Source organism: Streptomyces sp. NPDC001970 (assembly GCF_053594115.1).
This window is the reverse complement of the sequence record NZ_JBSFDW010000012.1, coordinates 1-114,780: the sequence shown is the minus strand read 5'-3', so window position 1 is coordinate 114,780 and position 114,780 is coordinate 1. Positions and strand designations below refer to the sequence as shown.

At 70.2% G+C, this 114,780-nt stretch carries 97 protein-coding genes and 3 pseudogenes (1 of these 100 only partly in view); 35 read left to right on the top strand and 65 right to left on the bottom strand.

From position 1 onward, the window contains the following. On the top strand, positions 1-369 hold the 3' portion of the coding sequence (locus ACWCP0_RS17265; RefSeq protein WP_451079636.1) for an alpha/beta fold hydrolase. Its footprint begins 1,818 nt before the window's first position; 369 of the gene's 2,187 nt are visible here — the last part of the coding sequence; the start codon falls outside the window, past its left edge; its stop codon occupies positions 367-369. 349 nt (positions 370-718) lie between these two features. Here ACWCP0_RS17265 and ACWCP0_RS17260 read toward each other — a convergent pair whose 3' ends face one another. Continuing rightward, complete coding sequence (locus ACWCP0_RS17260; protein ID WP_451079635.1) at positions 719-1,447, bottom strand: siderophore-interacting protein; 729 nt, start codon at positions 1,445-1,447, stop codon at positions 719-721. Between the two features lie 66 nt (positions 1,448-1,513). On the opposite strand from ACWCP0_RS17260, the gene ACWCP0_RS17255 reads away from it, so the two are divergent. From ACWCP0_RS17255 to ACWCP0_RS17245, 3 genes are all read left to right on the top strand, one after another. Then, complete coding sequence (locus ACWCP0_RS17255) at positions 1,514-3,589, top strand: penicillin acylase family protein (protein ID WP_451079634.1); 2,076 nt, start codon at positions 1,514-1,516, stop codon at positions 3,587-3,589. Next, entirely contained in the window at positions 3,579-4,178 is a 600-nt protein-coding gene (locus ACWCP0_RS17250; RefSeq protein ID WP_451079633.1) for a GNAT family N-acetyltransferase, read from the top strand. The genes ACWCP0_RS17255 and ACWCP0_RS17250 overlap by 11 nt, the downstream gene beginning before the upstream one ends. Positions 4,179-4,451: 273 nt before the next feature. Then, positions 4,452-4,742 (top strand): hypothetical protein, encoded by a 291-nt coding sequence (locus tag ACWCP0_RS17245; RefSeq protein WP_451079632.1) that lies wholly within the window; start codon positions 4,452-4,454, stop codon positions 4,740-4,742. 4 nt (positions 4,743-4,746) lie between these two features. Here the strand turns inward: ACWCP0_RS17245 and ACWCP0_RS17240 are convergent, their stop codons facing one another. The 13 genes from ACWCP0_RS17240 to ACWCP0_RS17180 all read right to left on the bottom strand — a co-directional run bounded on the left by ACWCP0_RS17240 (position 4,747) and on the right by ACWCP0_RS17180 (position 23,012). Further along, positions 4,747-5,862 (bottom strand): ABC transporter ATP-binding protein, encoded by a 1,116-nt coding sequence (locus ACWCP0_RS17240; protein ID WP_451079631.1) that lies wholly within the window; start codon positions 5,860-5,862, stop codon positions 4,747-4,749. Next, positions 5,855-6,829: an ABC transporter ATP-binding protein gene (locus tag ACWCP0_RS17235; RefSeq protein ID WP_451079708.1), complete on the bottom strand. Its 975-nt coding sequence runs from the start codon at positions 6,827-6,829 to the stop codon at positions 5,855-5,857. The genes ACWCP0_RS17240 and ACWCP0_RS17235 overlap by 8 nt, the downstream gene beginning before the upstream one ends. Before the next feature lie 16 nt (positions 6,830-6,845). Further along, the gene (locus ACWCP0_RS17230) at positions 6,846-7,853 is read right to left on the bottom strand and encodes an ABC transporter permease (RefSeq protein ID WP_451079630.1); all 1,008 of its coding nucleotides are present in this window, start codon (positions 7,851-7,853) and stop codon (positions 6,846-6,848) included. After that, a complete protein-coding gene (locus ACWCP0_RS17225; protein ID WP_351226248.1) occupies positions 7,846-8,769 on the bottom strand; it encodes an ABC transporter permease in 924 nt (307 codons plus the stop codon). Before ACWCP0_RS17225 ends, ACWCP0_RS17230 begins: the two co-directional genes overlap by 8 nt. Positions 8,770-8,817: 48 nt before the next feature. Then, positions 8,818-10,446, bottom strand: coding sequence for a peptide ABC transporter substrate-binding protein (locus ACWCP0_RS17220; RefSeq protein WP_451079629.1), 1,629 nt, complete (start codon positions 10,444-10,446; stop codon positions 8,818-8,820). Between the two features lie 321 nt (positions 10,447-10,767). Then, positions 10,768-11,718, bottom strand: coding sequence for a GNAT family N-acetyltransferase (locus tag ACWCP0_RS17215; RefSeq protein ID WP_451079628.1), 951 nt, complete (start codon positions 11,716-11,718; stop codon positions 10,768-10,770). A gap of 148 nt (positions 11,719-11,866) precedes the next feature. After that, entirely contained in the window at positions 11,867-13,015 is a 1,149-nt protein-coding gene (locus tag ACWCP0_RS17210) for an ABC transporter ATP-binding protein (RefSeq protein ID WP_451079627.1), read from the bottom strand. Then, the gene (locus tag ACWCP0_RS17205) at positions 13,008-14,066 is read right to left on the bottom strand and encodes an ABC transporter ATP-binding protein (protein ID WP_451079626.1); all 1,059 of its coding nucleotides are present in this window, start codon (positions 14,064-14,066) and stop codon (positions 13,008-13,010) included. Before ACWCP0_RS17205 ends, ACWCP0_RS17210 begins: the two co-directional genes overlap by 8 nt. 11 nt (positions 14,067-14,077) lie before the next feature. Further along, positions 14,078-15,040: an ABC transporter permease gene (locus ACWCP0_RS17200; protein ID WP_451079625.1), complete on the bottom strand. Its 963-nt coding sequence runs from the start codon at positions 15,038-15,040 to the stop codon at positions 14,078-14,080. Further along, positions 15,033-15,962, bottom strand: coding sequence for an ABC transporter permease (locus tag ACWCP0_RS17195; RefSeq protein WP_451079624.1), 930 nt, complete (start codon positions 15,960-15,962; stop codon positions 15,033-15,035). Before ACWCP0_RS17195 ends, ACWCP0_RS17200 begins: the two co-directional genes overlap by 8 nt. Positions 15,963-16,094: 132 nt before the next feature. Continuing rightward, positions 16,095-17,711, bottom strand: coding sequence for a peptide ABC transporter substrate-binding protein (locus ACWCP0_RS17190; protein WP_451079623.1), 1,617 nt, complete (start codon positions 17,709-17,711; stop codon positions 16,095-16,097). 486 nt (positions 17,712-18,197) lie between these two features. Next, positions 18,198-20,105 (bottom strand): translational GTPase TypA, encoded by a 1,908-nt coding sequence (typA, locus tag ACWCP0_RS17185; protein WP_451079622.1) that lies wholly within the window; start codon positions 20,103-20,105, stop codon positions 18,198-18,200. Positions 20,106-20,447: 342 nt separating this feature from the next. Further along, positions 20,448-23,012 (bottom strand): ABC transporter substrate-binding protein, encoded by a 2,565-nt coding sequence (locus ACWCP0_RS17180; protein WP_451079707.1) that lies wholly within the window; start codon positions 23,010-23,012, stop codon positions 20,448-20,450. Between the two features lie 294 nt (positions 23,013-23,306). On the opposite strand from ACWCP0_RS17180, the gene ACWCP0_RS17175 reads away from it, so the two are divergent. Genes ACWCP0_RS17175 through ACWCP0_RS17160 form a run of 4 tightly spaced genes read left to right on the top strand, consistent with a single transcriptional unit; the run spans position 23,307 to position 27,112 of the window. Continuing rightward, the gene (locus ACWCP0_RS17175; RefSeq protein ID WP_451079621.1) at positions 23,307-23,537 is read left to right on the top strand and encodes a hypothetical protein; all 231 of its coding nucleotides are present in this window, start codon (positions 23,307-23,309) and stop codon (positions 23,535-23,537) included. Between the two features lie 9 nt (positions 23,538-23,546). After that, positions 23,547-24,365: a hypothetical protein gene (locus ACWCP0_RS17170; protein ID WP_451079620.1), complete on the top strand. Its 819-nt coding sequence runs from the start codon at positions 23,547-23,549 to the stop codon at positions 24,363-24,365. A 15-nt stretch (positions 24,366-24,380) separates the two neighbouring features. Further along, positions 24,381-26,339 carry a fumarate reductase/succinate dehydrogenase flavoprotein subunit gene (locus ACWCP0_RS17165; protein WP_451079619.1) on the top strand — a complete coding sequence of 653 codons (1,959 nt, stop codon included), beginning with the start codon at positions 24,381-24,383 and terminating at the stop codon, positions 26,337-26,339. Beyond that, positions 26,336-27,112 (top strand): succinate dehydrogenase/fumarate reductase iron-sulfur subunit, encoded by a 777-nt coding sequence (locus ACWCP0_RS17160; RefSeq protein ID WP_451079618.1) that lies wholly within the window; start codon positions 26,336-26,338, stop codon positions 27,110-27,112. The genes ACWCP0_RS17165 and ACWCP0_RS17160 overlap by 4 nt, the downstream gene beginning before the upstream one ends. 355 nt (positions 27,113-27,467) lie before the next feature. On the opposite strand, the gene ACWCP0_RS17155 is transcribed toward ACWCP0_RS17160, so the two are convergent. Further along, entirely contained in the window at positions 27,468-28,139 is a 672-nt protein-coding gene (locus ACWCP0_RS17155; RefSeq protein ID WP_451079617.1) for an SMI1/KNR4 family protein, read from the bottom strand. 102 nt (positions 28,140-28,241) lie between these two features. On the opposite strand from ACWCP0_RS17155, the gene ACWCP0_RS17150 reads away from it, so the two are divergent. Together ACWCP0_RS17150 and ACWCP0_RS17145 are read left to right on the top strand one after the other, a co-directional pair. Continuing rightward, a complete protein-coding gene (locus tag ACWCP0_RS17150) occupies positions 28,242-30,335 on the top strand; it encodes a TPM domain-containing protein (protein WP_451079616.1) in 2,094 nt (697 codons plus the stop codon). Positions 30,336-30,436: 101 nt separating this feature from the next. After that, on the top strand, positions 30,437-31,147 hold the full coding sequence (locus ACWCP0_RS17145) for a PspA/IM30 family protein (protein ID WP_451079615.1): 711 nt from the start codon (positions 30,437-30,439) through the stop codon (positions 31,145-31,147). A 230-nt stretch (positions 31,148-31,377) separates the two neighbouring features. Here ACWCP0_RS17145 and ACWCP0_RS17140 read toward each other — a convergent pair whose 3' ends face one another. The 6 genes and pseudogenes from ACWCP0_RS17140 to ACWCP0_RS17115 form a co-directional block, all read right to left on the bottom strand. Beyond that, positions 31,378-33,993, bottom strand: coding sequence for a SpoIIE family protein phosphatase (locus tag ACWCP0_RS17140; RefSeq protein ID WP_451079614.1), 2,616 nt, complete (start codon positions 33,991-33,993; stop codon positions 31,378-31,380). A gap of 144 nt (positions 33,994-34,137) precedes the next feature. After that, positions 34,138-34,566 carry an ATP-binding protein gene (locus tag ACWCP0_RS17135; RefSeq protein ID WP_451079613.1) on the bottom strand — a complete coding sequence of 143 codons (429 nt, stop codon included), beginning with the start codon at positions 34,564-34,566 and terminating at the stop codon, positions 34,138-34,140. A gap of 268 nt (positions 34,567-34,834) precedes the next feature. Continuing rightward, positions 34,835-35,231: pseudogene (locus ACWCP0_RS17130) on the bottom strand ((deoxy)nucleoside triphosphate pyrophosphohydrolase); the annotation flags it as partial. Between the two features lie 65 nt (positions 35,232-35,296). Next, complete coding sequence (locus tag ACWCP0_RS17125; protein WP_351226213.1) at positions 35,297-35,476, bottom strand: SPOR domain-containing protein; 180 nt, start codon at positions 35,474-35,476, stop codon at positions 35,297-35,299. Between the two features lie 211 nt (positions 35,477-35,687). Continuing rightward, a pseudogene (locus ACWCP0_RS17120) lies at positions 35,688-36,973 on the bottom strand (purine-cytosine permease family protein); the annotation flags it as partial. A 353-nt stretch (positions 36,974-37,326) separates the two neighbouring features. Then, positions 37,327-38,079: a GntR family transcriptional regulator gene (locus ACWCP0_RS17115; RefSeq protein ID WP_351226211.1), complete on the bottom strand. Its 753-nt coding sequence runs from the start codon at positions 38,077-38,079 to the stop codon at positions 37,327-37,329. A gap of 283 nt (positions 38,080-38,362) precedes the next feature. Here ACWCP0_RS17115 and ACWCP0_RS17110 point away from each other — a divergent pair, with 283 nt between their 5' ends. Beyond that, positions 38,363-39,742 (top strand): glycoside hydrolase family 18 protein, encoded by a 1,380-nt coding sequence (locus ACWCP0_RS17110; RefSeq protein WP_451079612.1) that lies wholly within the window; start codon positions 38,363-38,365, stop codon positions 39,740-39,742. Positions 39,743-40,016: 274 nt separating this feature from the next. Here ACWCP0_RS17110 and ACWCP0_RS17105 read toward each other — a convergent pair whose 3' ends face one another. Then, on the bottom strand, positions 40,017-41,201 hold the full coding sequence (locus ACWCP0_RS17105) for a DUF4190 domain-containing protein (protein ID WP_451079611.1): 1,185 nt from the start codon (positions 41,199-41,201) through the stop codon (positions 40,017-40,019). Positions 41,202-41,292: 91 nt separating this feature from the next. Here ACWCP0_RS17105 and ACWCP0_RS17100 point away from each other — a divergent pair, with 91 nt between their 5' ends. After that, positions 41,293-42,474, top strand: a complete 1,182-nt coding sequence (locus ACWCP0_RS17100; protein WP_451079610.1) for a serpin family protein — start codon at positions 41,293-41,295, stop codon at positions 42,472-42,474. A gap of 432 nt (positions 42,475-42,906) precedes the next feature. On the opposite strand, the gene ACWCP0_RS17095 is transcribed toward ACWCP0_RS17100, so the two are convergent. After that, positions 42,907-44,481, bottom strand: a complete 1,575-nt coding sequence (locus ACWCP0_RS17095; protein ID WP_451079609.1) for a S8 family peptidase — start codon at positions 44,479-44,481, stop codon at positions 42,907-42,909. A 203-nt stretch (positions 44,482-44,684) separates the two neighbouring features. Between ACWCP0_RS17095 and ACWCP0_RS17090 the strand changes: the two genes are divergently transcribed. After that, positions 44,685-45,794 (top strand): pyridoxal-phosphate dependent enzyme, encoded by a 1,110-nt coding sequence (locus tag ACWCP0_RS17090; RefSeq protein WP_451079608.1) that lies wholly within the window; start codon positions 44,685-44,687, stop codon positions 45,792-45,794. A gap of 160 nt (positions 45,795-45,954) precedes the next feature. On the opposite strand, the gene ACWCP0_RS17085 is transcribed toward ACWCP0_RS17090, so the two are convergent. Then, a complete protein-coding gene (locus ACWCP0_RS17085; RefSeq protein ID WP_451079607.1) occupies positions 45,955-46,464 on the bottom strand; it encodes a MerR family transcriptional regulator in 510 nt (169 codons plus the stop codon). Between the two features lie 45 nt (positions 46,465-46,509). On the opposite strand from ACWCP0_RS17085, the gene ACWCP0_RS17080 reads away from it, so the two are divergent. After that, positions 46,510-47,127 carry a class I SAM-dependent methyltransferase gene (locus ACWCP0_RS17080; RefSeq protein WP_451079606.1) on the top strand — a complete coding sequence of 206 codons (618 nt, stop codon included), beginning with the start codon at positions 46,510-46,512 and terminating at the stop codon, positions 47,125-47,127. A gap of 64 nt (positions 47,128-47,191) precedes the next feature. Here the strand turns inward: ACWCP0_RS17080 and ACWCP0_RS17075 are convergent, their stop codons facing one another. The 4 genes from ACWCP0_RS17075 to ychF form a co-directional block, all read right to left on the bottom strand. After that, positions 47,192-48,439 (bottom strand): sialidase family protein, encoded by a 1,248-nt coding sequence (locus tag ACWCP0_RS17075; protein WP_451079605.1) that lies wholly within the window; start codon positions 48,437-48,439, stop codon positions 47,192-47,194. Between the two features lie 97 nt (positions 48,440-48,536). Next, the gene (locus tag ACWCP0_RS17070) at positions 48,537-49,004 is read right to left on the bottom strand and encodes a hypothetical protein (protein ID WP_451079604.1); all 468 of its coding nucleotides are present in this window, start codon (positions 49,002-49,004) and stop codon (positions 48,537-48,539) included. Then, the gene (locus ACWCP0_RS17065; protein ID WP_451079603.1) at positions 49,004-49,591 is read right to left on the bottom strand and encodes an ArsR family transcriptional regulator; all 588 of its coding nucleotides are present in this window, start codon (positions 49,589-49,591) and stop codon (positions 49,004-49,006) included. Before ACWCP0_RS17065 ends, ACWCP0_RS17070 begins: the two co-directional genes overlap by 1 nt. 201 nt (positions 49,592-49,792) lie before the next feature. Further along, complete coding sequence (gene ychF / locus ACWCP0_RS17060) at positions 49,793-50,881, bottom strand: redox-regulated ATPase YchF (protein WP_451079602.1); 1,089 nt, start codon at positions 50,879-50,881, stop codon at positions 49,793-49,795. Between the two features lie 212 nt (positions 50,882-51,093). On the opposite strand from ychF, the gene ACWCP0_RS17055 reads away from it, so the two are divergent. Beyond that, a complete protein-coding gene (locus tag ACWCP0_RS17055) occupies positions 51,094-51,753 on the top strand; it encodes a DUF6542 domain-containing protein (RefSeq protein ID WP_451079601.1) in 660 nt (219 codons plus the stop codon). 57 nt (positions 51,754-51,810) lie between these two features. Here ACWCP0_RS17055 and ppgK read toward each other — a convergent pair whose 3' ends face one another. Beyond that, a complete protein-coding gene (gene ppgK / locus ACWCP0_RS17050) occupies positions 51,811-52,548 on the bottom strand; it encodes a polyphosphate--glucose phosphotransferase (protein ID WP_451079600.1) in 738 nt (245 codons plus the stop codon). Positions 52,549-52,614: 66 nt separating this feature from the next. Continuing rightward, positions 52,615-53,604 (bottom strand): 4-hydroxy-3-methylbut-2-enyl diphosphate reductase, encoded by a 990-nt coding sequence (locus tag ACWCP0_RS17045; protein WP_451079599.1) that lies wholly within the window; start codon positions 53,602-53,604, stop codon positions 52,615-52,617. A 95-nt stretch (positions 53,605-53,699) separates the two neighbouring features. On the opposite strand from ACWCP0_RS17045, the pseudogene ACWCP0_RS17040 reads away from it, so the two are divergent. From ACWCP0_RS17040 to ACWCP0_RS17025, 4 genes and pseudogenes are all read left to right on the top strand, one after another. Further along, positions 53,700-55,072 (top strand): annotated as a pseudogene (locus tag ACWCP0_RS17040) (APC family permease). 151 nt (positions 55,073-55,223) lie between these two features. Further along, entirely contained in the window at positions 55,224-56,438 is a 1,215-nt protein-coding gene (gene xseA / locus ACWCP0_RS17035; RefSeq protein ID WP_451079598.1) for an exodeoxyribonuclease VII large subunit, read from the top strand. Positions 56,439-56,448: 10 nt separating this feature from the next. Beyond that, entirely contained in the window at positions 56,449-56,748 is a 300-nt protein-coding gene (locus ACWCP0_RS17030; protein WP_451079597.1) for an exodeoxyribonuclease VII small subunit, read from the top strand. 157 nt (positions 56,749-56,905) lie between these two features. Further along, a complete protein-coding gene (locus ACWCP0_RS17025) occupies positions 56,906-57,496 on the top strand; it encodes a malonic semialdehyde reductase (RefSeq protein ID WP_451079596.1) in 591 nt (196 codons plus the stop codon). A gap of 201 nt (positions 57,497-57,697) precedes the next feature. Here the strand turns inward: ACWCP0_RS17025 and ACWCP0_RS17020 are convergent, their stop codons facing one another. Beyond that, a complete protein-coding gene (locus ACWCP0_RS17020) occupies positions 57,698-58,228 on the bottom strand; it encodes a DUF4245 domain-containing protein (protein WP_451079595.1) in 531 nt (176 codons plus the stop codon). Positions 58,229-58,353: 125 nt separating this feature from the next. On the opposite strand from ACWCP0_RS17020, the gene glpX reads away from it, so the two are divergent. Next, entirely contained in the window at positions 58,354-59,385 is a 1,032-nt protein-coding gene (gene glpX / locus ACWCP0_RS17015; RefSeq protein WP_451079594.1) for a class II fructose-bisphosphatase, read from the top strand. A gap of 92 nt (positions 59,386-59,477) precedes the next feature. Here glpX and ACWCP0_RS17010 read toward each other — a convergent pair whose 3' ends face one another. Then, positions 59,478-59,831 (bottom strand): WhiB family transcriptional regulator, encoded by a 354-nt coding sequence (locus ACWCP0_RS17010; RefSeq protein WP_451079593.1) that lies wholly within the window; start codon positions 59,829-59,831, stop codon positions 59,478-59,480. Positions 59,832-59,979: 148 nt separating this feature from the next. Beyond that, complete coding sequence (locus ACWCP0_RS17005) at positions 59,980-60,696, bottom strand: DUF1707 SHOCT-like domain-containing protein (RefSeq protein ID WP_451079592.1); 717 nt, start codon at positions 60,694-60,696, stop codon at positions 59,980-59,982. A gap of 206 nt (positions 60,697-60,902) precedes the next feature. On the opposite strand from ACWCP0_RS17005, the gene ACWCP0_RS17000 reads away from it, so the two are divergent. Beyond that, complete coding sequence (locus tag ACWCP0_RS17000) at positions 60,903-62,570, top strand: fumarate hydratase (RefSeq protein WP_451079591.1); 1,668 nt, start codon at positions 60,903-60,905, stop codon at positions 62,568-62,570. Positions 62,571-62,618: 48 nt separating this feature from the next. On the opposite strand, the gene ACWCP0_RS16995 is transcribed toward ACWCP0_RS17000, so the two are convergent. Further along, positions 62,619-64,196, bottom strand: coding sequence for a ricin-type beta-trefoil lectin domain protein (locus ACWCP0_RS16995; RefSeq protein WP_451079590.1), 1,578 nt, complete (start codon positions 64,194-64,196; stop codon positions 62,619-62,621). 103 nt (positions 64,197-64,299) lie between these two features. Here ACWCP0_RS16995 and ACWCP0_RS16990 point away from each other — a divergent pair, with 103 nt between their 5' ends. The 4 genes from ACWCP0_RS16990 to ACWCP0_RS16975 all read left to right on the top strand — a co-directional run bounded on the left by ACWCP0_RS16990 (position 64,300) and on the right by ACWCP0_RS16975 (position 70,451). After that, on the top strand, positions 64,300-65,742 hold the full coding sequence (locus tag ACWCP0_RS16990; RefSeq protein WP_451079589.1) for a class II fumarate hydratase: 1,443 nt from the start codon (positions 64,300-64,302) through the stop codon (positions 65,740-65,742). An 85-nt stretch (positions 65,743-65,827) separates the two neighbouring features. Next, entirely contained in the window at positions 65,828-66,505 is a 678-nt protein-coding gene (gene fomD, locus ACWCP0_RS16985) for a cytidylyl-2-hydroxypropylphosphonate hydrolase (protein ID WP_451079588.1), read from the top strand. 387 nt (positions 66,506-66,892) lie between these two features. Beyond that, entirely contained in the window at positions 66,893-68,890 is a 1,998-nt protein-coding gene (locus ACWCP0_RS16980; protein ID WP_451079587.1) for a SpoIIE family protein phosphatase, read from the top strand. A 118-nt stretch (positions 68,891-69,008) separates the two neighbouring features. After that, positions 69,009-70,451, top strand: coding sequence for a catalase (locus ACWCP0_RS16975; RefSeq protein WP_451079586.1), 1,443 nt, complete (start codon positions 69,009-69,011; stop codon positions 70,449-70,451). A gap of 63 nt (positions 70,452-70,514) precedes the next feature. On the opposite strand, the gene ACWCP0_RS16970 is transcribed toward ACWCP0_RS16975, so the two are convergent. Next, positions 70,515-72,806 carry a transglycosylase domain-containing protein gene (locus tag ACWCP0_RS16970; RefSeq protein ID WP_451079585.1) on the bottom strand — a complete coding sequence of 764 codons (2,292 nt, stop codon included), beginning with the start codon at positions 72,804-72,806 and terminating at the stop codon, positions 70,515-70,517. 408 nt (positions 72,807-73,214) lie between these two features. Here ACWCP0_RS16970 and ACWCP0_RS16965 point away from each other — a divergent pair, with 408 nt between their 5' ends. From ACWCP0_RS16965 to ACWCP0_RS16955, 3 genes are read left to right on the top strand one after another with little or no spacing between them, the layout of a single operon-like run. Continuing rightward, positions 73,215-73,739 carry a PadR family transcriptional regulator gene (locus tag ACWCP0_RS16965; protein WP_451079584.1) on the top strand — a complete coding sequence of 175 codons (525 nt, stop codon included), beginning with the start codon at positions 73,215-73,217 and terminating at the stop codon, positions 73,737-73,739. Between the two features lie 5 nt (positions 73,740-73,744). After that, a complete protein-coding gene (locus ACWCP0_RS16960; RefSeq protein WP_451079706.1) occupies positions 73,745-74,431 on the top strand; it encodes an ABC transporter ATP-binding protein in 687 nt (228 codons plus the stop codon). Continuing rightward, complete coding sequence (locus ACWCP0_RS16955; protein ID WP_451079583.1) at positions 74,428-76,749, top strand: ABC transporter permease; 2,322 nt, start codon at positions 74,428-74,430, stop codon at positions 76,747-76,749. The genes ACWCP0_RS16960 and ACWCP0_RS16955 overlap by 4 nt, the downstream gene beginning before the upstream one ends. A gap of 100 nt (positions 76,750-76,849) precedes the next feature. On the opposite strand, the gene ACWCP0_RS16950 is transcribed toward ACWCP0_RS16955, so the two are convergent. After that, the gene (locus ACWCP0_RS16950) at positions 76,850-77,830 is read right to left on the bottom strand and encodes a hydrogen peroxide-inducible genes activator (protein ID WP_451079582.1); all 981 of its coding nucleotides are present in this window, start codon (positions 77,828-77,830) and stop codon (positions 76,850-76,852) included. 139 nt (positions 77,831-77,969) lie between these two features. On the opposite strand from ACWCP0_RS16950, the gene ACWCP0_RS16945 reads away from it, so the two are divergent. Beyond that, on the top strand, positions 77,970-78,524 hold the full coding sequence (locus ACWCP0_RS16945) for a peroxiredoxin (RefSeq protein ID WP_451079581.1): 555 nt from the start codon (positions 77,970-77,972) through the stop codon (positions 78,522-78,524). 2 nt (positions 78,525-78,526) lie between these two features. Further along, a complete protein-coding gene (locus ACWCP0_RS16940; protein WP_451079580.1) occupies positions 78,527-79,060 on the top strand; it encodes an alkyl hydroperoxide reductase in 534 nt (177 codons plus the stop codon). A 99-nt stretch (positions 79,061-79,159) separates the two neighbouring features. Here the strand turns inward: ACWCP0_RS16940 and ACWCP0_RS16935 are convergent, their stop codons facing one another. From ACWCP0_RS16935 to ACWCP0_RS16910, 6 genes are all read right to left on the bottom strand, one after another. Next, complete coding sequence (locus ACWCP0_RS16935) at positions 79,160-79,432, bottom strand: hypothetical protein (protein ID WP_451079579.1); 273 nt, start codon at positions 79,430-79,432, stop codon at positions 79,160-79,162. Beyond that, positions 79,429-80,127, bottom strand: coding sequence for a hypothetical protein (locus tag ACWCP0_RS16930; protein WP_451079578.1), 699 nt, complete (start codon positions 80,125-80,127; stop codon positions 79,429-79,431). Before ACWCP0_RS16930 ends, ACWCP0_RS16935 begins: the two co-directional genes overlap by 4 nt. Further along, positions 80,124-81,506 carry an AI-2E family transporter gene (locus ACWCP0_RS16925; protein WP_451079577.1) on the bottom strand — a complete coding sequence of 461 codons (1,383 nt, stop codon included), beginning with the start codon at positions 81,504-81,506 and terminating at the stop codon, positions 80,124-80,126. The genes ACWCP0_RS16930 and ACWCP0_RS16925 overlap by 4 nt, the downstream gene beginning before the upstream one ends. A gap of 128 nt (positions 81,507-81,634) precedes the next feature. Next, entirely contained in the window at positions 81,635-82,324 is a 690-nt protein-coding gene (locus ACWCP0_RS16920) for an aggregation-promoting factor C-terminal-like domain-containing protein (protein ID WP_451079576.1), read from the bottom strand. 413 nt (positions 82,325-82,737) lie between these two features. Beyond that, positions 82,738-84,060, bottom strand: a complete 1,323-nt coding sequence (locus ACWCP0_RS16915) for a PhoH family protein (RefSeq protein WP_451079575.1) — start codon at positions 84,058-84,060, stop codon at positions 82,738-82,740. 1,036 nt (positions 84,061-85,096) lie between these two features. Beyond that, positions 85,097-85,858 carry an isoprenyl transferase gene (locus ACWCP0_RS16910; RefSeq protein ID WP_351226417.1) on the bottom strand — a complete coding sequence of 254 codons (762 nt, stop codon included), beginning with the start codon at positions 85,856-85,858 and terminating at the stop codon, positions 85,097-85,099. 169 nt (positions 85,859-86,027) lie between these two features. On the opposite strand from ACWCP0_RS16910, the gene mgrA reads away from it, so the two are divergent. Continuing rightward, positions 86,028-87,065 (top strand): L-glyceraldehyde 3-phosphate reductase, encoded by a 1,038-nt coding sequence (gene mgrA / locus ACWCP0_RS16905; RefSeq protein WP_451079574.1) that lies wholly within the window; start codon positions 86,028-86,030, stop codon positions 87,063-87,065. Positions 87,066-87,382: 317 nt separating this feature from the next. On the opposite strand, the gene ACWCP0_RS16900 is transcribed toward mgrA, so the two are convergent. The 4 genes from ACWCP0_RS16900 to ACWCP0_RS16885 form a co-directional block, all read right to left on the bottom strand. Further along, a complete protein-coding gene (locus tag ACWCP0_RS16900; RefSeq protein ID WP_451079573.1) occupies positions 87,383-87,742 on the bottom strand; it encodes a winged helix-turn-helix transcriptional regulator in 360 nt (119 codons plus the stop codon). A 383-nt stretch (positions 87,743-88,125) separates the two neighbouring features. Continuing rightward, positions 88,126-89,709, bottom strand: a complete 1,584-nt coding sequence (locus tag ACWCP0_RS16895; RefSeq protein WP_451079572.1) for a DUF2079 domain-containing protein — start codon at positions 89,707-89,709, stop codon at positions 88,126-88,128. 11 nt (positions 89,710-89,720) lie between these two features. Continuing rightward, entirely contained in the window at positions 89,721-90,116 is a 396-nt protein-coding gene (locus ACWCP0_RS16890) for a cupin domain-containing protein (protein ID WP_451079705.1), read from the bottom strand. A 75-nt stretch (positions 90,117-90,191) separates the two neighbouring features. Then, entirely contained in the window at positions 90,192-91,085 is an 894-nt protein-coding gene (locus ACWCP0_RS16885; RefSeq protein WP_451079571.1) for a prepilin peptidase, read from the bottom strand. 105 nt (positions 91,086-91,190) lie between these two features. Between ACWCP0_RS16885 and ACWCP0_RS16880 the strand changes: the two genes are divergently transcribed. Then, positions 91,191-91,547 carry a DUF192 domain-containing protein gene (locus tag ACWCP0_RS16880; protein WP_451079570.1) on the top strand — a complete coding sequence of 119 codons (357 nt, stop codon included), beginning with the start codon at positions 91,191-91,193 and terminating at the stop codon, positions 91,545-91,547. Positions 91,548-91,758: 211 nt separating this feature from the next. Here the strand turns inward: ACWCP0_RS16880 and ACWCP0_RS16875 are convergent, their stop codons facing one another. The 10 genes from ACWCP0_RS16875 to ACWCP0_RS16830 all read right to left on the bottom strand — a co-directional run bounded on the left by ACWCP0_RS16875 (position 91,759) and on the right by ACWCP0_RS16830 (position 100,523). After that, on the bottom strand, positions 91,759-92,577 hold the full coding sequence (locus ACWCP0_RS16875; protein WP_451079569.1) for a hypothetical protein: 819 nt from the start codon (positions 92,575-92,577) through the stop codon (positions 91,759-91,761). A 286-nt stretch (positions 92,578-92,863) separates the two neighbouring features. After that, the gene (locus tag ACWCP0_RS16870) at positions 92,864-94,141 is read right to left on the bottom strand and encodes an MFS transporter (protein WP_451079568.1); all 1,278 of its coding nucleotides are present in this window, start codon (positions 94,139-94,141) and stop codon (positions 92,864-92,866) included. 22 nt (positions 94,142-94,163) lie between these two features. Then, entirely contained in the window at positions 94,164-95,135 is a 972-nt protein-coding gene (locus ACWCP0_RS16865; protein WP_451079567.1) for an NADP-dependent oxidoreductase, read from the bottom strand. Positions 95,136-95,172: 37 nt separating this feature from the next. Further along, the gene (locus ACWCP0_RS16860; protein WP_451079566.1) at positions 95,173-95,928 is read right to left on the bottom strand and encodes an HAD family hydrolase; all 756 of its coding nucleotides are present in this window, start codon (positions 95,926-95,928) and stop codon (positions 95,173-95,175) included. A gap of 108 nt (positions 95,929-96,036) precedes the next feature. Continuing rightward, the gene (locus ACWCP0_RS16855) at positions 96,037-96,285 is read right to left on the bottom strand and encodes an acyl carrier protein (protein ID WP_451079565.1); all 249 of its coding nucleotides are present in this window, start codon (positions 96,283-96,285) and stop codon (positions 96,037-96,039) included. Between the two features lie 211 nt (positions 96,286-96,496). Further along, complete coding sequence (locus ACWCP0_RS16850) at positions 96,497-97,513, bottom strand: beta-ketoacyl-ACP synthase III (RefSeq protein ID WP_451079564.1); 1,017 nt, start codon at positions 97,511-97,513, stop codon at positions 96,497-96,499. A gap of 41 nt (positions 97,514-97,554) precedes the next feature. Beyond that, entirely contained in the window at positions 97,555-98,532 is a 978-nt protein-coding gene (locus ACWCP0_RS16845; protein ID WP_451079563.1) for an AvrD family protein, read from the bottom strand. 145 nt (positions 98,533-98,677) lie between these two features. Continuing rightward, the gene (locus tag ACWCP0_RS16840) at positions 98,678-99,085 is read right to left on the bottom strand and encodes a nuclear transport factor 2 family protein (RefSeq protein ID WP_451079562.1); all 408 of its coding nucleotides are present in this window, start codon (positions 99,083-99,085) and stop codon (positions 98,678-98,680) included. A gap of 79 nt (positions 99,086-99,164) precedes the next feature. After that, a complete protein-coding gene (locus tag ACWCP0_RS16835; protein WP_451079561.1) occupies positions 99,165-99,758 on the bottom strand; it encodes a flavodoxin family protein in 594 nt (197 codons plus the stop codon). A 54-nt stretch (positions 99,759-99,812) separates the two neighbouring features. Continuing rightward, on the bottom strand, positions 99,813-100,523 hold the full coding sequence (locus tag ACWCP0_RS16830) for an ATP/GTP-binding protein (RefSeq protein ID WP_451079560.1): 711 nt from the start codon (positions 100,521-100,523) through the stop codon (positions 99,813-99,815). A gap of 236 nt (positions 100,524-100,759) precedes the next feature. Between ACWCP0_RS16830 and ACWCP0_RS16825 the strand changes: the two genes are divergently transcribed. Beyond that, positions 100,760-101,332 carry a TetR/AcrR family transcriptional regulator gene (locus ACWCP0_RS16825; protein ID WP_451079559.1) on the top strand — a complete coding sequence of 191 codons (573 nt, stop codon included), beginning with the start codon at positions 100,760-100,762 and terminating at the stop codon, positions 101,330-101,332. Positions 101,333-101,683: 351 nt separating this feature from the next. Here the strand turns inward: ACWCP0_RS16825 and ACWCP0_RS16820 are convergent, their stop codons facing one another. From ACWCP0_RS16820 to ACWCP0_RS16780, 9 genes are all read right to left on the bottom strand, one after another. Further along, on the bottom strand, positions 101,684-102,853 hold the full coding sequence (locus ACWCP0_RS16820; protein WP_451079558.1) for a hypothetical protein: 1,170 nt from the start codon (positions 102,851-102,853) through the stop codon (positions 101,684-101,686). Positions 102,854-102,892: 39 nt separating this feature from the next. After that, entirely contained in the window at positions 102,893-103,201 is a 309-nt protein-coding gene (locus ACWCP0_RS16815; RefSeq protein ID WP_451079557.1) for a hypothetical protein, read from the bottom strand. 221 nt (positions 103,202-103,422) lie between these two features. Next, positions 103,423-104,274, bottom strand: a complete 852-nt coding sequence (locus tag ACWCP0_RS16810) for a hypothetical protein (RefSeq protein WP_451079556.1) — start codon at positions 104,272-104,274, stop codon at positions 103,423-103,425. A 70-nt stretch (positions 104,275-104,344) separates the two neighbouring features. Continuing rightward, positions 104,345-104,575, bottom strand: a complete 231-nt coding sequence (locus ACWCP0_RS16805) for a hypothetical protein (RefSeq protein WP_451079555.1) — start codon at positions 104,573-104,575, stop codon at positions 104,345-104,347. A gap of 173 nt (positions 104,576-104,748) precedes the next feature. After that, positions 104,749-105,120, bottom strand: coding sequence for a hypothetical protein (locus ACWCP0_RS16800; protein WP_451079554.1), 372 nt, complete (start codon positions 105,118-105,120; stop codon positions 104,749-104,751). After that, positions 105,120-106,667, bottom strand: coding sequence for a polymorphic toxin-type HINT domain-containing protein (locus ACWCP0_RS16795; protein ID WP_451079553.1), 1,548 nt, complete (start codon positions 106,665-106,667; stop codon positions 105,120-105,122). Before ACWCP0_RS16795 ends, ACWCP0_RS16800 begins: the two co-directional genes overlap by 1 nt. 183 nt (positions 106,668-106,850) lie before the next feature. Continuing rightward, positions 106,851-107,354 carry a hypothetical protein gene (locus tag ACWCP0_RS16790; RefSeq protein ID WP_451079552.1) on the bottom strand — a complete coding sequence of 168 codons (504 nt, stop codon included), beginning with the start codon at positions 107,352-107,354 and terminating at the stop codon, positions 106,851-106,853. Positions 107,355-107,365: 11 nt separating this feature from the next. Beyond that, complete coding sequence (locus ACWCP0_RS16785) at positions 107,366-108,097, bottom strand: Imm52 family immunity protein (RefSeq protein WP_451079551.1); 732 nt, start codon at positions 108,095-108,097, stop codon at positions 107,366-107,368. 16 nt (positions 108,098-108,113) lie between these two features. Next, positions 108,114-110,342 (bottom strand): Tox-REase-5 domain-containing protein, encoded by a 2,229-nt coding sequence (locus tag ACWCP0_RS16780; protein ID WP_451079550.1) that lies wholly within the window; start codon positions 110,340-110,342, stop codon positions 108,114-108,116. Between the two features lie 385 nt (positions 110,343-110,727). Between ACWCP0_RS16780 and ACWCP0_RS16775 the strand changes: the two genes are divergently transcribed. Both ACWCP0_RS16775 and ACWCP0_RS16770 read left to right on the top strand, forming a co-directional pair. Next, positions 110,728-113,337 (top strand): hypothetical protein, encoded by a 2,610-nt coding sequence (locus ACWCP0_RS16775; RefSeq protein ID WP_451079549.1) that lies wholly within the window; start codon positions 110,728-110,730, stop codon positions 113,335-113,337. Between the two features lie 2 nt (positions 113,338-113,339). Further along, positions 113,340-114,683 carry a hypothetical protein gene (locus ACWCP0_RS16770; RefSeq protein ID WP_451079548.1) on the top strand — a complete coding sequence of 448 codons (1,344 nt, stop codon included), beginning with the start codon at positions 113,340-113,342 and terminating at the stop codon, positions 114,681-114,683. Positions 114,684-114,780 lie beyond the last annotated feature (97 nt).

Here is a 114,780-nt window from a genome sequence, read left to right as displayed (position 1 = left end):
CCGGTCACGGACTGGCGGCTGTACGACACCCACTACACCGAGCGCTATCTGGGGATGCCCGACGAGCGGCCCGAGGTGTACGCCGCGAACTCACTCGTCACGGACGACGGGCTGAGCGGGGCGGCGGAGACGGCGAGGCCGCTGATGATCATCCACGGCCTGGCGGACGACAATGTGGTGATGGCCCACAGCCTCCGCCTCTCGTCGGCCCTGCTGGCGGCGGGGCGCCCCCATGAACTGCTTCCGCTAAGTGGGGTCACCCACATGACCCCTCAGGAGCAGGTCGCGGAGAACCTGCTGCTGCTCCAGGTGGAATTTCTCAGGCGGTCGTTGGGCCTGGGCCAGGACCAGGCCCAGAGACAGGGCTAGCGCCAGGGTGGGGTCGGGGGCGTCTGCGGCGGGCCCGCGAGGCGGAGCCGCCCATCGACACAGCGCATGCCGCGCCCCTTCCCGCATCGGGGCTTCGCCCCGAACCCGCGCCCCGTACCCCCGATCGCCGGCGAGGCTTCGCGTGAGCCGGTTCCGCGCGTAGGGCGGGGCGGGGCCGTGGGGCCGCGGGCCGGACGGGCGACCGGCCGGGGCGATTGGCGCGTCCCGGCCGGTCTACGGCACCCGCACGGCCGTACGGAGTTCAGCGTGACGCGTTCGTATATCGGTGCTGCGTCGGTGGAGTTGCCTGGGCGTTAACGAATTTGACGGACAATTACCGCTTATCGGACTACGCCGCGCGCCAGTAGCCCAGGGAGTGCACCCGCTCCTTGGGCACGGCGAGCTCCTTGCGCACGTAGGACGTGAGGGTACGCGTGCTCGTCGTGTCGCAGGCGATCCACACATACGCCTTCGCCGGGTCGTCCCCGAGCAGGTCCGGCAGCGCGGCCCGCACCTCCTCGACCAGATGCGCCCCGGCGTCGCGACGCGGGACCGTGCGCAGATCGTGGAGGGCGGGGTCGGTCCGTATCGGAAGTTCGGCGTCGGATTCGTGCGGCGTCTCGAACCAGATGGTGGCTGCGGTCTCCGGCATGGCGCCGAGCAGCGAATTGATCGCGGGCAGCGAGGCCGGGTCGCCGATGACGAGCAGCCGGGACGGCAGCGGATCGGGCACGCTGAAGCGGGTGCCCTGGACGGTCGCCTCGATGGTGTCGCCCGGCTGGGCCTTGCGGGCCCAGTCGCTCGCGCACCCGTCGTGCAGGGCGAACTCCAGGCCGAAGGTGCCGGCCTCCGGGTCGGGGTCGACCAGGGTGTAGGCACGCTGGTGCGGCTTGCCCCCGTTGTCGAACCAGAGCCGCACCCACATCGTCGGATGCACTCCGGTCGCGCCGAGCATGCCGCCGTCGGTGAGACGGACCCGACGGTACCGCTCGGTGACCTGCTCCGACCCGGTCACCGTGAATGCGAAGTCCTTGCCCCGCATCAGCTTGAGGACCACGCCCTCCCAGCCATGCCCCACCCTGTGCTCCTCACGTAAGGTCGACCCCGCTAAGGTTAGGAAAGCCTAACCTAAAGGAGGAGCGGCGTGACGACGCGGACCGAGGTCCACCGGGATGCATGGGGCATCCCGCACCTGCGCGCGGGCAGCGCAAGCGAACTCGCTTACGCCCAAGGGCACAACGCGGCTGTGGACCGGGCCTGGCAGCTGGAGGTCGAGCGGCACCGGGCGCAGGGCACCACGGCCGCGTTCCTGGGCCCGGAGGCCGTCGCCTGGGACCGCTTCGCCCGTCAGGTGCGGCTCGACGACACGGCCCGGCGTTGCTACGAGGCGCTCGACACGGAGACCCGCGACTGGGTCGGGGCGTACGTCGACGGGGTCCGCGCCGGCCTCGCGGAAGGCGCGGCGGCCGCACCCGAGTTCGCGAAGGCCGGGCAGGCCCCGGGGGTGTGGAACCCTTGGACCCCGCTGGCGGTCTGGCTCTCCACGCACATCCTCTTCGCAGGCTTCCCGACCAAGCTGTGGCGCGAGGAGGTCGCGCGACGGCTCGGCGACGAGGCGATCGACCTCTTCGCCATGGACGGCCCCGGCACCGCGGGCTCCAACGGCTGGCTCGTCCCGGGCACCCGCACCCGCACCGGCGCCCCGATCATCGCGGGCGACCCGCACCGCTTCATCGAGGACCCCGGCGTCTACCAGCAGGTCCATCTGGTCTGCCCCGAGTACGACGTCGTCGGCCTGGCCTTCCCCGGCGTCCCGGGCGTCGCCCACTTCGCCCACACCGGCACCGTCGCCTGGGCGATCACCAACGCGATGGCGGACTACCAGGATCTGTACCGGGAGCGGCTGCGGCGCACGGACGACGACGGGATCGAGGCGCTCGGCCCGGACGGCTGGCGCCCGGCCACGCACCACACCGAGACCGTCGAGGTGGCGGGCGGCGATCCGGTCGCCGTCGAGGTGATCGAGACGGACCGCGGCCCTGTGATCACCGGCGCAGCGCCGGACGGCGACGAGACCGTGGAGGCCATCAGCCTGCGCTACGTCCCGCGCGTCACCGCCGACCTCGGCTTCGCGGCGATCCCCGCGCTGCTCAGGGCGCGCAGCGTCGCGGACGTGGACCGGGCGTTCGGGCAGTGGGTCGAGCCCGTGAACGTCGTACAGGCCGCCGACACCTCCGGCGGGCTGCTGCACCGCACCGCCGGGCGGGTGCCGCTGCGCCACCGGGACAACCGGCTGCGGGTCGTGCCCGCATGGGAGCAGGGGCACGAGTGGCAGGGCTGGTACGAGCCGATGCCGCGCGCCGAGGTCGAGGACTTCGCCGTCATGGCGAACGAGCGCAGGCTCGCGGGGCCCCTCGGCGTCGAGTTCGCGCCCCCGCACCGCGCGGACCGCATCGCCGAGCTGCTGCGGGAGTCGAAGGGCTGGACCGCCCCGGAGATGGCGGCCGTGCACATGGACACCCATCTCGCCTCCGCCGGCCCGCTCCTGGAGCTGATCGCCGGTCTCGAGGGGCTCGCTCCCGACGCCGCCGGGCTGCGGGAGGGGCTGCTGCGCTGGGACCGCCGGATGGACGCCGACAGCACCGTCGCCGCCGCCTATGCCGCGGTGCGGCACGCTGTCGTACGGCGGCTCGTCGCGCACCCGGAACTGGCGGCCCTCGCCGGACCGCTGCCGTACCCCGCGGTGTTCCAGCCCTGGCTCGCCCTCGTCGCGAAGGTCGGCTACGCGCTGGAGGGGCTGCTCACGACCGAGCTGCTGCCGGGCGTCGACCGCGCCGAGGTCGTCCGCCAGGCCCTCGACGAGGTCGCCGCGGACCCGCGGGAGGTCCCGTGGGGCGAACTGCACCGGCTCGCACCCTGGCAGGCGCTGCCGCCGGCGGACGAGGAGTGGCCCGGGATGGCCGGCGACCACGACTGCGTCCTCGCCACGTCCAGCGTCCCCGGCGTCACGGACCGCGGTGCCCGCGGTCCCGCCGCCCGCTATGTGTGGGACCTCGCCCGGCGCGACGACAGCCTCTGGGTGGTCCCGCTGGGCGCCCGCGGCATCCCGGGCGACGCCCACCACCGCGACCAGCTGCCGCTGTGGCTGCGCGGCGAACTCGTCCCCGTCGTCACCGACTTCGCGCAGCTCACCGAGGAGATCCACCACCATGACCACTGAGGCCGTGTACGAGAAGGCCGTCGACGGCTTCGGGACGGTGAGCGTCCGCCCCCTGGACCCGGAGCGCGACGTCGACACCGTCCACTCCTGGGTCTCCGAGGAGCGCGCCCGCTTCTGGGGCATGGGTGAGGCGAGCCGCGAGCAGGTGCTGGAGATCTACCGGCACATGGACTCCCTCACCACGCACCACGCGTGGCTGGTCGAGTGCGAAGGCCGGCCCGCGATGCTCTTCCAGACCTACGAGCCGGAGGCCGACCGCGTCAGCGAGTGCTACGACGCCGAGCCCGGCGACATCGGCGTACACCTGATGATCAGCCCCGCACAGGGCACGCCGCGGCCCGGATTCACCGCGGCCATGCTGACGGTCCTCACCGCATTCGTCCTGTCCGATCCGAAGGTCCGGCGGATCGTCGCCGAGCCGGACATCCGCAACGCCAAGGCGGTCGAACGGCTGGCCCGTACCGGCTTCGAGGTCGGGCCGGAGATCGTCCTGCCCGAGATCGACCTCCCGGAGGTCTTCCTTCCGGAGAAGAAGGCACGGCTGGCGATCCTGCACCGTGCGACGGCCGAGGCACGGAGGCTGGTCTGACGGCGTGGCGCCATGAGGCCCTGACAGAGCGTTGGACGTGACGGTAGACGATCAGGCAGGCGGCGAGGCCGAGCCCGAGCCTGCGCTTGCGCCTTGGCGCCTGGACCGGCTGAGCGGACGTCGGCGGCCCGGCGGTTGCCGTGGCGAGGCGCTGAAGAAGCTGGGCCTGCCCAGCGGCGAGGGGTCGAATGCCGCCGGGCGGCACAGCAAGGCCGGCAGCTCACCGAGACGGACCGCCGCGCCAAGGCGGCGGACGCCGAGTGGAGTGCCCGCATGAAGAAGGCGGGCTGCGCCTACCCGGATCCGCGCGCCGCCGCGGGCGATCCGGCCTGGTGGTCGAAGGGCGGGGCGGACTCCGCCGTCCGAAAGAGGACCAGGGCGCGTGAGGTCGCCACCGCGGCGGCGGATGTGACGTGCAGGCAGCAGGTGGACCATGTGGCTGTCTGGCAGTCCGTCGAGACCACCTACCAGAACAAGATCATCGACGCGAACCGGCAGGAGCTCGACGCTTTCCGGCAGAGGTGGCAGGACGCCCTGCGGAAGGCCGCCCAGGTCCGCCACTGAGCTGTCACTGAGAGGGACCTCGCGATGTCGTGCGGGGCGGGCAGTCCTCATCAGATGCTCTCTCGGAGGGTCCGGGCCCGCCCGGCTGCTCCCCCTCCCCGGGCACCACATGCTTCTCCTCCGCGAAGTGGCACGCCGAGTCGTGCTTCGCCGGTCCTTCGGTGAGCCGGAAGACCGCCGGGACCGCCAGCTCCGGCACCTCGAGGGCGCACCGCTCCTGCGCCTTCCAGCAGCGGGTACGGAAGCGGCAGCCGGACGGGATCTTCGTCGGTGAGGGCACGTCGCCGGTGAGGATGACGCGCTCCCGGTGCTCGCGCGCCTCCGGGTCGGGCACCGGCACCGCCGAAAGCAGGGCTTGTGTGTACGGATGCGTCGGATGCTCGTAGATCTCCGCGTCCTTGCCGATCTCCACGATCCGGCCCAGGTACATCACGCCCACCCGGTCGGAGATATGACGGACGATCGACAGGTCGTGCGCGATGAAGACGTACGACAGGCTGAACTCGTCCTGCAGCTTCTCCATCAGATTGATGACCTGCGCCTGCACGGACACGTCGAGCGCCGAGACCGGCTCGTCGCAGACGATGATCTCCGGGTTGAGCGCAAGACCGCGGGCAATGCCGATGCGCTGGCGCTGACCTCCGGAGAACTGGTGCGGGTACCGGTTGATGTACTCCGGGTTCAGGCCGACGACGTCCAGCAGCTCCTGCACCCTGCGGCGCCGGTCGCCCTTCGGAGCCACCTCGGGGTGGATCTCGTACGGCTCGCCGATGATGTCGCCGACCGTCATACGCGGATTGAGCGAGGTGTACGGGTCCTGGAACACCATCTGGATGTTCCGGCGGACCGCCTTCAGCGCCCGCCCGGACAGCCGGGTGATGTCCTCGCCCTTGTAGCGGATCGTCCCGCTCGTCGGCCGCTCCAGACTGACCAGCAGCCTGGCGAGCGTGGACTTGCCACAGCCCGACTCGCCCACGATGCCGAGAGTCTCGCCGGGGAAGAGGTCGAGGTCGACACCGTCGACCGCCTTGACCGCGCCCACCTGCTTCCTGAAGACGATCCCGCGCGTGAGCGGATAGTGCTTGTACAGGTCGCGCGCCTCGATGAGCGGCTCAGCCACGGAGACACTCCCTCCAGAAGAAGCAGGCGCTCGCCCGGTCCCGGTTCACGAGGAAGAGTTCCGGCTCGTCCGTCGAGCACACCTCCTGCGCCATCGGGCAGCGCGGGTTGAAGGCGCAGCCGGACGGGATGTTCATGAGGTTGGGCGGCAGGCCCTTGATCGCGTAGAGCTCCTGGCCCTTCTGGTCCAGGCGCGGGATGGAATCGAGGAGTCCGCGTGTGTACGGATGGGCCGGCGCCCGGTAGATGTCGTGGACGGGCGCGGTCTCGACGATCCGGCCCGCGTACATCACCGCGATCCGGTCGGCGACGTCCGCGACGACGCCGAGGTCGTGCGTGATGAGGATGAGCCCCATGTTGAGCTCGCGCTGCAGCTCGGCGAGCAGTTCCATGACCTGCGCCTGGACGGTCACGTCGAGCGCGGTGGTCGGCTCGTCCGCGATGATCAGGTCCGGCTCCAGCGCCAGCGCCATGGCGATCATGATGCGCTGGCGCATACCACCGCTGAACTGGTGCGGATACTGGCCGATCCGCTCCCTGGCCGCGGGGATCCGCACCCGGTCCATCAGCTCGACCGCCCGGGCCCTGGCGTCCTTCCGCGACATCCCGCGGTGCACGGTGAACATCTCGCCGAGCTGGTCGCCGACGGTCAGCACCGGGTTCAGGGACGACAGCGCGTCCTGGAAGATCATCGCCATTCCGGCGCCGCGGATCTTCCGCCGCTCCTCCTCCTTGAGCCGCAGCACGTCCTGGCCCCGGAAGAGGACCTCGCCGCCGGTGATGCGGCCCGGCGGGATGTCGAGGATGCCCATGACGGCCTGCGCCGTGACGGACTTGCCCGAGCCGGACTCGCCGAGCACGGCGAGCGTCTCACCCGCGTCGACCGCGTAGGTGACACCGTTGACGGCCTTGGCGACCCCGTCCCTGGTCCGGAACTCCACGTGCAGGTCGCGCACTTCGAGCAGCATCGCGGCCATCGCCTCCTCAGCGCAGCTTGGGGTCGAGGGCGTCGCGCACCGCGTCGCCGAGCATGATGAACGCGAGCACGGTGACGGCGAGCGCGCCGGCCGGCCAGAGCAGCATGTGCGGGGCGTTGCGGATGTACGGGGACGCGGCGGAGATCTCGATGCCCCACGACACGGTGGGCGGCCGCAGCCCGACACCGAGGTACGACAGGGTCGCCTCCAGCGCGATGTACGTGCCGAGCGCGATGGTCGCCACGACGATGACCGGTGCCACCGCGTTCGGCGCGATGTGCCGCAGCAGCAGCCGGGAGTGGGACGCACCGAGGGCCCGCGCGGCCTGGACGTAGTCGTTCTGCTTGGCCGTGATGACCGCGCCGCGCGCGATGCGGGAGATCTGCGGCCAGCCGAGCAGCACCATGAAGCCGATCACCGGCCAGACGGTGTTGCTGGTGACGACGGACAGCAGCACCAGGCCGCCGAGGACGACCGGGATGGCGAAGAAGACATCGGTGAGGCGGGACAGCAGCGAGTCCGGGACTCCTCCGAAGTACCCCGCGATCCCGCCGAGTACGGCCCCGAGGAGCGCCACCCCGACGGTCGCGCAGACGCCCACGGTCACCGAGGTACGGGCGCCGTAGACGACCCGGGTGTACACGTCGCAGCCCTGGCCGTCGAAGCCGAAGGGGTGGCCCGGCTGCGAGCCCTCCTGGGCCTTGGCGAGGTCGCAGCTGAGCGGATTGCCTGAGGCGATCAGCGACGGCCAGATCGAGATGATCACCAGGAAGACGATGACCAGCCCCGAGACGAGGAAGACGGGGTTGCGGCACAGATCGCGCCAGGCGTCGGACCAGAGGCTGCGGGCCCGTCCGCCAGGGGCGGCTGACGGAGGCAGCGCGGACGGCCCTGTGCCCGGCGGACCGCCGGGGGTCCGCTCCAGCGTCCTGCCTTCGCTCGTGGCGAGGTCCATCGCGCCGCCGGCGCCGGTCGGGGCGATGGCTCCCCCGTCCTCGTACTGCGGCTCAGGCATAGCGGATCCTCGGGTCGAGTACGGCGTACAGGAGGTCGACGAGCAGGTTCACCGCCAGGAACACCAGCACCAGCACGGTCACGAAGCCGACGACGGTCTGGGTGTTCTGACGGAGGATGCCCTGGTAGAGCTGGTAGCCGACGCCATGGATGTTGAAGATCCGTTCGGTGACGATGGCACCGCCCATCAGGGCGCCGATGTCGGCGCCGATGAAGGTGACCACGGGGATCAGCGAGTTGCGCAGCAGATGGCGGCCGATGACGCGGTGGCGCGGCAGTCCCTTGGCGATCGCCGTGCGGACGTAGTCGGCGCGTTTGTTCTCGGCGATGGACGTCCTCGTCAGCCGGGTCACATAGGCGAGGGACACGGAGGCGAGGACCAGTCCCGGCACGATGAGTTCGCCGAGCGGCGCCTCGGAGGAGACGGAGGGCCTGATCCAGCCCCACTGCACCCCGAGGAGCAGCTGGAGCAGCAGGCCGGTGACGAAGGTGGGGACGGAGATGACCACCAGTGTGAGCAGCAGGACCGAGGTGTCGACGGGGCGGCCGCGGCGCAGTCCGGTGAGCACGCCCAGGCCGATGCCGATGACGATCTCGAAGAAGATCGCGACGAGGGTGAGCCGGATGGTGACCGGGAAGGCCGTGGCCATCAGCTCGGTGACGGGCTGTCCGTTGAACGCGGTGCCGAAGTCCCCGGTGAAGACGTTGCCCATGTAGGTCAGGTATTGCTGCCACACGGGCTTGTCGAGGCCGAACTCCTTGCGCAGCTGGGCGGCTGTCGCCGGGTCGCACTCGCGGTCGCCGCACAGCCCTGCGATGGGGTCGCCCATCACGTTCACCATCAGGAAGATCAGCAGCGTCGCGCCGATGAAGACGGGGATCATCTGGAGCAGACGCCGGATCACATAACGTCCCATGGGGGCTCCTGGGGGTGCGGGTCCGGGCGAACAGCGGCCGGGCGGCCGTCAGCTGACCTTGATCTCGTTGTAGACGGGGACGCTGAACTGGTTCAGCGCGACGTTGCCGATCCGGTCCGAGTAGCCGGCGCTGCCGTTCTGGTACCAGAGCGGAATCGCCGCCATCTGATCCCGTACGACCCCTTCGGCCTGCTTGAACGTGTCGATCGCCTTCGCCGTGTCGGACTCGGCGTTGGCCTCGTCGACGAGCCGGTCGAACTCCTCGTTGCTCCACTTGCCGTCGTTGGAGGAGGCGTTGGTGTAGTAGAGCGGCTGGAGGAAGTTCTGGATGAGCGGGTAGTCCATCTGCCAGCCGGCCCGGAAGGGGCCGGTCAGCTTGGACTGGGTGATCTGGTTGCGGAAGTCGGCGAAGGTGCCGACGGGGTTGCCCACGCAGGCCTTGTCGTTGCCCAGCGCGTTGTTGATGGAGTTGCAGACGGCGTCCACCCACTCCTTGTGCGAGCCGGAGTCCGCGTTGTACGTGATCTTCACCTGGCCACCGGGGAGTCCGCCGCCCTGCGCGATCAGCTTCTTGGCCTCGGCGGGGTTGTACGTGCAGGCGTCGCCGCAGAGCGACTCGTCGAAGCCGCCGTCCGCCCCGAGAACGGGCGACGTCCAGTCCTTGGCGGGGGTGCGGGTCCTCTGGAAGATCGTGTCGGTGATCTGGTCGCGGTTGATCGCCATGGACAGGCCCTTGCGGACCTTCTCCTGGCCGGGCTTGTTCCAGGCCGGGTCGTAGTAGGGGAAGGCGAGGGTCTGGATGATGCCGGCGGGGGTGTTGATGTACCGGTCGCCGAGGTCGGTCTTGACGTTCTTGAGCTGGGACGCGGGGACGTCGTCGACGAGGTCGAGGTTTCCGGCCGTCAGGTCGGTGTAGGCGGTGTTGTTGTCCGTGTAGACCTTGAGGTCGATGCCGCCGTTCTGCGCCTTGTCGTCGCCGGGGTACTGGTCCCAGCGGCGCAGGGACATCTGGGAGCCCCTCGCGTACGAGTCGACGGCGTACGGACCGTTGCCGACGGGCTTCGCGAGCCACCCGCTGTGATCGGTGAAGAAGGCCTTCGGGAGCGGGGCGAAGGCGGCGTACCCGAGGGTCTCGGGCCAGGTGGAGAACTTCTGGGTGAGCTTGACCGTGAAGGTCCGAGGACCGGTGACCTCGAGGCCCGACATCGTCGCGGCGGTGGGTTCACCGGACTCGGGGTGGACCTGGTCGTAGCCCTCGATGTAGCCGAAGAAGTAGGCGTTGCGCTGGTTGTTCTCGAGGTGGGCGCCGTAGTTCCAGGCGTCGACGAAGGACTGGGCGGTGACGGGCTCGCCGTTGGAGAAGGTCCAGCCGTCCTTGACGGTGACGGTGAAGCTGGTGGAGTCGCTGGTCTCGATCTTCTCGGCGAGCATGTCCTGCGCCTCGCCGGTCTTCGGGTCGTAGCGCTTGAGGCCCCGGAAGATCATGTCGAGGACCTTGCCGCCCTGGACCTCGTTCGTGTTCGCCGGCTCCAGCGGGTTCTGCGGGTCCCCCCAGGAGGAGCTCACGATCCCGTCGGCACCGCCACCGCCCCCGGCGCCCCCGCCGCCGCAGGCCGTCGCGGCGAGCACGGTGGCGACGGCGCATGCGGTCCACTTGGCGTGCGTGGCTCGGCGCATGGGGTACCTCCTCGGGGCGAGGGTGATACGTAGATCCCCATATCACCCCATACGGGAACAGACTGCACGTCAGCAACGCCGGTACGTGCCCCTGCGGCGAGCCTTCTCCCCACCCGCCCCTTACCGGACCGGGGGCAGGCCCTCAGCCCCGTACCGAGGGCCGCGCCCCCGCACCCCCGCGCCTCGAACTCCCCTTACGCCCTGCCCGGGCCCGGGACCGCGGGGCACGGGTGGCTTCTCCCAGGCCCGTCCGGCGGTCGAGCACGGACACCGGACCCACCCACCGGTACCGGTGACCGGCTACCGCTCACCGTTCACCGTTCACCGCTTCAGAGGCAGCGTCAGCTCCCAGGTGTCCGCCGCGTAGTGGAGCGACATCCCGCTCCGCTCGTACAACCGAAGCGCACCCGTCGCGTTTCCGGTGTCGACCGCGAGCCCCACGGTCGTCCGGCCCCGGCGGGCGAATTCGGCGAACGCCTGCCGCAGCAGCAGTGCGCCGAGGCCGCGCCCGCGGGCTGCGGGGAGCACCCCGAGGGAGCGCACCCAGCCCATGGTGGCGCGGTCGTCGCGGGCCAGCAGCACCGCCACGTCGCCCGCGCCCTCCTCGCGGGCGATCCAGCAGAGGGACCAGTCGATCGGCGTGCTCTCCTCCATCCGCGCCAGCCACGCCTCGTACGCACGTGCGCGATGGTCGTAGTGCTCGGCGAACGCTTCCTCCAGCACGGCATGGGCGATGCGCCGGTCGTCCTCCGTACGGCACTCACGCAGCGCCGGCCCGGCGGGCGGCTCCTGCGCGACGTCGGCCCCGTCGACCTCGCGCGTCAGCACGTTGTACCGGCGTACGGGCCGCCAGCCGCGGGACCGCACCTGCCCGGTGTCCACGCTGGTGGCCGTGGAGAGGCCCAGGTGAACGACCGCATGGGTCGCCCCGGCCGCCGCCGCGAGCTCGGCGGCCCTGCCCTCCATCGTCGCGAGGAGCGCCGCGGTCGCCGCGGCCCTTCCCGGCAACGCGTACAGATCGGCCTCGATCCGCTCCCTCCCGGGGGCGTCGGGATCCACGGGCTCCCCGGTCTCCTGCCAGACCATGCCGAAGGCAACGGGCTCGTCGCCCTCCTCGACGAGCCAGGCCTCGGTCCCCGCGAGGTCCGCCTCGACGGTGTGGAGGTCGGTCTCCGGGTGCCCGATCTCGATCGTGTCGATGGCGTTCAGGAGCCGGTGGACGGCGGGGGCGTCGGCGGGGGTGGCGCGACGCAGCGCGGGTGTCGAGTTCATGAGTGCACCCTGGCGCGGCCTCCGGGCGCCGGGCAACGACTTATCGACACGGGCGCCCGAGACGCGTCCGAGACTCCCGGGAACGGCGAAGGCGCCCGGAACCCCAGGGGTTCCGGGCGCCTTCACGACGTACGGGCGCGAGCGCGGATCACACCGCGTGGACGACGTCCTTCTCCTCGGCGAAGTGGCACGCCGACTCGTGCGCGGCCGGGGTGTCCTGACCGACGAAGTACTCCGGGACCGCCAGCAGCGGAACCTCGGTGGCGCACTTCTCCTCGGCCTTCCAGCAGCGGGTGCGGAAGCGGCAGCCGGACGGCGGGTTCGCCGGCGACGGGACGTCACCGGTGAGGATGATCCGCTCGCGACCCTCGCGGGCCGACGGGTCGGGCACGGGGACCGCCGACAGCAGCGCCTGGGTGTAGGGGTGCGTCGGGTGGTCGTAGATCTGCGTGTCCGTACCGATCTCGGCCATCTTGCCGAGGTACATCACGCCGACCCGGTCGGAGATGTGCCGGACGATCGACAGGTCGTGCGCGATGAAGATGTAGGACAGGTTGAACTCGTCCTGCAGCTTCTCCATCAGGTTGATGACCTGTGCCTGCACGGAGACGTCGAGCGCCGAGACCGGCTCGTCGCAGATGATGATCTCCGGGTTGAGCGCAAGACCGCGGGCGATGCCGATGCGCTGGCGCTGACCGCCGGAGAACTGGTGCGGGTACCGGTTGATGTACTCCGGGTTCAGGCCGACGACGTCCAGCAGCTCCTGCACCTTGCGGCGCCGGTCGCCCTTCGGAGCCACCTCGGGGTGGATGTCGAAGGGCTCGCCGATGATGTCGCCGACCGTCATACGCGGATTGAGCGAGGTGTACGGGTCCTGGAACACCATCTGGATGTTCCGGCGGACCGCCTTCAGCGCCCGCCCGGACAGCCGGGTGATGTCCTGGCCCTTGTAGAAGACCTCGCCGGCCGTCGCCGTCTCCAGCGACATCAGCAGCTTGGCGACCGTGGACTTGCCACAGCCGGACTCGCCCACGATGCCGAGGGTCTCGCCCTGGTAGAGGTCGAAGGAGATCCCGTCCACGGCCTTGACCGCGCCGACCTTCTTCTTGAAGAGGATGCCCTGGGTCAGCGGGAAGTGCTTGACCAGATTGCGCACCTGGAGGATCGGCTCACCGCGGTCCACCGGCGCATCGAGGGCGGCCACGGCCTCCGCCTCGGTGGCCGCGTCGACCGTCTCGACCTCGGTGACGTTCGGGGTCGCGTCCACGGCCTCATCGTTCTTGCTGAGCTCAGCCATGGATCGTCTCCTTCCAGTAGTGGCACGCGCTTCCGCGGCCGGGCAGCTCGGTGCCGTCCTGCTCGGTCACCGGGTGCAGAGCCGGGATCTCCGTACGGCAGATGTCGTCGGCCTTCGGGCAGCGCGGGTTGAACGCACAACCGGTCGGGATACGCGTCAGGTTGGGCGGCAGACCCTTGATCGCGTACAGCTCCTGGCCCTTCTGGTCCAGGCGCGGGATCGAGTCGAGCAGACCCCGGGTGTACGGGTGGGCCGGGCGCTTGTAGAGCTCGTGCACGGGCGCGGTCTCGACGATCCGTCCCGCGTACATCACGGCGATCTTGTCCGCGACGTCGGCGACGACGCCGAGGTCGTGGGTGATCAGGATCAGACCCATGTTGTACTCGCGCTGCAGCTCCGCGAGCAGATCCATGACCTGCGCCTGGACGGTCACGTCGAGCGCGGTGGTCGGCTCGTCCGCGATGATCAGGTCCGGCTCCAGCGCCAGCGCCATGGCGATCATGATGCGCTGACGCATACCGCCGGAGAACTGGTGCGGGTAGTCGTTGACCCGGGCCGCGGCGGCCGGGATCTTGACCCGGTCCATCAGCTCGATGGACTTGGCCTTGGCTTCCTTCTTGGACAGGCCGTGGTGCACCCGGAACATCTCGCCGAGCTGATAGCCCACGGAGAGCACCGGGTTCAGCGACGACAGCGCGTCCTGGAAGATCATCGCCATCTTGCGGCCGCGGAGCATACGGCGCTCCTCGGCGGACATCTTGAGCATGTCCGCGCCGCGGAAGAGGATCTCGCCCTTGGGGATGCGCCCCGGAGGCATGTCCAGGATGCCCATGATCGCCTGGGCGGTCACGGACTTGCCGGAGCCGGACTCACCGAGCACGGCGAGGGTCTCGCCGGCGCTCACCGAGTAGTTCACGCCGTTGACGGCCTTGGCGACGCCGTCACGGGTGTGGAACTCCACGTGCAGGTCGCGGACCTCGAGCAACGGGCCTTCGTTCTCGTCGCTCCCGCGCGGAGCGGGTACATCCGCTGTTTTGTCGATGATGGTCATGTACGCCTCCCTCAGCGCAGCTTGGGGTCGAGGGCGTTGCGTACCGCATCGCCGAACATCAGGAACGAGAGCACCGTGATCGACACCATCACCGACGGAACGATCAGCACATGGGGCGCGTTGCGGAGCTGCTCACGTCCACTGGACACGTCGACGCCCCAGGAGACCGTCGGCTCGGCGAGGCCGACACCCAGGAAGGACAGCGTCGCCTCGGCCGCGATGTAGCCGCCGAGGGCGATCGTCGCGACGACGATGATCGGGGCGACCGCGTTGGGCAGGATGTGCCGCATCATGATGCGCCAGGTCGAGGAGCCGAGCGCCTTGGCCGCGACGACGTAGTCGGCGTGCTTGATGGTGATCACCGAGCCGCGGGCGACACGGGCGATCTGCGTCCAGCCGAGGAACGCCAGGGCCAGGATGACGACCCAGACCTCGCGCTTCTCGAAGCTGGTGAGGATCACCAGGGTGCCGAGCAGGAACGGGATACCGAAGAAGATGTCGGTGACCCGCGACAGCATGGTGTCGATCCAGCCACCGAAGTAGCCGGCCATCATGCCGATCAGCGTGCCGAGAACGGTCACCAGGGCGGTGACGCCGACACCGACGAGGATCGAGGCGCGGGCGCCGTAGATCACTCGCGCGTAGATCGAACGGCCCTGGCCGTCGTAGCCGAACCAGTCGGGCGAGAAGAAGTGGCCCCAGTTCGGCGGCGACAGGTAGTGGTTGACCAGGTCCGCGTCGCGCGGCGATGCGCTGGTGAACAGGCTCGGCCAGGCGGAGATGGTCAGCAGCAGCAGGATGAGCACCGCCGACACGAGGAACAGCGGGTTGGTGCGCAGGTCGTGCCACGCGTCGGACCAGAGGCTGCGCGGCTTGCCCGGAGCGGGACCCGTCTCGGTGGCGGGCGCGCCAGTGGCGGCCGCGACGGTGATCGTGTCCGTGGTCGCCGGGGTCTCGGCGGTCTTCTCAGGCATACCGGATCCTCGGGTCCAGGACCGCGTAGAGCAGGTCGACAAGCAGGCTGGTGAGCAGGTAGACGAGGACGATCAGCGAGGCGATGCCCACGACCGTCGCACCCTCGCGGCGCGTGAGCGCGTCGAAGATGGTCTTTCCGACTCCCTGCACGTTGAAGATGCCCTCGGTGACGATGGCGCCGGTCATCAGGTTGCCGATGTCGGTACCGAGGAAGGTGACCACCGGGACGAGGGAGTTGCGCATCAGGTGGACGCCGACGATCCGGCGGCGCGGCAGGCCCTTGGCCACCGCCGTGCGCATGTAGTCCGCGCGCAGGTTCTCGGCCATGGACGTACGGGTCAGTCGGGCCACATAGGCGAGCGAGAGCGAGCCGAGGACGATGGCCGGCAGGAACAGGTCCCCGATGTTCTCGGAATCCTGCACCGTCGCCGTGGTGACGCCGAGCTGGAACGCGAAGATGTACTGCATCAGGTAGCCCAGCACGAAGGAGGGCATCGAGATCAGTACCAGGGTGAGGGCGAGAAGCCCCCGGTCCCGCACGGAGTCGGGGCGCAGGCCCGCGATCACGCCGAGGCCGATGCCCACGAGCACCGTGAAGGTGAACGCGAAGAGCGTCAGCCGAAGAGTGATCGGGAACGCCTGGGCGATGATGTCGGCAATTTCGCGCTTGCTGGCGATCTCGGTACCGAAGTCACCCTGCACCAGGTTGCCCAGATAGGTGAAGTACTGCTGCCAGAGTGGCTGGTCGAGACCGAGATCAGCGCGGATGGACGCCACGACCGCTGGGTCGTAGGCCTGGTCTCCCATGAGCGCTCTGACGGGGTCACCGGGCAGCGCGTACATCATGGCGAAGATCAAAAAGGTTGACCCGATGAACACCGGGATCATCTGGAGCAGTCGTCGTGCGACGTAGCGCCCCATGGGTGCCTCCGTGAGGGGTTAACTGCGGTCCGGGGGCCGCCCGTGACAGGGAACCCCCGGGACCTCCGCCGCCGCCGGATCTCCGGCGGCGGCGGGTGACGGCCGAGTGGGGATGGGGCCCGCAGGCTGGTGTTACTTGACGGTGACGCCGGTCAGCTCGAGGTCGCCGTGGAAGTCGACCGCGACGTTGTCGACGCTCTTACCGTGGCCACCGTTGATGCGGTAGTACCAGAGCGGGATCGCCGGCATCTTGTCGAGGAGCTTCTTCTCGACCTCCTGGTAGGCCTTGACGGTCTCGTCCAGGGAGTTCGCCTTGTCAGCGGCAGCCATCAGCCCGTCGATCTCCTTGTCGGAGAAGCGACCGTTGTTGGACTCGGCGCTGGTGTGGTACAGCTCCTTGAGGAAGTTGACGTTGACCGGGTAGTCGGCGACCCAGCCGCCGCGGTACATCCCCTTCACCTGGTTGTTGTCGCGGGCCTCGAGGTCGGTCGCGAAGTCCGGCTTCGGGTCGCCGACGCAGTCGACACCGGTGGCCTTGCGGATGGACTCGCAGACCGCGGTGATCCACTCCTTGTGGCCGCCGTCGCTGTTGTACTGGATGGACAGCTTGTTCTCGGGGACGCCGCCGCCCTCGGTGATGAGCTGCTTCGCCTTCGTCGGGTTGTACGTGAAGACGTCCGTGCCCAGGTCCTGGTTGCCCTTGACCTGCGGCGGCGTGAAGCTCGTCGCGGGGGTACGGGTGTTGTTCAGGACGGTCTTGGTGATCGTGTCACGGTCGATCGCCATGGACAGACCCTGGAGAACCTTGGGGTCGATGTCCTTGAACGTCTTGGTGTAGAAGGCCGGGACCAGCGTCTGGATGGCCGCGTACGGCTGCTCGATGGCGCCGTCGCCCAGGTCCTGCTTGTACTTCGGCAGGTCCGTCGGGCCGACCTGGCGGATGATGTCCAGGTTGCCGGAGACGACGTCCTGGTACGCGGCCTCGAGGGTCGTGTAGCTCTTGAACTGGATGCCCTTGTTCGCCGCCTTGTTCGGGCCCTGGTAGTCAGGGTTGGCCGCGACCTGGATCAGCTTCTTGTGGGTCCACTTCTCGAACTTGTACGGACCGTTGCCGACCGGCTTCTGGCCGAACGCCTTCGGGTCGTCGTAGAAGACCTTCGGGAGCGGGGCGAAGGTGGCGTAGCCCAGCTTGTAGTTGAAGTACGGGACCTTGTCGGTCAGCGTGATCGTGAAGGTGGTGTCGTCCACGACCTTCAGACCGGACATCTTGTCGGCCTTCGGCTCACCCTTCTCGGGGTGGACGTCGGCGTAGCCGGCGATGTCGCCGAACCAGAAGCTGTTCTGCTGGTTGTTCTTGATGTTGGCGTACCAGTTCCACGCGTCGACGTACGACTGCGCGGTGACGGCCTCACCGTTGTGGAACTTCCAGCCCGACTTGAGCTTGACGGTCCAGGTCTTCGAGTCCGTGGTGGAGACCGACTCGGCGTTCGTGTAGACGATCTCGCCCTTGGCGTCGAAGTCCAGCAGCTGGGTGAAGAGCGACTGGATGACGTAGGAGCCGTTGGTCTCGTTGGTGTCGGCCGGGATGAGCGGCTTCTGCGGCTCGCCGACGTCGATGGAGACATAGCCCTCGGGCTTGCCCGACGGGTTCTTCTTGCCCTCGTCACCACCACCACTGCCACAGGCAGCGGCCGCCAGGGCGACGACGATCGCACCGGCGACCCACTTGGCGCTCTTGGCACCGCGCATGGGTTTCCTCCTCATGAGTCCACTTGTCACTACAAGAAGGGCACTGTTCTACGCGCGCTGACACCCCTGACAGCGTGCTCGTCAAGTACCACGAGTGTGCTCGTGAGTCGGCGCTCCCCACAGCGCGTGACCCATTGACCCGAGCTCAATGGAGCCAACTATTAAGGAGAGGAGGGCTGTAAACCACACTTAAAGGGTCTCGTTTTGACAACATCGGCCGGGCCCCCCGGCCCGAAATCCGGACAAAGCGAGCACAGACAGACACCCGCGAAACGGACCCTTAACACAAGTTCCGGAGAGCGGACTCCGATATACGGACGTATGAATCAGGCCAAGGGCCGAAATGAAGTTGACGAAAGGCCCGGCTCCCCACAGTGTCTGCGAGGAGCCGGGCCTCTGTCGAAGAGTTAACCCGGAATTGACGCGGATCAGCCGATCCTACGGCGTCGGTCGCCCGTGCGGGCCGCCTCGGCCGTGACGGGCGCCTCAGCCGTGCTTGGCGCGCGAGGCGGCGCGGGCGCGCTCGCGGGCGTCCAGGTTGACCTTGCGGATGCGGACGGCCTCCGGGGTCACCTCGACGCACTCGTCGTCGCGGCAGAACTCCAGGGACTGCTCCAGGGAGAGCTTGCGCGGCGGAACGATGGACTCCGCGACATCGGCCGTGGAGGAGCGCATGTTGGTGAGCTTCTTCTCCTTGGTGATGTTCACGTCCATGTCGTCGGAGCGGGAGTTCTCGCCGACGATCATGCCCTCGTAGACCTCGGTGCCCGGCTCGACGAAGAGGACGCCGCGCTCCTGGAGGTTCGTCATCGCGAAGGCGGTGACGGCGCCGGACCGGTCGGCGACGAGCGAGCCGTTGTTACGGGTCGTCAGGGTGCCGAACCACGGCTCGTGGCCCTCGTGGATGGAGTGGCCGATACCGGTACCGCGGGTCTGGGTCAGGAACTCCGTACGGAAGCCGATCAGACCGCGGGACGGCACGACGAACTCCATGCGGACCCAGCCGGAGCCGTGGTTGGACATGTTGTCCATGCGGCCCTTGCGGACGCCCATGAGCTGCGTGACCGCGCCCATGTGCTCCTCGGGCACGTCGACGGTCATGCGCTCGACGGGCTCGTGCAGCTTCCCCTCGATCTCCTTGGTGACGACCTGCGGCTTGCCGATGGTCAGCTCGAAGCCCTCCCGGCGCATGGTCTCGACGAGGATCGCGAGCGCCAGCTCACCGCGGCCCTGGACCTCCCAGGCGTCCGGGCGGTCGGTCTCCAGGACGCGAAGCGAGACGTTACCGATCAGCTCGCGGTCGAGGCGGTCCTTCACCTGGCGGGCGGTGACCTTGCGGTCCTTGACGGCGGCCTTGTTGTCGGCGCCCTTGCCGGTGCCGCCGCGGCCGACCAGCGGCGAGGTGTTCGTACCGATGGTCATGGAGATCGCGGGCTCGTCGACCGTGATCAGCGGCAGCGCGACCGGGTTCTCCGGGTCGGCCAGCGTCTCGCCGATCATGATGTCCGGGATACCGGCCACGGCGCAGATGTCACCCGGGCCCGCGACCTCGGCGGGCTTGCGGGTGAGCGCCTCGGTCATCATCAGCTCGGTGATGCGGACGTTGGCGATCGAGCCGTCGCGCTTGATCCAGGCGACGGTCTGGCCCTTGCGCAGCTCGCCCTGCTCGACGCGGAGCAGCGCGATACGGCCGAGGAAGTTGTCGGCGTCGAGGTTGGTGACGTGGGCCTGGAGCGGGGCCTCCTCCTCGTACGTCGGGGCCGGGATGTGCTCCAGGATGGTGGAGAAGAACGGCTCCAGGCTGTCGCTGTCGGCCGGGACGGTGCCGTCCTCCGGCTTGGTCAGCGAGGCGATGCCGTCACGGCCGCAGGCGTAGACGATCGGGAACTCGATCTGGTCCTCGTCGGCGTCCAGGTCGAGGAAGAGGTCGTAGGTCTCGTTGACGACCTCGTCGATCCGGGAGTCCGGACGGTCCGTCTTGTTGATGCAGAGGATGACGGGCATCCGCCGCTGGAGCGCCTTGCGGAGCACGAAGCGGGTCTGCGGCAGCGGGCCCTCAGAGGCGTCCACCAGCAGCACGACACCGTCGACCATCGACAGACCGCGCTCGACCTCACCGCCGAAGTCGGCGTGGCCGGGGGTGTCGATGATGTTGATGGTGATCGGGGCCTCGCCGTTCTTGGGGTGGTACTTCACCGCCGTGTTCTTGGCGAGGATCGTGATGCCCTTCTCACGCTCCAGGTCGTTCGAGTCCATCATCCTGTCGTCGACGGAGTCGAGCTGGTGTGCGGCGAAGGCACCGGCCTGCTTCAGCATGGCGTCGACGATGGTCGTCTTGCCGTGGTCGACGTGGGCGACAATGGCGACGTTACGGATGTCGTGGCGCGTGGGCATGGGTGGCTTGCGCTTCTCTCGGATCGTGGGATGCGGCGTCTGTTTGCTCGTACGCCCGCCGGGCGGACGCGCCACGGCTGTGTCCATGGTACGGGGCTGCCGCGAAAGGGGCTTCCCGGCCCGATCCGAGAGCGGGCTGAGGTCGATCGTGGGGGTTGCGTGGGGGCAAGCGGTGGGGGCAGGAAGGTGCGGACAGGGGCCCGGGTCATGGGCTGATACGCAAGAACGACCTTGCCCGCCGGGGGCTCCGGCGGGCAAGGGACTTGAGCTGGTTCTGAGGTTCTCGGGCGTCCGGGCACCGGCGGCCGGGCTCCTCCGGCCCGTGACCCAGGTGCTGACCAGCTATTTCTTGTCGTTCGTCGTGGTTTTCGACTTCGTGAAGCCGATGTCCTGATAGCGCGGTGAGGCGAAGCCGAAGGCGCCCGCGTTCACCAGATCCCGCTTCACGGCCACCAGCTGCGGGCGCTGGTAGAGGGGGATGGACCCGGCCGCGGCCCAGATCCGGGCGTCGGCCTGCTTCACCAGCTCCAGGGCCTGCTTCTCGTCCAGCTCGGCGACGGCCTGGTCGAAGAGCTGGTCGATGTGGTCCGTGCCGACCCGTGTGTAGTTCTGCTCCACCAGCAGCGAGCCGTCGGTCGCGGGCTCCGGCTTGGCGAAGATCGGGCGGGCGTCGGTCGCGGGGTAGGCGGAGGCCGGCCAGGAGTAGAGGGCGAGGTCGTAGTTGCCGGAGGCGATGTGGTCCTTGAAGAAGTTCTCGTCGGCGACCTTGGTGATCTCCGTACGGATGCCGACCCGGTCCAGCATGCGGGCGATCTTGTTGCCGACCGTGCGCAGGGGCTCGGAGCCGGGCCCCGAGGGAAGGACGAAGCGCAGGGTGAGCGCCTTGCCGTCCTTGCCGAGCGGGCCGCGGGCCGCGCTCCTCGACTCGTCGGCGGGGGCGGGCGCGGGGGCACGGGTGCCGACCGGGGCGTAGGCGCCGGCGACGCCGCCCTGCTTCCCGTCCCCGTCGGCGGAGTCGTCGCGGGAGCCCACGGAGCGGTTGCCGCCGTGCCGTGCGGGGGCGTCGCGGTTCTCGGAGTCGTCGCGGTCACGGTGGAGGGAATCGGCCTGCCGGCGCAGGGCGGCCCTCTGGAGGGCGGCGGTCCTGGCGGGGGCCAGGACGTTCCAGCCGGCCTCGCGGCCGGGGACGGCGTCGCCCGGCTTGCCGTCGCCGACGATGTAGAGACCCTCGTCGGACGAGGTGTCCGCGGCGCGGTTCCCGGCGCCTCCGGCGGCCGGGGGCTTGGGCACGGGGCTGGTCGCGGGAGTCCCGGCGGCGGGGCCGCTCGCGGGTGGCTTGGCGGCCGGGCTGCTCGCCGGGGGGTTGACGGCCGGGCTGCTCGCGGGGCTCTGGGCCGCCGGGGGCTTGACGGCAGGGCCGCCGGCAGGGCTCTCGACCGCCGGGGGCTTGACGGCAGGGCCGCCGGCAGGGCTCTCGACCGCCGGGCTCGCGCCCGTGCTCGAGTCGGCGCTCGCCTCGGCGCCCGCCTTGGTCCCGTCCTCCGACGTCTGCTTGCGCGCCCCCTCCGGCGTCCAGCCCGCATCGGAGAGCAGCGCCTGCGCCTCCTGGGTGTCCTGATCGCCGAGCGCCCCGCTGTTGTCGGCGTATGCCGGCTGCCCGGCGAGCGCGAGATGACTGCCGACCGGATGCGCGGGCAGCCCCAGCGGCTTCAGTACGGCCTCGACGAGCTCCTTGCGGTCGAGCGCGCGGGCCACGGCACGGCGTACCCGGTCGTCCGCGAGCGGCCCGGCCTCGCCGTTGAGCGCGAGCTGGGTGTACGCGGGCTCGAGCGTCTTGCGGACGACGAAGGCCCGCAGCGCGATCTGCTGCGTCGCGTTCTCGGCGAGCGTGGCCCTGTTCTGCTTCCGGGCCGGCAGGACGGCCTCCGCCTGGTCCTCGTCGGAGCCGAACGCGTGCGCCCTCGGCTTGTACGCCGCGGGCCGGGCGCCGTCGGCGCCGGAACCATGCCGCGCGGCCTGCTTCTCCCGCGAGGCCACGGCGATACGATCCGCGACGCTCCGATCGATTTCGGCCAGGTCGACGGTGCCCGTGGCGAGCGCGGCGGCGCGCTGGTCGCGGGGCACGGCGCGCAGGACGAGCGAGTCGAGCTTGGCGGGCTCGCCCCACCAGCGCGGGTTGCGGACGAGGGTCGCGGTGCCGGCCTTGCGGTCGAGATCCTCGAATTTGAACGGCCCGGCGGTGGAGACGAGCCGGGTCCGGGCGCCCTCGTTGAAGGCGGACGGGGTGCCCATCACCTCCTTCGGGTAGAGCGGGGTGAAAAGCGACCGCCAGTCGGTGTACGGCTTGGCGAAGGTGACCCGCACCTCCAGGTCGCTCGCGCCGCGCTCGATCTTCTCGATGCGCTCGTAGCCCGCGTTGCGCGCGGTCCAGTAGGCCGTGTCCTTGCCGCTGAGCGCCCGCCACTGGGCGAGGAAGTCGGGTGCCCCGATCTCGCGGCCGTCGCTCCAGACCGCCTCCTGGTTGAGCTTGTAGAGGACGACCTGCTTGGGCTCGCGCTCGACGATCTCGGCCGATTCCAGATAGTCGGGGTTGCGCTGCGGGCGGCCGCGCTCGTCGAAGGTGAAGAGGGAGGGGAGCGCGGCGCCGGCGATCCGCGACGTGGCGCCATCGGCGTCGGCCTGGAAGGCGTTGAGCGTCACGGGCACGGCGTCGACGGCCCAGCGCAGGGTGCCGCCGTCCGCGACCAGGTTGCGGGCGGCGGGGCCGATGTCCGCGGGGACCGGCTTGGCCTCGGTCCCGGGCTTCGCCGTGCTGCAGCCGGCCAGCACGGGGAGCGCAAGCACACCGCTGGTGAGGAGGGATACGGAACGCAGGGTCCTCCGGCGTGAGGCGACGACGTAGGGCATGGCCTGTACCTCTTCGTCCTGGTTCGGGAATTTGGAGATGATCACACCTATTGCGCCTCCACTGAAGGCCACGGCGGGCAGGGCGCGACGCCGACACGGCGGAGCGGCCCGTGAACCCCACCCATGCGGCGCAACGGCGATGCCCCCTTACGGGTGGCGCGCGCGGGAATCGGTGCACACGCCTTCACAACAAGGGATGTGACGCGCAACACTCGCAGGCGCACACAAGAGCCCTCTGGGGAGCACCCCCAGACACCCGCATGCCACCCGCGACCGCGGAAGTGAGGGCAACACATGTCCATGCAGGACGAGTTGACGGACGTCAAGCGACGCCTGGACGACCTGGCCCGTACGGTCGAGCGGCTGGAGCGGAACCTCGCGCAAACGCGGGAGGACGCCACCCGTGCCCGGCCGGTCGGCCGCCCCGAAGACCTGGTCACCATTCCCGACACTCCGTACGACAGCTCGCTGTGGACGGATGCGGACGACGAGGGCCTGGGTGCGCGCGACCGGCACGCGCCCTAGGAGACCTCGTTGGCCACAGGCACCGAACCCCACACCGACACAGGCGTGCACGGCGCCTCGCGCGCCGCCATCGCCCCCCGCCACCTCAGGACGGACCGCTGGTGGCTGGCGCCCGCCGCGACCGCCGCCGGGCTGCTCGCCTTCATCGTCTACTCGACCTGGCGGGCCTTCGCGAACAGCGACTACTACGCCGCACCGTACGTCTCGCCCTTCTACTCGCCCTGTCTCGCGGAGAACTGCACGCCGATGAAGGGCGGCCCCAACTGGGAGATCTTCGGAAGCTGGTGGGGGCTCTCCCCCGCCCTGCTGATCCTGATCTTCCCGCTCGGCTTCCGGCTGACCTGCTACTACTACCGCAAGGCCTACTACCGGGGGTTCTGGGCGTCGCCCCCGGCCTGCGCGGTCGCCGAGCCCCACAGCGCCTACACGGGCGAGACCCGCTTCCCGCTGATCCTGCAGAACATCCACCGCTACTTCTTCTACGCGGCACTGCCGGTCGCGGGCATCCTCACCTACGACACCGTGCTCGCCTTCCGCGACGAGCACTACGCGTGGGGGCACATGGGGCTCGGCACCCTGGTCTTCCTCGTCAACATCGTGCTGATCTGGGCGTACACCCTGTCGTGCCACTCCTGCCGGCACATCATGGGCGGCCGGCTGAAGCACTTCTCCAAGCACCCGGTGCGCTACCGGCTGTGGGGCTGGGTCAGCAGACTCAACGAGCGTCACATGCTGCTCGCCTGGGCGTCGCTGATCAGCGTCGCGCTCGCCGACTTCTACGTGTACCTGCTGGCCACCGGTGCCTTCGCCGATCCGCGCTTCTTCTGAGGAAGGTGCCATCTGATGACCGAACTGGAACGGCAGGAGTGGGACGTCGTCGTGGTGGGCGCGGGCGGCGCGGGGCTGCGGGCCGCCATCGAGGCGCGCGAGCGGGGCGCCCGTACCGCCGTGATCTGCAAGTCCCTCTTCGGCAAGGCGCACACGGTCATGGCGGAGGGCGGGATCGCCGCCTCCATGGCCAATGTGAACGCCCACGACAACTGGCAGGTCCACTTCCGCGACACCATGCGCGGCGGGAAGTTCCTCAACCAGTGGCGGATGGCCGAGCTGCACGCGCAGGAGGCCCCGGAGCGGGTGTGGGAGCTGGAGACCTGGGGAGCGCTCTTCGACCGTACGAAGGACGGGAAGATCTCCCAGCGCAACTTCGGCGGCCATGAATACCCGCGGCTCGCGCACGTCGGCGACCGGACGGGCCTGGAGCTGATCCGGACGCTCCAGCAGAAGATCGTCTCGCTGCAGCAGGAGGACAAGGCCGAGTTCGGGGACTACGAGGCGCGGCTGAAGGTCTTCCAGGAGTGCACGGTGACGCGCGTGCTCAAGGAGACTGCATCCGACAGCGGCTCCGCCGCGGGCCGGGTCTCCGGTGCGTTCTGCTACGAGCGCGAGTCCGGCCGCTTCTTCGTCCTGGAGGCCCCGGCGGTCGTCCTGGCCACCGGCGGCATCGGCAAGTCCTTCAAGGTGACGTCGAACTCCTGGGAGTACACGGGCGACGGGCACGCGCTGGCGCTGCTCGCCGGGGCCCCGCTGCTGAACATGGAGTTCGTGCAGTTCCATCCGACCGGGATGGTCTGGCCTCCGTCGGTGAAGGGGATCCTGGTCACCGAGTCGGTGCGTGGCGACGGAGGGGTGCTGCGCAACAGCGACGGCAAGCGGTTCATGTTCGACTACGTCCCGGACGTCTTCAAGGAGAAGTACGCGGAGTCGGAAGAGGAGGGCGACCGCTGGTACGAAGACCCGGACAACAACCGGCGCCCGCCCGAGCTGCTCCCCCGTGACGAGGTCGCCCGCGCGATCAACGCCGAGGTGAAGGCGGGCCGAGGGTCCCCGCACGGCGGCGTGTTCCTCGATGTGTCGACCCGGATGCCGGCGGAGGTCATCCGGCGCCGGCTGCCGTCCATGTACCACCAGTTCAAGGAGCTGGCGGACGTGGACATCACCGCCGAGGCCATGGAGGTCGGGCCGACCTGCCATTACGTGATGGGCGGCATCGCGGTCGACTCGGACTCCGCCGCCACGGTCGGCGTCCCCGGGCTCTACGCGGCGGGCGAGGTCGCGGGCGGTATGCACGGCTCCAACCGGCTCGGCGGCAACTCCCTCTCCGACCTGCTCGTCTTCGGACGGCGGGCGGGGTGGCACGCGGCGGAGTACGCGGCCGGGGCCGCCGGGGCGGCGCGGCCGCTCGTGGACGACGCCCAGATCGACGCGGCCGCGGCGGAGGCGCTGCGTCCGTTCAGCGCGGAGGGTCCGGAGCCGGGCACGGCCCCGGAGAATCCGTACACCCTGCACCAGGAACTCCAGCAGACCATGAACGACCTGGTCGGCATCATCCGGCGCGAGACCGAGATGATGCAGGCCCTGAAGAAACTGTCCGAGCTCCGGGTGCGCGCACGGCGCGCCGGAGTCGAGGGCCACCGGCAGTTCAACCCGGGCTGGCATCTCTCCCTGGACCTGCGGAACATGCTGCTGGTCAGCGAGTGCATCGCCCGCTCCGCCGTGGAGCGCACCGAGAGCCGCGGCGGCCACACGCGCGAGGACTGCCCCGGGATGGACCGCGAGTGGCGCCGGATCAATCTGCTGTGCCGGCTCTCGGACCCGACGGGCGGCCTGGCCGCCACCGACCCGGCGCGCGGCCAGATCGAACTCGTACGCAGGACCACCGAGCCCATCCGCCCCGACCTGCTCGCTCTCTTCGAGAAGGAGGAGCTGGTCAAGTACCTCGCCGAAGAGGAGCTGTACGAATGAGCACGTACGACGCTCGGTTCAGGGTCTGGCGGGGCGACCAGGAGGGCGGCGGCCTCAGGGACTTCACGGTCGAGGTCCACGACGGCGAGGTCGTCCTCGACATCATCCACCGGCTGCAGGCCACCCAGGCCCCGGATCTGGCGGTGCGCTGGAACTGCAAGGCGGGCAAGTGCGGCTCGTGCAGCGCGGAGATCAACGGCCGGCCGCGGCTGCTGTGCATGACCCGGATGTCGGTCTTCGACCGGGCCGAGACCATCACGGTGACCCCGCTGCGGGCCTTCCCGGTGGTGCGCGATCTGGTCACGGACGTCGCCTTCAACTACGAGAAGGCACGTGAGGTGCCGTCGTTCGTCCCGCCTCCCGGGCTCGCCGCCGGCGAGTACCGGATGCAGCAGGTCGATGTGGACCGCTCCCAGGAGTTCCGCAAGTGCATCGAGTGCTTCCTGTGCCAGGACACCTGTCATGTGGTGCGCGACCACGAGGAGAACAAGGCGGCCTTCGCCGGCCCTCGCTTCCTGATGCGCGTCGCCGAACTGGACATGCACCCCCTGGACGCGGCCGCCGAGACCGGACTGGACCGCAAGCGCACGGCCCAGGACGAGCACGGCCTGGGCTACTGCAACATCACCAAGTGCTGCACCGAGGTGTGCCCGGAACAGATCAAGATCACGGACAACGCGCTGATCCCGCTGAAGGAGCGGGCGGTGGACCGTAAGTACGACCCGCTGGTGTGGCTGGGGAGCAAGATCCGGCGGCGGGACTCCGGCGCGTAGACGGCCGCCGGCCCGGGGCCGGTCCGGGTCCGGTAACAGGACTCCCGGACCGGGCCCGGGCGGCGCCGACGCCGGACCTTGGCATGAACCCGGGGCGGCGTCCGGATGTGAACCCGGGCCAGGGCCTGGGCATGAACGCCGGCCAGGGCCCTGGCGCAGGTTGCTGTCCGTGACGCGGTGCGTCTGGTGGCGCGGTCGTACGTTCACAGGATCCCCCTGTCAGCAGTGCCGTATGGTCTCCCACCGTAGGCACCGTCACCGACAGTGACGACCGCATTCCGTGATGATGGCGATCACACGCCACGCACGGACGGGATCGGCCCGCCGCCTGCCGGGTCCGGGGCGGAGCCGGCGGTCACGCCCCGTACGCGGCGGCCTCGGCGCGGGCCAGCCAGGCCAGGTACCAGGCGGCGAAGCTCCAGCCCTTCGGCACGATTCCGGCGTCGCAGGCCCGCAGGTCGTCCCAGATCGTGCCGCGGTGCTCCCCGGTGACGACCAGCAGCGAGTTGTAGCCGCACCCCTGCTCGGTGATGAAGACCGCGCCTGCGGTCTGGGCGTCGTACAGCTCGTCCCCGCGGTCGTCCCAAGCCCGGCAGGCCCGCTGGAACTCCTCCTCGTCCGGACAGTCGTCCGGCTCCGGCTCCTCGCCCTCGTGGGCGTCCAGCAGTCGTTGCACCTCGTCCGGGGCGAAGGGCAGGCCCGCGTCGGAGACGGCCGTGGTGATCCCCTCGTACGCGAGTCCGACGCCCCGCCAGGCCCAACCACCCTCCCCGCGCAGGGGTGTGGCCAGTCCGTAGTCGGGCCCGGCACCGCCCGCGCCCACCGTGAGCAGGAAGCTGCGGTACTCGGCCGGGAGCTCTGTGCCCAGCGCGGCCTCGAGCGCGCGTACGTCCCGCTCGCTCATCGGCGGCTGGAGTTCGAAGCCGTGGCCCCGGGCGCCGAAGACCCCGCTCGCTCCTCCGTGCTCTCGCAGCGCGGCCACCCGCTCGCGCACTCCGGTCCATGTGTGCTGCATCCCCTCACCCATGCCCACCAGGCTAGGGACGAGGCGCCGGGCGGGCCCTCGATTTTCTGCTGGTCCGGGGCCGTCCGGTCGCGGGGAGCAAACGGCGGACATAATCTCCCAAACGTGACACGAATAGCCGCCCGGGTCCTGCTCGCCGTGCTGGTGGCGGCGTGGTGGCTCCTCGTGCCCGCCGGTCAGGGCGCCCACGCCGAGGATCCGGTGCAGCTCTCCCGCGAGGGCCAGATCACCGACCCCGTCGACGCGCTCGGCGACCGGGAGGGCCAGGTGGCGCAGGCGCTCGACCGCCTCTACGACGACCAGCGGATCCAGCTGTTCGTCGTGTACGTGCAGGACTTCTCCGGGCGCTCGGCGCAGAGCTGGGCCGACGCGACCGCCACGAAGAACGGGCTCGGCCAGAACGACGTCCTGCTCACCGTCGCCACGCGCGACCGGCAGTACGCGTACTCCGCCGATCCGGACTCGCGCATCACCCGGACGCAGTTCAGCGAGGTCGCGCAGACCGCGATCGAGCCGCCGCTCCGGCAGAACGACTGGGCCGGGGCCGCGATCGGGGCCGCCGACGGCTACGACGCGGTGCTCTCGGGCCGGCCCGTGCCCACGCCGGCGATCACGCCCGGGGCGCCCGATCCGGGCGGCGGGGACGGCGCCTCCGCCACGGATCTGATCGTGCCGGTGGCCGTGCTCGGCGGTGCGGGTGCCCTCGCCGTGTACGCGTACAGCAGGCGCAAGCGCCAGGCCGCGGACCGCACCACCCCGCGGGGCGGGCAGGGGTGGGGACGGCCGGAGGAACCGTCGACGCCGCATCCGCCGACACCTCTGCACGAGCTGGACGCGCAGGCCGAGCGGGCCCTTGTGGACACGGATGACGCGCTCCGTACGAGCCAGGAGGAACTCGGCTTCGCCACGGCGCAGTTCGGCGAGGGGGCCGCGAAGCCCTTCACCGAGGCGGTGGCGTACGCCCACGACGAGCTGACCGCGGCGTTCCGGTTGCGGCAGGCGCTCGACGACGCCTATCCGGAGAACGACGCGACCCGGCGGCAGATGCTGGACGAGATCATCACCCGCTGCGCGGAGGCCAATCGGCGGCTGGACGCGGAGTCGGAGGACTTCGACCGGCTGCGCGCCCTCGAGCAGAACGCGCCGCAGGCCCTGGCCACGGCCGAGTCCGCGTACCGGGAGCTGAGCGGACGGGTCGCCACGGCCGAGGCCACGCTGACCGTCATGCGCGCGCGGTACGCCGAGTCGGCCGCCGCGCCCGTCGTGAGTGACGTCGAGCAGGCGGAGGACCGGCTGCTGTTCGCCTCGACCACGCTCGGCCAGGCACGGCAGTCCGCCGACGGCGGCGACAACGCCACGGCCGCCGTCCACATCCGCGCCGCGGAAGGCGCGGTCCACCAGGCCGAGCGGCTCATCGACGCCGTCGACCGGCGCGCCCAGGAGCTGGCGGAAGCGGCCGGAAAGCTTCCGGGGGCGCTCACCGAGACGGAGGCGGACCTGGCCGACGCCCGCGGGCTGCTGAAGGGCACGCCGCCGGGGGTGTCCACGGCCGATCTGCAGGGCCGGATCGCCCGGGCGGAGACGGTGGTCGCCGAGGTGCGGCGGGAGACCGACGCCGGACCGTACGACCCGATCGACGCGCTGCGCCGGGTCGAGGAGGCGGACGCCGCGCTGGACGAGGCCCTGGCGGGGGCGCGGGAGCGCGAGTCGGGCGCGCGGCGGGCCCGCGCGCTGCTGGACCAGGCGACGCTGACCGCCCGTTCGACGATCGGGGCGGCCGCGGACTTCATCACGACACACCGCGGGGCGGTCGGGGCCCACGCCCGCACCCGGCTCGCGGAGGCGCAGCGGCGGCTGGAGCGGTCGCGGGAACTCGCGGGGGTGGAGGAAGCATCGGGCGCGCTGGTCGAGGCGCAGCAGGCGGACGCCCTCGCCCGGCAGGCGCAGAGCTTCGCCGAACAGGACGTCCGGTCGTACGGGAACCCGTTCGGGTCGGGCGGTGTACAAGGAGGTGGAGGCGGGCTCGGCGGTGCCGTGCTCGGCGGAATCATCCTGGGCGGCCTGTTCGGCGGCGGGGGCGGACACAGAGGGGGCGGCGGCTTTGGCGGAGGTCCGGGGGGTGGAGGTTTCGGCGGCGGTCCGGGCAGTTTCGGCGGCGGCGGCACACGCGGCCGGCTGGGCGGCGGCGGCCGGTTCTGACGCGGTCCTGTTCCTCCTTCTCATCCAGCTCCGGCTCCGGCTCCGGCTCCGATTCCGGCTCCGGCTCCCACCGACTCGTGTTCCGTACAAGGAGAAGCGCCATGACGAAGCAGACCATCATCGGCCGTGTCGCCCAGCTGGCGAAGGCCAACATCAACGCGCTCCTGGACCAGGCCGAGGACCCGCAGAAGATGCTCGACCAGCTGATCCGGGACTACACGAACAACATCGCGGAGGCCGAGCAGGCCGTCGCCGGCACCATCGGCAATCTGCGCCTGCTGGAGCAGGACCACCGGGAGGACGTGGAGGCGGCCAAGGAGTGGGGCGGCAAGGCGCTGGCGGCGAGCAGGAAGGCCGACGAGCTGAGGGCGTCGGGGCGGAGCGCGGACGCCGACACGTTCGACAACCTCGCGAAGGTGGCGCTGCAGCGGCAGCTGCAGTCCGAACGGGAGGCGAAGACGGCCGAGCCGACGATCGCGGCCCAGACCCAGGTCGTGGACAAGCTCAGGTCCGGCCTCGACCAGATGAAGACCAAGCTCGGCGAGCTCCAGGCGAAGCGGGACGAGCTGGTGGCCCGGGCCAGGACCGCCCAGGCGCAGAACCAGATGATGGACGCCGTCAAGAGCATCGACGTGCTGGACCCGACGAGCGAGCTGAATCGCTTCGAGGACAAGGTCCGCCGCGAGGAGGCGAGGGCCATGGGCAAGGAGGAGCTCGCCTCCTCCTCGCTGGACGCCCAGTTCGAGCAGTTGGACGCCCTCGGCGACAGCGCGGAGATCGAGGCCCGGCTGGCGGCCCTCAAGGCCGCGTAGCGGCGGGCCGCCCCGGCGACGGTCCACGGCCGGCCCGGCCGCGGGCCACCGGCCCGCAAGGCCGCCCGACGGCGGTCCGCTGCGGCGGCCCGGCACCCGGCGCGACCCCCCGGCACGGTGCAGTGCTCCGGGGCGGCCGCGCCCCGCGGAGGGTGGCGGCCACGCACGGGACTCGTCCTTGCTCCCCGCCGCCGGCCAGGCCACGCTCGCGATCCGGGACGGGACCCGGGTCAGAACATGCTGAGCAGTTGCTCCACGCTCGGCTCGGACGTCGAGTCGCCGTCCGGCAGGGCGAGTTCGAACCACACGGTCTTGCCCCGCGGGGTGCGGCGCGAGCCCCAGGCGGCGCTGAGCAGTCCGACGAGCTGCAGTCCGCGGCCGCCCTCGTCGGTGTCCCGGGCGCGCCGTCGCCGTGGCTGCACGAGGCCGGCGTCCCAGACCTCGCAGACGAGGGTGCGGTCGCGCAGCAGCCGCAGGCGGATCTCGCCCTCGCCGTAACGCAGGGCGTTGGTGACGAGTTCGCTGACGAGCAACTCGACCGTGTCCACGAGCGGTTCGAGCTCCCAGGCGACCAGCTGGGCCCTGGCAAGCTCCCGGGCGCGGCCCACCGAGCGGGGTTCGCGGGGCAGCCGCCAGTCGCCCACGGACTCGGTCGGCATTCCCTGGATCCGGGCCATCAGCAGGGCGATGTCGTCCTCGCCGTGCCGGGTGTCGAGGGTGCCGAGCACGTGGTCGCAGACGTCCTCGAGCGGGAGGTCCGACTCGGTGAGCGCACGGCGGAAGGCGGTGAGGCCCTCGTCGAGGGGATGGTCCCGGGACTCGACGAGCCCGTCCGTGTAGAGCGCGAGCAGAGCGCCCTCCGGGAGTTCGACCTGGACCTCCTCGAAGGGCTCGCCGCCGACGCCGAGCGGCATCCCCGGCGGCACGTCGAGCAGCAGCGCCTCTTCTCCGGGTTCCACCAGGACGGGCGGCAGATGGCCGGCGTTGGCGAAGGTGCAGCGTCTGGTCACCGGGTCGTAGACGGCGTAGACGCAGGTCGCCAGATAGACCTCGGCGAGCTCGGGGCCGCGGGACTTGTGGGCGACGCGGGACGCCTGCTGGGCGCCGCTGGGGCTGCCGAGTCCTCGGGCGATCTCGTCGAGTGCGGAGAGCACTTCGGCGGGCTCCAGGTCGAGCAGCGCCAAGGTCCGTACGGCGGTGCGCAGTTCGCCCATGGCGACGGCGGCGCGCAGTCCGCGGCCCATGACGTCGCCGACGACGAGTGCGGTGCGGTGGCCGGGGAGTTCGATGACGTCGAACCAGTCGCCGCCGACCTCGGTGGCCGTGTTGCCCGGGAGATAGCGGCAGGCGATGTCGAGGCCGGCGGCCTCGGGGTCGCCGGGCGGCAGGAGGCTGCGCTGGAGGATCAGGGCCCGCTCGTGCTCGCGGCGGTAGAGGCGGGCGTTGTCGATACAGACCGCGGCGCGGGCGGCCAGCTCGACCGCGAGGGCCCGGTCCCGTTCCCCGAAGGGCTCGCTGCCCTTCGCCCGGGAGAACTGTACGAGCCCGACGACCGCGTCGTGCGCGACCATCGGCACGGCGAGGGTGGACTGGACGAGGCTGCCTTCCTCGCCCGGGATGGTCTGGACACGGGCGGTGCGGAGGGCGAGGGCGCAGGCCGAGTTGAACGCGTAGCGGTGGACTGCGCCGACCCGGGGCGAGGCGGGCGATCCCGCGCCGGAGCCGCCGGACCCACCCGCCTCACGGGACCCGGACTGGCGTGGCACGCCGGAGCCGCCGGAGCCGTCGGCAAGGAGGGCGTCGGAGACGGCACTGGCGTAGGCGACCCGGCGCAGCTCGGCGCTGCTGCCGCCGAAGCCCTCCGGGTGGGCGGAGCCCCAGTGGCCGGGCGGGGCCTCGTCCCCGGTGAGGAGCCCCTGGTAGAGGTCGACGGATGCGAGGTCGCAGAAGCCGGGTACGGCGACGTCGAGAAGCTCGCGGGCGGTGGTCTCCAGGTCGAGGGAGTTGCCGATCCTGGCGCTGGCCTCGTTGAGGATGGCCAGGTTGCGGCGGGCACTGGCGGCCTCGCGGGCGGCGATCTGGCGGCGGGTGACGTCGGTGCCGAGCCCGGCGACGCCGGTGGGGCGGCCCGTCCCGCTGTGCACGCGGTAGAGGTTGATGGACCAGTGGCGGCGTTCGGTGCTGCCCGGGGTGGTGCCGACGATCTGCAGATCGGTCACGGCCTCACCGGTCTCCAGGACCCGACGGAGCGCCGCGGTCATCCGCTCGGCCTCGGGCCGGGAGAGGTAGTCGAAGACGGTGCGGCCGCGATGGTCCGCAGCCGCACCGCCGAAGACGGTCGCGAAGCGTTGATTGGCACGTACGACGGTGAGGTCGGGGCCGAACAGAAGGAACCCAAAAGGAGATTGGCCGAAAATGGCCTGCGAAGAAGCAAGATCGGTCTCTATGCCGCGGAGGGCGCGGACGTCGACGACGATGCAGATCGCGGCCCGCTCGCCGTGCGCCGTCTCGCTCGGCATGACATAGACCTCGGCGAGCCCGTGCGCCCCGCCCTCACCGGGCATACGGAAGGGGACGAGGCCGGTCCACTCCTTGCCGTCGAGTATCTCGGCGATCTTGCGGTGCCCCCGGTCGCGGAGCTCGGCGGGCATGAAGACCTCGACCGGGTCCTTCCCCCTGACCTCGGCGGACTCGATGCCGAACTGCTCGGCGGCGCGCCGGCTCCACTGGTCGACCAGCCCGTTGGGCCCGATCGAGAAGGACGCGACTTTGATGTAGTCGTATATCGAGCCGGGCGGACTGCTCTGCCACACCACGCCGCTCGCCGTCTCAGGTATCTCGCTCACGCGACCGTCCCCTCCAGCTCACCGCACCGGACCGGCCATGCCCGCAGTATTCAGCACTACGGCCTCTGGCGACACGGCGTTCACGATCACAGAGCGGTCTCGTTCATTTTGAGCCGAGACGGTGATCGTCGTCCCTTCACACTTCTAACCCGGGAACGGCAGCTCGAACCACACGGTCTTGCCCGCTCTGCCACGCCGTGTACCCCACCGCCTGGCCGCGCAGGCCACGAGCTGGAGCCCGCGTCCACCCTCGTCATCGGGGCCGGCGGGGCGTTCCAGGGGTGGATCCGGAAGCGGATCGGAGACTTCCACAAGAAGGGCGCGGAGGGCCGGCGGGGTCATGCCGTCGGGGTTCAGCCGGACGAGACGGACGCCGATCGGGCCGGAGGTGTACCGAAGAGAATTGGTCACGAGCTCACTGACCAGGAGCACGGCCACATCGCCGATCACGGCATCCAGATCCCAGGCGCGCAGAGCCTCGCGGACAGCGTGACGTGCGGTGCGTGCGACATCGGGCTCGGCAGGGAAGGTCCACTCGGCGACATCGCCTTCGGTGTCGATCACGCCGACCACTTCCCAAGATCAGCCACGACCGCTGACCACGTCCATTTTCAGAGGGTTAATCAGCACATACCCGATATTCGGGGCGGCCTATCTCCGATAGTGGCGCGCGGTGGCACGAACGGCGTACGGGCTCAGTCGCGCGCGCCGCCCGCGGTGCCCGACGCATCCGCGGAGCCGCCCGACGGGTCTGCGGAGTCCGACGCATCAGTGGAGTCCGACGGGTCCGCGGAGTCCGACGGGTCCGCGGAGTCCGACGACCGCGACGGCGGGCCCGAGGGAAGCCGGCGTACCGCTGCCACGACCGCGGGGCGGTCCTGGGGCAGCCAGTCCACGGCGTCGAGGTCGTCGGGGGCCAGCCAGCGCAGCTCGTCGTGGTCCTCCAGTGGGTGCGGTTCGCCCGAGAGCAGCCGGGCCGTCCAGACCTGGAGCACATAGCCCGGACCCAGCGGCCACTCGCCGGGCACCCGCTCGACCGGCTCCGCCTCGACGCCCAGCTCCTCCCGCAGCTCGCGCACGAGGGCCTGCTCAGGGGTCTCGCCGGGCTCCAGCTTGCCACCGGGCAGCTCCCAGCGGCCGGCCAGTGCGGGCGGGGCGCTCCGGCGGGCGGCGAGCAGGCGTCCCCGGTCGTACAGGGCTCCGGCCACCACGACCCGGGCGGCCACACGATCTGTCATGCGCCGGAGCGTAACCCGCATCGCGGCGACCCTGCGGCGGGAGCCTCGCGCGTGCCGCTGCGCCCCTAGGAAGCCGCCTGCCCGACGCGCTCCACCCAGTAGAGCTGCTTGTGGCCGCGGGCGTCGAGACGGTCGGCGATCTTCTGCGCCTCGTCCTCCGTGGCGTACCGGCCGACGCGATAGCGGTTGCCGTTGTCGTCCTGACGTATGACCAGCCAGGGAAGCACCGCGCCGCTGTCGTTCATCGCACCCCTTCCGCCGCCGGCCTGCATAACTCCGACCGTCCCCAGGAAACCGCACTACGCATATGCCTGAGCTTACGCCTGACCTTTACTCAGCGGATACGTGTTTTCACGAAGAGAGACGGATCCGGCCAACGGCCGGACGCCGCAGGGGGCGCACGCGGCCGCGTGCGCCCCCTGATGGGCAACCGACGGGTGCCGTCGGTGCCTTGCCTCAGCCCGTACGCACGATCGGCAGCGGCATCAGCACCGGCCCCGTGGCCGCGGGCTCCTTGCAGCAGACGTCGCCGCACCCGGCGTCCAGCGAGCAGCACAGCGAGCAGATCGGTCCCGACCGGACGGGGCAGTCGGCGATGTCGGGGAGCTCGTAGGCCGTCTCGCAGACCGCGCAGGTGTGCGCGGCGGTGATGTCCTCGATCTCGACGTCCGGCCCTCCCCCAGGGCCTTCGGCCTGGGGGTACGCCCATACCGGATTCGGGCGGGCCAGGTAGTACCTGCCGTTCGTCGCCCAGGCGATCAACGGGCAGAGGACCAGCGCGAGTCCGGCGGCGATGAAGGTGGAGAACGCCTCGGCGTACCGCCCGAAGACCCCGAAGAAGGCGACGACGGAGACGGTCGAGGCGATGACCATCGCGCCGAAGCCTGCCGGATTGACGGCGTGGAGATGGGCCCGCTTGAAGTCGATGTACGGCGGGCTGAGCCCGATCCGCTTGTTGATGACGAGGTCGGCGGCCACGGCGGCGATCCAGGCGATGCCGACGTTCGAGCAGAAGCCCAGCAGCTTCCCGAGCGCCGCGAACATGTTCATCTCCATCAGCGTCAGCGCGATGGCGAGGTTGAGGAAGATGTATCAGACGCGGCCGGGGTGCTTGTGGGTGATGCGGGAGAAGAAGTTGGACCAGGAGAGCGAGCCGCTGTAGGCGTTGGTCACATTGATCTTGATCTGGGAGACGATCACGAAGAGCGCGGCCGCGGGCAGGGCCACCGAGCCGAGCCAGGGCTTGAGCGCCTCGATCTGAGGTGCGATCGGCTCCAGGGCGTGCGTCGTGCCCACCGCCTCCAGCGCGACGAAGGCGAGGAAGGCGCCGCCGAGCTGCTTGGCCGCGCCGATGACGACCCAGCCGGGCCCGGCGGCGAGCACCGCGAGATTCCAACGGCGCCTGTTCTGGTCCGTCTTGGCCGGCATGAAGCGGAGGTAGTCGCGGCCTGTTCACCGATCTGGGCGACCAGCGACAGGGCGACGCCCGTGCCGAGCCCGAAGCCGATCCACGAGAAGCCCGAGCCGGCGCCCTCCGTACCACCGAAGGACGCGAACGCGCCCCATGTGTCCGGGGCTTCCAAGGCGAGCACCACGAACGGCAGGATCATCCCGACGATCCAGATCGGCTGGGTCCACGCCTGGACCTTGGCCAGCGGGCCCACTCCCTTGAAGACGATCGGGATGACGATCAGCGTCGTGACCGGATAGCCGATCTCCAGGGGCAGCCCGACGGCCTGGTGTCGTCCGACCGGATTGCGGGTACGGACGAGCAAAGTAGGAGCTGGGCATGACAACACGGCGCTGCGGGCAATTGCCCGTTCGTTGCGGGAGCGGGGGCCGCGTCAACGCGTGATCACGCCCCACGAACAGCGTGTTCGCCCAGCGGTCACCGCGCCCGGTGGCGCACCGGAAGCCCCGGCGGCCACGGCAGTCGCCGTCGTGACCATCGCCACCGAGGGCACCTCGGTCACGCTGCCGTGGTCGCGGCGCCGTGGTCGCGGCGCCCACACCACCCTGCCGCCGCGGTCACAGGCCACCATCGCACCGGCAGGCGGTCACCGCACCGACAGGCGGCCGCCTCGCCGGCAGGCGGTCAGCGCACCGGCAGGTGGTAGGCGATCCGGTAGCGATCGGCCGGGACGACGACGTCGGCCGTCTCGACCGCCCGCCCCGACGCGTAGTACGTCCGCTGGATGACCATGACCACATGGCCCGGGACACCGCCGAGCGTCAGGAGCTCCTCCGCCAGCCCCGGCCGCGCGCCGACCTCCTCCGCCACGTTGTCCACGACGACGTCGATCGCACCCATCCGCTCGACGACCCCGCAACCGCCCAGCGGGCCCTCCTCGGGCAGCATCACGGGCGTGCGCCCCGTGATCGAGAGCGGCTCCCACGAGGTCGACAGCATCATCGCCTCGCCCGCGTCCCTGAAGACGTACCGCGTGCGCATCACCCGCTCGCCTGCGCCGATGCCCAGCCGTGCGGCGATCGCGGCGCTCGCCTCCACCTGCTCGCTGCCGGACTCCCATGTGCCCCGGGCGCCCTCCGCCGCCTGCTCCTGCCGGAAGGGATTGGCGCCGGACGCCGACTGGTACCCGGAGCGCGCGATCCGGCGGGGCACGGGCCGCTCGCGGACATACGTACCGGACCCGGAGCGGCCCTCGACCAGGCCCTCGGCCATCAGCACCTTGCGTGCCTCCAGGGCGACGGTGTCCGACACCCCGTACTCCTCGCGGATACGGGCCTGCGAGGGGAGTCGGGTGTGCGGCGGCAGCGAGCCGCTGACGATCTTCCGGCGGAGATCGCTCGCAACACGCAGATAGGCGGGCTGCTCACCGAATGTCACTGGCCACTCCCAACAGGTTGACAGACAGCTACAGCGTGGCAACCGTCGGTTGCCTCCGCAAGCATGGGCCAGAGTTTCACTCGAAGTGATTACCGCTCTTTACGCGGGGACTTACCGCAGGTATGGCGCCCCTCTCGGGCGAATGTCCGCCGAATTCCTGATCGCTTGTCCCGAATCCTTGACCGCAAATGGTCCAGACCAATACCTTCCTGTCCGTACCGCGCACGGCAGCAGCAAGCACCGCTCATGGAAACGCTCCGGCACACGCACAGGAATGAGCCTCATGCGCCGAAGAACCCTTGCCCGGCTGACCATCGCCGCCGCATCGCTCTCCCTCCTCGCCGCGCTCGCGCCGTCCGCATCGGCGGACGGCGGCCGCGGGGGCGGCAACCACGCGGACGGGAACAGCCACTCCACGCACCACCCCACGCCCAAGCCCGCGTACAAGCGCGTCGGCTACTTCACCCAATGGGGCGTCTACGGGCGGAACTTCCAGGTCAAGGACCTGGACACCACTGGCACCGCGGCCAAGCTCACCCACATCAACTACGCCTTCGGAAACGTCGGTCCGGACGGCAAGTGCTTCACGGGCAACGTCCCCGGCGAGGCCGACGCCTGGGCGGACTACGTCCGTCCGCTGGACGCCGCCGGCTCGGTCGACGGCGTCGCCGACACCGCCGAGCAGCCGCTCGCGGGCAACTTCAACCAGCTGCGCGAGCTCAAGGCCAAGCACCCCGGACTCAAGGTGCTCATCTCCCTCGGCGGCTGGAGCTGGTCGACGCACTTCTCGGACGCGGCCCGAACTCCCGCTTCCCGCAAGGCGTTCGTCGCCTCCTGCCTCGACCTCCACATCAAGGGCAACCTCCCCGTCGACGGCGCCCGCGGCGGAGCCGGAGCGGCGGCCGGCCTCTTCGACGGCATCGACCTCGACTGGGAGTGGCCGGGCTCGGCGGGCGACACGGACACGGTCTTCCGCCCCGAGGACAAGCAGAACTTCACGGCGCTCGTACGGGAGTTCCGCACCCAGCTCGACGCGTACGGCCGGTCGCTGAAGAAGCCCAGGCAGTACGAACTGACGGCGTTCGTCCCGACCGCCCCTGCGAAGATCGACGCCGGTTTCGAGGTCCGCAAGATCATGCGGGACCTGGACTTCGTGAACCTCCAGGGCTACGACTTCCATGTCTCCGGCGAGAAGACGACGGCCCAGCAGTCCGCACTGTTCGCGGCGCGCGACGACTTCAGCGTCGACCAGACCGTACGCGACTGGCTGCGCCGCGGCGCGCCCGCCCGCAAACTGGTGATGGGCATGCCGTTCTACGGCCAGGGCTGGACGGGTGTCACCGGCGGCGGGGACGGTCTCGGGCAGCCGGCGAGCGGCCCGGCGCCCGCCACCTGGGCGGCGGGCTACGAGGACTACAAGGCCCTCAAGAAGCTGGCCGAATCGGGCACGTACACGGTCCACCGCGACCGCCGGGGAGGCCACGCGTGGCTCTTCGACGGGACGACGCTGTGGACGTACGACGACCCGCAGGTGCTGCGTACGAAGACGGCGTACATCCGTGACCGCGGGCTCGGCGGCGCGATGGTCTGGTCGCTGGACGGGGACACTCCGGACGGCGAGCTGATCACGGCGATCGACACGGGCCTGAGGCGGCGGGGCTGAAGCCGCGGGACCGAAGCTGCGGGACCGAAGACGCAGGTCTGAAGCCGCAGGTCTGAAGCCGCGGGACCGAAGCCGCAGGTCTGAAGCCGCAGGTCTGAAGCCGCGGGACCGAAGCCGCGGGACCGAAGACGCAGGTCTGAAGCCGCAGGTCTGAAGCCGCGGGACCGAAGCCGCGGGACTGAAGCCGCGGGACCGAAGCCGCGGGACCGAAGCCGCGGTTCTGAGGCCATCGGATCGGCGGGGCCCCGGCCACCCGGCACGGGGCCCCGTCACCTCACAGCTCCTCCGACTCCGGGTCGTCCGGGTCGCCCGCTGCCTCCTCGCTCAGCCAGACCGGAGGCACGATGGTGAGACCGAGGGCGTCCCGAACGGCCATCTCGGTCGTCAGCCGGAGTGATTCCTCGGCCCGGAAACGGTGCTCCCAGAAGGCGTTCTCGTCCTCGGCCTCGGCGGCACGCGCCCAGTGCCCACTCGCCGCTTCGAACTCCTTCGCACGGGATTCGGCGGCCTTGCGTGCCGTGCCCGGCCAGGTCACGCCGCGCAGCACGTGCGCCTGCGCGGCCAGCCGCCTCGAAACCTGCCGGGCCCACTGGCGGTTGGCCGCCGGACGGTCGCCGAAGGCTTCCTCCGGCTCGTGGAACATCTCCTCCCCCGCCGCCTCCTCGCTCTCCAGATAGGCAAGCTGCGCCGGGCCGAGCGTGGTGCTGTCGTTGCGGACGGACGCGTGAAGCTTGCCGTCCATGGCCCCGAACGTACAGGTGATGGTCCGGTCCCCCAGCCACCAACTGCCCCTGCTCGGAATGTAGTAGTACGTCTCTGCGTTCTCCGGAACGGCCCACCAGTCCAACGCGTAGGCGTTGTCGATGTCCTCGCACGTGGTGGCCGCGAGGTCGTCGATGCTCGACTCGCCCGGCCAGTCGTCCATGTCGAGCGTGTGCGTGCCGGACACCTCGGCATCGTGCGGCACCGTGCAGGGGACGATCTCGACGGACGCGACCTCGTCTTCCTCGAGGGTCCCGCCGGGGATGTCGAAGCACTGTCCGGTCCGCAGGTCGAGGGTGGAGCGCGACCTCGCGCTCTCGTTCGCGGCCCCGCGGAAGCCGTCCCAGGCGGCGCCGACCCCGCCCGTGGCGAACGCGACGGTCATGAGCATCGTGCTGATGGCCGAGAGCACCATGCCCGCGATCGCCAGGCCCCGCCCGTCCTGGCCCTTCTTCCTGATCTGCACGAGTGCGATCACACCGAGGACGAGACCCAGCGGCGGCAGGCAGCACACGATGCCGGTGACGAGGGAGCCGATCGCGAACCCGTTGGTGGAAGGCCGGGGAGGCATCCCGTACGGCGCGTACGCCATGGGCATCCGGGTGGGCATCTGCATGGGGTACGGCGGCGCCGGGGGCTGCGGCTGCGCAGGGCCGGAGGCGTCCGGTGGTGCCCAGCCCTGCGACGACGGTTCCACGGTACGGTGCTCCTCGGGGCGATCATGCGAACAAGTGCGCGGATCATAGCGGGGGGGTGCCATGCCACCGGCAGCCAATTCCATACGCGCGGTGAACCGGCTCACCGCGCAGTGGGCGGCGACCGCAGGACCGGACCGCGACACGGTGTTCTCGGCCACCGGCGTCTGGCCGCTGCTCGCCTTCCTCGCGGACGCCGCGGACGGTCCGGCCCGCGGTGAGCTGGAGGACGCCGTCGGCATGCGCGCCGAGGAAGCCGCAGCGGCCGCCAGGCAGTTGATGTCCGCGCTCATGAACGTACGGGGTTCGCGAACGGCCGTCCGGCTCTGGGCGAGACGGACGCTGCCGCTGCACGAGAGCTGGGTGGCAGGTCTGCCCGCAGACACCGTGGGCGTGTTGAGCGGGGACGCGGAGGCCGACCGCAGGACGCTGGACGCGTGGGCGTCGGCGCGTACGGACGGGCTGATCAAGTCGATGCCTCTCACCCTCGACGACAGCGTCCCCCTCGTGCTCGCAGCCGCCCAGGCACTGAAGCTCACGTGGCTGCGGCCCTTCGACGAGGGCGAGATGCTTCCCGAGACGGGTCCCTGGGAGGGGCGCTACCTGCTCGCGCTCCGGCGTAAGACCTCGCTGCTCGACCGGGTCGGCGTGGCGGAGACGGCGGCCGGTCCGCTGACGGTGCTCAAGGTGCTCGGCGACACGGGCGTGGACGTCCATCTTCTGCTGGGCGACCACGACATGGCACCGGGCGATGTGCTCCGGTCCGGGATCGGCGTCCTCGACGGCACGTACCGGACCGTCCCCGGCGATCTGCTGCCGCCGGGCGAGGCCGGTCCCGGCCTGGAGGTACGGACGGTACGGAGCGCATCACCCGGGCCGACGCTGTCCGTCCGCACGAGCCCGTTCCGCCTCGCCGCGAGCCACGATCTGCTGCAGCAGGCCGCGCTCTTCGGCCTGTCGACGGCCAGGGACGACCGGTACGGCCACTTCCCCGGGATCAGCGCCGAGCCGCTCGCGATCGGCTCGGCCCGGCAGTCGGCCATGGCGAGGTTCGACGCGGAGGGTTTCGATGCGGCCTCCGTGACCACCTTCGCCGTCGCGGCCGCCGGGATGCCACCGCCACCGCGATACGTGACCAGGCGCATCTACGCCGAGTTCGACCGCCCCTTCGGCTTCCTGGCCGTCCACCGCACCTCGCGCCTCGTCCTCACGGCGGGCTGGGTCGCCGAGCCGGTGCCCCACCCGGAGCACGTGCTGTACGAGGAGGACGAATGACCACGGCCCTGTAGGGTCTCGCGGTCGGTCCGGCCGCGTCGGTCGACGTGCTCCCGCGCCTGTCGGAGCCGTAGTACGCGGAGGCATGGAGTCCGGTGTGCCGAGAGCGACGGCAGGTGCCCGACGCGGTGGTCGATGCCGTCGTGGCGCATCCCTAACCAAGGGCCCGGGTGAGAACGGTCGTCCGTGGGCGCTCTCCGCCTCCCGTCAGGTGCCGCACCGCGTGCCGGTCGGGCACTCGGCACAGCCCGCTGGAGGACGCGGAACCGGCCGGGGACCCCGCGGCGAATCCCGCCCTCCCGCTTCCCGCGACGGACGAACCGCTCGGCGCATGAGGAAGGGGCGGCCGCTCGGCGCGGCCGCCCCTCACTGCTCGTCAAGCGCCGGACTCATGCCGGGCTCATGCCGGACTCATGCCGGACTCATGGGGTGTCAGAACTGCAGCGCCCAGGAGTCGATCTTCCCGGTGTCCACGCTCGCGTTGTCGCTGACCCGCAGCTTCCACGTGCCGTTCGCGACCTCCGAGGAGGCGTTGACCGTGTACGTGGTGTTGATGTTGTCCGCGCTGCCGCCGGTGCCGTAGCCCTTCAGCGTGTACGCGGTGCCGTCCGGAGCGATGAGCTGGACCTGGAGGTCACCGATGTACGTGTGCACGATGTTGACCGGCACCTGGAGGGCGGACGGGGCGTTGCCCGGGACGCCGCTGACGGTGACGGGCGACTCCACGGTGGCGTGGTCGTTGATCGCGAAGTCCGCGGTGTTCTCGAACTTCGGTCCGGGCGGCGGGGTCGTGCCGCCGCCGACGTACAGCAGGCGGTTCGGCGATCCGGTGCCGGGGCTGCCGACCACGTTCGGGGTCGCCGCCGTGGTCAGGGCGGAGGAGACCTGCGCCGGGGTGGCGGTGCGGTTGTTCGCGAGGTAGAGCGCGGCCGCGCCCGCGACGTGCGGGGTCGCCATCGACGTACCGGAGATGGTGTTCGTGGCGCTGTCGCTGGTGTTCCAGGCCGAGGTGATGGAGGAGCCCGGCGCGAAGATGTCCAGGACACTGCCGTAGTTGGAGAAACTGGAGCGCGCGTCGCTGCTCGTGGTCGAGCCGACGGTGATGGCCTCGGTGACGCGGGCGGGCGAGGTGTTCGCCGCGTTGGCACCGTCGTTGCCGGCCGCGATGGCGTAGGTGACGCCGGAGGCGATGGAGTTGCGCACGGCGGTGTCGAGGGCGGAGTCGACCCCGCCGCCGAGGCTCATGTTGGCGACGGCCGGCTTGACGGCGTTCTGCGTCACCCAGTCGATGCCCGCGACGACCTGCGCCGTGGTGCCCGAACCGGCGTTGTTGAGCACGCGGACGCCGACGACCCTGGCCTTCTTCGCGACACCGTAGGCATTTCCGGCGACGGTGGCGGCGACGTGGGTGCCGTGGCCGTTGCCGTCCTGCGCCGTGTTGTCGTTGTCGATGGCGTCGTAGCCGTACGAGGCCCGGCCACCGAAGTCGCTGTGGGTGATCCGCACACCGGTGTCGATGATGTACGCGGTGACGCCCTCACCCGCGGGCTCGGGGTAGGTGTAGCTCTGGTTCAGCGGGAGCGCCCGCTGGTCGATGCGGTCCAGGCCCCAGGACGGCGGGTTGGGCTGGGTCCCGGAGATCGTGAAGACGCGGTTCTGCACGACGGACTCGACGGCCGGGTCCGCGGCGAACTTCTTGGCCTGGGCCTCGGAGAGCTCGACGGCGTACCCGTTGAGGGCGGCGTTGTACGTCTTCTTGATCGTCGCTCCGTACTCCGCGGCGAGGGCCTTGCCCTCCCTGGAGCTCGCGTCGGCTGCCGACTCGTCGAGGGTGACGATGTAGCTGCCGGCGATGGCGCCGGGCGCGTCCTCGTTCTGGATGACGCCTTCCGGGGCGGCTTCGGCCGCGGTGGCGGGAAGGGCGGATGCGGTACCGAGCGCGAGTGCGGCGACTGCTATGGCGCCTATGGCGGACAGTCTTCGCCGCGAATTACGCATCACGGACATGTGAGGGATCCTCCTCATTGGTGGTGCGCTGCTGTGGGGGTTATCGACAGGAGCATGACAATCCGCTTTCCCGGGGGTACGCCGGGATGTCTGCGAGGTTGCCGTGCCGCTGCCGTCCGAAAGATTGACGGATCCATAGGAATCCCACAAGAGCCTTGAAGGCCGCGTAACACGTGTGCCACACAACTGCCATCCTGGATCACATGACGGAATACCTGTGTCCGATGTGCGACGTACGTTCCCCCGTCGAGGAGCTCACCTGGCACTGTCCGCAGTGCCAGGGGCCCTGGGATCTCGACTTCACCGCCTCCGCGGTGGAGCGCAACTCCCTTTCCGGACGCATCAATTCGCTCTGGCGTTACGAGGAGGCCCTCCCGCTGCCCGCATCGGACGCCCGTGCGGCGGTGTCACTCGGCGAGGGCCGCACCCCGCTCGTACAGCTGACGGACACCGTCACCGCCAAGCTCGACTTCCTGATGCCGACTCTGTCGTTCAAGGACCGCGGCGCGGTGATGCTCGCCGAACTCGCACGGCAGCTGAAGCCGCGGCGCGTGATCGCCGACAGCAGTGGAAACGCGGGCACGGCGCTCGCGGCGTACTGCGCCCGCGCCGGACTGGACTGCACCGTATACGTTCCCGCTGCCACCTCCCCGAAGAAGGTGGAGCAGATCGTGGCGCACGGCGCCCACCTCGAGCTCGTGCCCGGCGACCGGGAGGCCACGGCGCGGGCGGCCCGCGCGGCGGCCGGCGAGGACGGGGTCTTCTACGCCTCGCACGTCTTCAACCCGTACTTCCTGCACGGCACGAAGACGTACGTGTACGAGATCTGGGAGGACCTCGGCGGACGGCTGCCCGGCACGCTCGTCCTCCCCGTCGGCAACGGGACGCTGCTGCTCGGCGCCGCGCTCGCGATCGACGAGCTGTACGGGCACGGGCTCATCGACGAACGTCCGGCCCTGATCGCGGTACAGGCGGCCGCCGTCGCACCGCTCGCCTTCGCCTTCCGGGCGGGCGCCGACGACGTACTGGCGCAGGCGTTCCCGGCCCCCACCCTCGCGGAGGGCATCGCCATCGCCCATCCGCCGCGTGCCCGCCAGATCCTCACCGCGGTCCGCGCCACCGGCGGCACCTTCCTGACGGTGACGGAGGACCAGATCCGCGCCGCACAGCTCGACCTCGCGGGGCGCGGGCTGTACGTCGAGTCCACGGCGGCGGCGTGCTGGGCGGCGGTCGGGGCACACGGGCCGGCCGACCGCGGCACGGTGCTGCCGCTGTGCGGGGCGGGACTCAAGTCGGGGCCGGCGACGGCCTGAACTGCGCCTCCGGGACGGCGTCGACCGAGCCCGTCCCGGCCGGGACGGGACGGGACGGGACGGGCCGGGACGGGACGGGACGGGCCGGGACGGGACGGGCCGGGCCGGGACGGGACGGGACGGGACGGGACCCTACGGGCCGGGCCGGGACGAGACGGTGTTACGCCGTGGCCGGGGCCTGGCGTGCTGCGGACCCGCCGTCCTCTCGGTGCCCACCGGTGAACCCCTGGCTCGCGGCGGTCACCTGATGGCCGTGCTCCGCAGCGAGCTCCTCGAAGGAGACTCCGGCGAGCCTCCGCTCCAAGGTTTCGATCACGATGGGGCATTCCTGGGCGGGGTGGTCGGCAGGACAGTGCAGGGCGTGCTCGAGGAACCGCCGTGCCCCCTGGGCCCGCGCGATCAGTTCGTCGAGCGCGCCGATCTGGTCGCGCGCGCCTGCCCGCCACTCCTCACCGTCCGCGTCGAACATGGTGCACGCCGCGTCCAGGCTCATCCCGAGCTGCTGCATGATCTGCAGGAACGCCAGACGGCGCAGCTCCTGCGGCCCGTACATGCGCCTGCCACCCCGACGTTCCGCCGGCCGTACGAGCCCACGCTCCTCGTAGTAGCGCAGTGCCGACGTGTTGGCTCCGATCTTGCGGGCGGCTTCGCCGATTCCCACGAGTTCCATGGGGCCATTTGACTTCAAGCCGGGTTGAAGTACCAGCCTGGCGGCATGGACACCAACCCTCGTTCGTGGGCCGTGGACCGGCCGGTCACCTCACCGTTCGCGCACCCGAGCGGAGTGCTCGGGCGGCTCGCCGGGCGGTTCATGCTGCGGACCAACAAGCAGGACGACGTGCTCGACGTCCTGGACGTCCGGCCGGGCGACCATGTGCTGGAGGTGGGATACGGCCCGGGTGGGCTGGTACGGCTGCTCGCCGCCCGGACCGGTGCCGCCCTCGTCCGGGGCGTGGACCCGTCGCCCGCGATGCGTGACGTCGCCACCAAGGTGAACCGGCGCGTCGTCCGGGACGGCCGGGTCGCTCTGGGCCTCGGCACGGCGGAGCGCACCGGCCTCACCGATCTCAGCGTGGACCGGGTCGTCTCGGTCAACAATGTGGCGATCTGGCCCGACCTGGAGGCCGGTCTGCGGGAACTGCACCGCGTCGTACGGCCCGGGGGCACCGTGGTGATCGCCTGGCACGGTGGTGTGTCCCCTGGACGCATCGCCCGGGACCTGCGGCTCCCCGACGACAAGCTCGCCCGTATCGACGCCGCCCTGAAGAAGATCTTCGCCGAAGTGACCCGCAGCGAGCTGGCGAGCCTGGACGTCTTCAAGGCGGTGCGATGAGCGAGGCGGCGATACGGCCGATGCGCCGCCGCCGGAAGGCGCCACCCGCCCGCCGCCGGGGACGCTACCCGCCGTTGGGCGGCAGCACCTTCAACGGGATGCGGCGGAACACGATCGTCTCGTACGGCTCCTCGACCCCGGTCTCGTACAAGATCCCCACCGTCTCGGCATCGGGCTGCACCAGATCCGAGTACGCGGCCTTCCGCGACGACAGCGTCAGCGCCCTGCCGAAGGAACGCCCCCCGTCCGCACTGCTCCAGATCGCCATCGACTCCCGAGCGGTCGGCACCGAGGGCGCCGAGAACAACAGCGGCCCGCCCCGCCCGGCCACCTGCAGCACACTGCCCTGAACCACCGGCACGTCGCGCAGCGAGGGCTGCTGCTCATAGCCACGGTCCAGCGTCGCACCGCCATCGGCGGAGTAGGCGTCCAGGCGGTTCCCCGCGCTCGTCCCGTGCTGGTCCCGTGCGCTGAAGTACAGGCGTCCATCCGGCAGTTGCGCCGCACTCGACTCGTTCGCGTTGTTCACGCCCTCGTATGCGTCCTCCACGAAGCCGAACCGCCAGGACCGGCCACCGTCATCGCTGTAGATCGCATGCGCCCCGTAGTACTTCGGCTCCCGCCCCGTGTCCGCAGAACCGGCAGGCGGCGTAACCGAGTGATTGGCGGGAACCACCAGACGTCCCGTGTGCTCGCCCCGCGTCAGGGCGACGGCGTGGCCCGGCGCCGTCGCGTACCAGCGCCAGTCGGCCTTCTTCACCGACGGCGTGATCTCCCGCGGCGCGGAGAACGACCGCCCGTCGTCCCGGCTCCTCTGCACGAACACGCGACGGCTCTGCTCCCGCGTGACCTCGCCGCGCAGGATCTGCGCCTCGGTGACCTCACCGCTGTTGTAGGAGGTGACCAGCACGACATCTCCGGTACGAGGGTCGACGACCGGCGCCGGATTGCCCCGGGTGTCACCCCTGCCCGCCGCGACCACCTGCAACGGGCCCCACGTACAGCCGCCGTCGCGCGACCGCTTGAGAACGACATCGATGCTGCCGCTGTCCCCCGCGCCGCCGACCCGGCCCTCGGCAAAGGCGAGCAAGGTCCCGGCTCGCGTCCGGACGACCGCGGGTATGCGGTAGGTGTCGTAGCCGCCGGTGCCGGAGGTGTACGGAACCGACGAGACGCACCTCCGCTCCGGATCTGCGGCCGCTTCGCCGGACTCGTCCGCCCCCGGTTGGATCACGACCACCAATGCGGCAACGGCAACAACGGCGCCACCCAGAAGGGACGCCCGGCGGTTCACCACCGTACGACGACGCATCGCTTCCCCCTGCGCACAGACAACACAGAAGCCTATCCAGAGGAGTCCCGACGTCGGCGCTCATGCCCGGCGAACGGGCAGCCGATCAGGGCTCGCCTCAATAGCGCGGCATGTTCGGAATCGCCTTCTCCGCGAGCTCGATGAGCGCCTCAACCTTCGCCAAGTCGGCCTCGACCTCCTCCGACGTCACGGCCGGAGCCTCCGAAGACCGGTACTCGACTTCGTTGCGCCGGGCTCGCATGCGATTGAAGGGACGCAGCATGGACCCGAGCGGCGGGTCGAGCTGCGCTCGCACGGTCTCGTAGATGACGGTATGGCCACCACGGCTGGTGGCGCGCAGCCCCTGGTTCTGCAGTACCGCGGCCAACGCTCTGCGCGCGGCGTCATAGGCGAGTGTGTACGCGCCCTCTGGGTCCGTGGCCAACAGCTGCCGCGCCGAGCCGACATGCGTACGGGCCCGGACCAGTTCCGCTTCGGCGGCCTGCCGGGAAGCGGGTACGCGCTCAAGCTCACCCCTGCCGATGAGCGAGTCGACTGTCGACCGGCCTTGATTCCAGCGCGTCACTACGCCTCCAGGTCAAGGTTCAACTGGACCAGCGGACGTTCGCGAACGCTGGTAAGAAACGGATCATCCGTGCGAGCCTCCCAGGCCTCGACGGAAACCCGATGGACGTTGACCTCACGACGGAGCCGGCGCGACGCCTCCTCGGCAAGGTCAAAGAGCGCGTCGGCATCGGGATCACCCACAACGAGGACATCGACATCAGCGGGCGGTGGCCCCGGCTCGCCGTTGTACCGGGCGGCCCAAGAGCCGTAGATATAGGCCCGCTGTACACCTTCGAGTTTCGCCAACGCCTCAGTGAGCAAGGGCATGGGGCCGAAAGAGACGGACATGAGATCGCTCAACGGACGGTACAGCGGGGTATCCGTACGAGCCTTGACGAGGCGGCTGCGCCCCACTTTCCGGTCGGTAAGGATGCCACCGCCGGCCAACCGGTCAACCTCGCGCAGGATGGCCGTGGGCGTCACTCCGACGTCAGCGGCCAGCTCGGTGATGCTGTACTCGCGCTCCGGGTGCAGGAGCACGAGCGCGAGGAGCTCGCCTTGCATACGGGATCGGAGGATGGGGAGCAGGCTCGGCGATACTTTCATTGGGCGCAGGATATCAAGCGCCCAATGAAAGTAACAGTCAGCAGTGGATTGCTCACCGGAGCACCACGGGCGTTTCCCGCGAGGCACATCCGAGGCCGGCACCAAGCCGGAACGGGAACGACGAAGGGGCCGGGCTCACGACGGAGCCCGGCCCCGGACCTGCGCCTTGACGAATCGCACTGACGTGCAGTACCGAACCGCTCACACGTTGAAGCGGAACTCCACCACGTCGCCGTCCTGCATCACGTAGTCCTTGCCCTCCATGCGCGCCTTGCCCGCCGAGCGGGCATCAGCGACCGAGCCCGTGGCGACCAGGTCGGCGAAGGAGATGACCTCGGCCTTGATGAAGCCCTTCTGGAAGTCGGTGTGGATCACACCGGCCGCCTCGGGGGCCGTCGCGCCCTTCTTGATCGTCCAGGCGCGGGACTCCTTGGGGCCTGCCGTGAGGTAGGTCTGGAGGCCGAGGGTGACGAAGCCGACGCGGGCGAGGGTCGCCAGGCCCGGCTCCTCCGCGCCGACGGACTGGAGCAGCTCCATGGCGTCCTCCTCGTCGAGCTCGGCGAGGTCGGCCTCGAGCTTGGCGTTGAGGAAGATCGCCTCGGCGGGGGCGACGAGCGCGCGCTGCTCGTTCTTGAAGTCCTCGTCGACCAGTTCCTCCTCGTCGACGTTGAAGACGTAGAGGAAGGGCTTCATGGTGAGCAGGTGGAGGTCGTGCAGGAGCGCGGCCTTCTCGGAACCCTGGACGATGCCCTGCGAGAAGAGCGTGTTGCCCTCCTCCAGAATGGCCTGGGCGGCCTCGACCGCGGCGGCCTTCGGGGCCACGTCCTTCTTGATGCGGGCTTCCTTGGCCAGGCGCGGCAGGACCTTCTCGATGGTCTGGAGGTCCGCGAGGATCAGCTCGGTGTTGATCGTCTCGATGTCGTCCTTGGGCGAGACCTTGCCGTCGACGTGGACGACGTTCTCGTCCTTGAACGCCCGGATGACCTGGCAGATCGCGTCGGACTCACGGATGTTCGCCAGGAACTTGTTGCCGAGGCCCTCGCCCTCGCTCGCGCCGCGGACGATGCCGGCGATGTCGACGAAGTCGACCGTCGCGGGCAGGATCCGCTGGGAGCCGAAGATCTCCGCCAGCTTGCCCAGCCGGGCGTCGGGGACGCCGACCACGCCGACGTTGGGCTCGATGGTGGCGAACGGGTAGTTGGCCGCCAGCACGTCGTTCTTGGTCAGGGCGTTGAACAGGGTCGACTTGCCGACATTCGGCAGACCGACGATTCCGATCGTGAGCGACACGTTGGCGACTTCCTGGAGTAGGACTGGCTGAGGGCCGGGGGGCCCGGCCCCGGGTGGGCCGATCCCCCAGTTTACGGGCGTGTCGCCGGGGCCGACGACGGGAACACCGGAGGCCGCCACTGGGGCGGATTTGCGTCGAACTCACGGCCAAGGTCACCCAAAAGGTGTGTCCTGTATCGGAACACTCACTCATGGCGACCTACGTTGGTCACGTGGAGCAAAGGACAGGTCCCTCGCAGCGGCCACGGCCGCAGGCCCCTCTTTCCGGGAAGGGCGCGCTCATCGAGGGCGCCGCGGTGTACCGGGTCGCGGCCCGGCCCGGTCGCCCCGACCAGTCCGGACAGCCGGGCCGGCCCGGTCAGGCCGGTCCCCCCGGCTCACGGCCGGGCCGTCCGGTGCCGCCCGTCATCCTCGCGCTGCGCAGGCTGCCGAACCCCCGGCTGACCGGTCTCGGCGCCGGGCTCTTCGCCTCGGCAACGATGCTGCTGATCGGCGCGCTCGACTGGCTGCTGTTCGACGGCTCGGCGGTCGTGTACGGCGTGCTCTTCCTGCCGCTCAGTGCCCTGACCGCGCTGTGGGTGCGCAGCGCCGACCTGGTCACCGCGCCGATCAGCGTGCCGATCGCCTTCACCGTGGGGGTCGTCCCCATCTCGGGCGGGATCGGTGGCATCGGCGGTCAGATCATGGCGGTCGTGACGGCCCTGGCCGTGAACGCGGGCTGGCTGTACGGCGGCACGCTCATCGCCGGGCTCATCACGATCGCGCGGAAGGTGGGTCTCATGATCCGCCGCCGGTCGGCCCGGAGTGCGGCCGAACGGGCGGGCGCCGGCCGGACGGGGCAGGCCCAGCGCCGCCCCGGCGTCCGCCGGTAGCCCGGCGCCGCAGGCAGGGCAGCGCCGCAGGCAGCACGGCGCCCGCCCCGGCAGGACCTACCGCGCCGCCGCCGTCATCGCCGCCCCCACGATCCCCGCGTTGTTCTGCAGCTGCGCCGGGACCATCTCCGCGCGCACGTGCTTGATCAGCGGCAGGAACCTGTCCGCCTTGCGGCTCACCCCGCCGCCGATGATGAAGAGCTCGGGCGAGAAGAGCATCTCCAGATACTGCAGATACTTCTGGACGCGGTGCGCCCACTGCTCCCAGCTCAGCTCCTCGTCGTCCTTGACCTTGGTCGACGCGTGCTTCTCCGCCTCGTGGCCGTGCAGCTCCATGTGGCCGAACTCCGTGTTCGGCACAAGCCTGCCGTCGACGAAGAGGGCGCTGCCGATGCCCGTACCGAAGGTCAGCAGCATCACCGTGCCCTTGCGGCCGCGGCCGGCGCCGAAGGTCATCTCGGCGACCCCGGCCGCGTCCGCGTCGTTCAGCAAAGTCACCGGCAGGCCGAGCCGCTCGCCCAGCATCTTGCCGCCGTCCATGTCGATCCAGCCCTTGTCGACATTCGCGGCCGTGCGGATCACGGAACCGGTGACGACGCCGGGAAAGGTGATCCCGACGGGGCCCGACCAGCCGAAGTGCTCCACCACCTCGGCAACCCCGTCGGCCACGGCGTCGGGCATGGCCGGGTGCGGTGTGAGTACTTTGTGGCGGGGCTCTGCCAGGTCGCCGCGCTCCAGGTCCACGGGTGCGCCCTTGATCCCCGACCCGCCGATGTCCACTCCGAAGACGTTCATGGACACAACGTTACGAGGAACCGCTGGCAGCCACTCCCCGACCAGCCCCGGACGACTGCCCGACGCCTACTCCTCGACGAGCGCCGACGCCTCGCCGCGCAGATCGCGACGGAGCTCCTTCGGCAGCGAGAAGGTGATCGACTCCTCGGCCGCCTTGACGATCTCGACGTCCTCGAAACCGCGCTGCGCCAGCCATTCCAGGACCTCCTCGACCAGCACCTCGGGCACCGAGGCGCCCGACGTGACACCGACGGTCGAGACACCCTCCAGCCAGGCCTCGTCGATCTCCTTCGCGTAGTCCACGAGGTGTGCGTCGCGGGCGCCGGCGCCCAGTGCGACCTCGACGAGCCGCTTGGAGTTCGAGGAGTTCTGCGAGCCGACGACGATGACCAGGTCGGCATCGGCGCCCATCTGCTTGACCGCGATCTGGCGGTTCTGCGTGGCGTAGCAGATGTCGTCGCTCGGCGGGGAGACCAGCAGCGGGAACTTGGTCTTCAGCTTGTCGACGGTCTCCATCGTCTCGTCGACCGACAGCGTGGTCTGGGAGAGCCAGACGACCTTCGAGGGGTCGCGGACCTCGACCTTGTCGACATCGCCGGGGCCGTCGACCAGCGTGATGTGGTCGGGAGCCTCGCCGGTGGTGCCGATGACCTCCTCGTGGCCCTCGTGGCCGATGAGAAGGATGTCGAAGTCCTCGTTCGCGTACCGGATGGCCTCCTTGTGAACCTTGGTCACCAGCGGGCAGGTGGCGTCGATGGTCGCGAGCTTCCGCTCTGCGGCCTCGTCGTGCACGATCGGCGCGACGCCGTGCGCCGAGAACATCACGATGGATCCCTCGGGGACCTCCTCGGTGGCCTCGACGAAGATCGCGCCCTTCTTCTCCAGGGTCTGTACGACGTACTTGTTGTGGACGATCTCATGGCGCACATAGATCGGGGCGCCGTACTGCTCGAGGGCCTTCTCCACGGCGATCACGGCACGGTCCACGCCCGCGCAGTAGCCACGGGGAGCGGCGAGCAGGACGCGGCGGGCGTTCGTTGCAGTCATGCCTCCCATCGTAAGGGCGTGCCGAACGGCCCAACGATCGCCCGGAGGGCTGAGACTCGTGCCCGTACGTGATCAAGACCGTACGTACGAGGACGGAGGCGCCCATGGCGGGCACCGGCGCCGGGACCGGGACCGACACGGACACGGACACCCGGTTGCGCCGGAGTCTCGGCTTCCGGGACCTCGTCGTCCACGGGCTGCTCTTCATCGCCCCCATGGCACCCGTCGGCGTCTTCGGCACCCTCGACGCGAAGTCGCACGGCGCGGTCGCCCTCGTGTACGTCGTCGCGACGGTCGCGATGGCGTTCACCGCCTACAGCTACGCGCAGATGGTGCGGGTCGCCCCGCAGGCCGGATCGGTCTTCACCTACGCGCGCAAAGGGCTGGGCGAGGGCCCGGGGTTCGTCGCCGGGTGGATGGCGATGCTCGACTATCTGCTGATCCCGGCCGTCGCATACCTCTTCTCGGGCATCGCGATGGAGGCACTGGTCCCCACGGTGCACCGGTGGATCTGGACCGGGTTCGCGGTCGTCGTGACCACGCTGCTGAACCTCTGGGGCGTACGGCCGGCGGCCCGGGTCGGCTTCGCTGTGCTCGTGATGGAGATCGTGGTCCTCGGGGTCTTCCTGGTGTCGGCGATCGTGGTCCTGGTGCAGGACGGGCCGCGGCGCGACTGGGCGTCGCCGCTCACGGGGGACGGGGGGGCTTCGTGCCGGCCGCGGTGATCGGGGCGGTGTCGGTGGCGGTGCTCTCGTTTCTGGGCTTCGACGCGATCGCGTCCTTCGCGGAGGAGGCGACGGGAGGGTCGCGGCAGGTGGCGCGGGCCCTGCTGTTCTGCCTGGGGCTCGCGGGCGAGCTCTTCGCGGCGCAGACGTATCTGGTGGCGCTGCTGGAGCCGGTCTCGTCGGCGGAGCTCGCGGCGGACCCGGAGCGACAGGGGCCGGCCTTCTACGACGCCGTGGACGCGTCGGTCGGGACGTGGTTGCGCGACCTGGTGGCGATCAGCAAGGCGATCGGCGCCGCGTTCGCGGCTCTGGCGGGGCAGGCGGCCGCGGCCCGGCTCCTCTTCGCGATGGCCCGCGAGCGGCGGCTGCCGCGCTCTCTCTCCCGTACGGACTCGGGCGTGCCGCGGGTGGCGCTGATCGTCGCCGCGGTCGTGACGATGATCGCGGCGGTCCGGGCCGCGCGACGGGACGACGGCCTGGAGCAACTGGTCTCGGTCGTCGACGTGGGGGCGCTGACGGCTTTCACGCTGCTGCACGCCAGCGTGGTGGGGTGGTACGCGGTGCGCCGTATGGAGGGGGCGCCGAGCTGGTGGCGGCATGTGCTGATCCCGGTGCTCGGCGCGGTGGTGACGATCGCCGTGATCTCGGAGGCGTCGCCCACGGCGCAGGTGGTCGGCGCGATCTGGCTGACGGCGGGGCTGCTGGTGCTGGTCGTCCAGAGAGGGCGGCAGGGTGCGGGGGACGTCGTGTAGGCGGGGCGGCGTTGTCCGCTCGGCGGATCCGGCCCGATGCCGCCGACGCGTCGTCGAGAGCCTGACGTCGAGGACCCGTGGCCGAGAGCCCGATGTCGAGCCCGGCGTCGGGGGGCCGGACGTGTCGGAGGGTGCCGATACGCTCGCGTGCATGGGTCTCACTACGTCTGCCGAAGCTCCCCTGCCCGTCGGCGAGGTGTCTCGGCTCATCGGGGGATGGATCGACCGCCTCGGTGCGGTGTGGGTGGAGGGCCAGATCACCCAGCTGTCGCGCAGGCCCGGCGCCGGCGTGGTGTTCCTGACGCTGCGCGATCCGTCGTACGACATCTCGGTGAGCGTCACCTGCTACCGCCAGGTGTTCGACGCCGTCGCCGATGTCGTCTCCGAGGGCGCCCGGGTCGTCGTGCACGCCAAGCCGGAGTGGTACGCGCCGCGCGGGCAGCTCTCGCTCCGGGCCGTGGAGATGAGGCCGGTCGGCATCGGCGAGCTGCTGGCGCGGCTGGAGCAGCTGAAGCGGACCCTGGCCGCGGAGGGGCTGTTCGCCCTCGACCGCAAGAAGCCGCTGCCGTTCCTGCCGCAGCTGATCGGCCTGGTCTGCGGCCGGGCGTCGGCGGCCGAGCGGGACGTGCTGGAGAACGCGCGGCGGCGCTGGCCCGCCGTCCGGTTCGAGGTGCGCAATGTCGCGGTGCAGGGCGTGCGTGCCGTGTCCCAGGTCGTCCAGGCCGTGAAGGAGCTGGACGAGCTGCCGGACGTCGACGTGATCATCGTCGCGCGTGGCGGCGGCAGCGTGGAGGACCTGCTGCCGTTCTCGGACGAGCAGCTGGTGCGCGCGGTCGCCGACTGCGGTACGCCCGTGGTGTCCGCGATCGGGCACGAACCGGACTCGCCGCTGCTCGACCTGGTCGCGGATCTGCGCGCCTCGACCCCGACCGACGCGGCGAAGAAGGTCGTCCCGGACGTCGGCGAGGAGCTGGACCGGGTGCAGGCCCTGCAGGACCGGGCACTGCGGACCGTACGAGGGCTGCTCGACCGCGAGGAGCGCGGGCTCGCGCACGCCCTGGGCCGGCGCTCGATGGAGCATCCGCACCGGATGGTCGAGGAGCGCGAGCGCGAGACGGACGCGCTCGTCGCGCGGAGCCGGCGGGTGCTCGGCCATCTGCTGGACCGCGCGGACTCGGAGCTGGCCCACACCCGCGCGCGGGTCGTCGCCCTGTCGCCCGCCGCGACGCTGGAGCGGGGGTACGCGGTGCTGCAGCGCGCGGACGGCTCGGTGGTGCGGGCTCCTGGCGAGGTCGAGGCGGACGAGGAGCTGCGGGCCAGGGTCGCGGAAGGTGAGTTCACGGTCACTGTCGGACCTCGCACATAGGGTGGATCGCATGACGGCGAAGACGGACGAGAGCGCGGCCCATTCGATCGGTCCGATCGGGTACGAGCAGGCGCGCGACGAGCTGATCGAGGTCGTGCGCCGGCTGGAGGCGGGCGGCACGACGCTGGAGGAGTCCCTCGCGCTGTGGGAGCGCGGCGAGGAGCTGGCGAAGGTGTGCCGCCGCTGGCTGGACGGCGCCCGGGCGCGGCTGGACGCGGCGCTGGCGGAGCGGGACGGGGCCGCGGGCGGCGCGGCGGCGGGCGCGAGCGGCTCGGTCCAGGGCGAGGACGAGGACGACCCGGCTTCGTGAGACGCACCGCCTCGGGCGGTCCGGACGGGGATCCCATTTAGTTGAAAGTTAAGTGACCTGCCTCACCAGGGCCCGGATTTAGTTGAAGATTCATTCAACTTGGTCGTACGGTGAGGCATCGGCTTGATCCCCTTTGCACATCCGGAAGGCACACAGCATGTCCCTCGTTCTTGACCCCGCAGCCCAGGACCTCCTCTTCCGTGAGGCCCGTACTGCCAACACCTTCACCGACGAGCCGGTGACCGATGAGCAGGTGCAGGCGATATACGACCTGGTGAAGTACGGCCCGACCGCCTTCAACCAGTCGCCGCTGCGTGTCGTCCTCGTCCGCTCCGCCGAGGCCCGCGAGCGCCTGGTGAACTGCATGGCCGAGGGAAACCAGGCGAAGACCGCGTCCGCCCCGCTGGTCGCGATCCTCGCCGCCGACAACGAGTTCCACGAGGAGCTCCCGGTCCTCTTCCCGCACTTCCCGCAGGCCAAGGACATGTTCTTCTCCGAGCGTCCGGTCCGTGAGGGCTCCGCCACGCTGAACGCCGCCATGCAGGCCGCCTACTTCATCGTGGGCGTTCGCGCCGCCGGCCTCGCCGCCGGCCCGATGAACGGCATGGACTTCGCGGCCGTCCAGAAGGAGTTCCTGGACGACGACCACACCCCGCTGATGGTCATCAACATCGGCAAGCCGGGCGAGGACGCCTGGTTCCCGCGTTCGCCGCGTCTCGCGTTCGAGGACGTCTTCCAGACCGTCTGACGTACGGCCTGCGCCGCGTACGGAACAGAACGAGGCCGCCGCACCACGCATAGGTGCGGCGGCCTCGCCGTTTCGTCCCGGGTTTTCGGTCCCCTGGCCGACGTGTCAGGCCGAGGCACCGGAACGAAGGTGCCAGGACCGGGTCGGGACCGGGTCAGGACCGGGTCAGGACCGGGTCAGGACCGGGTCAGGACCGGGCCATCAGGACGACCGCTTCGACTCCAGCGCCGCCGCCATCTCCGCGAGCCGCTCGAAGGACGCCGTGCCCGTGACGACCGTCGTCGCGCCCTTCCCGTCCGTGCGCACGAGCGCGTCGTACTTCGGCCCCTCCCAGCGCTCCCAGGTCGCGCCGGCCACCTGCTGGGTCCCGTCCGTCTTCGCGGCCCGCTGGGTGACCTTCGCGATGTACTTCCCGGCCGGGGCCGTGGACTGCTCGACCGCCACGTACTGTCCGTCCGGGTCGAGGAAGCCGAGGTGCCACGCGTTGTGGTCCTCACGGCTGTACCGGGCCGACGTGGGCTTCCAGTCCGCCGGCAGGCCGGTGGGCGCGGCCACCGCATAGGGTGCCGCCCGCCGTGCCGTCACCAGCTCGATGCCGTAGTCCTTCTTCTCGACCGGGTCGCCCGTGTCGTCGTGGGGCACGAAGAGATAGATCACGAAAGCGGCGGCCAGGACCACCGCCAACGACTGGACCATCCCGCGTACCGTCTGGTTGCCTCTCATACCTGCCACCGCACTATGGTCGCATCAAGGTTGTTTGCTCAAACGTGGGCCCCTCTGCTCATTTTGTCGACGTACCGATAGAGTCACAGCACCCTCTTTTTTCCGGCCGTCGTCGTACAGAAAGGTGCGCTCCGATGACCGAGCACAACATGCCGTCCCAGCTCGAAGTCTCGCCCGAAGCCCCTGACCGCAACCTCGCCCTGGAGCTCGTCCGGGTCACCGAGGCCGCCGCCATGGCAGCCGGGCGGTGGGTGGGACGCGGCGACAAGAACGGCGCGGACGGCGCCGCCGTCAAGGCCATGCGGACCCTCGTGCACACCGTGTCGATGAACGGTGTCGTCGTGATCGGCGAGGGCGAGAAGGACGAGGCCCCGATGCTCTACAACGGGGAGCGCATCGGCGACGGGACCGGCGCGGAGTGCGACATCGCCGTGGACCCGATCGACGGTACGACGCTCACCGCCAAGGGCATGCCCAACGCGATCGCGGTCCTCGCGGCCGCGGACCGCGGCACCATGTTCGACCCGTCCGCGGTCTTCTACATGGACAAGCTGGTCACCGGCCCCGAGGCGGCCGACTTCGTCGACATCAACGCCCCGGTCTCGGTGAACATCCGCCGGGTCGCCAAGGCGAAGAACTCCTCGCCCGAGGACGTCACCGTCGTCATCCTGGACCGCCCCCGCCACGAAGGCATCGTCAAGGAGATCCGCGAGACCGGCGCGCGCATCACGTTCATCTCGGACGGCGACGTCGCGGGCGCGATCATGGCCGTGCGCGAGGGCACCGGCGTCGACATGCTGATGGGCATCGGCGGCACGCCGGAGGGCATCATCACCGCGTGCGCGATCAAGTGCCTGGGCGGCACGATCCAGGGCAAGCTCTGGCCGAAGGACGCCGAGGAGCGGCAGCGCGCGCTCGACGCGGGCCACGACCTGGACCGGGTGCTGTCCACCCATGACCTGGTCAGCGGCGACAACGTGTTCTTCGTCGCGACCGGCATCACGGACGGCGAGCTGCTGCGCGGCGTGCGCTACCGCGCCGAGACCGCGACGACGCAGTCCCTGGTGATGCGCTCCAAGTCGGGCACGATCCGCCAGATCGACTCCACCCACCGCCTGTCGAAGCTGCGCGCGTACAGCGCCATCGACTTCGACCGAGCGAAGTAACCGCGACGAGCTCACACGGAAAGGGGCGCCCCCATGTGCGGTGGGAGCGCCCCTTCCCGTACGTAGGCCCAGGTGCGGGCGACGTCAGGAGGTCAGGCCGCCGACGCCGACTTCTTCAGTTCCGACTCGCGCCGCCTGCGGCGGGCCAGGACGACGCGCCGCTCGGCCGCGGTGAGCCCGCCCCACACTCCGTACGGCTCGGGCTGGAGCAGCGCGTGCTCGCGGCACTCGACCATGACCGGGCAGCGGGCACAGACGCGCTTGGCGGCCTCCTCGCGGGAGAGCCGCGCCGCCGTCGGTTCCTTCGACGGCGCGAAGAACAGTCCGGCTTCGTCGCGGCGGCACACCGCCTCCGTGTGCCAGGGCCCGTCCTGATCTTCCCGAGCAGACGTGCGCTGGGTCGGAACGGCGGCTACCTGCAGGGGCTGATGCGGCAGTTGCAGCACGGTCTACTCCTGACGACGGCTTCGCGAGCGAGAGACGATGTTGCAAGGCCTACCCGCTGTGCGCGCGCCTATGCACTGAGTGGCGCGGAGTTCCGATGAGCGGAACCCTGCCCGCCGCCGGCGGACACCGCGCCCGCGGGGGCCGCCGTCACAGATGTTTGCGCAGGTGCTTCCGCATGAGGTCATGGAGATCGGTGATGAGCTTGCCCCGCTTCGGCTTGGCCTCCACATTGCCGAAAACGGAGTAGCCGTTGACCACGACGACGGGGGCCTCCGGGTCGGCGGCCTCCAGCGTGACCACCTCGAAGTTACCGAAGACCCCGCTGCCGCTCCCGCGCAGCGAGATGTTCTCCGGCACGCGCACCTCGACATTGCCGAAGATCGATGTCGCGTTGATGACGGTGAGCCGCTGGCCGAACATCGCCTCGGTCAGGTCGATCTCGACGTTCCCGAAGAGAGCGAAGGCATTCGTCCTCGCGCCCACGCGCCAGCGGCCCTTGCGGGTGGAGCTGGAGAAGATCGCGACCAGGCTCTCCGTCGGCCCGTCAGGCACCTCGGGGCCGTACGCGTACGACGCCGGCTCCGGACGCGGCGGCCTGGTGGCGGAGGGCAAGTCCCGGACGATCGGCTCCAGTTCGCCGACCGTCTTCGCGCGGTAGACCGCATCGATCCGGTCGGAGTGCTCCTCGGCGTCGAGCCGGCCCTCGGCCAGGGCCTCACGGAGGATGTCGGCGATCCGGTCGCGGTCGGCGTCGGAGGCGCGGATGGCGCCCGCGGGGTCCGCGATGTCCGCGGGCTCGGCGGGAGCGACCGGCTTCTGAGGTCCACGGCCGGAGGCCGCTGCGTCATGCTTCTCGAGGTCCACCACCCCAGCGTAGCGAAACGCGATAGATCGCGACTAGTGGTGGTGACCCGGGCGTGCCGGGTGGCACCGGCGGCGCCGGTCCGGACAACGACGGCCCGGCAACTGAGCCTTACCTCACAAGCCCGGACGACGCAGGGCGTCTTACGCTGGTGGACGCGCGGCCAATGGAGGCCGCGCCGCAGTCTGCCGAGTGAGGAATGGCCGTAATGCCAGATTTTGCGTACACCGATCTGCTCCCGCTGGGAGAGGACACCACGCCCTACCGCCTGGTGACCGCCGAGGGGGTCTCCACCTTCGAGGCCGACGGCCGTACGTTCCTCAAGGTCGAGCCGGAGGCGCTGCGCAAGCTCGCCGAAGAGGCGATCCACGACATCCAGCACTACCTCCGCCCGGCGCACCTCGCACAGCTGCGCAAGATCATCGACGACCCCGAGGCGTCGTCCAACGACAAGTTCGTCGCCCTCGACCTGCTCAAGAACGCGAACATCGCGGCGGCCGGCGTGCTCCCCATGTGCCAGGACACCGGCACGGCGATCGTCATGGGCAAGCGCGGGCAGAACGTGCTGACGGAGGGCGGCGACGAGGAAGCCCTCTCGCACGGCATCTACGACGCCTACACCAAGCTGAACCTGCGCTACTCGCAGATGGCCCCGCTGACGATGTGGGACGAGAAGAACACCGGCTCCAACCTGCCCGCGCAGATCGAGCTGTACGCGACCGACGGCGGCGCCTACAAGTTCCTCTTCATGGCGAAGGGCGGCGGCTCCGCCAACAAGTCGTTCCTCTACCAGGAGACCAAGGCCGTCCTGAACGAGCCCTCCATGATGAAGTTCCTGGAGGAGAAGATCCGCTCACTGGGTACGGCCGCCTGCCCGCCGTACCACCTGGCCATCGTCGTCGGCGGCACGTCGGCCGAGTACGCCCTGAAGACCGCGAAGTACGCCTCCGCGCACTACCTGGACGAACTGCCGGAGGAGGGCTCGGTCCTCGGCCACGGCTTCCGCGACAAGGAGCTCGAGGAGAAGGTCTTCGAGCTGACCCAGAAGATCGGCATCGGCGCGCAGTTCGGCGGCAAGTACTTCTGCCACGACGTGCGCGTGGTGCGTCTCCCGCGGCACGGCGCGTCCTGCCCGGTCGCGATCGCCGTCTCCTGCTCCGCCGACCGCCAGGCCGTCGCGAAGATCACGGCCGAGGGTGTCTTCCTCGAGCAGCTGGAGACGGACCCGGCGCGCTTCCTCCCCGAGACCACGGACGAGCACCTCGACGAGGCGGGCGACGTCGTCAAGATCGACCTCAACCAGCCGATGGACGACATCCTCGCCGAGCTGACCAAGTACCCGGTCAAGACCCGGCTCTCGCTCACCGGCCCGCTGGTCGTGGCGCGCGACATCGCCCACGCCAAGATCAAGGAGCGCCTCGACGCGGGCGAGGAGATGCCGCAGTACCTGAAGGACCACCCGGTCTACTACGCCGGGCCGGCCAAGACCCCCGAGGGCTACGCGTCCGGCTCCTTCGGCCCGACCACGGCAGGCCGCATGGACAGCTACGTCGAGCAGTTCCAGGCGGCGGGCGGCTCCAAGGTCATGCTGGCCAAGGGCAACCGCAGCAAGCAGGTCACGGAGGCGTGCGGCACACACGGCGGCTTCTATCTCGGCTCGATCGGCGGCCCGGCGGCGCGGCTCGCGCAGGACTGCATCAAGAAGGTCGAGGTCGTCGAGTACGAGGAGCTCGGCATGGAGGCGGTCTGGCGGATCGAGGTCGAGGACTTCCCGGCGTTCATCGTCGTGGACGACAAGGGCAACGACTTCTTCCAGGACCCGGCGCCCGCCCCGACGTTCACGACCATCCCGGTGCGCGGCCCCGGCCTCGCGTAACCGCCGTTGTGGGAGGTCCCGCCGCTCCCCAGCGGCGGGACCCCCGGCTCATGTGCGCGCGGCGTCCGATCGCGGCGCCTCCTGCGCGAAGCGCTGCTTCGCCGAGCCGTCGCACGGTTGCAGCCGCACCGCGTCCTTCGCCGCGGCCAGCGTCAGGCACAGCCCTGTCGCGGCGGCCGGGCGCACGGTCCCGGCCTCCCGGACGAACTGCTGGTTCGCCGCGCCCGAGCAGTTCCAGACGATGAGCGCCGCGCCCGCCCGGTAGTCGGCGCGGGGGACGTCCAGGCAGCGGTCCTGGGTGAGCTCGGTGTGTACGGACCTGCGGGACGCGTCGTACCACCAGCCCTGGTTCCGCCCGCCGTGGCAGTCCCAGCCGAGCACTCCGGTCCCGTTCCGTGTCACGGCCGCGTCGACGTCGAGGCAGGTGCCGGTCGACTCGTTCTTCAGCGGCCCGTACGCGTCGTCCCAGGCGAGCGGGTACAGCACCGGCTTGCCGGTGGACGCCGGGTCCGCGCAACTCGCCTCTTTCAGGCCGGAGTCGTAGAGCTGGGTGAGGCAGGACGCGAAGGCGGCGTGCCCGCTCCGGTTCGGGTGGAACGACTGGCGGACGGAGTTGGAGTCCGGCGGGAACGGGTTGGACAGCTCGATCCGGAGCCCGCGCGCCCAGGCGTCCTCCATGCACACCTCGTGGCCGTGGAAGAGGCGCGAGTTGTCCAGGTAGACGGCGCCCGTCGCCCTGGCCACCCGTCGCATACCCCGTTCGAAGGCGGGCACGGCGGTGTTGCGGCCCCACACGGTGTCGGAGTCGTATCCCGTACCGCCGCAGATCAGCTTGCCCGGAAAGTGCGGGTTGTCCCTGAAGTCGGGGCCGATCGGGCTCGGGTACCCCATCACCACGAGCCTGTAGTCACCGTCCGCATACCCGGCCTCGCGCATGACGGTGCGCAGGTCGCGCACGGTCTGCTCGACCTTGGGGACGAGCCCGTCGACGCGGGCCTGCCAGCCGGCCGCGTACTTCGGCTCGCAGGGGCCCTGGATCAGGAACCAGCGGGTGACGCAGTCGGTCATCACGGGGCCGAACTGCAGATCGTCGTTGGCGCCCGCCACCAGGAGCACCATCTTGATCCGGGTGTTGCGGGCCTTGATGGCCAGGCTGTCGCTCTGGACCAGCTCGTCGGCGTGCTGTTTCGAACCGCCGATACGGATGTTGCCGGTTCCCGCCCCGGAGCAGGAGACGTTGTACGTCACGTCGGCCGCGATGCCCGTGCGGTGGATGGCGGCGTCGGGAGAGCGGTGGCACCAGTTGTCGGGGCCGTCGGTGCCGGGTTCGTAGGTGCCGACACCCTCGCCGGAGATCTCGCTGTCGCCGAGCGCGATCAGTCCGGTCCTGCGCCGGTCGAGCGGCCGCTCGGCGGGGTCGCCGTAGAGGGCGGTCGCCTCGGCGGCCCGGATCCTCTCCAGTTCGGGCGGAAGGGGTACCGACGCCGCACGTGCGGCCGAGCGCGCCGTGTCCTGCGCGCGCTCGGGGGCCGTGGCTGCCATGGTGCCGAGAGCCGCCGCCAGGGCCGCGGTGGCCGCGACCGTACAGCGGAGTCTTCGGCGAAGTCTTCGTCCAGTGCGCCTCATTGCGCCTCCCCGGTTGGGTGTTACCGACGGTTTTTACTGGCCGGTAGCGCACTTGGGAATACGCAGAACAAGACAAGTGCTCACCTTTTCAGGAGGTTTGGAGATGTCCGAGACAAGCGACACCACAGCCGGTCACCGGGGCTCCGGGGACGACCGGGATTCCCGGGAGCACCGGATCGAACACGACTCCATGGGTGAGGTGAGGGTGCCGAAGCACGCCAAATGGCGCGCTCAGACCCAGCGGGCCGTGGAGAACTTCCCCATCTCGGGCGCACGGCTGGAACGCGCCCATATCGAGGCCCTCGCCCGGATCAAATCGGCCGCCGCCAAGGTCAACGCGGAGCTGGGAGCGCTGGACAAGGACATCGCCGCCGCGATCCAGGACGCGGCGGCCGAGGTCGCCGACGGCCGCTGGGACGAGCACTTCCCGGTCGACGTCTTCCAGACCGGCTCCGGCACGTCGTCCAACATGAACACGAACGAGGTCCTGGCGACCCTGGCCACCGAGCGCCTCGGCCGGCCCGTCCACCCCAACGACCACGTCAACGCCTCGCAGTCGTCCAACGACGTCTTCCCCTCGTCCATCCACATCGCCGCGACCGCGGCCGTGACCAGGGACCTGATCCCCGCTCTGGAGCATCTCGCCGCCTCGCTGGAGCGCAAGTCCGCCGAGTTCGCGGACGTCGTCAAGTCCGGGCGTACACATCTGATGGACGCGACGCCCGTCACCCTCGGCCAGGAGCTCGGCGGCTATGCCGCGCAGATGCGCTACGGGGTCGAGCGCCTCCAGGCCTCCCTCCCCCGCCTCGCCGAACTCCCCCTCGGCGGCACCGCCGTGGGCACGGGCATCAACACCCCGCCCGGCTTCTCCGCCGCCGTCATCGCCGAGGTCGCCCGCGCGACCGGACTGCCGCTCACCGAGGCGCGCGACCACTTCGAGGCGCAGGGGGCGCGGGACGGGCTGGTGGAGACGTCGGGCCAGCTCCGTACGATCGCGGTCTCGCTCACCAAGATCGCCAACGATCTGCGCTGGATGGCGAGCGGCCCGCGCACAGGACTCGCCGAGATCGGTCTTCCCGATCTGCAACCCGGCTCGTCGATCATGCCCGGCAAGGTCAATCCGGTGATCCCGGAGGCCGTCCTGATGGTGGCCGCGCAGGTGACCGGCAACGACACGACGGTCGCCGTCGCGGGCGCCGCCGGGAACTTCGAACTCAACGTCATGCTGCCGGTCATGGCCAGGAATCTGCTGGAGTCCGTCCGGCTGCTGGCCAATGCGGTCCGGCTGCTGGCGGACCGCACGGTGGACGGCGTGACCGCCAACGTCGAACGGGCGCGTGAGTACGCCGAGTCCTCTCCCTCCGTCGTGACCCCGCTGAACAAGTACATCGGCTACGAGGAGGCGGCCAAGGTGGCCAAGAAGTCGCTCGCCGAGCGGAAGACGATCCGCGAGGTGGTCCTGGAGTCCGGGTACGTGGAGCGGGGCGATCTGACGCTGGAGCAGCTCGACGAGGCGCTGGACGTGCTGCGGATGACCCACCCCTGAGCGGTTCCCGCCGGAGGCGGTGCCCCGGCGCCCCGCCGTGACCTGCACCGCAGCGGAGGGGCACCACCGCCCCTAAGATCTGCGCATGACAGGATCGGCGGGGTTTCGGCACTGGGCGCCAGGGGAGCACATCCTCTGGCGCTATCGCGGCAACGCCTCCGGTGATGTCCACATCTGCCGGCCCGTGACCGTCGTCGAGGACACGGACGAGCTGCTGGCCGTGTGGATGGCGCCGGGGACCGAGTGCGTGAAACCGGTGCTGGCCGACGGCACGCCCGTGCAGCAGGAGCCGCTCGCCACGCGCTACACCGCGCCGCGGACGACGGTCCGGTCGCGGTGGTTCGGCACGGGCGTGCTGAAGCTGGCCCGGCCCGGTGAGCCGTGGTCGGTGTGGCTGTTCTGGGACCGCGGCTGGCGGTTCAAGAACTGGTACGTGAACCTCGAGGAGCCCCGTGCCCGCTGGTCCGGCGGGGTGGACTCGGAGGACCACTTCCTCGACATCGCGGTGCGCCCCGACCGCAGCTGGCGCTGGCTGGACGAGGACGAGTTCGCGCAGGCTCAGCAGGCCGGGCTGATGGGCGCCCGGCAGGCCGGGCGGGTGCGGGCGGCAGGGCAGTCGGCGATCGAGGTGATCCGGGCCTGGGGCCGGCCGTTCTCGGACGGCTGGGAGGACTGGCGGCCCGATCCGCGGTGGCCGGTCCCCGCGCTGCCGGAGGACTGGAACCGGCCCCGGCCGGGCACCCCGGCACGCACCTCCGCATGACGACGTCGTGAGACCCTTGATGCGCCCCCGGGGTTCAAACGTAGGATCGTCCTCCGCAAGGCTGCGTCGCTTCAACGAATCGGCACCGCACCGGAACTGACCGCAAGTCATCACGAGGGGGACGAAAACCGTGCTTGATGTGCGCCCCGATCTCCCTCAACTTGTCGACGCCACGCCCGGATTGGGTATGGGATATATCGACCGTCCAGGGGCGCTGCCGTCCCGGACCACGGGCGGATCCTCCGCCCGCAGGTCCGGGAACCCGCGGCGCAGCCGCGATCGTCACCGCTCCCGGACGCGCACAGCGGCACCCGAGGCGAGCCTGGCACGATCCGGAAGACAGGACCTGGCCTCGCATTACCGGCCCGGACGGACGGAACCCCACGCGTGACGGAGCATCCCACCTCCCACGAAGGCCGGCAGCCCTTTGCTGCCCGGCCGCAGGAACGCACCCGGCCCCGGCAGGAGGCGGCTCATGCCCCCAGGCCGGCCGCCGGCGGCGTGCCCGCCCAGCCGCCCGCGCCTGTCGCGCAGCCCGCCGCTCCCCAGGCGTCGTCCGTTCCGCCCGTACCTCCTGTCCCGGCGTCGCCGGCGGGAGCCGGGTCGACGACGGCGGCAGCGGCAGCGGCAGCCCCGGCGGCCCCGGCGGGTGCGCCGCAGGACCCCGCGGGGGTCGCGCGGCGCGAGGGCGACCGGCTGCGGTTCGTGGGGGCCGCGACCAGACGAATCGCGCGCGGCATAGACCTCGACGAGATCGTGCTCGGGCTGTGCCGGGCCACGGTGCCGACGTTCTCGGACGCGATCCTCGTCTATCTGCGTGATCCGCTGCCGGTCGGCGACGAGCGGCCGGTCGCGCCGTTCGTGTTGCGGCTGCGCCGTACCGACCGGTTGCGTCTGACCGACGAGGACACCGACGGCGGGCTCCTCACCGCCACCCAGATGCCGGTGCTCAGCCCGCAGACCGACCTGCCCGCGGCGGAGCTGTGCGAGGTGCAGGCCGGCGGCGCGCTCGCCGAGGTGCTCCGCGGTGTGCGGCCGGTCTTCGGCGACTCGGCCGCGGCCCGGGCGGCCCTGCCGGAGCTGCTCGGCGACGGCAAGAGCGTACCGACCGGGCACCGGGCGATCCTCGCCCCGCTGCGCGGCCGGCGACGCGTCATCGGCGCCGCGATCTTCCTGCGCCGTCCCGACCGTCCGGCGTTCGAGCCGAACGATCTGCTGGTGGCGGCCCAGCTCGCGACCCACACCGCGCTGGGCATCGACAAGGCCGTGCTGTACGGCCGCGAGGCGTACATCGCGGACGAGCTGCAGCGCACGATGCTCCCCGACAGCCTGCCGCAGCCGACCGGTGTGCGGCTCGCGTCCCGCTATCTCCCGGCGGCCGAGACCGCCCGGGTCGGCGGCGACTGGTACGACGCGATCCCGCTGCCCGGCAGCCGGGTGGCGCTGGTCGTCGGCGATGTCATGGGCCACTCGATGACCTCGGCCGCGATCATGGGCCAGCTGCGGACGACGGCCCAGACCCTGGCCGGTCTGGACCTGCCGCCGCAGGAGGTGCTGCACCACCTCGACGAGCAGGCCCAGCGCCTCGGCACCGACCGCATGGCGACCTGCATGTACGCCGTGTACGACCCGGTCTCGCACCGCATCACCATCGCGAACGCGGGCCATCCGCCGCCGATACTCCTCCACCTCGGCGGCCGCGCCGAGGTGCTGCGCGTGCCGCCGGGCGCGCCCATCGGAGTCGGCGGGGTGGACTTCGAGGCCGTGGAGCTGGACGCGCCCGCCGGGGCGACGCTGCTCCTCTACACCGACGGCCTGGTCGAGTCGCGGCTGCGGGACGTGTGGACCGGGATCGAGCAGCTGAGGGAGCGGCTCGCCGCGACCGCGCAGCTCACCGGTCCCGACCACTCGCCGCCGCTGGAGGCGCTCTGCGACGACGTGCTCGACATGCTCGGCCCGGGCGACCGGGACGACGACATCGCCCTGCTCGCCGCCCGTTTCCACGGGATCGCGCCGAGTGATGTCGCGTACTGGTTCCTGGAGCCGGAGGAGCAGGCTCCCGGCCGGGCCCGGCGCCTGGCCCGCAGGGCACTGGCCCGATGGGATCTGGAGGAGTTCTCCGACTCGATGGAACTGCTGGTCAGCGAGGTGGTCACCAATGCCGTGCGGTACGCGGAGCGGCCGGTGACGCTGCGGCTGCTGCGCACGGACGTGTTGCGCTGCGAGGTCGGCGACGACTCTCCGCAGCTGCCCAGGCAGCGGCGGGCGCGGGACACCGACGAGGGCGGGCGCGGGCTGTTCCTGGTGAACCGGCTGGCCAGACGGTGGGGGGCGACCCGGCTGTCGACCGGCAAGGTGGTGTGGTTCGAGCTGCCCACGCGCTGAGCCGTACCGGACCCAGGATTGGACCACGTCCAAATGTTGCCGACCTCTCATCGGCGGAGTTGACTGCTGTGGTGGACGAAGCGACCTCGTGACCCCCCATCTCGACGGGAGGACGCTCGTGACTTACACGACGAACAACTCCGGAATCCCGGTGGAGAGCGACGAGCATTCGCTCACCATCGGGTCCAACGGTCCGATCCTGCTCCAGGACCACTACCTGATCGAAAAGATGGCCCAGTTCAACCGTGAACGGGTTCCCGAGCGGGTGGTCCACGCGAAGGGCGCAGGCGCGTACGGCTTCTTCGAGGTCACGAATGACGTCAGTCAGTTCACCAAGGCCGACCTCTTCCAGCCGGGCAGGCGCACCGAGATGCTGGCCCGCTTCTCGACGGTCGCGGGTGAGCAGGGTTCGCCGGACACCTGGCGGGACCCACGTGGCTTCGCGCTCAAGTTCTACACCGAGCACGGCAATTACGACCTGGTCGGCAACAACACGCCGATCTTCTTCGTACGCGACCCGCAGAAGTTCCAGGACTTCATCCGCTCGCAGAAGCGCCGGCCCGACAACGGGATGCGCGACAACGACATGCAGTGGGACTTCTGGACCCTCTCGCCCGAGTCGGCACACATGGTGACCTGGCTGATGGGCGACCGCGGCATCCCCAAGAACTACCGCCACATGAACGGCTACAGCTCGCACACCTATATGTGGGTGAACGGCGGCGGTGAGCGGTTCTGGGTGAAGTACCACATCAAGACCGACCAGGGCATCGACTTCCTCACCCAGGCCGAGGCCGACGACCTCGCGGGCCGGGACGGCGACGTCCACCGGCGCGATCTCTTCGACTCGATCGCGAGCGGCAACGCCCCGTCCTGGACCATGAAAGTCCAGGTCATGCCGTTCGATGACGCCCCGGACTACCGGTTCAACCCGTTCGACCTGACCAAGGTGTGGCCACACGGCGACTACCCGCTGATCGACGTCGGCCGGATGACGCTGAACAAGAACCCCGAGAACTATTTCGTCCACATCGAGCAGGCCGCATTCGAGCCGTCGAACCTGGTGCCGGGCATCGGCCCGTCCCCGGACAAGATGCTGCTCGGCCGGCTCTTCTCGTACCCGGACACGCACCGCTACCGGATCGGCCCCAACTACAACCAGCTGCCGCCGAACCGGCCGCACGTGCAGGTCAACTCGTACGCCAAGGACGGACCGATGCGCTACGAGCCGGCCGCCACCGGAGCGCCGTACGCGCCGAACTCGTACGGCGGACCGGCCGCCGATACGGACCGGTTCGGTGACCCCGCGGGCTGGGCCTCGGCGGGCGAGATGGTCCGCGAGGCGTACAAACTGCACGCCGAGGACGACGACTGGGGCCAGCCCGGCACCATGGTCCGCCAGGTCCTCGACGACGCGGCCCGTGACCGGCTGGTGTCGAATGTCAGCGGCCACCTGAAGCAGGGCGTCACGCGGCCCGTCCTCGACCGGGCGGTGCAGTACTGGCGCAACATCGACAAGGAGATCGGCGACCGCATCTCCAAAAAGGTCAACGGAGGCTGACCGGGCTGACGCGAAGCGGCAGGGGCCCGGCGCCGTCGCGCCGGGCCCCTGCCGCTGTGCCGCCTACTGCTTCGGCGGCCGGACGCCTTCCGTCGTCCCGTCCGTCGTCCCGCTGCTGTCCGCGCCTCCGTCGGTGGCACCGCCGTCCGTCGTACCGCCGTCGCTCGTACCGCCGTCCGTCGTACCGCCGTCGTCCGTGCCGCCCGAGTCGGTGCCCGACGAGTCACCGGGCCTCGTGGGCGGGGTGCCGGTGGGGGTGTCGTCCGGTGTAGCGGTCGGACGGTCGTCCGGCTTCTTGGTCTTCGTCGGCCTGTCGTCCGGGCCCTTGGACTTCTCGGTCTCCGTCGGCTCCTCGGTCGGGGCCTGCGTCGGCTCCTGCACGGGCTCGGAGATCTCCAGGTCGAACTGCTCGTCGGAGCCGCCGCCGAGGGCGCCCGTCGTGTACTGCTGCCAGATCAGCGCGGGGACGCCACCACCGTTGGCGCGGCCCGGGTTGATGGTGTCGGTGAGCGTGACCTGTCCGGTGCCGTCCGGCTTCTCGCCGAAGAGACCGACGGCGGTGACGAGTTCGGGGGTGTAGCCCACGAACCAGGCCGAGCGGTTGTTCTCCGACGTACCGGTCTTGCCGGCCGCGTGGTATTCGCCGAGCGCGTTCGTGCCGGAGCCGCTTTCCACGACGCCGGTCATGGCCTCCGTCACGGTGTCGGCGGCCTCGCGGCTGATCGCCTGGTCCCCGATCGGATCGGGGATGTCGACCGTGCGGTCCCGGTGCTTGGCGGACCGCACGATCGTCGGGGTCGTCTTCTTGCCGTGGTTGTCGAGCGTCGCGTACACCCCGGCCATGTCCCAGGGCGACGCACCCATCGTGCCGAGCGACATGGCGGGCTGCTCGGGCCAGCCCTTGCCGTCCTTCATGCCCAGGTCGAGAGCGGTCTTCTTCACCTTGTCCGGGCCGACGTCCACGATCATCTGGGCGTAGACCGAGTTGATCGACTTGTTGGTGGCCGTCTGGACGGTGACCTTTCCGTAGCTCCTGTCGTCCTCGTTCTCCGGCGCGAAGGGGACGTCGCTGCCCTCGACGGGCCGCTTGCTGGTGCCGTCGTAGACCGTGTTGAGGCCGATCGCGCGGTCGTCCTGGGTGCGGGACCCGTTCTCCAGGGCGGAGGCGAGCACGACGGGCTTGAAGGTCGACGCCGGCTGGTAGTCGCGGCGGGTCGCGTTGGACAGCCAGTGCTCGGTCGCGCTGACACCGCCGTACAGGGCGACGACATGCCCCGTCTTCGGGTCGACGGAGGTCGCACCGGCCTGGACGGTCACGTCGCGCTTGTCGCCCTCGCGGTCGAGCTTCTTCTCGAGCTGGTCCTCGACGGCCTTGGTCAGCGCCTTCTGCTTCTTCTCGTCGATGTTGAGCGTGATGGTCCAGCCACCGGCCTTGATGTCTCCCTCGCTGACACCCTGGCGCTGAAGCTCGTCGTTGGCCGCCTCGACCAGATAGCCGGTCTGGCCGTCCATGCCGGGGGCGGCCTTGGGCTTCTCGGGGACGGGGAATTCGAGGCCCGCGCGCTCGGAGGCGTCCAGCCAGCCTTCCCCGACCATGTTGTCCAGTACGTAGTTCCAGCGCTCGGTCACCAGCTTCTTGCCGGTGTCGGACGCGACCGCCCAGTCGTACTGGCTCGGGGCCTGCAGGAGCGCGGCGAGGTACGCGCCCTGGGCGACGTTCAGCTTCTGGGCGTCGACGCGGTAGTACGCCTGGGCCGCGGCCTGGATTCCGTACGCGCCGCGCCCGTAGTAGCTGGTGTTGATGTATCCGGCGAGGATCTCGTTCTTGTCCTTCTGCTGGTCGACCTTGAGCGAGATGACCAGTTCCTTGAGCTTGCGGCTGACCGTCTGGTCCTGGTTCAGGTAGTAGTTCTTGACGTACTGCTGAGTGATCGTCGAACCACCCTGCTTGCCCTTGCCGGTGACGGTGTTGAGCAGACCGCGGGCGGTGCCCTTCAGGTCGATGCCGGAGTCCTGGTAGAAGGACTTGTTCTCGGCGGCGATGAACGTCTTCTGGACGTCCTGGGGGATCTTCTCCAGGCCGACGATCTCACGGTTGATCGTGCCGGTACGGGCGAGGATCTTGCCGTTGCCGTACTTGTAGACGTTGCTCTGCATCTGGGCCTGGGCGTTGCCCTCGGGGACCGGCACCAGGATGTAGGTGATGATGAACGCCGCCATCATGGCCAGGCAGAGGCAGAGGAAGGTGCCCAGCACCTTCCTCCAGGTGAAGAAGCGGCGTATACCGCCACCGTCGCTGCGTTTCGCCCGGCGCGCTCCACGCTGCCGGGCCCGCCGCTCTTCCGCTCGGCCCATCGCCCCGTCGCTCCGCTCTTCGTCGTCAGATCAGCTCAGAAAGCTAACATCGCCAGTACGGACAAAGGACAACTGATCCGGTCTTTTCCGGACGTGAGAATCAGCACCTCTCTCACAGGGAACCGACGCGCGAGAGGGCCGGAGGGTTGTGCGCCGCTCGAGCGTGTGAACCTCCTCGCACCGCGGCCCGGCACTGTCGACGCGCCTGCGGCGCGCCCTGGGAAGCCCTCGGGCGGGGCCCGGCACCGTCCGGTGGACCCGGGTGCCCGTCCTCGATCGTCGGACGGGCTTCAAAAGTCCCGTACAGAACCGTGACAATCGCGCCCGACCTGCGGAAAAAGCCACTCGCCGACGGCTGTGCACGGCGGGTATACACGCGATGTATACGCACTGTGTAGAGTCATCGGCATGTCAATCGGTCACACCCTCCTCGGACTCCTGGAGTCCGGCCCCCGCCACGGCTACGACCTCAAGCGTGCCTTCGACGAGAAGTTCGGCCACGACCGCCCTCTCCACTACGGCCAGGTCTACTCGACGATGTCGCGCCTCCTGAAGAACGGTCTCGTCGAGGTCGACGGCATCGAGCCCGGCGGTGGTCCCGAGCGCAAGCGGTACGCGATCACCGAGGCCGGCATCACCGACGTCGCCCAGTGGCTCGCGACGCCCGAGAAGCCGGAGCCGTACCTCCAGTCGACCCTCTACACGAAGGTCGTCCTCTCTCTGCTCACGGGCCGCAGCGCCGGCGAGCTGCTCGACACCCAGCGCTCGGAGCATCTGCGGCTGATGCGCATCCTCACCGACCGCAAGCGCCGCGGCGACCTCGCCGACCAGCTCATCTGCGACCACGCGCTGTTCCACCTGGAAGCCGATCTGCGCTGGCTGGAGCTCACTGCCGCCCGTCTCGACCAGCTCGCGAAGGAGATCAGCGCGTGAACCGCATGACCCCGGACGGCTCCCTGCTCGTCGCGGACAACCTCCGCAAGGCGTACGGGCCCACGACCGCGCTCGACGGCGCCGAGTTCTCCATCCACCCCGGCGAGGTCGTCGCCGTCATGGGCCCCTCCGGCTCAGGCAAGTCCACACTGCTGCACTGCCTCGCCGGGATCGTCACCCCGGACTCCGGCACCATCACCTACGACGGCCGCGAGTTGTCCGCGATGAGCGACGCCGAGCGCAGCGCGCTCCGCCGCAGCGCGTTCGGGTTCGTCTTCCAGTTCGGGCAGCTCGTTCCGGAGCTGACCTGTGTCGAGAACGTGGCGCTGCCGCTGCGGCTGGGCGGCGCCAGGCGCAAGGACGCCGAGCGGACCGCCCTGCAGTGGATGGAGCGTCTGGAGGTCGACGACCTCGGCGGCAAGCGCCCCGGCGAGGTCTCCGGCGGACAGGGTCAGCGCGTCGCCGTGGCCCGCGCGCTGGTCAGCGGCCCGCGTGTGCTGTTCGCGGACGAGCCGACCGGTGCCCTGGACTCGCTCAACGGCGAGCGCGTCATGCAGTTGCTCACCGAGGCCGCCCGGTCCACGAACGCCGCGGTCGTCCTCGTCACCCACGAGGCGCGCGTCGCCGCGTACTCGGACCGCGAGATCGTCGTGCGCGACGGAAAGTCCCGGGACATGGAGCGCGCCGTATGAGCGCCCGGACCTGGCCGCGGGACCTGCTCATGGGCGCCAAGTTCTCCGTCACCGGGGGCCGGGAAGGGTGGACACGAACCCTGCTGACCGCCGTCGGAGTCGGCCTCGGCGTGGCCCTGCTGCTCTTCACCACCGCCATCCCCAGCGCCATCGAGGCCCGCACGGAGCGGACCGACACCCGCAACAACTACACCGTGGCCGAGCAGGCCGGCGACGACACCCTGCTCATCGCCCAGAACGACAGCACCTTCCGCGAGCGCAACGTCGTGACCCGGCTGGTACGCCCACAGGGCGACGAGGCCCCGCTGCCTCCCGGGCTGAGCAGCTTCCCCGGCCCCGGCGAGATGATGGTCTCCCCGGCGCTCGCCGCACTCCTCGACTCCTCCGAGGGCAAGCTGCTGGAGCCCCGCCTGCCGTACAAGAACGTCGGCACCATCGGGGAAGAGGGCCTGATCGGCCCGCACGAACTGGCGTACTACGCCGGCAGCGACACCATCGAGGCGGGCCAGGACTTCGTCCAGCAGATCAACGGCTTCGGTGACGCGCCGCCGAAGGAGCCCTGGGACCCCGTCCTCCTGCTTCTCATCCTGATCATCTTCGTCGTGCTGCTCCTTCCCGTGGCCGTCTTCATCGCCGCCGCGGTCCGCTTCGGCGGCGAACGCCGCGACCGGCGGCTGGCCGCACTGCGGCTGGTCGGCGCGGACGGGGCGACGACCCGCAGGATCGCGGCGGGCGAGGCGCTGGGCGGCGCCGTGCTCGGACTGTTCGTCGGGCTCGCCCTCTTCTTCGCCGGACGCCAACTGGCCGACCGGGTCGGCATCCTGGAGACCGGGATCTACCCTTCGGACCTCAACCCGAGCCCGACGCTGACCCTCCTCGTCGCCGTGGCCGTGCCCATCGCCTCCGTCGCCGTCACGCTCTTCACGATGCGCGGCGTCGTCATCGAACCGCTGGGCGTGGTCCGCGTCTCCAGGCCCCCGCGGCGGCGGCTGTGGTGGCGGCTGCTGATGCCGCTGGCCGGCCTGGCGCTCCTCTACCCGATGATCGGGCAGGACGACGGCGAGCAGTTCAACCAGTGGCAGGTCACCGGGGGCGTGGTCCTGCTCCTCGTCGGCATCACCGCCCTGCTGCCCTGGCTGGTCGAGTTCGCCGTGACCCGGCTCGGCGGCGGCTCCGTCTCCTGGCAGCTCGCCGTCCGCCGCCTCCAGCTGAGCAGCGGCATCGCCGTACGCCCGGTCAACGGCATCGCCGTGGCGGTGGCCGGGGCGATCGCCCTGCAGTCCCTGTTCACCGGTGTGGAGAGCCAGTACACCAAGTCCACGGGCGCCGACCTCGAACGTGCGCAGCTCCAGGTGCTCACCCCCTCCCAGGTGGCGGACTCCCGGATGCCGAAGATCGTCGAGCACATCTCCTCCGCGACGGGCGTGAAGCACGCCGTGTCTCTCGCCTCGACGGATCTCGGCGACAAGGCCCGCAACCCCGACTCGTTCGTCCCGCTCACGGTCGCCGACTGCGTCTCACTGCGGGAGATCGCCCGGCTCAGCACCTGTGAGGAAGGGGACGTGTTCCTGCTCCGGCCGGACCCGAAGCTGTCCGACGCCGAGCCCAGCGCGAAGCCCGGCCGACAGGCCTTCCTCAACCCGCTCACCGACGACACGGGACCGCTCGAGGCGATCGCCTGGACGGTCCCGGCGGACGCCCCCACCGTGGACGCCCGCCCCGACCCCACCGGCCACGCGCGCGGCGGCATCATCGCCACCCCGTCCGCGCTGCCCGAGCTCGCCGGGGACAGCCTCAGCCACACCACCTACGTCACCCTCGACGAGAGCGTGCCCGACGCCCTCGAACACGCCCGGAACGCGATCGCCCAGTCCGACCCGATGCTGGTGCCGATGACCCTGCGGGCGATCCAGGTCAACGACCGCTTCGCCTCCGTGCAGAGGGGCCTGCTGATCGGCTCGGCCGCGGTGCTGCTGCTGATCGGGGCCAGCCTCTTCGTCTCCCAGATGGAGCAGCTGCGGGAACGCAGGAAGCTGCTCGCGGCGCTCGTCGCCTTCGGCACCCGCCGCCGCACCCTCGGCGCCTCGGTCCTCTGGCAGACCGCCATCCCGATCCTGCTCGGCCTCGCCCTCGCCTGTACCACCGGGCTCGCCCTCGGTGCGGTCCTGCTGCGCATGGTGAACCGCCCGGTGAGCTTCGACTGGGGCTCCGTGGCCGCGATGACCGGCATCGGCGCGGCCGTGGTCCTCGTCGTGACCGCGCTCAGCCTGCCGCCGCTGTGGCGGATGATGCGGCCGGAAGGTCTGCGGACGGAGTAGCGCCCCCTGACCGCACCACGGTGTGGTCCTTCCCCTCGGGGAGGGACCGCACCGTGGTGTGAAATGAGGAGGGACGGTCACCGTCGGTCGCGGGACACGGTCACGTACCTGCGGCGGGCAGCACCCGCACCGGGAGTCCCGCGAGGGCCTCCCGGAGGGCGTCCGCGAACTCCTCGAACTCGCCCTGTCGGGCCGCCCCGGCGCGCATCGCCAGAGCGACACGGCGCGCGGGGGCCGGATCGGCGAAGTATCCGGTCACCAGGCGGTCGTTGCGGCCCGTCTCGACCTGGACGGCGGTGCGCGGCAGCAGCGTCACGCCCAGCCCGCCCGCGACCAGCTGGACCAGCGTCGAGAGGCCGGCCGCGGTCGTGGTGACCGGGGCGCCGTCCGTGCGGCCGGCCTCGCGGCAGATGTCGAGGGCCTGGTCACGAAGACAGTGCCCCTCGTCGAGCAGCAGCAGCGGAAGCTCCTTCAGCGCCTCGCGCGGAATGTCGTGGCGGCCGCCGAGCCAGTGCTCCTGCTCCGTCACGAGGACGAAGTCCTCGTCGAAGAGGGGAAGTTCGGTCACGCCCGGCACCCCGAGCGGCACCGCGAGCAGCAGCAGGTCGAGCCGCCCGCCGGACAGCCCCTCCAGGAGCGACGAGGTCTGCTCCTCGTGCACCTGGAGGTCCAGCTCCGGGTAGCGCTCGTGCACCAGCCGCAGCACGCTCGGCAGCAGATACGGCGCGACCGTCGGAATCACACCCAGCCGCAGCACGCCGGTGAACGGGGCCCGTACCGCCTCGGCCTCCTCCAGGAGCTCCCCGACCGCGTCGAGGACGGCCTTCGCACGGACCGCGAGCCGCTCCCCCGCGGGCGACAGCAGCACCTTGCGCGTCGTACGCTCCAGCAGCTGGACACCCAGTGCCTCCTCCAGCGCCGAAACGGCTCCGGACAGCGCGGGCTGACTCATCCCGATTGCGGTCGCCGCGTCCCGGAAGTGCAGATGCTCGGCCACGGCGGCGAAGGCACGCAACTGCGCCAGGCTGGGCTGCTTGCCGGGATGCTTGCCCCGGTTCACCGTATTCGTTCCCGCAGCCATCGCCGCCATTGATAAGTACCTCCGATCGCGACGACCTAGTCTAGCTATTTCTGCGATCAATGCACTCTGTGCCAGGGTGGAGCTCCGTCCAACCCCAGGAAGCCCTCACGAGGGGCCTTCCAACCTGCAAGGAGAGCGCGTGCTCACTGTCGGTGACCAGTTCCCCACGTTCGAGCTGACTGCCTGCGTCTCGCTGGAGAGCGGCAAGGAGTTCGACCAGATCACCCACAAGTCCTACGAGGGCAAGTGGAAGGTCGTCTTCGCGTGGCCCAAGGACTTCACCTTCGTCTGCCCCACCGAGATCGCCGCTTTCGGCAAGCTGAACGACGAGTTCGCCGACCGTGACGCCCAGGTCCTCGGTTTCTCCGGCGACTCCGAGTTCGTCCACCACGCCTGGCGCAAGGACCACGCCGACCTGCGTGACCTGCCCTTCCCGATGATGGCCGACTCCAAGCACGAGCTGATGCGCGACCTCGGCATCGAGGGCGAGGACGGCTTCGCGCAGCGCGCCGTCTTCATCGTCGACCCGAACAACGAGATCCAGTTCACGATGGTGACCGCCGGTTCCGTCGGCCGTAACCCCAAGGAGGTCCTGCGGGTCCTCGACGCCCTGCAGACCGATGAGCTCTGCCCCTGCAACTGGACCAAGGGCGAGAACACCCTTGACCCGGTCCAGCTGCTGGCCGGTGAGTGAGCATGGCTCTCGATGAGCTGAAGTCCGCGCTGCCGGACTATGCCAAGGACCTGAAGCTGAACCTCGGTTCGGTGATCGGCAACAGCGAGCTCCCGCAGCAGCAGCTGTGGGGCACGGTGCTGGCCTGCGCAATCGCCTCGCGCTCGCCGATCGTGCTGCGTGAGCTCGAGCCGGAGGCCAAGGCCAACCTGTCCGCCGAGGCGTACACGGCCGCCAAGTCGGCCGCCGCGATCATGGCGATGAACAACGTCTTCTACCGGACCCGGCACCTGCTGTCGGACCCCGAGTACGGGACGCTGCGCGCGGGCCTGCGGATGAACGTCATCGGCAACCCGGGTGTCGAGAAGACCGACTTCGAGCTGTGGTCGCTCGCGGTCTCCGCGATCAACGGCTGCGGCCAGTGCCTCGACTCGCACGAGCAGGTGCTCCGCAAGGCGGGTGTCGAGCGCGACGTCATCCAGGAAGCCTTCAAGATCGCTTCGGTGATCCAGGCGGTCGGTACGACGATCGAGGCGGAAGCCGTCATGGCGGGCTGACTCGCCGAGTCGTGACAAGGGCGCCCCGCCCGGCTGTGCCGGGCGGGGCGCCTTTGCCGTACGCGGACGTCCCTGGCTCACGAACCCGCGCCCTGCGCCTCACGAACCCGCGAGCCGGGCCGCGGCCTGGGCCGAGGCCACCGCCCCTCCGACCACCACCGCCGAGGCCGCGAACAGCGGAAGCCGCAGGCTCCACGTACGCAGTGCCGGCGAGCGGGAGACCCGGTCCTGCAGTGCGTCACGGCCCCGCAGCACGATCAGGCCGACGCCGGTGCCGCGGACGCCGGTGATCCACTGTTCGGTTACCGGTCGGTCGTGAGCGACTTCGCGGCGCCGTCCGGAAGTGTTCAGCGTCCGGGTCTGTTGCGTCACACGGGGCGCTTGAGGCGTGCCAGCAGCGCCTTCACGTCCTCGACGACCGGGGCCTCGAGGGCGGAGACATCGACGGGCTCCGGTGCCCACGTTTCGTCGTCCAGGGCGCGCTCGGCACTGATGTCGACGCGGACCACGGCCTGGCCGTCCAGCACCATCAGGTCCAGCTCACCCTGGCTGTCCTGCCCCACCAGCAGGTACGCGCGCTCGCCGATGCCCTCGACGCGTTCGGGCTCGATGGTCTCGCCGTCGACCGACGGCGGCCGGGCCACGGCGTCGAACTCAGGCCCGGGGTCGACCTCTTTGTGGAGCTGGTAGGAGACCGCCACCCAGTACTCGACTTCCTCGGTCTGCACGATCTCGAAATGGCAGAACGAGTCGTCGAGCGCCGGGTGCTCGTCGATCTCCGCGTTGCCCTCGCTCCGCTTCCCGACCGCCGCCGACAGGGCCGTGAACTCCGCGTCCTGGCACAGGTTGCGGCTCACCCGGTAACCGCCGAGATCGGGGCCGATGCGCTCAGACGCGTACAGGCCGCCCGCCCACACCGCGGACGCGAGCACCGCACCGCCGAGCGCCCACAGCCAGGGGCGGGGCGGCCGCGGCGGCTTCGGTCCGTCGTCGCCGGCCTCGACGACATCGGCGGCCGGAAGGGCGGGAAGATCGATTCCGCCCACCAGCTCCGGTTCCGAGATCACCGCTCCCCCTCCTGTCCCGGCGGCGGTGTCGGCGCCACGTCCATCACCGTGGCACCGTGCGGTCCGGGGCCGATGCGAGTCACCTGCCCCTGGCTGTACGCGCGGAGATAGCCCACCACCGTGTTGGTCACCGCCACCAGCGGCACCGCCACGACCGCACCGCCGATGCCGGCCGTCAGGCCACCCGCGGCCACCGCGAGGACGACGGCGAGCGGATGCACCCGCACCGCGCGGCCGAGGATGAACGGCTGCAGCACATGGCCCTCGATCTGCTGTACGGCGAGGACGACGGCCAGCACCATCAGCGCGGTGAACACGCCCTGGGTGACGAGCGCGACGATGACCGCGAGCGCGCCCGAGACGACCGCGCCGACGAGCGGGATGAAGGAGAAGAGGAAGATGAAGACCGCGAGCGGCACGGCGAGCGGGACGTCGAGGAAGTAGATGCCGAGACCGATGAAGATCGCGTCGATCATGGCCACCACCACCGTGCCCCGCACATAGGCGGTCAGGGTCCGCCAGGCACGCGGGCCGGCCCCGGCGACGCCGGGCCTCGCCTGCGCGGGCACCAGCTTCAGGCACCACCGCCAGATCCGCTTCCCGTCGTAGAGCAGGAAGAGGGTCGAGAACATCGCCAGCAGCATCCCCGTGAGGATCTCGACCATCACGCTCACGCCCTGCAGCCCGGCGGAGGTGATCTCCTCGGTGTTGGTGCCGATGGTGTCCTGGAGGTTCTTGGCGATGTCGTTGATCTGCTGCTCGGTCACGTGGAACGGACTGTTGAGCAGCCAGCGCTTGAGCTCCTCGATACCGTCCTTGACCCGGTCGGCGACGTTGTCGAGGTTGTCCAGCACCTGCCAGACCACGAACCAGCCGACCAGGCCCATGACGACGAAGCCCAGGATCGCGGTGACGGCGGTGGCGATCCCGCGCGGCAGCCCGACCTTCCTGAGCCTGGCCACGGTGGGCTGGAGCAGTGCGGTGATCAGCAGCGCGGCGACGAAGGCGAGGACGACCAGTTGCACGGCGCTGATGACCCGCATCAGCACCCACAGGGTCCCGGCGAGGACGAGCAGGCGCCAGCCGGCCTCGGCGGCGACCCGCATCCCCCACGGGATCGCCGATGCCGGCTCGGGCCTGGTGGCGACGGCGGCGGTTGCGGAAGAGGTGGCAGGGACGCTGGGGGCGTACGAGGGCGGCGGCGGGACGCTGTCGCGCTGCCCTCCTGCGGCCGGCTCCTCTTCGCCGTTGCCGTTGCCGTTGCCGTTGTCGTTCCCGCTGCCGTTGCGGGCCGCCTCGGCCCGGCGCTCCTCCAACCGCTTTCCCCATCGGGCCAGTCCGGCCCCCAGCCGCCCCAGCCACTCCGGCGTTCTCGACATCTCGCTTCCCTCTTCCCCCGGGTCCGCCCCGACCGTACACGCACGAAGCCCCTCACCGTAGGACGGCGAGGGGCTCCACGACGTTGAGCGTCGGGCCGGGCCAGGTCGGGCGGCCCGGTACCGAGGGCCTAGTACCAGTGGTTGGCCTGCCAGAACGACCAGGCGCCGCAAGGGCTGCCGTAGCGGTCGTTCATGTAGTTGAGGCCCCACTTGATCTGGGTGGCGGGGTTGGTCTGCCAGTCGGCGCCGGCGGACGCCATCTTGGAGCCCGGAAGCGCCTGGACGAGACCGTAGGCGCCGGAAGACGGGTTGGTGGCGCGGTAGTTCCAGGTGGACTCGTGGTCCACGATGTTGCTGAAGCACTGGAACTGGTCGCCCGGAATCATCTGCCGGGCCATCGCCTGGACCTCGGCGACGCTGTAGGACGACTGGGTCGCGAAGCTGGAGGCGCTGCGGACGGCGTCGCGGCTTGCGCGCTCGGCCTTCTCCTCGGCCTCGCGCTCGGCCTGCTCCTCGGCGGCCTGCTTCTTCGCCTTGGCGTCCTTGGCGGCCTGGATACGGGCCGCTTCCTCGGCAGACTTCTTTGCAGCCGCGTCCGCGGCAGCGGCCTGTGCATCGGCCTGCTGCGTCAGGGACGCGACCTGAACCTGGGCCTGTTCACCGACGGGGATGTCTGCGAGAAGCGTCGCGTCGGCGGCAGCCGTCTCGAAGTCGTTCGAGGGCTGCGGGGTGCCCTGGGCCACGCCCACGACGGCGCCGACGGTGGTGACCGCTGTGGCGGACGCCACGGCGAATCCCCGGACCGAGATCCGGCTCACACGGTTTCCTTCCAGCATCGTCCGCACAGGTGACCTCGCGGACGCAATCGTGCCCCTGGCACTGGCACCCCCACTTGCTAGGTCACGGGAGGCACGGGCCCGACGGGCAACTCCCTTGCGGGGAGCGCCGCATGGTGCTCGGGCGGCATACGGCGGCGTCTGTTGAGTTGTGTGGTGCCACATCCCTGGGGATGCGTGTGTGCCGTATGCGGGGCCTGACGGAAGCAAGACTCTGCCGGAAGCCGAGGGCGCAAGGCAATTCTTCGTTACGTGTGAAAGCTCACACCTCGTTTGCCTCAGGGGTTTTACCGAAAGCGCCGCGCAGCGCGACGCCGCCCGGCTAAGATCCTTCGCTTCGCCGGGCGGCGCCAACTTCCTCGCGGAATCACCCGTTTTTAGCGGGCGCTATGGGATCAGATGTGCCCGTCCTCCAGCATTTCGGTCACCAGCGCGGCGATCTGCGAGCGCTCGGAGCGGGTGAGCGTGACGTGGGCGAACAGCGGATGCCCCTTCAACTTCTCGACGACGGCGACGACTCCGTCGTACCGGCCGACGCGCAGATTGTCCCTTTGCGCCACATCGTGCGTCAGGACGACCCGGGAATTGGCCCCAATACGTGACAGAACGGTCAGGAGGACGTTCCGTTCCAGGGACTGGGCCTCGTCGACGATGACGAACGCGTCGTGGAGGGACCGGCCCCGGATATGGGTGAGCGGCAGCACCTCGAGCATGCCGCGGCCCAGGACCTCCTCGATGACCTCACGGCCGGCAACCGCGGAGAGCGTGTCGAAGACCGCCTGCGCCCAGGGGCTCATCTTCTCGGCCTCGGTGCCCGGCAGATAGCCGAGCTCCTGCCCGCCGACGGCGTACAGCGGCCGGAAGACCATCACCTTCTGGTGCTGCCGGCGCTCCAGCACCGCTTCCAGGCCCGCACAGAGGGCCAGCGCGGACTTGCCGGTGCCCGCGCGACCGCCCATGGAGACGATGCCGACGTCCGGGTCGAGCAGCAGATCCAGGGCGATGCGCTGCTCGGCGCTGCGGCCACGGATGCCGAACGCCTCGCGGTCCCCACGGACCAGGCGGACATTGCCCTCGGCGGTGATACGGCCCAGGGCCTTGCCTCGCTCGGACTGGAGGACGAGGCCGGTGTGGACGGGGAAGTCCACGGCCTCGGGAACGTACAGCGTCTCCTCCTCGTAAAGGATGTCCACCTGCTCGGCAGACAGGGCCAGTTCGGACATTCCGGTCCAACCGGAGTCCGTGATGGCAAGCTCCGCCCGGTACTCCTCGGCGAGGAGACCGACGGACGAGGCCTTGATCCGCAGCGGCAGGTCCTTGGAGACGACGGTGACGTCGTATCCCTCGGCCTGGAGATTGCGGGCCACCGCGAGGATCCGCGAGTCGTTGTCGCCCAGCCGGTAGCCGGCGGGGAGCACGCCGGGGTCCGAGTGGTTGAGCTCGACGCGGAGCGTGCCGCCGAGGTCGCCCATCGGAATGGGTGCGTCCAGGCGGCCGTACCGGACCCGGAAGTCGTCCAGCAGGCGCAGGGCCTGCCGGGCGAAGTAACCGAGCTCCGGATGGTGCCTCTTGGCCTCCAGCTCCGTGACCACGACGATCGGGAGCACGACTTCGTGCTCGTCGAAGCGGGCCAGAGCCTTCGGGTCGGCCAGCAGGACGCTGGTGTCGAGAACGTAGGTGCGCCTGTCGGGCATGCGGCGCTTTGTGCTGTTCACCACGGAAGGACGTACCCCCTCGGCTGAGATCGGGGTGCGACGACGTCGCGGGCAGTGGGACCGGTCTCCGGCCGCGATGCACGGGCCGGGCACCGGCCCCCCATTCCTTCCGTGCTGACCGCACGGTCGTCCTGGCGCAAAGGGCCTCCCGGGCGAGCGGCTCCGTGCCACTCGCTGTAGAGCGGCATCCGGACTGGTTGTCCGGATGCCGACCTGGAGGGGGTATTCCCTCGAACAACCACAGCCATGCCATGGCATATGACGACGCGTCGATGAACAGGCGATGACCATGACCGCGGGCTTGTGGCGGTGCGGGTCGGCGGGCGTCCCTGCGCCTCGGTCCCGACGCGGCCGAGACCCCTGCGCCTCGGCGCGATCCGCCGCCGCGTGGGCCGGGCGGGATGGGCTCGGGGCCACCTGCGGCGTCCTTCCCCGCCCCGCCCCTTCCCGGCCGTATCGGTTTTGCGGCTCCGCCGAGCGAGGGACAAGCCCTCGGCTCCGGTGGGCGACAACCTCGCGCCGCCCACGGCGACTGGGGCGTGCATGCGTTCGGCTGGGCCGACAGGGGTACCCCGGGCGAAGCCCTGGGGGAGGCAACCCAGCCATGGGCCCACACTGCACTCTGAGCCCGTACGAACGGTGCACGCGCCTCCACTGGAGCCCGTACGGCGTTTGAGAACGGACCTGCGGCTCAATCCGTTGAAGCCCGCCCGGCAATGAAGGACGAGCACCCGGGCCCACCCGGCGGTAACGGGCTCGACCCAGCCCGCCCGGCAATGGAGGACGGACACACAGGCCCACCCGACGACGCCGGGGGCACCACTGAACCCCGTCCACCGATGGAAGCGGACACCCGGGACCACCCCCCGGCAACGGCTCAACCCAACCCGCCCGGCAATGGAGGACCGACACACAGGCCCACCCGACGACGCCGGGGGCACCACTGAACCCCGTCCACCGATGGAAGCGGACACCCGGGACCACCCGACGATGCCGGACGCGTCCAGGACCGGGCGGGCCCGGGGGCGCCGCCCCCGGGTCAGGCGCCGTAGCGGCGGTGGCGGGCCGCGTAATCCCGCAGAGCCCGGAGGAAGTCCACCTTGCGGAGGGCCGGCCAGAAGACTTCGCAGAAGTAGTACTCGGAGTGCGCGCTCTGCCAGAGCATGAAGCCCGACAGCCGCTGCTCCCCACTGGTGCGGATCACCAGGTCGGGGTCGGGCTGCCCCCGCGTGTAGAGGTGCGAGGCGATCAGGTCCGTGTCGACGATCTCCGCGAGCTCCTCGAAGCTCGTCCCCTTCGACGCGTGCTCCGTCAGCAGCGACCGCACCGCGTCCGCGATCTCCTGGCGCCCGCCGTAGCCGACGGCGACGTTGACGAGTATCCCGTCGATGCCGACGGTCGACTGCTCGGCCTCCTTGAGCACGGCTTGGGTGCGTGCGGGCAGCAGATCCAGCGTGCCGACGTGGTGCACCCGCCAGCGCCCGTCCGCCGCCAGCCCGCGCACCGCGTCCTCGATGATGCCGAGGAGCGGAACCAGCTCCTCCTCCGGACGGTCCAGGTTGTCCGTGGACAGCATCCAGAGCGTGACGACCTCGACGTCGGTCTCGGCGCACCAGCCCAGCAGCTCGTGGATCTTGTTCGCGCCGGCCTTGTGCCCCTGCTCCGTCGTACCGCCGGACGCCTTCGCCCAGCGCCGGTTGCCGTCCAGGATGACGCCGATGTGCTTGGGCACCTGGGCATGGTCGAGGCGGCCTTCCACACGGCGCGCGTAGAGCCGGTACACCAGGTCGCGCAGGTTCACGTAGTCCACCCTCTCGGTTCGTGCGGGCCGGCACGACCCTTGTGGGGTCCGGCCCGCCGCGCAGCGGCACCTCTCGCATGCCGTGGCTCCCCCGAGGTCGTCACATTACTGGGCAGCGGCCACAGCCACCCAACCCGGTCTGTCACAAGTCCGTGATAAGCAGAGAAGCATGAACGATTCCCCCTACTACCGCGCCGCCGAGAGCCGCTACGACTCCATGGAGTACCGCCGCACCGGCCGCAGCGGACTGCAGCTTCCCGCGATCTCCCTCGGCCTCTGGCACAACTTCGGCGACGACCGCTCGCTCGACTCGCAGCGTGCGATCCTGCGCCGCGCCTTCGATCTGGGAGTGACTCACTTCGACCTGGCGAACAACTACGGACCCCCGCCCGGCTCCGCCGAGCTGAACTTCGGCAAGATCTTCGCCCAGGACTTCGCCCCGTACCGGGACGAGCTGATCATTTCCACCAAGGCCGGCTACCTCATGCACCCCGGCCCGTACGGCGAGTGGGGCTCCCGCAAGTACCTGCTGTCGTCGCTCGACGCGTCTCTGAAGCGGATGGGCCTCGACTACGTCGACATCTTCTACTCGCACCGCTTCGACCCGCACACCCCGCTCGAGGAGACGATGGGCGCGCTGGCGTCCGCCGTCCAGCAGGGCAAGGCGCTGTACGTGGGCGTGTCCTCGTACAACGCCGAGCAGACGGACGAGGCGGCACGGCTGCTGAGGGAAATGGGTGTTACCGCGCTCATCCACCAGCCCTCGTACTCGATGATCAACCGCTGGATCGAGGACGACGGCCTGCTCGACACGCTGGAGACGGCGGGCATGGGCTGCATCTCGTTCGTGCCGCTCGCCCAGGGCCTGCTGACCAACAAGTATCTGACCGGCATCCCGGAGGGCTCGCGGGCGACGCAGGGCAAGTCGCTCGACCCGAACCTGCTCTCGGACGAGGTGCTGCGTCGGCTGAACGGGCTGCACGAGATCGCGCAGCGCCGCGGCCAGTCGCTGGCCCAGCTGGCGCTGAAGTGGGTGCTGCGCGACGAGCGCATGACGTCCGCGCTGATCGGCGCGAGCCGGGTGGAGCAGCTGGAGGAGAACGTGGCGGCGCTCGCCGGCCCGCCGCTCTCGGACGAGGAGCTGAAGGAGATCGACGCCTTCGCGGTGGACACCGCGGGGACGAACATCTGGGCCGGCCGAGGCTGACCCCGATCGCCCGGCTGAAGCGGGCGACTGCCCGGCAGACGCCGGGCACAAGAAACGGGCCGGTCCGTGGGGGGGATACGGACCGGCCCGAGGGGGGGTTTCCACCATAACCCTTCGTAAGTGATGCTGCGTGCCACGCCATGCCACAACTACTCTCCGAATTCACCGGACTGCGGTGCGAAGGCGGAAACCTGCCGGAAGTGCCGCGTCGGACGTAGGCGAAGCCGTACGGAGACAGGGGTACGTCTACTCCCCACGGGGGACCCGAGGCGCTGGTCACACGGTTGACGCCACCCGGCCGGGCGAGCGGACGCGGATCAGGCGGCCCGGTCCCCCGCGCGGGCTTTGTTGGCCAGAATCTGGTCCATGAAGTCCTCACCCCACTGGCCCAGCGGCAGCAGCGCGGTGTTCAGCGCCTGACCGAGATCGGTGAGCGAGTACTCGACCCTCGGCGGCACCTCCCGGTACACCTCCCGGTGCACGACCCCGTCCGCCTCCAGCTCGCGGAGCTGCTGGATCAGCATCTTCTCGCTCACCCCGGGCACCAGCCGCTTCAGCTCGCCGAAGCGGTGGGTCCCGTCGTGCAGGGCCCAGAGGATCATCGGCTTCCACTTTCCGCCGACGACGTCGACCGCTGCGTCGAGACCACAGCTGTAGGAGATCTTGCCCTTGGCCACCGCCGACCAACTCCTTGGCTCGTCATGACAGTTGCGTCACTTACCTCTTCGACAGTACTCCACATGGCGACAGTCAGGGGCGCGGCGCCTGCGGCGGACCTTCTCCCCGCCACGCGCCCTTTCCCGAAGAGGGCTCCGCCCCGGACCTCGTCCCCGAGGGCGCCGACCCGGCCCCCTACGCCCCTCGGGCGCGGGGACGGGGCGTACCGGAGCCCGTTCCGGCGGGCGAGGAGGACACCCCGGCGGCCCACCCGGCGGCACCGGGCACGCCCGCAGGGCCGGGGCCGGCCTGCCCCCCAGCAGTCACGCGGTCAAGCGATCACCTGGTCACGCGATCACCTGGTCACGCGGTCACACGGTCACGCGGTCACGCGGTCACGTGGTCACCCGGTCGCGTCGGCCGTCCGCCGGAGCAGGGTGATGCCGTCGCGCTCGGCGACGACCTCGTAGCCGTACGAGCGCTTCGCCGCGTCCAGCTCCGCGAGCTGCTGCTCCGGCGGGTAGGGCCAGTGCCCCGTCTTGTACGGCCAGGCCTCGGGCGCCCGGCGGTCGTGGACGATCCACTCCGCCGTCGGCGGGGGCAGCCGCTTCCTGTCGTACTCGTACAGCTGTCCCTCGACCGGCCAGGTCGGGAAGATCACGACCTCGCAGCGCGAAGTGAGCTGCGGCGCGAGCCGGTTGGACGCGGCGACCGTCGCCCCGTCCGGGATGCGCTGGAGCAGCGAGCGTGCGGCCTCGACGTGCGGGGTCGTGCGCCACGTGGCGCGCTGAGCCAGCTGGGCGAGAGGGAAGGAGGGAAGCATCACCACGGTCACGGCGATGACGGTCAGGAGCGAGGCGCGGACGTGGCGGGCCGCGAGGGGGTGGCCGGACACCCGGTAGCGGGTGAGGGCGTCGACGAGGCCGGCGAAGACGATCGGCATGAGGACGGCGCTGTAGTGGAAGGCGGTGCCCCAGTGGAAGGCGTTCTCGGACAGCATCCGCCAGGCCAGCGTCGGTACGGCCAGCAGCGAGAGCGGCGAACGCAGTGCGACGAGCGCGGCCGGCGCGAAGACGAGGATCAGGGTCATCGCCTTGATGTCGGGCCGGAGCGCGTCCAGCGGGGCGAAGGCGACCGTGGCGAGGAGCGAGCCGTGCCCGTCGGCGAGGTTGCCGCCGTGCGCGTACCCCCCGCCGGGGTTGAACGCCGGAAGCATCAGCTTGATCTCGATCGCGCTGCCGACCAGCCCGGCCACGGCGGTCACGACGCCGAGTCCGCCCGCCCCCTTCCCGGCGCCGCCCCGCCATCCGCCCTCGGCCTGCCACCCGCCCTGCCAGGCGATGTACATCCCGACCGCGGCCAGCGTCAGCCCCAGGTCCTCCTTCACCAGCAGCAGCGGCGCGGCCCAGGCCACCGCCCGCCCCCATCGCTGCCGCCCGAGCGCCTCGAGCGCGTACGCGAGCAGTGGTACGGCCAGGGCCACCTCGTGGAAGTCGAAGGCCGAGGCCGACGCGATGCCCCAGCTCGCCCCGTACCCGAAGGCGACGACATGCGCGGCGCGCAGCCCGAGCGCCCGGGCGGCCCAGCGGGCGAGCGGTACGACGGCGACGGCGAGCAGCGCGGACTGGGCGACGAGCAGACAGAGCGGGGACGGCCAGAGCCGGTAGAGCGGGGCGAGGACCGCGATGAGGGGGTGGAAGTGGTCGCCGAGGAGGTTGAAGCCTTCGCCGCGCAACGGGACGACGGGGGCACGGAGTTGCGCGTAGGCGCGCACGGCCTGCTCGAAGATGCCGAGGTCGTAGCCGGTCGTGCGGAGCAGCAGGTGGCGGCGCACGGCGACGGTCGCGTAGAGAAGGAACAGCCCCGCCGCCCATCCCCACGGAAGGAGGAGGGCGGCGGATCGGCCGGCGGGCGGCCGTGCGACGGGGGCCGGGGCTGTGCCCGTATGCGCACCGGGCACCGTCACTCTGTCAATGAATGTCCGCATACGCCCGAATGCTAGAGGGCGTGCCCCGTCGTGCTGTCCACATGACCGGGGATCTCCCCCTCGTGGCGGTCACCTGTCGTCCTGGTCCCGGACGGCTCGAACATCAGGATCGAACCGCCGGGCGACGAGAGCTTGTACTCGGTGCCCTTCGGCACGACGAAGGTGTCGCCCTTGCGGAGCTCGACCGTCGTCTCCGTACCGTCGGCGGCGTTGCGCAGCGCGATGTCGAAGCGGCCGTCGAGGACGAGGAAGTGCTCGTCGGTGTCCTCATGGACGTGCCAGACGTGCTCCCCTGCGGTGTGCGCGATGCGGACGTCGTCGTCGTTCATGCGGGCCACGATGCGCGGGCTGTGGACCTCGTCGAAGGAGGCGAGCGCCTCGGTGAGGTTGACGGGCTTGGTGTCCATGGCCTGGGTGTCCATGGCACGAGTCTGCGCGCGGTAAGGGCGCGGTGTCCTGTACGCGTGTGCGCACGGGCAGCACTAGGCCGCGAGCGCTCCCAGCAGCAGCCCGATCAGCGCCCCCGAGATCATGAACGGCCCGAACGGGATCGCCGACTTGCGCCCGGCCTTGCGGAGCACGACCAGCCCGAGCCCGTATGCCGCCCCCAGCAGGAATCCCGCGAAGGCCCCCACGAACAGGACACCCCAGCCGTACCAGCCGAGCGCAACGCCGAGCGAGAGGGCGAGCTTCACATCGCCGAAGCCCATGCCGTTGGGGTTGATGAGGAAGAGCACGAAGTACGCAGCGCACAGCACAAGACCGCCGAGCAGCGCATTCGTCCACGACCCGGCGGCACCGGGAAGCAGCGCGGCACCCCCGAGCAGCACGGCGGCGGCGCCCGCGAGCGGCAGGGTCAGGTGGTCAGGCAGCCGGTGGACGTTGCGGTCGATGAGCGCGAGCAGTACGGCGACGGGCGCGAGCAGCACCCACACGGCGGCTTCGGGCCGCGCCCCGGCCGCCGCCGTGAGCGCGGCGCAGACGAGCGCGGTCAGGGCCGGTACGAGGAGGGAGGGCCGGTACGGTACGGGCTCCCGTTCCGGAGCGGTGTCCTCCGTCGTGCCGGCTTCCGTCGTGCCGGATTCCGATGCGGTGTCCTCAGGCGCGTCCGGAGCCTGACCCGCCGACGGCACCGGTGCGGGCGCCGGAGCCGGGGCGGTAGCCGGCGCCGGAGCGGCCACCGCGCAGCTCGCGCACCGAGCCGGCCCCAGCCAGCCCCGCGCGGGCCCGGTGATCGGATGCGCCGCAGGGCACGCGTCCCGCCATTCCTCCTCGGGCTCCACGGACAGCCGGTACGCGGCACGCGGCACGAGCGCCCCTGCCCCGGCTCCCCAGGCGGCGGCGATCACGGTCAGCGCGACGTACCCGTTCTCCACGCGCTCGACCCTAGAACCGCCCCGCGCCACGGTCATGGGCCCAGGGACCCACTCCCCCGTGATCCTGGGCCCATCACCGCACGACTGCCGCTACGGTCTACCCCCATGGGCATCTGGCATGACGGCAAGGGCGAGTTGAGAGTCCCGGGCCACGACCATCCGGTGGATCTGGTGATAGCCGCCTCGTACCGGGCACGCACCCGAGGCCTGCTGGGCCGGGACGGCATCGACGGCGCGATCATGCTGACCCCGTGCAACAGCGTGCACACCTTCCGGATGCGCTTCGCCATCGACGTCGCCTACCTGGACAAGCAGCTGCGTGTGATCGACGTACGGACGATGAAGCCGGGGCGGCTGGGCATGATGCGCCTCCGCTCCCGCCATGTGCTGGAGGCGGAGGCGGGGGCGATGGAGGGCTGGGGTCTGCGACCGGGCGTACAGCTCGCGATCGAGACGCCCTGAGTCGCTGGGCCGTGTCCGCAAATTGGCGCCGTCTGCCCGAAGGGCAGGGCCTGCGGCGTCTGGTGCGTGCGATCGCAAGGCGGAGGGTCATCCTCGTACCGGGCGTACTTGGACGAGCCCGCCAACACAGCTGGGGCGCCCCCGGCGCCGGCTCTCGGGGAGCGTGCCGGGCGTCGCGGGCCAGGCGGGACTTCGCGGACACGCCCTGGCGCTAAGGCAACTTCGCGGACTGCTTCTGCACCAGGGCCACCGGGATCTCAGGCGTCTTCGCGTCGATGAAGTTGGCGGTGTAGAAGGTCGCGACCGTCGCCCCCCGGCGTACGACGTGGAACACCAGCGGCATCTTGCTGCCGTCCATGGCGCCCGTCACCTGGTACGCGATCGCGTCGTCGCCCGCCCTTTGCGTGGGCAGCTTCTTCACCTCGGAGTAGGTCGAGGCGCCGCCGTCACCGCCGTGCGTGGTGAAGCCCTCGGCACACGCCTCGACGGCGGTACCCACCGACTTCAGGACGGCGTCCGCCGAGCCGGCCGTGTGGGAGGTGAGGATCACGGTGACGACCGTCTGCCTCTCGTTGCCCTCTTCCCTCTTGTCCACGACCGTGCGGTACACGGTGGCGCTCGCGGCGGGTTCGGGGGCGCCGTTGATCACCGCCGCCAGCGGCTGGCAGTCCGGCTTGTCCGCCTTCTCGGTGCCGGGCTCCTCGCCGCCCTGCATCGGTGTGACCACGTAGTTCGGTACGTCGCCGGTCACCAGGGCCGCCTGCGTCAGCTCCGCCTTGGTGAGGGTCTTGCCGGTGCTCGGCTGCTCGGAGGCGGGCGGCACGGGTGCGTCGGACGCCTCGGGCGGCACGCCGTTCGACGGAGGGGCCTCCGAGGGCGTCGCGGAAGCGGACTCCTTGACGGGCTTCTTCGCGTCGCCCCCGGCCTTGTCGTCGCCCTCGCATCCGGTGGCCAGTCCGGCTGTCAGCGCGGCAGCCGCCGCGGTCATCACGATGCGTCGTGCCGTACCACCCGCGGTGCGCGTGCTCATCCCGTCCCCATCTCCTCTGTGGCCCACCACCGGACGCTAACAACGGTCCTGCGGACGGCGCATGGGCCCACGGGCCCATTGCACGTCAGTCGTCCCGCACCGTGGGCGACGGCACCGGACCGAAAAGCCGCCATCGGACCAGCGCGTCGCCGCGGATGAGCCGGCCCGCGCAGGCAACAGCCAGGTCGCCCGCGACATCCGTGCCGGCGACGGCCGGTACACGGCCTCCGCGCGGGCCAGTTCGAGCTCCGGCGCGGCGGCGTCGACGGGCAGCAGGCGGCACCCGTCAGCCGGCGGCGCGCCGGCCGAGCGCCGAGAGGAGCGCTCCCACGACGCACAGACCGGCGACGGCCGAGCACATCACGGCGAACGAGTCGCTCGTGGCGACGGCCAGCTGCGGGCCGATGCTGGCGCCCACGAACAGCATGAACGTGTAGAGCGCGACGGCGGCGCCTCGTGCGGCTCCGGCCTGGGCACCGATGGCCTCGACGAGCGCGGGAGCGGTCACCGCCACCGCGAGCACGAAGGCGAAGAGCAGTGCGCCCAGCGAAGGAGCCGCGATGTCGCCCTGACGGGCCGTCAACGCCATCACCCCGGCCATCAGCGCGGCCAGCAGAAGCCCGCCGATCACCCGGGTGGCGGCGGGCAGTCGCACCAGCCACCGGGCGCAGAGCGGCACCAGGATCATCGCGGGCAGCGTCGCGGCCCGGAGCGCCAACAGCGCGTCGGGGTCGCCCGCGACAGCCGGCACGCCCGCCACCTGCAGGCCCGTGAAGACGGCCACGAACCCGCACAGCACGGTGACGGTCGCGAGCAGGAACAGCACCAGCGAGGGGACCGTGAGAAGCCTGCCCATCGCCCGGAAGGCGCCGGCGATGGAGGAGGCACTGGCCGCACGGTCCCCCGTCAGGACGACGTGCAGCAGCAGAGCGGCGCCCGCCAGCCCGGCCGCGCAGATCAGGAAGACCGGTTCCCAGCCCGCCGCCTCGTTGACGAACTGGGCGTAGACCTGGCCCAGGACCGCGGCGGAGAAGAACGAGCTGGTCAGCCACGTCATGGCGGCGAGGCGGCGGGCGGGTTCGATCCGCTCGGCGATGTACGCGAAGGCAGCCGGCGCGAAAGCCGCGGCGCACACGCCCTGCACGGCGCGCACCGCACACCCGACGAGGAGGCTGGGCGCGACGGCGACCACGGCCGTGGCGACGGCTGTGAGGCACAGCCCCACGGTCATCACACGGCGCCGGCCGAACCGGTCGGACAGCGGCCCGGAGAACAGGAAGCCTGCGGCGTACCCGAACCCGAACGCGGTGGCGGTCCAGCCGGCCGCGGAGGGGGTGGTGCCCCACGAAGCCGCGAGGGGCACCAGCACGGGCAGCACGGTGTAGAGCTGGCTGACGACCAGCAGGCCGACCACGCACAGGGCCGTGACGGTCCGGAGGAAGGGTGCGTGGGGGGCTACGGAAGCGGTCGAGGGCGAGGGGGACGAGGGGACGGAAGGCCCGGCCTCTGCCCCTGCGACGCCCGCGCCCCGTCGCGGGACGGAGGAGGCTACGGAATTCTTCATGTGTTCCACCAGACCCAACCAACTAGTTGGATGTCAATACGGACAGGACGATCTTTCCGGTCGTCCGGCCGGCTTCGCCCAGCTCATGCGCCCTGCCGGCCTCCTCCAGCGGAAACACCGCCGCGACCTCGGCCCGAAGCCGCCCGCTCGCCACCAGGTCCGCCACATGGCGCAGACCGGTGTGGTCGGGCTCGACGAGCATGAACACGGCATGGAGCCCCGCGGCGCGAGCGGCCTCGGCCGGGAACGTCGCGTCCGGCGGAAGGATCGAGAGCAGCGTGCCGCCCGGTCGCAGCGTGCGCAGCGAACGGGCCCAGTAGGAGCCGCCCACCGTGTCCAGCACGACATCGATGTCGCGGACGACCTCCGTGAAGTCCTGTTCGGTGTAGTCGACCAGTTCGTCCGCTCCCAGACCGCGCAGGAACTCGTGCTTCACCGCCCGCGCCGTGCCGATGACATGCGCCCCGCGCGCCTTGGCGATCTGCACGGCGAGATGGCCCACCCCGCCCGCGGCGGCATGGACCAGCACACGCTGACCCGGGTGGACACCGGCCGTGTCGACCAAGGACTGCCATGCCGTGAGCGAGGCCAGCGGCAGTGCGGCTCCCTGCACGTGGTCCAGCCCCTCGGGCAGAAGCGCGAAGTGCCGAGCGGGCGCGGTGACGTACTCGGCGTACGCACCTGCGGGGTGGGGGAACCGCGGCATGCCGAAGACCCGGTCGCCCGGTTTGAAGAGCGTGACCCCGGGACCCACGGCCGCCACGACGCCGGAGACGTCGAAGCCGAGAGTGAAGGGCGGTTCGAGGCCGGTGGCGAACACGCCGCGTGCCCGGGTCTTCCAGTCGGAGGGGTTGACGCCGGCTGCATGGACCCGGACCAGGATCTCGGTCGGGCCGGGTAGCGGCACGTCGGTTTCGATGATCTTCAGTACCTCGGGGCCGCCGGCACGGTCCTGGCTGATGGCGCGCATCGTCGGGGGAATGGCATGTGACATGGCCGCATCTTTCACAACGAGAGTCGTAACGACGGTTTTATGACGACGGAGTCGTCCTGCTCCTCAGCTGCCGTGAGCCGCTTCCGGAACGGTCCGCCGGCTCCGGCAGCGGGAGGTCCGGCGGCGGTGGGGCGGCGGGAAGCAGACGCCAGGAGCGCTGCCGGGCCCGCGCCCGCAGATCGTGGTCCCCGCCGACGACCACGGCGGAACCGGCCGCCCTGAGCATCGGCAGGTCGGACTCGTGGTCGCCGTACGCAACGCAGTGCTCGGGTGAGGTCCGGTGCGCGGCCGCGGCCAGCAGCACGGCGTCGGCCTTGGCCCTGCCGATCATGGGAGCACGGGTCAGGCCGGCCGTGTACACCCCGTCGACGATCTCGGGCTCCGTGCACCACGTCTCGTCGGCGCCGAGGTACGCCGCCACGGGGTCGAGACACGCGGGGAAGGATCCCGAGACGAGAACGACGCGGTCGCCGCTCTCCCTGTGCTTGCGCAGCGCGGCCAGCGCGTGAGGGTTGAACAGGCCCCCCGCGCGGAGTTCCGCCGCGAACCACTCCCGCGCCAGCCGTTCCACCTCCGAGGCGTCGGCCCCGCGGTAGTTGTCGAAATAGGCGCGGTTGGTCTCCTCGCGCGGCACCCCCATGTCCGTCATGGCCTTGAGCCGCTGGCGTCGCTGGTCGTACACGTGCGGGGCGTGGCCCTGGTCCGCGAGATAGTGGCGGAGGAAGCGGAAGATGGTCGTGGTGGTGGTGAGGGTGCCGTCGACGTCGAAGAACGCGATCCGGGTACGACTCATCAGGTCCTCCGTGTCCGGGTGGGGTTGCGTACGGTGAGGGAGACCGGGGGCGACCCGGCCTCCCTCACCCCGTGCGCGTGGATGTGTCAGCCCGTGGGCGTGGATGTGTCAGCCCTGGATGCCTTTGGCTTCAAGCAGTGCGACGGCCCCGGCGATGTTGCCGGCTTCGTGCAGCTCCTCGTCGGTGACGCTGACGCCGAAGCGCTCGCTCATCGCGACAGCCACCTCGACGAGGACGAGCGAGTCGAAGCCGAGGAGCTCGAACGAGGTCTCGGCGGTGGTGCCCTCCGGGGCCTCGTACTCGGAGGTGAGGAGGTCGAGAAGGTGGTCGGCCAGGGAACGCGTCTGCATGGTCATAAGGGGGTCACTTCCCTTTCTTGATGCTTCGGTAGGAACGCGAGCTGTGCAGTGGTGATCAGACGGCTGCGTGCGGGCAGTACTGGTGCCGAACCGCGGTGACGCGGTGCAACGGCCCGTCGGACCGGATGGTGTACGGCCACGGCAGGGTCGACCGCGGTGGGATACGGCCGCGGCAGATGCGACCGGAGTGAAGATGCGGACGTGGCCGTCAGGCCGCGGTGAGGTCGGGCCAGGTCAGCGCCACCGATCCCCACGTCAGCCCACCGCCGAACGCGGTCAGCAGGACCCGGGAGCCCGTGGTCAGGGTGCCCGCGGCGGCCGCCTCGGCCAGCGCGACCGGAATCGACGCCGCCGAGGTGTTCCCGACGCGGTCGATGTTGACGACGGCCCGCTCCTGGGGAAGGCGGAGCCGCTGGGCGAGGGCCTTGAGGATGCGTACGTTGGCCTGGTGACCCACCAGGTGGTCGACCGAATCGACCGGCCAGCCGATACGGCCCAGCAGGGCGGACGCCGAGTCGCCCATCCGGGTGACCGCTTCGGCGAACACCTTCTTGCCCTGCATGGTGAAGTAGCGGTCCTGCGGGTCGGGTTCGCCCGGCCTGGCACGCTCCCGGGAACCACCCCCGGGGATGGTGATGAGGTCCTGCTGCGAGCCGTCGGAGCCGAGATCGACGCCGAGAAGCACGCCGGGGCGGCCGGCGTCGGGCACCGCGGAGAGCACGACGGCGCCGGCGCCGTCACCGAAGATGACGGACGTCGTGCGGTCGTCCGGATTGAGGATCGTCGAGTAGGTCTCGGCACCGATGACGAGTACCCGCTCGGCCTGGCCGGCCGTGATCTGGGCCGACGCGGTGGCCAGGGCGTACACGAACCCGGAGCACACCGCGGCGATGTCGTACGCGGCAATGGTGCCGAGTCCCAGGCGGGCCGCCACCTGGGGGGCGGTGGCCGGGCAGGGGTGGTCGGGTGTGGTGGTGGCCAGCACGACGGCATCCACTGCCCCCGGTGCCGGAGGCAGGTTCGCGGACTTCAGCGCACGGTGGCCCGCCTCGACGGCGAGGTCGCTGGTGGCGACGCCGGGTGAGGCCCAGTGGCGGCTGCGGATTCCCGTCCGGCTGGCGATCCACTCATCGGACGTGTCGAAGGTACTGGCGAGTTCTTCGTTGGTGACTCGGCGGGGCGGCAGGTAGCTGCCCAGGCCGACGAGCGCAGGGAAGTGCGCCATGAGGAGTCTCCCTCGGGGTGCGGCGTCGGGTCGGGGCAGGGTCAGGGCAGAAGGTGCGCGACATTGCAGGTCAGGCGCATCCCGGCGTACGTGGTGGTGATCTGCGCGGTGCGCCAGGTGCCCTGACGGGTGGGCAGCTTCGTGGGACGCGCGAGCGTGACGTGGAAGCGCCCGTCGTCCTCGGCGGGTTCGGTCGTCGCCGGCGCGATGGTGGTGTTGCGCATCCACAGCGTGTTGGACGTGGCGCGGTCGACGCCGTCGAGGCGGTAGAGCAGGACCTGGCCGAGCTGGAGCGCCGACACGAACAGGTCGATCATCGTCGGCGGCAACGTCGCGCCCTCTGCGTCCTCCCCGGTGGTGACGGTCAGGGCCGCGCTCGCCGTGTGGGCGTCGGCCCGGACATCGGTGAGGAACTGGCGGCGGCTGTGGTGCGAGGCGCCGTACGGGGCGTCGCACCAGGGGCCGGGCCGCTGTTCGGCCATCGGGTAGGACCCTTCGGCACAGGGAGTGCCGGCTGCCCCGGAGTGCTCCGCCTCGACCCGTACGGTCATCGAGCCGACCTGGCAGTCCAGGGCCGTCCGGAGCCGGCCGGGAACGGAGCCTTCGGCCGTGGCGTGGTGCGTTCCCGAGACCGCGAAGTGGTCCAGGCTGTCCTCGTCCGGCGCGGCGCCCGCCTTGATGGCCAGCGAACGGACGACGAACGGGGCGTCGGCGGACAGGTCATGGGTGTGTGCCGCGTAGAGACCGCTGAGCTGGGCGCCGAAGAGCATGGCGTCGACGGTCGACAGGTGCGGACGCTGGTGCGTGTCCCCCTTGCGGGACCAGGTTCCGGGGATGCGTATTCCGGCGGTCGCGTCGATACGGGCCGTTGCACCGGCGTCGGCGGGTCGGACGGTGACGCCGGTCAACGCGTGCGTGACACGCTTGAATCCTTCACCGAAGAAACGATTCCGTCGGTCTCCGAGAATGTCGTCCACGGATGCGACGCGGAGCGTATCCGGCGAGAGCTTGGAGTGCATGACTGTGTATTCCCCCGAGTACTTCATGACTGACGGTCCATGACGGACCCCCCTTCCCCGTCCTCGTGACGGGGAAGGGGATGCCGCAGTTCCCCCCGGCGGCACGGGTGTTGCAGGTCGGTCGTGCCCCAGAGACAGCGGCCGCTCAGGCGGTGAACGCCTCGTGGATCGCGTAGCTGTCCTCGTACATGTGGTACCGGACGATCTTCCCGGCAGACACGGTGAAGTGCAGGGCGTAGTGGTTGTGGAACTTCTTGCCCGTGGCCTGGACACCGAAGACGCAGTTGGCGATCACCACGGCGTCCTCGTCCTGCACGATCCTGTTGGTGACCTCGAAGTGCTCCGGTCCGGTCAGGACACCGAAGGAGCCGAAGAAGTCGGAGATCTCCTCCTTGGTGGAGCGGGCGCCGGTCCAGGGCACTTCCTGGGCGCCGAGGACGCGGAAGTCGACCTTGTCGGCGAACAGGTCGAGCACGCCCGGGATGTTGCCCTCGCCGAAGTTGCCGAAGAAGGCGTCGACGGTCTCGTTGGTGGAGGTCGTGGTGGCGGTCATGCTGGCGCTTCTCTTTTCTGGTCGTGTTACGGCTGCGATGGATGGTCTTGTGGCCGGGGGCCGGTGCGAGACCCGGGGCTCAGAGCCCCAGGACCTCGCGGCCGGCGAGGGCGATCGCCGTCTGCTGGGCGACGCGGGCACCCAGGTGCTCGGCGGTGGCGATGTCGGCCTTGTGCACGTCCTCCGCGGGCACGTCGGCCGGGGTCGTGGCGGCGGCACCGTTGAAGTACCCGAGGCGGTTGAGGTCGTTCTCGCTCTCCTGGGTGGTGTGCCAGCCCGGGTGCAGGCCGAGGTTCACCCAGTTCATCTGGTGCTGAGCGCCCAGCGTGGCGAAGTAGGCAAGCGTCGAGTGCTTGTCACCGGCCTTGCAGGCAGCGTTGGTGAAGCCGGCGCCCAGCTTGTCCTTCCACGCCTTGGCGAGCCAGCGCTTGCTCGTCGACTCGGCGAAGACATGGAACTTGCCCGCGGCGGAGCCCATGTAGGTCGGCGAACCGAAGATGATCGCGTCCGCCTCGTCGAGGGCCTTCCAGCCCTCGTCGTCGATGGTGTCGACGCGGACCATCGTGACCTTGGCACCGGCCTCGGTCGCACCGGCCTCAACGGCCTTGGCCAGAACCTCGGTGTGCCCGTAGCCGGAGTAGAAGGCGATGGCGATGTTCGGGGTTTTGGGCATGGCAAACCTTCCTTGGGGACAGGCAGAGTGAAAGAAAGGAGAGAAGAAGAGTGCTCAGGCGGCGGCCGGAACGCGCTCCGTCTCCATACGGAAGTCCTGGCGGCCGTAGTCCTGGCGGGCCAGCTCGATGGCCTCGTCGACGCTCATCACCGGCTCGAGGTCGAAGATGCCGGCGATGGCCTCCAGCCGCTCCGGCATCGTGCCGCTGACGATGTGGTAAGGAATCTCCAGCTCGTCGAGCGTCTGCAGAAGCATTGCGTCGATCGTGGCGCGGAACTTCTCGTTCATGGGCCGGTGGCCATCGGAGGTGATGGGCAGCTCGTGGCGCAGGTGCACGTACGCGTCGTACGTGTCCTTGACGTGCTGCTTCAGGGCGTGGCCGTACTGGTCGACGACCTGGCCGAAGAACCGCATCTCCTCGGTGACTTCAGCGGCCCTGCCGCCCTCGTTACCGGCGGTGGCGTTCGGGTTCATGCCGTGAATGACACGGCCCGCACCGTAGAGCCACTCCTGGAGCGACGACCCGTCGGAGATGAAGCGGTCACCGAGAAGAGCCTCCTGCACGGCCCGGCCGGTGTGCCGGCGAAGCATCAGCTGAAGGAACTCGGCCGGCGTCACTTCCGACAGGGCCTTGCCGGGGAACGTCTCCGGCAGGATCTCCCGGATCGTCCTGGCCAGCGTGCGCGGAACCCCCGTGTAGTGCGAGAGGGCCATTACGGTCGACGTCTTACCGGCGGAATAGGTGCCGGATATGGCGATCTTCATCCCTGGGCAGTCCTTGGTCTAGAGGAACCCCGGCTCGTCTTTGAACCGGCTGAGGTCCGTCACGGATCCCACGGGGAGCCGGCGAATCAGGACATGCTGCGCCTACGGATATGAATCACCCGTTGCAAAACCCCCCGTACAGGGCTGGAGGGGCATCTCCAACCTGTTGGTTGGATGGTGCCACAGGGCGCACCCAGCTGTCCAACCAACCGGTTGACTGGGCGTAGGCTGGGTGTATGGGACGAGACATCGAGAGAACCAAGCGGCTACTACTGGACGCCGCCAGGGCCGAGTTCGCGCGGTACGGCATCGCGGGCGCGCGGGTGAACCGGATCGCCGAGAACGCGGGCGTCAACAAGGAGCGGATCTACGGTCACTTCGGCAGCAAGGAGGACCTGTTCAAGGTCGTGATCGCGGAGGCGATGGCCGAACTGCGCCAGGCAGTCCGCCCGGGCGAGGGACCGGTCGGCGAATACGTGGGGCGGGTCTTCGACTACCACCGCCAGAACCCGACGCTGGTGCGGCTCCTGATGTTCGAGGCGCTCCACTACGGAGACCAGCTGGCGCAGGGCGACAAGCGCCGTGCGGAGTGGTACCGGGACGCTTCCCACTCCCTGTCCGATTCCACGGGCTACACGGAGAGCGAGTCGCGTCAGCTGCTGCTGACCCTGATCGGCCTGGGCGCCTGGCCCACTGCCATGCCCCAGCTGGCCCGACTGGCACTGGACAGGAGTTCGGAGAGCGACGAGGAACGCAGAAACCTGCGGGACTTCCTGGTCGCCTTCGCGGAACGCGCGACTGCCCCCTGACCGCTTCGGCGGCAGCCGTCCACGTCCTCGCGTCCGGGTGATGAGCCGTGCACCGATCACCGGCAGGGCGTACACGACGCAGACGTCGTCTTGCGCGGCCGACAACCACAGCCGGTCGCGCAAGGTGAACTGTCCGGTGAGCGTCACCTGGAGAGAGCCGACCGCGAGCGCGATGGCTGCGATGCCGCGGCGAAGACCGCGACCGGTTCCGCTGCCTGACGACGGCCCGGTTCCCGTTCAATTCGACGCGCCGGACGTGCGAGCACGGGCTGCTGCCGACCGGGCGTGCCCGCCGGGGCGTACCCGGCTCCCTCCGCGGCCGTTCACCGAAGGGCGGTCGCGCGGGTCGGATCACGGTGGCCCCGATCCGAGCAGCGTGAACGCCCCGTACACGCCCGAGGCGACGGCGAGCAGCGCCACGACCACCACGACCGTTCGCTGCCGCAGCCGCGCCAGCGCCACCGCGGCGGGCAGCAGCAGCGGGAACGCCGGCATGATCAGACGCGGCCGGGAGCCGAAGTACGCGGCACCGATCAGCGAGACGACCACGATGCCGATCCCGTACACGAGCAGGGGCAACGGCTGCCGCTGCCGCACGCACAGCCACACCACCCAGCCGAGCAGCCCGAGCGCGGCGATCAGCCCGATCCCGGCGAGCGGGGTCGGTCCGGTCAACTGCTCGCCGACGAACCGGGCGAGGGCGACGCCGCCGTCGATGTTGTTGCCCCAGGCCGCCTGGACCTCGAAGTACGCGGTCGGGCTGCCTTCGCGCAGGGCCACGAAGACCACGTAACCGAGCCACCCCAGCGGCGCGAGCACGACCCCCACGGCCATCCGCCAGGTCAGCGCTCCAAGGCCCTCCCGGACGAGACCCACGAGCGCGGTGATCCCGATGGCGGCGACGAGCGCCGCGGCAGAGGGCCGGGTCAGCCCGGCGAGCGCGCACAGCGCCCCGGCGGTGATCCAGCGCCCCGTCAGCACCGCGTACAGCGACCAGGCGGCGAGAGCGGTGAACAGCGTTTCCGTGTACGCCATCGACTGCACGAACGCGGTCGGGTACACCCCCCACAGCACCGCCAGCAGCACCCCGGCCCGGGGCCCGGCCACATGCGCCCCGACGGCGTAGATCCCCCACGCGGCCGCGAAGGCGGCGACCCAGGCGACGACCAGCCCGGCGGTCGCGGCGTCCACGCCCGGCACGACCTCCGAGACTCCGCGTTCCAGCGCCGGCAGAAGGGGAAAGAAGGCGAGGTCGGAGTGGAGGCTGCCGTCGGGGAGCCGGACCTCGTAGCCGTACCCGTTCTCCGCGATCCGGACATACCAGACGGCATCCCAGCGCCCTTTGAGCCGGTGCAGCCCGTCCGTCCCGGCCACGGCCGCGCCCACCGCGAGGATCACCATGCCGGTCAGCCGTACGGCCGCGTAGCCGAGGAGCGCGGGCGCGGCAGGGGGTCCGGGGAGCCGTTCGGAGAGTCGTCCGGGGAGTCTGCGCAGGTGAGGGGTGTGGGGCTGCTGGGACATGCGGTCGATTATGTCGGGTCGGTGCTCGGCACCCGGCGCTCAGCCGGACGGCCGGATCCTCGCGAACGTAGCGGCCGTGACCGGGGGCGACAGTGCCACGGGCGGGACCGACAGATCCAGCTGCGGCAGTAGCTCGCTCTGGAAATCTGCCGATGACAGGTGCGACGGCTCCCCGTACACGCTGATCAAGGGAAGGCCCCAGCGCATCACTGCCTCGGCATCCCGTGCGGGAAGGTCCCATCGGCGCGCGACGTCCGCCGGGTGCACGACCGTGGGCGGCGGAACAGCGACGTCACCCAGGTCGCGGGCGAGAAGCCCCTCCAGGTCCCGCTGCACCTGCTTGTCCATGTCCTTCAGGCCTCCGTGAACGTCGCGTCCAGCACCGTACGCACGCTACTTGACGATCTTCTTGGGCTCAGACAGCCTGAACTCCTGGTGAGTTGACACCCAGTCGAACGTCGCCGTCACCGTGGTGCGGCCGTCGAGGCAGGACACCCAACGTGCCCACGACCCGTACCGGGCCGCATGCCCGAACAGCACGGTTACGGCGCGGCAGGGACGGAGTACGGTCACACGTCGTCGCCGGTGTCCGGCCAGGGCATCCGTCGCGGCCGTCTCGATCGCCACCAGCCGGCGCCGGGCGACGCCGCTCCCGGGTGCTCCTCCGTGAGGCTGCGGAAGAGCGAGTCGACCTCGGCGGTGGCGGCGAGCAGTACCTTCCGTTCCTCCTCAGGGCATGCGGCGATCTCCCGCTCCAGGTGATCCCGTGCCGCGATGTCCTCGGCGTACAGCTCGGGCAGATAGCGGCCGGACGGTGCCCAGTTCCCGGCCATGCGTCGCACCATCCGCTCCCAGATCGTCAGCGACACCACGGCCGGGGTGTCAAGACCGACCGCCGCGGCGACCGGGGTGGGGACCGGCACTTCGCGCAGGATCTCCGCGAGCGGGGTCACCTCGGCGTCCGGAAAGGCCGGCGACGGCGCCTCGACCGCATCGACGGTGTACGTCGGTGGCTCATCCTCGTCATGCGTATCGCCTTCGCCCTCCGACAGGATCAGCCGGGTGCGGGTCACCGTGCCGCTGGGGTCGGCCAGCCAGAAGGTCTCCGGATCGATCCGTTCGTCCGGGTAGATGGCTCCTGCCCCGGTGCGCTCGGCGAAGGCCGCTGCCAGCTCCGCCTCGCCGGCCGGGCCGCAGACGTCGTCCCGTACCTGGATGTCCAGGCCCATCACGACGTCACCGCGCACATAGTGGTACGTGCACAGGACGGCAGCCTCCCAGTCGCGGTGGTCCTGATCAGCCTCCCCGTGACAGACGTCCACCTGGCCGGCCGGCACCCCGACCACGTCCGCGAGCGCCACGGCGAGCGCGGACGAATCGAGGCGCCGGCCGATCAACAGGTTCGCGATCACTCGCCCCATGCCCGGACCTTCTCACGGTCCGGCTCTCGCGAGGCCGGACGGCGACGCTGTGCCGTTCGGCCCATCTCAGTCATCGGGAAGGCCAGTCCACCTGACGGCCGTCCCGCTCGAAGGACTCCTCGGCATCCGCCCAGTCCTCCACCCATTCCCCGACGCAGTTGGTGTCCATCGCCGGATCATCAGCCACGCGGATCATGGATCCCCTGGCCTCTTCCCGCTCCTCGGGCGTCTCGGCCAGGTCGGCGAGTCTGTCCACCCGGATGTAACGTCCGGCGTCGGCACCCGCGACGATCCGCCCCACGACGCCGCATTGGCGCACGGCTTGCGCGTGCTTGGCGATGACGGCCGACCGGTCGGGGACCGACCTGCGACGGCTCTACCGGGACGGCCTCGGCCAGGGCCGCCACCATCGCATCCGGCTGCGGCCGGTGCACGGTCAGGAAGTTGTCGAGCACGATGCGCGGGGTCGCGAGGTCAGCCCGAGGGCCGGATCTTCGCGAACTTGGCCGCCATGACCGGGCCGAGATGCCGGACGATGTCGTTCCCGGGCTGACCGGGGTAGGGCAGGTCGTTCAGGAACGACGTCACGATGACCGCGTCGACCTCCGGCACCCCGCGAGCACTCTGCCCCTCCAGGAAGTCGAGAGTCCGGCGCCAGTCCGGCACCTCGGACTCCTCACCGAGGAACGCCAGGACGGTCTCCTCCACGACATCGATGAAGAACACATGCGGCAGAACGCCGTGCTCGTTGAACACGTGGGCGTCGTAGCTGTCCTCGAAGCCGGGGATCGCGGCGACGAGATCCTGCACCAGTCGCACGTCCGGAGACACATCGGGGGTCGTCATCAGCAGTCCAGTCCTGGGTAGTTCTTGTAGCCCTTGTACTTGCCCTCGATGGCATCGTCGAGGGCCTTGATGAGTGTCCTGGCCAGTTGCTCGTCCTCAGGCGTCCGGATCAGCGGCTCCCTCCGCCCGCCCTTCCTCGGCTTCCACTCCGTGTCGGTGAGGAAGTTCTTGAGCGAGTCCCTCATCTCCTTCGCCTTCTGCACATGGTCCCTGCCCTCGACCTTGGGGCCGCCCCTCGCCTCGTAGTCGGCGGCCGCCATCGCGCTTCCGTCACCGATCTGATCCGGGCTGCCCACGCCCTTGTAGAGGGTGTTGATGATGTTCTGCAGCTTTCGGTGCTCGGCCGTCGGCTTCGTCGCGCCGTCGTTGTTGTGCACCAGGATCCCGCTCGCCGCGGCGACGACATAGTACGTGTGGATGTCGCGGACGGTGAGGTCGTGCGTCGTCTGCTGCTGGGTGAACCGCGAGACCCCGAGGACCGGGAGCGGGACACCGTCCTCATTCCGGAGCGTGCTCCCCCGCCGGATGTCACCGGCGTCCACCCAGCGCCCCTGGTCGGTCAGCCAGAACGGGTGCGTGTCGGTGACCGTGAGCACCGCAGGCCCACCAGTGGCCCGTACGGTCAGCCGGGTGAAGTGCTTGTCGTCGTAGGTGGTGATCGCCTGCTCGACGGGCCGCGCCTCGGTCCGGCCGGTGTACGGGTCGGTCGCGAGGACCTGGTCGCCGACCTGGACCCTCTCGATGGGCATACGGCGCCCGTCGGCCAGCAGGACGGGTGTGCCCGGCAGGAAGCTGTGGCGGACCGGGCAGGTCGTCGGCTTGTCGTCGGGCTTCTTCTCGTCCGGCTTCTTCTGCTTCTCCGGGTCGTACTTCTTCTTCGCGTCGTCGAGTGCCTTCTCGGCGTCCTTGACGCGTTTCCGGTTCTTGATCAGGCCCGTGATGCCGTCGTACAGGTCACCACCGTGCTTCTTGAGCTTCTGGATGAGCTCGGCGGCCTTCTTCCACTTCCACGGCGCACCGTACTTCGCCGCGAGCTTGCCCACCGCGCCACCGATCAGACTGGTGAGGACGTTGATGAGGGTCTCGGTACAGGCGCCCATGTCGCCCTCGGTGATGCATTTGAGCGCATCGGTGATACCGAGCTCGTCGGCCAGGATCTTGGCAAGTTCCTTGGCGGCTTCCTTGGCCTTGTCCGAGTCCGCCTTCTCCGTCGCCTGCGCGTCCTGGAGCTCCTTCAGCGCCTTCTCGTAGTCGATCTGTTCCTGCGACTTGGGGGCGTCGCCGGCATCACCTGTGTTGCCGCCGTTGTCGGACGCGGGCAGTCCGTCGCCGGTGCCGCCATCGCTTCCCCCGGTGGCCGCGTCCTGCCCGCCCCCACCAGCGCACTCGGTGCCGACGGCCTGACAGATCTTGCTCGCCACGGCCTTGCCGGCCTCCGTGGCACCCCCCAGCGCCACGAGCGCACCGATGATCGCGATGACCACCGCCACCAGACCGATGTACTCCACGGCCGTCTGGCCCGACTGGGACTTCCGCAGTCCCAGCAAACGTGCGTCCGTACGCGGTACGACTCCCCGCGCCCATCGGCGAACCCGGCGCGCAACCCCCAGTGCTGACATGTTCGCGACGCTAGACCTCGCGGCGGCCCGAGTCGTGGGCCCCCGGGCCCAAAGCCGGGCTCAAATCCCGCTCACGCCGCACCACTCACCGCGGCTCCGGCGCGTCGTCACTCAGTCCGTGTCCGGGTCCGGAACGGGTACGGAGCTGACCGCGCCGAGCATGATGTGCGGCGCGTCTCCGTCGCACTGGCTGACGCTGATCGCCACCCACCGAGGTCCGTGAGGCGTGTCCAAGGGCCCCCAGACATACAGTTCCCCGTAGAGGGCGAGTTCGATGATCTGGGCAATGAGCGGATCGATCGACTCTTCCGGTACCTCACCCATGAGGTAGGCCCGGAAGCTGATCTCGTGGTGCGGCCCCCATCGCTTCCCCAACTCCACGGAGAGGGACAGGAGATACTCCTCGGACTCTTCCTGGGCGGCATCCCACTCGGTTCCGGGTACGCCGAAATAGGACCGGCTCTCCCACAGCGGAGCGAGCCGGAAGCCCGGGCCATGGCTGCCGGTCCACCCGGTCTCGTCGTCCGCCTCCCGATGTGTCGGCCCGTCCACGGGCACTGGCCCGGCGAGGAGGTCGTCGATGGCAGCGACAGCGCCCGGCAGGCTGAACGGCACGCCCGTCGGCCTCACCACTTGGGCCGGTCGAAGGGCACGGGCAGCGGCTCCAGCGCGCCGGCCGCCCGCAGCTTGCGGTTGGCCTCGAGGATGGCCTCGATGTCAGGGGCCACCGTGCCGCCCCTGGTCAGGTCAATGACCAAACCATCGTGGGCGGTACGGGTGTACGTACCCGGAAGATCGTCGGGGACCAGCGCCGCGCGCCTGGCGGAGAGATGGACGGACCTTCCGCAGCGAGGGTCGGAGGCCGCGAGACCGAACTCTTCCTTCACCGCATCGTTTTGAGGTCGTCCGTACACCTGCCCGGCGTCCGGGTCCCAGACATCCGCGAGAATCCTCAGGATGTCCGCTGCACGGCGCACCGCCGGAAAGGACTCATCAAACCTGGGTGAGCGAAAAGACAGAGAAACGGAGTTCGTTACGTATTCCGAGGTCCCACCTGCGTGAATGGCCAGAGTTACACGAGGCATCCCGGAACTATTGGTCAAGAGGGACGACGTATAGCCGATCCGGGGGATATCAGGCGCCTGATTTCCCCGTTCGATGTATTCAGCCAGCGCGTGTACGGAACTCGACGGAACCGCCGGGGCCGAAGACAAGTCGTCCGCGGCTTCAAGCCATCCACTGAGCGACGCCTCTTCCATCTCGTCCAGAGCGGTCAGAGTTTCCGCCCAGCGTTCGGCGATCCGCTCGACGCTTTCCTGGCGCATCCCCCAGAACGCGTTGACGACAACGTACAGCACAGCGCTCTCCCCTGCCTCAGCCGACTACGTCAGCCGGCGTGTGCTCCACCTTAACTTCGATGCCTCGCTCATCGAACATGTCCCTGGCAGCCGCAGCCACGTCCGGATCGGAGAAGTGCCAGACGACCGGCTTGCCTCTCGCCGCATCGAGTTGTCGCGCGGCCTGTTCTGCCCACCGGTCCTTGATGTGGGATTTGAGATCCGCGGCGTCCGCATCGTAGAAGTCAGAAGTACGATACCCATGCTTCGCTTCGAGGTAGGTGCCGGACTTGGCGTCCCAGCCATCGAAGTCCACGTCGTTACCCTTGAGTTCGTCGAGCGGAACTCGGTACTCCTTCCCGCGCTTCACCCCGGAAATCTGTTCCTGATAGCGGGCACCCATTTCGGTGGGGTAGTTCCACACGCCGGGCTTGATCGGCCACCACGTCCCGTCGCTGTTACCGTCCTTCGAGCCCTTGCGCGGGTTCTTGAGGTCCTTGTACCAGGCCGGCTTCGGCTGCTCCTGAGCCCTCTTGAGCTCGGCCTTCCGCTTCGCGGCCTTGGCCGCCTTCTGCGCCTCCTCGGCCTGTTTCGCCGCCTCTTCAGCGGCCTTCTTCTTGTCAGGATCCACTTCGTCGCACTTGCCGGCGAACAGCTGGACCGGTACGACGACCTGCGGCCCGGCCATGACACCGGTACCGCTGCCTGAGACACCCAGGCAGCTGCCGTCGTACGGAACGCGGACGCGCGCGCCCATCCCGATCGTGCAGCCCGTCAGCCCCGCGTCCTTCGCGGCATCATCGGCGTGCTGCTGCGCTTCCTTGGCGGCCTTCTCGGCACCCTCGACATCACCGGCCTTGGCCGCCTTGCGGGCCTTCTCCGCTGCCTCGGTCGCCTTCTGAGCGAGCTCTCCCGCCTTGCCGAGTTTCCCGAGCTTGCCCAGCTTTCCGAGCTTGCCGATCAGCTTCGCTTCACCGTAGGCGGGGATGAAGAGGGAGCCGACGTTCCAGGCGACCATGCCGATGGCCTGGCCCTCGTCGCCCCTGTTCCACGCGTCGCGGAACTCGTCCCCGACGAAGACATCGTCGAGAACGGTCACGCCCGTGTTGACCGACGCCGTCCCCCAGTCCCAGACCGCACCCAGGTAGTCGCCTTCGGACCACTTGTCGCCAGCGCCCTCGGAGTCCTTGCTCCACTGGTCACCGAGGCTCGTGCCGTAATCCTTGAGGCCGTTCCAGGCGTTGATGGGATGCATGATCGTGTCGAAGGTTCCGGTGACATCGCCCACGAAGCCGTCGACGGCTACGCCCTCGAAGAAGCCGCCGACCTGCTTGGCACCGCAGGAGAGAAATGCGCCGAATCCGGAGGTGCAGCTCTCGCCCTCGTTCTCCTCACCCCCGCTGTCGCCGTCCTCACCCGCGTCCGCGTCATCGCCGTCCGTGCCTCCGGAGTCATCGACGTCGTCGCCGCCCTCGTCGACCCCCGCGTCCTGTGTGGAGGGCTCATCGGTTCCGATGGTTCCACCGGTGTCACCGGGCCCGTCCGGGCCCTCGACCCCGTCGCTTCCTCCGCCGCCGCCCGCGCCGCCCGCGGCCTCGCCGTCACCCGCGTTCGCGTCGCCGCTGCCGTCCGTACCCTCCGCGCCCGTACCGCCGCCGCCCGCGCCGCCCGCGGCCTCGCCGTCACCCGCGTTCGCGTCGCCGCTGCCGTCCGTACCCTCCGCGCCCGTACCGTCGCCGGCCTCGACGCTCGTACCGTCACCACCGGCGTCACCACCACCGCCGCCGCAATCCGTGCCGACGGCCTCGCAGATCTTCGCGCCGACGGTACGGCCGATCTCGGTCGTGTATCCCGCGGTCGCCAAGCTGGCGATGATGGCGATCACGACGACGAGCAGTCCGATGTACTCGACCGAGGTCTGCGCCTCGTCCCGCCGCCAACGGATCATCCGCGCAACGCTGAACGGGCGTCGCTCCACCCGCTCCGGCTCGTCCAGGAGGAACCACTCGCGCGACGACAGGCGGCACAGCAACACGATCATCACTGCGGGAAGAACGAGCTGCGTCACACCGCGGCCGCTGCCGTCGCTCAGCGACCCGAGAGCGCCGATGACCAGCCACACCTGAACGGCGAGAAGCCCCCGCCACACCCACATCCCGCCGAACCAGGCCCACCGTGCCAGAACCAGCCCTGCGGTTCCGGGAAGAGCCCCGTAGGTCAGCAGCCCCAGGAAATCTCCGTCCACTTCACCCACGGAGGCCGCCACGGCGAAAAGTCCAATGGCACCCAGCGCAGTCGCGGCAAACAGCAGATGGAGGAGAACGAGCACTGCTCGCAACGCTCGCGGCATGGGCTGCCTGCCGGCAGCGGGCGTGGGCGGCACTGCCCCCACTCCCATACCCCCGGCGAACCCATGCCAGCCAACTCCCGCTGTTCCCCCATCCGTTGCAGACATGGCGCGAACGCTAGGTGATGAACATCTGTTCGTCATGGGCCCCAGGGCCCAATATCACGGGCGGACACTTCTCTTCCGGAAGCGCCGCACCACAGATTTCCAGGTCGTACGAGGCTTCCAACTGTTCGCGTAGGCAACGGCGTTGGGTCCGTGGACCCTAGTGGATCACTTGTTTCATGTTCTAGCGTTCCCGAACATGTTTGGAGCACAGGGCACGTCCGGCCCCTACGTCAACTACGGCACACTCCATGGGCGAGCGCCGCTTCTACGCCACCTCGCGTGGGCGCAAGCTCTGACGTGGCTGCAGGTCGGTGTGACCGTGCTCTACGTCCTCACGGTCCTGTCGATGACGACGGTGTACCCGGGCGAACTCTTCGGCGTGCTGCTGTACGACTCGCTGCCGAGCATCATCGGCGCGTACCTCGCGCAGCGTGCGTGGCACGGCGGAGCTGCGGTGCGCCGTGGGCTGTTCGCCGTACAGGGATGGATGCTCTGGCTCTGCGTCGTATCCCTGCTCCAGGCCGACTTCCGCGCCTTCACGCAGGCGGCGATTCCGTTCACGGTGATCTGGTTGCTGCGCCGGCCCGAGGTGCGCGAGTGGTTCGAGCTGCCGGCCCATGAGCGGGAGATCCGGCGCCCGTTCAGCGTTGCGCGGATGATCCGGTGGCGGCGTGACGAGGCGCAGACCTCGGTCGAGTACATCGGACTGCTCGTCGTCGTGATCGCCATCATCGCCGGTCTGGTGACGGCGGGATTCACGACGGAGATCGGCCGGTCGGTCGGGGCGAAGATCTGCGAGGCCGTCGGCACGGAGTGCGGCGGTGCGGGCGCGGGTGACGGTGGCGACGGTACGGACGTCGAGGCCGGCGGCGGTACGGACGGCACCGACGGCGGTACGGACGGCGGTACGGACGGCACCGACGGGGGAGCGAGCGACGGCACGGACACCACCGGTGGCACGGACGGCGGCACCGACACCACCGGCGGCACCGACGGCGGGTCCGAGGAGCCCGACGGCGGCTCCGGCGGGTCCGGCGGAGGCACCGCCCCGAACGCTCCCGAGCCCGCCCTGGAGACCCAGGACGGCGAAACGGTCCCGCTCGCCCCCGGCCCCTGGGATCGTCGCGAGGTCGACCCCGACGAGTACAAGGACCCCGAGAAGGACGTCATGTGGCCGGAGGAGCGCCACGACAAGACGATCTGGGACCACACCCGCGGCTTCTTCGTCGCCCCCGTCACGGGCTTCTGGAACGACACCGTCGATTTCATCTTCAACCCGAAGGAGAACATCGTCGGCGCCTGGACCGGCCTGCGGGACTACACCCAGGACTGGTGGAAGAAGAACGGCGGCAGCGTCGGGGACAAGTGGGAGAAGGGTGACTACCTCGGCGCCGGCATCGACGCCGTGGGCTCGGGCGTCGAGTTCGGCATCGACCTCGTCACCGACACCGTCGTCGACAAGGAGAACTGGAAGAAGGGCAACAAGGGCGCGGCGATCGGCAACACCGCTCTCAACCTCATCGGGATCCTCTCCCCCAAGACGATCAAGAAGTTCAGGAAGCTCGACCCCGACGCCAAGAAGGAAGCCCCCTCGACGCCCAAGGAAGGCGCGGCCCAGGCGGCGGAGGAGGCCCGCGAGGCGGCGAAGAAGGGCGACCTCGACGCGGCGCAGAAGGCGGCCGACGAAGCGCAGAAGTACGCCGACGAGGCTGCCGAGAAGATGCGCAAGGACCAGGGCAAGGCCTGCAAGAACATCGCCATGGCCCCGGCGCGGGCAGTTGTCGCCGTCGGTGGCGACCGGTCCGGTCCGGTGACCGTGATGCCCGCGGTCCACCACTCCGGAGACTCCGCCTCCACGGGGATCCGCACGGTCGAGTGCGGCCCCGACGACGACTCCGTCAAGGACGCCCGCGAGGCCCAGCAGAAGGCGCTCGACGCCCGCGCCGACGTGCTGCGCGAGGCCATGCGCCAGGCGAAGGCCGAGGGAGCCAAGAGCTACGACCCCCAGGCCCTGGAGAGGCTGCTCAAGCGGGCCGAACACGACCCACAGCCCGGCAAGAACGGCATCAGCAAGAAGCAGGCCGCCGACGCCATCGAGGAGGTGACGGTGATGCTCCGCCAGAAGAACATCGACCCCGTCAGCCGCGGCTCCCTCACGGGCAAGACCCTCGACTCCAAGCAGGGCACGACGCTCGACGAGAACCTCGCCGAGGTGAGGGCCACGCGGCGCGCCGCCGAGAACGACGCGGCCGACGGGACCAAGGTCTACTCCGGCATCGGCCACGACAAGGGCCGCTCGAAGGTCGATCTGGGCAACGGCGACACACTCGATGCCTCGTCCATCCCCGACGTGGACGTGGCGTACCGCGGCAAGGACGGCAGGGACCATCTGGTCGAGGTGAAGAACCGCGGCGGTGCGACCACCAAGTACGAGATCCACGAGCAGATCGAAAGGCTCGGGAAGTGGAAGCGCGACCGCGGCGACGGTCCCGAGCGCGAGGTCCGCTACGAGATCGAGTCGACGGACGGCTGGGACAGGATATTCATGGACTTCCAGCCGAAGAAGCTCACCCCGGCGCAGAAGCGTGCTGGAGAGACACCGAAGACGGTCGACGGCACGCCGGCCTCCAAGATGGCCGACGAGAACATCGGCGCCCGCATCGGTGGCCAGGACGTCTCGCCGCGGCAGCTCAGGGAGATGAACGACGCGTGGAAGGCCAAGAGCCACACGGAGCGCCAGGAGGCTCTTGCGTCCGGCAAGATGAAGGACCCGAAGTCGGCGATGGAATACCTGGGAGTGTCCTGAGCGTGCGAGAGACTGCGGACGTCAGGCATCCCGAACGACGGCTCGTCCCCGAGGAGTTGCGCAACCTTACGGCACCGTGGAACGCACTGCGGTACGGAAGCGGCGACGACTTGTCGGAGGCCGGCCCGTCCACCCAGCGGGCCGCCACCGCCCTGGCCGTCCTCTCCGCCGCGCTCCTTCCGACCCGTCACCGCGTCGCCGGCTGGTCCGAGGATGCCTTGGACCTGCTTGAGGGGATGCGCGGCGAGTGGCGCCGGCTGGCCGGCGAACGGATGCCCACGACGGCGGAGCTCACCTGGGAGGGCGTCGGCGAGGCGGTCCGCGCCTGGTATGCCGAGCAGGACGAGACCGCCCTGCGTGAGGCGGCGGCAGGGGAAGCCTTCGAGGACGTCGTCGGTGCGTGGGTGTTCTGGATCAGAGGGACGCTCGCCGACCGTGCGATTCGCGCGCTGCGCCACGGCCTGGAGGCCGCGGCGCAGGTCGAGGCTGATGTCGAGGCCGGGGCCGTGGCGCGGGCCGCTGAGAGCGCCGTACGGGAGGGGCTTGCATCCGCCTCGGCCTTCCACCTGCTGGAGGCGGTCGGTGGCCGCGCCGGGGAGGAGGCGCTGACGCGGCTGCTCCATGATGTACCGCTCGACGTGTACGACACCGCCTGGGCGCGCGAGGCGCTCTGGAACCTGCGTCGGACCGCGTACCCGGAGACGCCGGCCGGGCAGTCGCTCCTCCCCGAGGGCCTGCGTACGCTGTCGGCCCCCTGGACCCGGGCCATGACCACCCCCGATGAGCCGTGGGAGTACCTGCCCCACACCTCGGACCATGTGCGCCTCGCTCGCACCCTGCTCGCGGCGTGCGAGCAGCCGACGCCCCTCCCCTACCGGTCGGACTTCGAACAGGCGGCTGAGGATCAGGAGGATCAGGACGAGGAGCTCGGACTCCCCCGGGTCGACCTGGGGACCGTGCTCGCCGGCGTGATGCCGTACGCCTCGATGGTCACCCGGGACGGCATGGCCGCAGCGTATGCAGAGTGCCGCCTGCTGGGCATCGAGCGCGACCGACCCGATGACCTCGACGACTTCATCCAGCGGGCGCTGTCCCACGTCCTGGCCGGGATCGCGGGCAGCACCTTCGACTGGCTCGCCCGCAACCCGGCACCGGAAACGGCCGAGCCCTGGTCGGTGGAGGCGGCGGTACGGGCCGTGCACCGGGGCCTCGCGGACAAGCGGGCGATGCAGCTCCTGCTGTGGTCGGACACGGATCTCTCCCGCCGGGCACTCGCCGTCATTGAGTCCGACGCCTCGCTGCCGCCCGCCCTCCGGGAAGCGGTCACGGAGGGCGTGGAGCTCTAGCGGCAACGCCGTTCAGTTAGGCGTGGGGGCTGTTCGTCAAGGCCGGGGAGCAAGGCAGCGGAGCTGCTGTAGAAGAGGTCTGTCACTCCAAGACATC

Bases quoted from the DNA above. Each gene is read 5' to 3' on its own strand.
- ACWCP0_RS17250 (WP_451079633.1), top strand. From the start codon at position 3,579: ATGACCACTGAGGCCGTGTACGAGAAGGCCGTCGACGGCTTCGGGACG.
- ACWCP0_RS17245 (WP_451079632.1), top strand. From the start codon at position 4,452: ATGAAGAAGGCGGGCTGCGCCTACCCGGATCCGCGCGCCGCCGCGGGC.
- ACWCP0_RS17235 (WP_451079708.1), bottom strand. From the start codon at position 6,829: ATGCTGCTCGAAGTGCGCGACCTGCACGTGGAGTTCCGGACCAGGGAC.
- ACWCP0_RS17230 (WP_451079630.1), bottom strand. From the start codon at position 7,853: ATGCCTGAGCCGCAGTACGAGGACGGGGGAGCCATCGCCCCGACCGGC.
- ACWCP0_RS17225 (WP_351226248.1), bottom strand. From the start codon at position 8,769: ATGGGACGTTATGTGATCCGGCGTCTGCTCCAGATGATCCCCGTCTTC.
- ACWCP0_RS17220 (WP_451079629.1), bottom strand. From the start codon at position 10,446: ATGCGCCGAGCCACGCACGCCAAGTGGACCGCATGCGCCGTCGCCACC.
- ACWCP0_RS17215 (WP_451079628.1), bottom strand. From the start codon at position 11,718: ATGAACTCGACACCCGCGCTGCGTCGCGCCACCCCCGCCGACGCCCCC.
- ACWCP0_RS17210 (WP_451079627.1), bottom strand. From the start codon at position 13,015: ATGGCTGAGCTCAGCAAGAACGATGAGGCCGTGGACGCGACCCCGAAC.
- ACWCP0_RS17205 (WP_451079626.1), bottom strand. From the start codon at position 14,066: ATGACCATCATCGACAAAACAGCGGATGTACCCGCTCCGCGCGGGAGC.
- ACWCP0_RS17200 (WP_451079625.1), bottom strand. From the start codon at position 15,040: ATGCCTGAGAAGACCGCCGAGACCCCGGCGACCACGGACACGATCACC.
- ACWCP0_RS17195 (WP_451079624.1), bottom strand. From the start codon at position 15,962: ATGGGGCGCTACGTCGCACGACGACTGCTCCAGATGATCCCGGTGTTC.
- ACWCP0_RS17190 (WP_451079623.1), bottom strand. From the start codon at position 17,711: ATGCGCGGTGCCAAGAGCGCCAAGTGGGTCGCCGGTGCGATCGTCGTC.
- typA (WP_451079622.1), bottom strand. From the start codon at position 20,105: ATGCCCACGCGCCACGACATCCGTAACGTCGCCATTGTCGCCCACGTC.
- ACWCP0_RS17180 (WP_451079707.1), bottom strand. From the start codon at position 23,012: ATGCCCTACGTCGTCGCCTCACGCCGGAGGACCCTGCGTTCCGTATCC.
- ACWCP0_RS17175 (WP_451079621.1), top strand. From the start codon at position 23,307: ATGTCCATGCAGGACGAGTTGACGGACGTCAAGCGACGCCTGGACGAC.
- ACWCP0_RS17165 (WP_451079619.1), top strand. From the start codon at position 24,381: ATGACCGAACTGGAACGGCAGGAGTGGGACGTCGTCGTGGTGGGCGCG.
- ACWCP0_RS17160 (WP_451079618.1), top strand. From the start codon at position 26,336: ATGAGCACGTACGACGCTCGGTTCAGGGTCTGGCGGGGCGACCAGGAG.
- ACWCP0_RS17155 (WP_451079617.1), bottom strand. From the start codon at position 28,139: ATGGGTGAGGGGATGCAGCACACATGGACCGGAGTGCGCGAGCGGGTG.
- ACWCP0_RS17145 (WP_451079615.1), top strand. From the start codon at position 30,437: ATGACGAAGCAGACCATCATCGGCCGTGTCGCCCAGCTGGCGAAGGCC.
- ACWCP0_RS17125 (WP_351226213.1), bottom strand. From the start codon at position 35,476: ATGAACGACAGCGGCGCGGTGCTTCCCTGGCTGGTCATACGTCAGGAC.
- ACWCP0_RS17110 (WP_451079612.1), top strand. From the start codon at position 38,363: ATGCGCCGAAGAACCCTTGCCCGGCTGACCATCGCCGCCGCATCGCTC.
- ACWCP0_RS17095 (WP_451079609.1), bottom strand. From the start codon at position 44,481: ATGTCCGTGATGCGTAATTCGCGGCGAAGACTGTCCGCCATAGGCGCC.
- ACWCP0_RS17090 (WP_451079608.1), top strand. From the start codon at position 44,685: ATGACGGAATACCTGTGTCCGATGTGCGACGTACGTTCCCCCGTCGAG.
- ACWCP0_RS17085 (WP_451079607.1), bottom strand. From the start codon at position 46,464: ATGGAACTCGTGGGAATCGGCGAAGCCGCCCGCAAGATCGGAGCCAAC.
- ACWCP0_RS17080 (WP_451079606.1), top strand. From the start codon at position 46,510: ATGGACACCAACCCTCGTTCGTGGGCCGTGGACCGGCCGGTCACCTCA.
- ACWCP0_RS17075 (WP_451079605.1), bottom strand. From the start codon at position 48,439: ATGCGTCGTCGTACGGTGGTGAACCGCCGGGCGTCCCTTCTGGGTGGC.
- ACWCP0_RS17065 (WP_451079603.1), bottom strand. From the start codon at position 49,591: ATGAAAGTATCGCCGAGCCTGCTCCCCATCCTCCGATCCCGTATGCAA.
- ppgK (WP_451079600.1), bottom strand. From the start codon at position 52,548: ATGAACGTCTTCGGAGTGGACATCGGCGGGTCGGGGATCAAGGGCGCA.
- ACWCP0_RS17045 (WP_451079599.1), bottom strand. From the start codon at position 53,604: ATGGGAGGCATGACTGCAACGAACGCCCGCCGCGTCCTGCTCGCCGCT.
- xseA (WP_451079598.1), top strand. From the start codon at position 55,224: ATGGGTCTCACTACGTCTGCCGAAGCTCCCCTGCCCGTCGGCGAGGTG.
- ACWCP0_RS17030 (WP_451079597.1), top strand. From the start codon at position 56,449: ATGACGGCGAAGACGGACGAGAGCGCGGCCCATTCGATCGGTCCGATC.
- ACWCP0_RS17025 (WP_451079596.1), top strand. From the start codon at position 56,906: ATGTCCCTCGTTCTTGACCCCGCAGCCCAGGACCTCCTCTTCCGTGAG.
- glpX (WP_451079594.1), top strand. From the start codon at position 58,354: ATGACCGAGCACAACATGCCGTCCCAGCTCGAAGTCTCGCCCGAAGCC.
- ACWCP0_RS17000 (WP_451079591.1), top strand. From the start codon at position 60,903: ATGCCAGATTTTGCGTACACCGATCTGCTCCCGCTGGGAGAGGACACC.
- ACWCP0_RS16995 (WP_451079590.1), bottom strand. From the start codon at position 64,196: ATGAGGCGCACTGGACGAAGACTTCGCCGAAGACTCCGCTGTACGGTC.
- ACWCP0_RS16990 (WP_451079589.1), top strand. From the start codon at position 64,300: ATGTCCGAGACAAGCGACACCACAGCCGGTCACCGGGGCTCCGGGGAC.
- fomD (WP_451079588.1), top strand. From the start codon at position 65,828: ATGACAGGATCGGCGGGGTTTCGGCACTGGGCGCCAGGGGAGCACATC.
- ACWCP0_RS16970 (WP_451079585.1), bottom strand. From the start codon at position 72,806: ATGGGCCGAGCGGAAGAGCGGCGGGCCCGGCAGCGTGGAGCGCGCCGG.
- ACWCP0_RS16965 (WP_451079584.1), top strand. From the start codon at position 73,215: ATGTCAATCGGTCACACCCTCCTCGGACTCCTGGAGTCCGGCCCCCGC.
- ACWCP0_RS16960 (WP_451079706.1), top strand. From the start codon at position 73,745: ATGACCCCGGACGGCTCCCTGCTCGTCGCGGACAACCTCCGCAAGGCG.
- ACWCP0_RS16955 (WP_451079583.1), top strand. From the start codon at position 74,428: ATGAGCGCCCGGACCTGGCCGCGGGACCTGCTCATGGGCGCCAAGTTC.
- ACWCP0_RS16950 (WP_451079582.1), bottom strand. From the start codon at position 77,830: ATGGCTGCGGGAACGAATACGGTGAACCGGGGCAAGCATCCCGGCAAG.
- ACWCP0_RS16940 (WP_451079580.1), top strand. From the start codon at position 78,527: ATGGCTCTCGATGAGCTGAAGTCCGCGCTGCCGGACTATGCCAAGGAC.
- ACWCP0_RS16925 (WP_451079577.1), bottom strand. From the start codon at position 81,506: ATGTCGAGAACGCCGGAGTGGCTGGGGCGGCTGGGGGCCGGACTGGCC.
- mgrA (WP_451079574.1), top strand. From the start codon at position 86,028: ATGAACGATTCCCCCTACTACCGCGCCGCCGAGAGCCGCTACGACTCC.
- ACWCP0_RS16895 (WP_451079572.1), bottom strand. From the start codon at position 89,709: ATGCGGACATTCATTGACAGAGTGACGGTGCCCGGTGCGCATACGGGC.
- ACWCP0_RS16890 (WP_451079705.1), bottom strand. From the start codon at position 90,116: ATGGACACCAAGCCCGTCAACCTCACCGAGGCGCTCGCCTCCTTCGAC.
- ACWCP0_RS16880 (WP_451079570.1), top strand. From the start codon at position 91,191: ATGGGCATCTGGCATGACGGCAAGGGCGAGTTGAGAGTCCCGGGCCAC.
- ACWCP0_RS16875 (WP_451079569.1), bottom strand. From the start codon at position 92,577: ATGAGCACGCGCACCGCGGGTGGTACGGCACGACGCATCGTGATGACC.
- ACWCP0_RS16870 (WP_451079568.1), bottom strand. From the start codon at position 94,141: ATGAAGAATTCCGTAGCCTCCTCCGTCCCGCGACGGGGCGCGGGCGTC.
- ACWCP0_RS16865 (WP_451079567.1), bottom strand. From the start codon at position 95,135: ATGTCACATGCCATTCCCCCGACGATGCGCGCCATCAGCCAGGACCGT.
- ACWCP0_RS16860 (WP_451079566.1), bottom strand. From the start codon at position 95,928: ATGAGTCGTACCCGGATCGCGTTCTTCGACGTCGACGGCACCCTCACC.
- ACWCP0_RS16855 (WP_451079565.1), bottom strand. From the start codon at position 96,285: ATGACCATGCAGACGCGTTCCCTGGCCGACCACCTTCTCGACCTCCTC.
- ACWCP0_RS16850 (WP_451079564.1), bottom strand. From the start codon at position 97,513: ATGGCGCACTTCCCTGCGCTCGTCGGCCTGGGCAGCTACCTGCCGCCC.
- ACWCP0_RS16845 (WP_451079563.1), bottom strand. From the start codon at position 98,532: ATGCACTCCAAGCTCTCGCCGGATACGCTCCGCGTCGCATCCGTGGAC.
- ACWCP0_RS16840 (WP_451079562.1), bottom strand. From the start codon at position 99,085: ATGACCGCCACCACGACCTCCACCAACGAGACCGTCGACGCCTTCTTC.
- ACWCP0_RS16835 (WP_451079561.1), bottom strand. From the start codon at position 99,758: ATGCCCAAAACCCCGAACATCGCCATCGCCTTCTACTCCGGCTACGGG.
- ACWCP0_RS16830 (WP_451079560.1), bottom strand. From the start codon at position 100,523: ATGAAGATCGCCATATCCGGCACCTATTCCGCCGGTAAGACGTCGACC.
- ACWCP0_RS16825 (WP_451079559.1), top strand. From the start codon at position 100,760: ATGGGACGAGACATCGAGAGAACCAAGCGGCTACTACTGGACGCCGCC.
- ACWCP0_RS16820 (WP_451079558.1), bottom strand. From the start codon at position 102,853: ATGTCCCAGCAGCCCCACACCCCTCACCTGCGCAGACTCCCCGGACGA.
- ACWCP0_RS16815 (WP_451079557.1), bottom strand. From the start codon at position 103,201: ATGGACAAGCAGGTGCAGCGGGACCTGGAGGGGCTTCTCGCCCGCGAC.
- ACWCP0_RS16810 (WP_451079556.1), bottom strand. From the start codon at position 104,274: ATGGGGCGAGTGATCGCGAACCTGTTGATCGGCCGGCGCCTCGATTCG.
- ACWCP0_RS16800 (WP_451079554.1), bottom strand. From the start codon at position 105,120: ATGACGACCCCCGATGTGTCTCCGGACGTGCGACTGGTGCAGGATCTC.
- ACWCP0_RS16775 (WP_451079549.1), top strand. From the start codon at position 110,728: ATGTTTGGAGCACAGGGCACGTCCGGCCCCTACGTCAACTACGGCACA.